The organism is Streptomyces californicus (genome assembly GCF_000717645.1).
In the GTDB taxonomy this organism is placed as follows: Bacteria; Actinomycetota; Actinomycetes; order Streptomycetales; family Streptomycetaceae; genus Streptomyces; species Streptomyces californicus.
This window is the reverse complement of sequence record NZ_JNZZ01000013.1, coordinates 112336-224344: the sequence shown is the minus strand read 5'-3', so window position 1 is coordinate 224344 and position 112009 is coordinate 112336. Positions and strand designations below refer to the sequence as shown.

The following is a 112009-nucleotide window of genomic DNA, read 5'->3' as shown; positions in this document are numbered from 1 at the left end:
ACCGAGGGGGGTGGCTCGAAAGCGATCGGCCGGGACGGATGTGCGGGCGCGTCCGCGAGGGGCGAAGAAGAAGCGTTTCCGCGTGCGGGTATTCCCCCGTATGGGTGTGGCGAGGGCCTTCGAGGGGGACGGGGGCGAGCACAATGGGGCCGCGGTTCGTGCAGAGGCGCTCAGGCGCCTCTCCCGCAGCTTGCGCTCAAGGAGGACCGGTGGCGGACAGCTGGACGGTTCAGCGGACCGGACCCGGGGATGCCGCGCGCACGCAGGCGCGGGAGCAACTCCTCGAAGCGGCGAGAGAGTTGTACGGCGTCAACGGCTACCGGGAGACGGCCGAGCACGATGTGTGCGCGGCGGCCGGGGTGCCGGTCGAGGTGCTGCGCCAGGAGTACGGCTCCCGGGAGGGCCTGCTCATCGCCCTCCACAACCGGGTCACCACGACCGGCCTGCGGGCGATGGAGCGCGCCCTGCTGATCGAGGGCATCGACACCTGCTCCATCGCGGACCGGGTCCGGCTGCTCTTCGACGCGTATGTGGAGGCGGTCACCGCCGACCCGCGCGAGGCCCGGGTGACGTTCGTCGAAGTGCTGGGCGTCAGCGCCGTGGTGGACGAGCACTGCAAGCTCTGGCGGGCCCTGTGGACGGAGTTCCTCACCGGCGAGGCGGAACGCGCGGTGGAGCGGGGAGAGGCGGAGGACCGGGACCACCGGGTCGACGTGATGGTGATGGTCGGCGCGGTCCACGAACTGATGGCCCACCACACCCGCCGCAGCCGCCGCGCCCGCCCCGGCGAGGTCTCGGGCGAACTGACGGAACTGGCCCTGACGATGCTGGGATCGCAGCGCACCGTGGAGGGGTGACCGCGGTCCGCGGACGCTCGGGCGGGCCGCCCCGGTGACGAGCCGACCGGGTCATGCAAACAGCGGCTGGGCCTCCGCGGCGGGGCCCGGCACCGTGGCCGAGGGCGCGGGCGGCATCACGTACGGGCCGGGCAGGCCCCACGCCCGGTGCATCGCGTCGGTGAAGGCGGCGGCCAGGAGGTGTTCGCCGGTCGGGCCGGGGTGGGTGCCGTCGTACGTGTCCGTGTGGATGTCGTAGCCCGGCGGGCGTGAGGCCAGCAGGATCGGGGACGCCGCGGTGTCGAGGTCGGCCACCGCCTCGGCGAGCAGGTCGTTGAAGTGCGCGCAGGAGGCGGCGAAGAGGGCGTCCGTCTCGGCCCGCACGTTCGGTATCACCGGCAGGAGCACCATCCGCACCCGCGGGTCGGCCGTGCGCGCGGCCGTGATGAAGGCGCGCGCGTTGGCCGCCGTCTGCTCGGCGTCCGTGTAGAACCCGAGGTCGATCAGGCCGAGCGAGACCAGCAGCACGTCCGCCCCAGTCTCGCGCACCGCGTCCGCGATCACCGGGGCCATGTGCAGCCAGCCCTCGCCCCAGCCGGACAGGTGCCGGCGGGCGGCGGGCGGGAAGGCCGGGTCCGCGTAGGCGTGGGAGAGCGGGGCGTTCGCCTCCTTGTCGTACAGCGCCGTGCGCGGGCCGACGATCTCGTACGGGAGGCCGGGGTGCGACTCCAGGTGCTGCCAGAACCGGTAGCGCCAGGTGAAGTCGCCGGTGGCGCCGATGGTCATGGAATCGCCGACCGGAAGAAAACGCATGCCGTCATCATCTCCGATCACCGCTCCGGCCTGCGACGTGACGATGGACACTTGGGTCATGCGCTCGAATCCGACCGGTCCGGCAGGCCGCGCCGCCACCGTCCTCGCCACCGCTCTCGCCGTCGCCCTGCCGCTGCTCGCCGGGGCCGGTCCGGCCGTCGCCGACGACGGGCGGCCCGACCGCGACTTCACGATCGAGGACCCCCGCATCACCGAGTCCAGCGGCCTCGCCGCCAGCCGCACGCACCCCGGCGTCTACTGGACGCACAACGACAGCGACGACGGCCCCTACGTCTTCGCGGTCGACTCCCGCACCGGAAAGACCCTCGCCACGATCACCATGCGGGGCGTGGGGGAGCCGAGGGACGTCGAGGCCATCTCGATCGGGCCGGACGGCGCCATCTACGTCGGCGACATCGGCGACAACCTCGACGGCACCTGGGACCACGTCTGGATCTACCGCTTCCCCGAACCGAAGACCCTGCGCGACGCCACCGTCGACGCCGTCCAGTACGACGTGAAGTACGCCGACGGGGCCCGCAACGCCGAGGCGATGATGGTCCACCCCAAGACCGGTCGCGTGTACATCGCCTCCAAGAACGAGGACGGCGGCGGCCTCTACGAAGGCCCCGCGAAGCTCACCGCCGGCGCCGTGAACACCTTCCGGCGGGTCGACGAGGTGCCCTGGGTGACCGACGGGGCGTTCTCGCCGGACGGGAAGCGGCTGGTGCTGCGCTCGTACTTCAGCGCCCGCGAGTACGCCTTCGAGAACGGCCGCCTCGGCGAGGACCGGTCGGTCGCCGCCCCGTTCCAGCGGCAGGCCGAGTCGGTGACGTACACGGCGGACGGCTCGGCCCTCATGTTCGGCTCCGAGGGCGAGCGCAGCGACGTCGTCCGGGTGGAGGTGGAGGGCGGCGGCCGGGAGCAGGGGAAGCCCTCGGGGGCCGGCGGTGGTGCTGGAGAGGCGGGGGACGGCGAAGGCGACGGCGCGGGCGGCGGCGACGGCGAGGGCAAGGGGAGCGCCGGGATCGGTGCGGCGGTCGTCGTCGGCGCGGGCGTCCTGTGGTTCGCGCTCCGGGGGCGGCGGAAGCGGGGGTAGCGGGCGGCGTCGGGGCGTCGGGCGCTCGGTGGCGTCCCGGGGCGGCCGACGGGCGTCCTCGGACGACCGGCCCCCCCGGGCCCCATCAGTCCTCGTCCGTCACCGGCCAGACCTCGTAGTGCAGCGTCCGGTCCCGTTTCAGGCGGTGGGCGAGCGGGACGAGCACGCCCTGCACGATCGGGTACTTGCGCGACATCATCCGCGCCGCGTGCGTGTTCTCCTTCGTGCCCGGCCGCAGCAGCCGGGCGTGCGCCCTGATCTGCGGTCCCGTGCGTCTTCCCCGAACCGTGCAGGGGGCGATCTCCACGCGCGGGTGGTTGCGCATCCGCTCGACCTTCCAGGCGGACGAGAACGTGCGGATGAACGCGTGATCGCCCTCCACGACGATGTTGACCGGGGTGCCGACGGAGGTCCCGTCCTGGCGGTGCGTGCTCAGCAGGACGGCGTACTGCTTGACGAAAGGAGCGAGCTCCCGGCTGGCGTCCATACCTCCATTGGGACACGGGCCGGGCGCGCTGTCATGTTCGGGCCGCCGCCGGTCCCGTGATCCGGGCCGCGGCCGACCCCGTGGTCCGGGCCGCGGCCGACCCCGTGGTCCGGGCCGCGGCCGACCCCGTGGTCCGGGCTGCGGCCCCTTCCGCGGTGGTCCGTCACGCCGTGGTCCGGGCCGTGGTGGCCCGTCACGCCGTGGTCCCGGCCTCGGCCCGCTCCCGCACCAGTGCCTCGAAGCCGGCGATCAGCCGCCGCAGCCCGAACTCGAAGTGGTCGAAGTCGGCGCTGAAGGTGTCCTCCGCCATGGTCGCCATCATGGGGTACGCGCCGCTCAGCATGGCCCGCTCCAGGTAGGGGCGCTGCCGGTCCCAGAACTCCTCGTCGCTCAGCCCGGTCTGCCGTACCGCCTCCGCCGCGTCGGCCTGCGTACGGGCGAGGCCCTCCACGAAGCTGTTCACCGTGATGATCACGCCGATCAGCTCGGGGTCCCGCAGCCCCATGCCCCGCAGACCGCCGAGGGCCAGCTCCAGTCCTCGCAGGGCGCTGGGGCCGAGCACCGTACGGGCCTGGTTGATCTTCAGCAGCCAGGGGTGGCGGCGCAGGTTGTCCAGGTAGCTCCGGGCCATGGTGTCCACGGCCGCCCGCCAGTCGGGTGCGCCGGGCCCGGTCGCGTCGGTCCTGTCGGTCCCGGCCGCTTCGGCGGCCTCCTCCCGGGGTGCGGGCAGCGGTTCGCCCAGGACGCGGTCGAGCATCAGGTCCAGCAGCTCCGCCTTGCCGGGGACGTACCGGTAGAGCGACATCGTGCCCGTGCCCAGCTCGGTGGAGAGGCGGCGCATGGAGACGGCCGACAGCCCCTCCGCGTCCGCGACGGCGACGGCGGCCGTGACGATCCGGTCCAGCGTGAGCCCCGGTTTGGGGCCCCGGCTCGGGCGTTCCCCGCCGCCCCACAGCAGCTCCAGGCTGCGCGCGGTGTCGCCGCTCCCGGTGGCCGTGCCGTCCGTCGCCGCTGTCGTTCCGTCGTTCGCCATGAGGCCAGCGTAATGCTCCGGAGCAGGTGTGGGTACGCCGTACTCGTTTTCGCGTACACCGTACCCATTCTGGAGTACGGTGTACCCAGTTGGCATCCGGTCAGCACGGGAAGCAGGGGGTTGTGCCATGTCCAAGCGCATGAAGGGGTCCGGGTCACCGGCCGGGCCGGGGTCCTCGTCCGGGTACGCGGTGCTCGCCGAGGGCGTCGTGAAGCGGTACCGGGGGAAGGGCGGCGCGCAGAAGCGGGCGCTCGACGGGTTCGACCTCGCCGTGCGCCCCGGCGCCGTCCACGGCCTGCTCGGGCCGAACGGGGCCGGCAAGACCACCGCCGTGCGGGTCCTCGCCACCCTCCTGCGGCACGACGGGGGCCGGGCCGAGGTCGCCGGGCTCGACGTGGCGCGCGAGCCCCGCCGCGTACGGAGCCGGATCGGGCTCACCGGCCAGTACGCGGCCGTCGACGAGGGGCTCACCGGGCGGCAGAACCTGGAGATGTTCGGCCGCCTCTTCCACCTGGGCAACCGCGCGGCCCGGCACCGCGCCGGGGAGTTGCTGGACCGGTTCGGCCTGACCGGGGCGGCCGACACGGGGGTCACGGCGTACAGCGGCGGCATGCGGCGGCGGCTCGACCTCGCCTCGTCGATGATCCTCGACCCCGACGTGCTCTTCCTGGACGAGCCGACGACCGGGCTCGACCCACGCGGGCGGGGCGAAGTGTGGGAATCCGTAAGGGCGTTGGCCGCAGGCGGGACGACGGTGCTGCTGACCACGCAGTACCTGGACGAGGCGGACCGGCTGGCCTCGCGCATCACTGTCATCGACCGGGGGCGCGCCATCGCGGACGACACCCCGGACGCCTTGAAGGACCGCGTCGGCGGCGACCGGATCGAGGTGGTGGCCGCCGATGCGGGCGACCTCGCGGCGGTGGCCGGGGCCGTCGGCCGGGTGGCCGGCGGCGGTCTCGTCGTCACCGACGCCCCCGCCCGCCGGGTGCACGCACAGGTCGCCGACCGGGTCGCCGCGCTCACCGAGGTGGCGCGCGGCCTCCAGGACGAAGGGATCACGGTGGAGGACATCGGCCTGCGGCGGCCGAGCCTGGACGACGTGTTCCTGCGGCTGACCGGACACGGCGCGACGGATGACGCGCCCCCGAACGGGGACGCGGAGAACCGCGGCACCGGGAACCACGACACCTCGGAGGTGGCGGCGGCATGACCGCGCTCGAACAGAATCCCGTGACGACCGGCGTGCGCCGCCCCCGCGCCACCGCCTACTGGGCGGTCTCCGACTGCTGGAACATCGCCCGCCGCGTCCTCACCCACTACCAGCGCCAACCGGTCGCGATCGTCTGGCAGCTCGGCTTCCCGATCCTCTCGCTCCTCCTGTACGGATACGTCTTCGGCAGCGCGATGAAGGTGCCCGGGGGCGGGGACTACCGGGAGTTCCTGATGCCCGGCATGTTCGCGATGACCATGGCGATGGGCTTCATGAACACCGCGGTCGCCGTCGTCACCGACGCCTCCAAGGGCGTCGTCGACCGCTTCCGGTCCATGCCGATGGCGCCCTCCGCCTTCGCCGCCGGGCGCGGGACGGCGGACCTGGTGGTCGCCGCCGCCGAACTGGCCATCCTCGCCGCCACGGCGCTGCTGATCGGCTGGCGCGCGGACGGCGGGGTCCCGGCCGCTCTCGGCGGGTTCGGACTGCTTCTGCTGCTGCGGTTCAGCCTGATCTGGGTGGGCGTCTGGCTGGGCATGCTGGTCCCCACTCCGGAGGCGGCCGGCGGGCTGTACGCGGTCGCCTTCCCCGTCACGATGATCTCCAGCACCTTCGTCTCCCCGTCCCTGATGCCGGACTGGCTCGGCTTCCTCGCCGCCTGGAACCCGATCTCCTCGACGGCGACCGCCGTCCGGGAGCTGTTCGGCAACCCGGTGGCGGGCGGCGGCACATGGGTCGAGGAGCACGCGCTGCTGATGGCGGTGGTGTGGCCGCTGGTGCTGACCCTGGTCTTCCTGCCGCTGGCGGTCCGCCGCTTCCAGCGCCTGAGCCGGTGAGGGGGTTCTTGGGCCGGGACCGCCGGGGAGGGTTGCGTACGTGATCCGGTGAGGGGCCGGGCCCCGGAAAGATCGGGCGGGGGTGCGGGCGGGGCGCGTAGGGTCGGGCCCCGTGCCGACGACTCCCGCGCCCCCGCCCCCGCCGCCGCCCTTCACCACCGCCCGCCTCGACGCGCTCCCCCTCGATCCGGCGTACGCCGACGAGATGGCGGACGTCCTCGCCGATCCGGCGCTGTACCGGTTCACCGGGGGCGAGCCGCCCGCCCCGGACGCGCTGCGGGCCCGGTACGAGCGGCAGTGCGCCGGTTCGCCCGACGCGGGGGAGCGGTGGTGGAACTGGGTGCTCCGGGTCCGCGAGGAGGGGGCCCTCGCCGGATACGTCCAGGCGACCGTACGGGGTTCCCGCGCCGAGATCGCCTGGGTGATCGGCACGCCGTGGCAGGGCCGGGGCTACGCGGGCGAGGCGGCGAAGGGGCTCGCGGCGCACCTGGCCTCGGCCGGCGGCGTCCGCGAACTCCTCGCCCACATCCACCCCGACCACGCGGCGTCCGAGGCCGTGGCGCGGGCGGCCGGACTCCGGCCGACGGAGGCGTGGGAGGACGGCGAGCGGCGGTGGACGGCGACCGGAACGCCGACGTCCGCGCCCGCGCCGTAGGGCTCGGCGGCGGCGACCGGCCCGGCCCGTCCCCGGTCAGTCGGGCTGCGTCTCCAGGTGGGCGAGGACGCGGTCCGAGATCCGGGCGAGAGTGTCCAACTCCTCCTGGGTGAGCGCCTCGACGAACAGCCGGCGGACGTGCTCGACGTGTACGGGCGCCGCCTCCTCGATCGCCTCGCGACCGGCAGGGGTGGCGACGACGAACGCCCCGCGCCCGTCGTCGGGGCAGTCCTCCTTGCGCACCAGCCCACGCTTGGCCATCCGCGCCACCTGGTGGGACATGCGGCTCTTCTCCCACTCCACCAGCTTGGTCAGGTCCATGAAGCGCATGCGCCCGCCGGCCTCCGTGAGCTTGGCCAGCACGATGTAGTCGGAGGGGGACATCCGGGAGTCGGCCTGGACTCGGCGGGCGAGCCGCCCGATGAGCTTCTCCTGCATGCGGATGAAGCTGTCCCAGGCGGCCTGCTGCTCCGGGTCCAGCCAGCGAGGCGTCGCGTTCATGCGAGGAGCGTAACGAGGGCGCCGGGCGCGGAGCCACCCGCGTGACACCCCGGGTACCGCCTGCGTAACACCTCGGTCGCCCGCGCGTCTGGCGTGCGGGTATCGCCCGCGTGCCACCCGGGCACCACCCGCGAGACTCCCCGGTCGCCCGCCCGCGTGACGCCTCGCGCGTCCGCCGGTGCGCCGGGCGTCGCCCGCGCCCCCGAACCGTGTGCCGCACCGCCTTGGTTGACGCGTCAACCACTACCCCTCTAGGTTGGATGACACGTCAACCACTCGGTGGCGCAACGCCGTTCGCCGCCCGTCTCCACGGGGACGCGGGCGCGACGCATCGGAAGAGGGACCCCATGAGCAACCGGAACACGGCAGGACTCGGCGCGCTGCTGACGCCCGAGGAGAGCGTCCTGGTGCTGATCGACCACCAGCCCTTCCAGTTCGCCAACCTGAACAGCCACGAGCCGGCGATGGTCGTCAACAACGTCGTCGGGCTCGCCAAGGCCGCCAGGGCGTACGGCGTTCCGACCATCCTGACGACGGTGCTGGAGGACCGCGGCGGCCTGATCATCCAGGGCATCCAGGACGTGTTCCCGGAGCAGAAGCCGATCGACCGGACCTTCATCAACACCTGGCAGGACGAGCGCGTCGTCGACGCCGTCAAGGCGACCGGGCGCAAGAAGCTGATCCTCGCCGGGCTCTGGACGGAGATCTGCCTGGCGATGCCGGCCATCCAGGCGGTGGGCGAGGGGTTCGAGGTCTACGCCGTCACCGACGCGTCCGGCGGCGTGTCGGCCGAGGCCCACGACATGGCGGTACGGCGCATGGTCCAGGCGGGCGTCGTGCCGATCACCTGGCTGGCCGTGATGGGGGAGTGGCAGCGCGACTGGGCACGTGAGGAGACCATCCCGGCGGCGGCCGAGGTCCAGGCCCAGCACGGCGGCGCGTCGGGCGTGGCCTTCGCCTGGGAGACGCAGCTCCTCGCCGGACGCGCCCGGGGCGCCGCCTGACGCGGTGACCGATGGTCGACGGGTGACGGGTGACGGGTGACGGGTGACGGGTGACGGGTGACGGGCGACGGGCGACGGGCGGGCGGCCGCGTGCCGGTGCGTGCCGGAACCCGCCCCGCACCGGCCCGCCGCGCCCCGTCCCGCCCCGGCCGGGACGGGTTCCGGGACCGCTCCGCGGTTCCCTCCCGGGCGTGTCTCGGGGCCCCTAAAGTGGTCCGCCATGACCAGACCCGAGCTGTCACCCGACTTCCTGCACGCCACGCGCACCTCGTACGACGCCATCGCCGCCGGCTACGCGGAGTGGACCCGCGACGAGTTGGCGAGCAAGCCCCTGGAGCGCGGGATGCTGACCGTCTTCGCCGAACTCGTGGCGCGGGACTGCGGCGGGCTGCCGCTCGCGGACGTCGGGTGCGGCACGGGCCGGGTGACCGGGTATCTGCACGGACTCGGCCTGGGGCTCGACGTGTTCGGGATCGACCTCGCCCCCGGGATGCTGGCCGAGGCGCGCATGGACCACCCGGGGCTGCGCTTCGCCGAGGGGTCCATGCTCTGCCTCGATCTGCCGGACGCCTCGCTGGGCGGACTGCTCGCGTGGTACTCGACCATCCACGTCCCGGACGAGGAACTCCCGCGCGCCTTCGCCGAGTTCCACCGCGTCCTCGCCCCGGGGGCGTACGCGCTGCTGGGCTTCCAGGTGGGGGACGAGCCGCTGCGGCTGACGGAGGCGCTCGGCGAGGAGGTCGCGCTCGTCTTCCACCGGAGGCAGCCGCAGCGGATCGCGGAGCTGCTGCGGGAGGCGGGCCTCGGCCTCGTGTCCGTGACGCGGCGGGAGCGGGAGACGGACGGGCCGTTCCCGGAGCGGGCCCCGCAGGGGTTCGTGCTGGTGCGCAGGCCCGTTGTCAGTGGCGGCTGTGAGGATGGGGACATCAGCGCAGCGAACTGAGGGGGCAGCCATGGGCGCCTGGGACATCGGCCACTTCGACAACGACACCGCGGCCGACTTCGGCGGGCGGGTGGACGACGCGGAGGGTGCGAAGAAGGCGGACGTGCTCCGGGAGGCCCTGGCCGCCGTCGCGGGCACGGGGAGCGAGGGCTACGCGGAGGGCGAGGAGGCGGTCGCCGCCGCCGCGCTGGTCGCCGCCCAGTGCCCCGGCGGCGAGCCCGTCACCACCGCGTACGGCCCGAAGGACCCGCTGCCCCCGCTCCCCGAGGACCTGCGCCCGCTGGCCGTCCGCGCCCTGGACCGCCTCACCGCACCGAACGCCGAGCCGCTGGACCTGTGGGCGGAGGCGGGAGAGGACCAGGCGTGGCTGGCCGGCATAGCCACGCTGCGCGCCGTGCTCGCGGGCGCGCGGGGGGAGTGACGCGGGGGGAGTGAGGGGCCGGGCCCGGGGGCGGGGCGTCTCCGACGGATCGTGACCGGTCCGCGGTGCCGGGCCCGGGTTCAGGCGGGCGCCGGGTAGCTGCCGGTCGCGCCGTCGATGAGCTCGCGGACGATGTCCATGTGTCCGGCGTGCCGCAGCAGGTCCTCCAACATGTGGATCAGCACCCAGCGCATCGACACCACGCGCCCGTCCCACGCGGTGCCCGTCGTCTCCAGGTCCGTCTCCCGGATCGCGGCGTCGGCGGCCGCCCGGGCGCGGGCGTGGAAAGCCAGGATGTCGGCGGTCGTCTCGTCCGGGCCGACCGCCATGTCCTCGGTCGCCGGGTCGAACCAGAACCTCTCGGTCGGACGGCCGAACGCGGCGCAGAACCAGCCGTATTCGACGGTCGCCAGATGCTTGACCAGCCCGAGCAGATTGGTCCCGGTCGGTGTCATGGGGCGGCGCAGCTGCTCGTCGTCCAGCCCTTCGAGCTTCCACAGCACCACGTCCCGATGGCGGTCGAGGCTGATGTGAAGGCTTTCCTTCTCGCCGCCGGTGTAGGGGACGGGCGGCACCTGCGTCACAGGTGTCATGGGGGTCACGGGGGCCACATGGGAACTCATGTGCGAATTCTAGTGGTGCGCCCCGAGCGCTGTCCTCAGCGTTTCGGGCGGCCCGCCCGCACGATCTCGTCCACGTCCAGGGCGAGTTCGGCGCCGATCGAGGCGGGCAGCGGGGCCTGCTGGCCGGGGGCGTAGACCTCGTGCCGGTCGTAGCCTCCGGGGAGCGGTTCGGTCAGGACGTGGACCCGGCTGTGCTTGCGGTCGACGATGACGTACACGGGGATCTTGGCCTGGGCGTAGGCGGTGACCTTGTTGCGCAGATCGTTCTGGTAGTTCCCGGAGGTGACTTCCAGGACCAGGCGGAAGCAGCAGGGGTCGTAGCAGTTGTTCTCGGCCCGGTGCTCGTCGAAGTCGGCGTCGACGATCGCCAGATCGGGGATCGCGAAGTCCTGGGGACCGCCGGGGAGCCAGAGGCCGATGCCCTGGAGCACCTCACTCTCGCCGTCGTCGAGACCTGCGGAGATGAAGGGGCGCATGAGCTTGGTGAGCGCGCGGGCGTGCGGGCCGTCCGGGGGTGGTGCCACGGTGATGACGCCTCCGATGATCTCGACGCGATGCCCCGGAAGCTGCTCAGCGAGACGGTTCGCCGTTTCGAGCAGCGTTTCCGGCTTGTCGTCACAGGGGTGCTCGACTGCTGCTGCAGACATTGCGGGCCTCCTGGAATGGGCTGGTGTCGAGGCCATCATCGTAGGGGCGGCCCGGTCGGGACCGCGCTTCCGGCATAGGCCGCCCGGTCGAGTGAGGCAGAAACGGCCCGGCACGCCGTGTGGGGTGCCGGGCCGTCTCCGTACAGCGGGGAGGGGCGGAGGACTACAGCTTCTCGATCACGTAGTCGACGCACGCCGTCAGCGCCTGCACGTCCGCCGGGTCGATCGCCGGGAACATCGCCACGCGCAGCTGGTTGCGGCCCAGCTTGCGGTACGGCTCGGTGTCCACGATGCCGTTGGCGCGCAGCGCCTTGGCGACGGCCGCCGCGTCGATCTCGTCCGAGAAGTCGATCGTGCCGATGACCTGCGAGCGCTTCGCCGGATCCGTGACGAACGGGGTGGCGTACTTCGACTCGTCGGCCCAGCCGTAGAGGTGCTGGGAGGACGCCGCCGTGCGGCCCGTCGTGAAGTCCAGGCCGCCCTGCGTGTTCATCCACTTCAGCTGCTCGTTCAGCAGGAAGAGGGTGGACAGCGCCGGGGTGTTGTACGTCTGGTTCTTCAGCGAGTTGTCGATCGCCGTCGGCAGCGAGAAGAACTCCGGGATGTGCCGGCCGGAGGCGTGGATCCGGGCCGCGCGCTCCAGCGCCGCCGGGGAGAACACGCCGATCCACAGGCCGCCGTCGGAGGCGAACGACTTCTGCGGGGCGAAGTAGTAGACGTCGGACTCGGTGATGTCGACCGGGAGGCCGCCGGCGCCGGAGGTGGCGTCCACCAGCACGAGGGCGCCCTCGTCGGCACCCGCGACGCGCTTGACCGGGGCCGCGACGCCCGTCGAGGTCTCGTTGTGCGTGAAGGCGTAGACGTCCACGCCCGCCTCGGCCTCCGGGTCCGGGTGGGTGCCCGGGTCGGAGGCGATGACGGTGGGGTCGGAGAGCCAGGGCGCGAGCTTCGCGGCCTTGGCGAACTTGGACGAGAACTCGCCGAAGTTGAGGTGCTGCGACTTCGACTCGATCAGACCGTGCGTCGCGATGTCCCAGAAGGCGGTGGAGCCGCCGTTGCCGAGGACGACCTCGTATCCCTCGGGGAGGGAGAAGAGGCTGCGCACACCGTCCCGTACCTCGCCGACCAGGTTCTTGACCGGGGCCTGGCGGTGGGACGTGCCGAGGAGAGAGGTGCCGGTGGCGGCCAGCGCGTCGAGCGCCTCCGTCCGCACCTTGGAGGGACCGGCGCCGAAGCGTCCGTCTGCGGGCTTGATGTCAGCGGGAATCTGGATGTCGGCCACGGGACGGAGCGTAGTCCCTCGGTGGCACGGCTCCGTAACCGTGTCCGTCCGATGAGACGTGGGCCCCGGCCCGTGGGCCCTCGGCGGAGGGGAACGTTCCGGCCCGCGGGCCCGCCTCCGCCGAGGGGCGACGGCGAGCGGTCAGGCGTCGTGGCCGAACGGGCAGCCCAGCTTCACCGGCAGGTCGTGCAGGTCGTTCTGCGTCACGATCGGCTTGTTGCGCAGCTCGGCGGCGGGGACCGCCAGGTCCAGCTCCGGGAACCGCTCGTACAGGGCCGGCAGCGCGATCCCCGCCTCCAGGCGGGACAGCGCCGCACCCGGGCAGACGTGCGGGCCGTGGCCGAAGGCGATGTGGCGGTTGGGGGTGCGGGTCGCGTCGAAGTCGCCCGCCGTCGGGCCGTACTGCTCCTCGTCCCGGCCCAGCGCGCCGAACGAGACGACCAGGCCCTCGCCCTTGGGGAGCACCTTGTCGCCGACCTCGATGTCCTCCGTCGCGAAGCGGATCAGGACGTGCGAGGTCGGGGTGTTCCAGCGCAGCGTCTCCTCGATCACGCCCTCCCACGGGATCTCCCCGCTCAGCACCTTCTTGCGCTGCTCGGGGTGGATCGCGAGGGCCTCCACGACGTTGACGATCAGGCTGATCGTGGTCTCGTGCCCGGCGGCGATGATCAGCTGCAGGGTGTTGAGGATCTCCTCGTCGGTGAGGTGGTCGCCGTCCTCGGAGGCGGCGATCAGGGCGCTGGTCAGGTCGTCGCCCGGGTTCGCCTTCTTCTCCTCGACGATCTTCGTGAAGAGGGTCCCGAGGTCCGCCATCATCTGCGGGACCTCCTCCGGCGGGGTCTGCGTCGAGAAGAACTTCTCGAACAGCTCCTTGAGCCGCGGGTGGTCCGCCGCGTCCACGCCCATCAGCTCGCTGATCACGTTCATCGGCAGCGGGTAGGCGAACTCGGCCTTCAGGTCCACCGGTTCCCCGGCCGGGAGGGCCGCCAGCCGCTCCAGGCTCGCGTTCGTCAACGCCTCGATCCCGGCGCGCAGCTTCTCGACCCGCTTCACCGTGAGCGCCTGCGCCACCAGCGTACGGAGGCGGCGGTGGTCCGGGCCGTCGACCGTCAGCATCGAGCGGCCCGGGTTGACCAGGCCGATCAGCGGCCAGTCCGCCGGTATCTCGCCGCGCTGCCAGGCGTTCCAGACGTTGATGTCCTTGACCACCCGGCTGTCGGTGAGCAGCGCCCGGGCCTCCTTGTGGTGGGTGACCGCGTACACGTGCACCCCGCCCGGCAGCTCCACCTCGGCCAGCGGACCGGCCGCCCGCAGCGCGGCGCTCTCGCCGTCGAGGTCTCTGACGAAGGGGTCGAGCGCGATACGGGTCATGCGTGGCCTCCGTGAAGTCCGGGTCTGCCGAGGGCAGGGGTGGGTGTGAAGATCACCGGCAGGTCGGTCAGACCGCGCAGCCACGGCGACGGGCGGCGGGTGAGCTGCTCGGCGCGGACGGCGAGGTCCACGTCGGGCAGCCGGTCGAGCAGGACCTCGATACCGGTACGGGCGATGACCTCGGCGGTCTCCTGGGCCGGGAACGGGCAGCGGTGCTCGCCGTGGCCGAAGGAGAGGAAGGCGTTGTTGCCGCCGGTCAGCGCCGAGCCGTCGGTCCGTACCTGCGGGTCGCCGTTGGCGGCGGCGAGACCGAGGAGCAGCATGTCCCCGGCGCGGATGTGCCGGCCGCCGAGGTGGGTGTCGCGGGCGGCCCAGCGGCCGGCCACGTTCTGCGTCGGGGTGTCCTCCCAGAGGACCTCGTTCATGGCTTCCGCGACGCTGTGCCGGCCGCCGGAGAGCGAGGCGGCGAACCGGTCGTCGGTGAGCATCAGACGCAGCGAGTTGCCCATCCAGTCGGCGGTCGGCTGGTGGCCGGCGGCCATCATCACCATGAGGTCCTGGGCGATCTCCTCGTCGGTGAAGCGGCCGGGGTCCGCGATCATCCGGCTGGCGACGTCGTCGCCGGGCTCGGCGTGCTTGTCGGCGAGGAGCTGGAACATCGAGGCGCCCAGGTGCTCCGCCCCGGCGAGCGCCCGCTCCCGGCCGTCGATCATGTCGTTGATCGAGTCGACCAGCGGGTGGGCCGTCTCGTCGGAGAAGCCGTAGATCCTGGCCAGCACGAGGGCGGGCAGCAGCTTGGCGTAGTCCGCGATGATGTCGACCGAGCCCTTGGTGCAGAACCGGTCGATCAGCTCGTCGGCGAACTCCTCCGCGTACCGCTTGAGGGAGAACGGGTCGACGCCCTCCAGCGCGTTGCTGATCATCATGGCGCGGACGCTGTGGCGTTCGCCGACCGTGTAGAGGATCGAGTTCTGCTTGCGCCCGATCATCGGCAGCAGCGGCCAGTCGGCGGGGATGTCGTCCCACTGGTTCCACAGGTCGGAGTCCCGGCTGAAGAGCACCGGATCACCGGTGACCTGGTGCAGTTCGCGGTAGCCGAGGACGAGCCAGGCGGGGATGTCGCCGTCGAGGACGACCGGGGCGATCGCCCCGTGGTCGCGCCGCAGCTCCCGGTAGAGCTGGACCGGGTCGCTCTGGAAGCGGGGCCCGGACAGGGGGACGGACCCGTGGGAGACGGGGCAGCCGGAGACAGAGGTCACGGGGCGGACTCCGGGATCGGGCCGGCCGCCGCCAGGGCCGCCTCGGGAGCGCGGAGGCGGGCGGCGGAGAGCGCGGCGAGGTGCTCGACGAGCGTGATGAGCACGTACTTGCTGGACGAGCGGTCGCGGGCGTCGCACTCCACCAGCGGTACGTCGTCCGAGAGGTCCAGGGCCTCCCGGATCTGCTGCTCGCTGTGGAGGGGGCCGCCGAAGTCGTTGCACGCCACGATGAACGGCGTGCCGTGGTGCTCCAGGCGGTCGATGGCGTACCAGGAGTCGGCGAGGCGGCGGGTGTCGACGAGGACGACCGCGCCGAGCGTGCCGGAGAACAGCCGGTCCCACAGGAACCAGAAGCGCTCCTGGCCGGGCGCGCCGAAGAGGTACAGCACGGAGCGTTCGTCGAGCGTGATGCGGCCGAAGTCGAACGCCACCGTGGTGGACGACTTGGCCGCGATGCCGTCGAGGTGGTCGACGGCCTCGCCCGCGCGGGTCATGGTCTCCTCCGTGTTGAGCGGACGGATCTCGCTCACGGATCGGACCATGGTGGTTTTGCCGACCCCGAAGCCGCCGACGACGACGATCTTGAGACCGTTGTCGGCCGTCGCGCTCAGGGCGGCGCGGTCAGAGGTTGCGGAGTCCAACGAGCACCTGTTCCAGGATGTCGGGGTCGGGGAGCCGGTCCGCGACACGGGCTGTACGGGGGTGGCGGGCGCTGATCCGGCCGGTGTCGAGCAGGTCGCACAGCATGATGCGGACGATGCTGACCGGCAGGTTCAGGCTCGCGGCGATTTCGACGACGGCCACGGGGCCCGAGCACATCCGCAGGATCGCGACGTGCTCGGACTGCATCCCGGGGGCCGGGTCGCACTCGGCGACGACCAGCGTCACCAGGTCGAAGGCGGCGGAGTCGGAACGGCTGCGTCCCCCGGTGAGGGTGTACAGCCGGTCCGGATCGTCGTCGCGGCCCGGGCGGGGGCGGGGCGCCGTCGTCATACGGCCGGAGTCTCGGAGGGTTCGCGCGGCGGTGCGACGAGGTGCTCGCCGAGCTGCTCGACGAGCTCGCTCATGTTGTGGCCGACCAGGCCGACGTCGGAGTCCTCGTCGGCGACGACGGCCAGGTGGGCGCCGGCCCCGGCCTCGACGATGAACAGCACGCCGCCGTAGAACTCGGCCATCGCGGACCGTACGCCACCGGTGCCGTCGCCGAACTCGATGGACGCGCCGTGCGACAGGCTCTGGATCCCGGCGGAGATCGCGGCGAGCTGGTCGGCCTGGTCGACGGAGAGCTCGGGGGTGCGGCACAGCTTGAGGCCGTCGCGGGACAGGACGAGGGCGTGGCGGGTACCGGGGGTGCGGTCGAGCAGCCCCTCCAGCAGCCAGTTGAGCTTCTCGTCGGTGGTCGCGGTCATCGGGTGTTGCCTTCCGGGAGCGGGGAGTTGGCTCGGACCGCCTTGCTGAAGGTGCTGAAGCGCGCTGCCTGGACCTTCGGGTCGGTGGTACGGGCCCGGGGGTGGTCGGCTCCGCCGGGGGTGACGTTGCCGGTTCGGGCTTCGGCGGCGGCCAGCGTGCGGCCGCGGCGGCGCTTGGGCAGGCCGCTCTCGCCGAACTCGGGCACACCGCCGGTGGACTCGGAGACGGAGTCCACCGGGGAACCGGGGTGCTCCGCTTCCGCCGCCGGGGTCGAGGCGGGGGCGTCGCTCCCGGCGGCGGGCCGGGCCGCGGGGGCGGCGTCGGTCCGGTCCTGGCCGGCGGCCGAGCCGTGGGAGGGCTCGGGTTCGGCCGGCGTGGTGGTGGGGTCCGCGGCCTGCGCGGGGACGGTCGCCCCGGCGTCCGCGGCGTTCCGGGCCGCGGGGGCGGCCGGTGTGCTCGCGCGGGAGATCAGCTCCTGGGGGAGCATCATCAGCGCGCCGGTGCCGCCGCGGGCGGACGGCCGGAAGGAGACGGTCAGGCCGTGCTTACGGGCCAGCCGGCCGACGACGGCGAGGCCGAGGCGGGTGCCGGAGAGGTTGGTGAGGTCCTGGTGGTCGGCGGAGACGGCCTTCTCGGCGCGGCGCAGCTGCACCTCGCTCATGACGAGCCCGCTGTCCTCGACGGTGATGACGATGCCCGCCGGGACCTCCTCCACGTACACGTGGACCTCGGCGGTGGGCGGCGAGAAGTTGGCCGCGTTGTCGAGGAGTTCGGCGAGCGCGTGCATGACGCCCTCGGCCGCGTGACCGGCGATGGCGACGTCGCTGGTGGAGTGGAGGCGGACGCGCTGGTAGCTCCCGATCCGGCCCATCGCGCCGCGCAGGATCGACTCCATGACGATCGGCTTGGCCCAGCGGCGGCCCGAACGGGCCCCGGTCAGCACGGCGATGGAGTCGGCGAGGCGGCCCGCCTGGGCGGTGCGGTGGTCCAGGTGGAGCAGGTCGCCGAGGACCGACTCGTCGGAGTGCCGGTGCTCCATCTCACGGAGGTCGGCCAGCATGCTCGTGGACAGGGCCTGCATCCGGCCCGCCGCGTTGGCGCAGGCCGCGATGGCGGCGGAACGCTCGGTCTCGGCGCGGGTGGCCCGCGCGGTCAGCCGGTCGACGGTGACGCCGAGGCGGGCCTGTTCGGCCGCGGCGGCCGAGGCGATCCGCTCGTTCTCGGCCCGGACCTCGGAGACCAGCCGGGCGGTCTCGGCCGCGGCGGCGCCCTTGATCCTGGCCGTCTCCGCGGTGAAGCGCTGGGCCTCGACGGCGGAGGAGGAGACCAGGCGCGAGGTCTCGGAGGTGAACCGCTCGGCGTCGGCGGCGAGCTGGGCGCGCAGCCGGCGCGCGGTCCCCAGGGTGTGGACGGCGACGGCCACGCAGACGCTCAGCAGCACGGCGGCTGCGCCCGCGCCCCAAGCCAGCGGGGTCCGTACCGAGTCGGGGGCCGCGGCGACGCCCCACAGGGTCAGCGTGCCGGTTGCGGCTGCCGATATCAGCAGGGCGAGTGCGGTGGGCCGGTGTGAGGGGCGCAATCGGAGTCCTCGGTGGCGGACGGTGCTGGACGGTAGGCGGTGGTGCCGGGCGGTGCGGTTGTGAGCGAAGTTGATGGGGCTGATTCCGGACACTTCGTCACGGGTGTGGGCGATCCTGCACAACTGGAACTGATAGTTCCTGCGCAAGTCTTGGTCACTATAGGAGACTTGACGGTCTGTTTGGGAAGGTCTTGTGGGCTTTATCGTGTGAATTGCGGGGTTTGGTCCGGTCGCTTCCCAAGAGTTCACCTCGTTCGACGGCATGCTGAGAGGTATGGCCGAACAGCATCGACCGCTCACCGGACAGCCCGCACCGCGCCCCGGGTCTCCGGGCCCCTCCGGGCCCTCTGCCTCCTCCGTCCCCGCGGCCTCCTCCGTCCCCGCGGCTTCCCCGGACTTCGTCGCGGCGCTGCGCTCCGCCGTGCGCGGCACGAGCGACTTCGGACCGACGGCACGGGCCCTGACGACGATGGACGCCTCCAACTACCGCCGCGTCCCGCTCGGGGTGTGCGCCCCGCGCGACGCCGACGACGTCGCGGCCGCACTGGCGGTCTGCCGGGAGCACGGGGTGCCGGTCGTCCCGCGCGGCGGCGGCACCTCCATCGCCGGACAGGCCACCGGCACCGGGCTCGTCCTCGACCTCACCCGCCATCTGCGCACGATCCTCGACGTGGACCCCGCCGCCCGCACCGCCGTCGTCCAGCCCGGGGTGATCCTGGACGACCTGCGGGCCGCCGCCGCACCCCACGGCCTGACCTTCGGCCCCGACCCCTCCACCCACAGCCGCTGCACCCTCGGCGGCATGATCGGCAACAACTCCTGCGGCGCGCACTCGGTGGCCTGGGGCACCACCGCCGACAACGTGACGAAGCTGTCGGTGGTCCGGTACGGAGGAGAGGCGCTGCGCCTGGAACAGGGCGGCGGGAACGGCCCGGCGGGCGTACCGGAGCTGATCGCCTCCCACCTCGCCCTCCTGCGCACCGGCTACCCCGACCTCCCGCGCCGCATCTCCGGGTACGCGCTCGACGCCCTGCTCCCCGAACACCCCGGCGGCCCCGACCCGGTCCGGGCGTTCTGCGGCAGCGAGGGCACCCTCGGCGTCGTCACCGAGGCCACCGTCCGCCTGGTCGAAGCGCCGCGCGCCCGCGCCCTGGCCGTCCTCGGGTACGCCGATGAGTCCGCCGCCGCCGACGCCGCCCCGGGCCTCCTCCCGTACGGACCGCTCACCGTCGAGGGCATGGCCGCCGACCTCGTACGGGAGCCGGCCGGGCTGCCGCGCGGGGCCGCCTGGCTGTTCGTCGAGACCGGCGGGGCCACCCCGGCCGAGGCCCGCGCGCACGCCGAACGGATCCTGCGGGCGGCGGACGCCGTGGACGGCACGGTCGTCACCGATCCGGCCGGGCAGCGGGCCCTGTGGCGCGTCCGCGAGGACGCCGCCGGGACCGCGACCCGGATGCCCGACGGCAGCGAGGCGTGGCCCGGCTGGGAGGACTGCGCGGTCCCGCCCGCCCGGCTCGGCGCGTACCTCCGCGACTTCCGGGCCCTCCTCGCCGAACACGGCCTGCGCGGCACCCCGTACGGCCACTTCGGCGACGGCTGCATCCACGTCCGCGTCGACTTCGACCTGATCACCGAGGCCGGGGTGGCGCGCTTCCGCCGGTTCTCCGAGGAGGCGGCCGGCCTCGTCGTCGCGCACGGCGGCTCCCTCAGCGGCGAGCACGGCGACGGGCAGGCGCGGGCGGAGCTGCTGCCCCGGATGTACGGGGACGGGCTCGTCGCCCTCTTCGGCCGGTTCAAGGACCTGTGGGACCCGGACGGCGGCCTCAACCCGGGCATGCTGGTCCGCCCGGCCCGCCTCGACGAGGGCCTCCGCTTCTCCGTCCTCCCGAAACGCCCGGTGGACGTGGAGTTCGGCTACCCGCAGGACGGCGGCGACTTCGCGGGCGCGGTCCGCCGCTGCGTCGGCGTCGCCAAGTGCCGTACGACGGAGACGAGTGGGGCGGGCGTCATGTGCCCCTCCTTCCGCGCGACCGGCGAGGAGGCCCACTCCACGCGCGGCCGGGCCCGGCTGCTGCACGAGATGCTGGCGGGCGAGATCGTCACGGACGGCTGGCGCAGCACGGAGGTCCGGGACGCGCTCGACCTCTGCCTCTCCTGCAAGGGCTGCCGCAGCGACTGCCCGGTGGGCGTCGACATGGCCACGTACAAGGCGGAGTTCCTGCACCACCACTACCGGGGCCGGCTCCGCCCCGCCGCCCACTACGCGATGGGCCGCCTGCCGCGGTGGCTGCGCCTGGCACGCCCGTTCGCCCGGCCGCTCAACGCCCTGGCCCGGGTGCGCCCGCTGGCCGCGCTCGCGAAACGGCTGGCGGGCATCGCGCCGGAGCGCGCGATCCCGGTGCTGGCGACGGAGACGTACAGCCGGTGGCTGCGCACACGGCAGGGCCCGGGCACGCGCGTTCTGTCGACGGACCGGGTGGTGCACCTCTGGGCGGACACCTTCACCGAACACCTGTCGCCGCAGGTGGGCCGGGCGGCGGTGCGGGTGCTGGAGGAGGCGACGGGGCGTACGGTGCTGCCGCCGCCGCGCGGGGCGTGCTGCGGCCTCACGTACGTGTCGACCGGGCAGCTCGACGCGGCCCGCCGGGTGATGCGGGACACCCTGGACCGGCTGGACCTCCTCCCCGGGCTGCCGCTCGTCGTCCTGGAGCCGAGCTGCGCCGCCACCCTCCGCACCGACCTGCCCGAACTCCTCCCGGACGACCCGCGCGCGGCCGAACTCGCCTCCTCGGTGAGGACGTTCGCCCAGTACCTGGAGGAGTACGCCCCCGACTGGACGCCGCCCCGCCTGGACCGCCCGGCCGCCGGGCAGACGCACTGCCACCAGCACGCGGTCCTCGGCGACGCGGCGGAGCGCCGGTTGCGCGAACGGATGGGCCTGACCGGCGACTTGAGCGGCGGCTGCTGCGGACTCGCCGGGAACTTCGGCTTCGAGAAGGGCCACTGGGAGGTGTCCGTCGCCTGCGCGGAGGAACGGCTGCTCCCCGCCGTACGGGAGGCGGAACCCGGGACCGAACTCCTCGCGGACGGCTTCTCCTGCCGTACGCAGCTCGACCAGCTCGCCGGCCGCCGGGCCCGGCACCTGGCGGAGGTCGTCGCGGAGGCGCTGGGGGACGGCGACGACGTCCAGCGGGGCAGGGCCCGCCCGTGACGCGCGGGCGGTGGGAAGGCGTGGCGGCGCCCGGCAGGATGGTGCTCGTGCCGGAGAACTCGCGTCCACCCGTGCGGCGTGCCCCGGGCTCGCTCCGTCAGTGCGGCGCGCCCCGGGCTCGCGTCCGCCCGTGCGGCGTGCCCCGGGCTCGCGCCCGTCAGTGCAGCGCGCCCCGGGCGATGATCTCGCGGGCCAGGGCCGCCAGCCGGGGGAGGGCCGGGTGGCCGGGGGCGTCGCGGCGGGCGAGGAGGACCGGGACGCCCGGGGCGTCGTCGAGCGGGACGTACGCGACGCCCGCGTGCGGGTACAGCACCGCCGTGGAGGTCGTGGAGACCCCGCTGCCCCGGCCGGCGGCGATGGCGGTGAGCCAGTCGTCGGTGTTGCCGACGGTGAGGGTGGCGGTAGGGCGGGTGTGCGGCGGCCACAGCTCGACGGTGGTGGTGCCGGAGACCGGGTTCAGGACGACCGGCCCGCCCGCGAGGTCGGCGAGGGCGAGCGATTCCCGGCGGGCGAGCGGACCGTCCGCCGTCACCGCCGCCACCCGGACCTCCGTGTACAGCACCTCGGTCACCAGCCCCGGCGCCTCCACCGGCCCCCGCAGCAGCGCCGCGTCGACCTCGCCCCGGGTCAGCCCGGCGGTGCGGTCGTCGATCCGGAGCAGCTCCAGCGGGGTCCCCGGGTACCGCTCCTGCCAGGCCCGCAGCAGCGGTGTGGTGTACGGGCCGAACGCCGACCAGGCGTGCCCGAGCCGCAGCGGACGCGGGCCCGGCCGCCCGGGGCCCACGGCCTCGTCGAAGGCGGCGACCGCGACGGCGGCCCGGTCCCGGAAGGCCACGCCGGCCGGGGTCAGGGCCAGGTGGTGGGTGGAGCGGTCCACGAGCCGGACCCCGAGGTGCGCCTCCAGCGCCGCGAGGGTGCGGGAGACGGCGGGCTGCGTCAGGCGGAGGCGGGTGGCGGCGCGCGTGATGTTCAGTTCGTCGGCGACCGCGAGGAAGGCCCGCAGATGCCGGAGCTCCACGGGGCGGCCGGAGACGGGTCCCTCGTTCATGCGCAGGGAGCATAACGAGAGCGTGGACGGTATTTCACGGAACGCGCGGGCGTCCTTACGGTGAAGGGAAAGTGGTGGCGGGTAAGTGCGGCTTTGCGTACTGTCCAGTCCATTACAGTGGACTGGTTCGGGGTGTGACGGTGTGCTGGTGCTCCGGTGTGCCGGAGCCTGCGACGGGCGCCGCGCCCCGTCGCCCGCCCGGAGCCTCCGGTCGGGCGGCCGCGCCCGCCGGCTCCGGGCGGACTCGTGTCCCGCCGCCGGACGACGCCGACGTCTCCGGATCCGTTCCGCCCGCCCTGTCCCGCCCGTACTCCCCGGAAGGTCCCCCGTGAACGACCAGCGCAGCGCCGCCGCCACCGAACCGGCCGCCGCGGCCATCGCCGTACCGGAGGCGGTGACCGCCCTCGACGCCGCCGCGACCGATCCGGGCCGTCCCGGCGGCGCGGGCGATCCGGGTGCGCCCGGAGCGGGCACGTGGGCGGCGCGGCGGGCGGCGCTGGCCCCGATCGCGCTGGTCGTCGCGGGCGGGCTCTCCGTCCAGTTCGGCTCGGCCGTCGCGGCGCTCCTGATGCCGAAGGCGGGCGCGCTGGGCGTCGTCACGCTGCGCCTGGCGGCCGCCGCGCTGATCCTGCTGGTGGTCTGCCGCCCGAAGGTGCGCGGCCATTCGCGCGCGGACTGGGGCACGGTGCTCGCCTTCGGTGTCGCGATGGGCGGTATGAACACCCTCTTCTACCTGGCGCTGGACCGTATCCCGCTGGGCATCGCCGTCACCCTGGAGGTGCTCGGTCCGCTCGTCCTGTCGGTGGTGGCCTCGCGCCGGCTGGTGAACGTGGTCTGGGCGGGGCTCGCCCTCGTCGGCGTCGTCCTGCTGGGCGGCGGGGGCTTCGACCGCCTCGACCCGCTCGGTGCGGCGTTCGCGCTGGCGGCCGGGGCGATGTGGGCGGCGTACATCGTGTTCAGCGCCCGTACCGGCCGCCGCTTCCCGCAGGCGGACGGGCTGGCCCTGGCGATGGTGGTCGCGGCGGTCCTCTCGCTGCCGCTCGGTGTCCTTGAGTCCGGGGCGAAGCTGGCGGTCCCGTCCACGCTGGCGCTCGGCGCGGCGGTGGCGGTGCTCAGCTCGGTCCTCCCGTACACGCTGGAGCTTATGGCCCTGCGCCGGCTGCCCGCGCCGACGTTCGCCGTGATGATGAGCCTGGAGCCGGCGATCGCCGCCGGGGCGGGCTTCCTGATCCTGGACCAGGCCCTCTCCACGACGGACGCCCTCGCGATCGCCCTCGTCATCGGGGCCAGCATCGGGGCGGTCCGCAGCCGGTCGGGGGGCGCGCGGCGCGAGGAGTGACGTACGCGCGCCCGCGCTCTGCCGGTGTGCGATGCGAGGCGTGAGGGCCGGGCCGGGTGCGGCGGCGTCTGCTCCGGCGCGGGCAGGGGGGGGCTGGCCCGGCCCCCTCCCGTCACCCCGCCGCCGGGAACCGGAAGCGGACGCCGGTCGACCCTTCCGACACCTCCCACAGGCGGCGTCCCGTCGCGGTGTCCGTGGCCGATGAGCCCAGCTCGACGCGGGTCGGGGCGCCGCGCAGCTCGCCGCGGCCGTCCGGGCCGATGAGGTCGCCGCCCCGGGCCTCCGGTGCGGTCGCCGCGTAGAGCTGCGGCAGCGCGCCCGCTTCGGGCCGCTGGGCGAGGGGGCGCAGGGCGGTGCCGAACACCAGCTTCACCAGGCCGGTCGGGCTGCTCGTCTGGAGGTGGGTGGCGGTGTAGCCCGGGTGGGCGAGCAGGCTGCGGACCGGGCTCCCGGACGCGGTCAGCCGGCGGTGCAGCTCGTGGCCGAAGACGGCGTTGGCGAGCTTCGACCGGTCGTAGAACGTCATGGGGCGGTAGGCGCGTTCGCCGTTCAGGTCGTCGAAGTCCAGGTGCGCCTTGCGGTGGTTGACCGAGGTGACCGTGACGACCCGGGGGTCCCGGCCCCCGGCCAGCAGGTCGAGCAGCAGCCCGGTGAGCGCGAAGTGGCCGAGATGGTTGCAGGCGAACTGCAGCTCGTGCCCCTGCGCGCTCGTCGAACGGGGCGGGGCCATCAGCCCGGCGTTGTTGACCAGCACGTCCAGCCGGGTGCGGTCGGCGTGCAGGGACGCGGAGAACGCCCGTACGGAGTCCAGGTCGGCCAGGTCCAGGCGGCGCACCTCGACGGAGGCCCCCGGGTGTCCCGCCGTGATCCCGGCGGCGGCCCGCCGCCCCTTCTCCTCGTCGCGCACGGCGAGGATCACGTGGCCGCCCCGGTGGGCGAGCGCGCGGGCGGTCGCCAGGCCCAGACCGCTGTTGGCCCCGGTCACCACGGCGACCCGGCCGGTCTGGTCCGGGATCCGCTCGGCGGTCCAACCCTGCTTCCGCGTCGAGCCCGGCGCCGTCCCCTGTGCGGCGCCGGGCGTCGTGTTCTGCGTCGCATCCTGTGTCATACGGCATACGTTGACGCTCGTGTCACCGAGTGTCAAGCCTGCAGCGAGTGTCATGTTGGCACCTGGTGTCATTCGTGGCATGGGTCTACGATGGCGGGGTGAGCCTCCGCCCCGAAACCACCCTGGCCCAGCGCAAGCGGCAGCTCGTCTCCGACGAACTGACCGAAGCGGCCCTTCAGTTGATGGCGCGGGAAGGGTTCGACGCGGTCACGGTCGACGCGATCGCGGCCGCCGCCGGGGTCTCCAAGCGGACGTTCTTCCGGTACTTCGCGTCCAAGGAGGACGTGGTCGTCCAGTTCCTGGCGGGCATGGGGGCGGGCATGCACACCGAGCTGGCCGCCCGACCCGCGGCCGAGCCTCCCTCCGTGGCACTGCGGCACACGGTCTGGGCCGCCATGGCGGCCTGCGCCGACGGTGCCGAGCACGCCGGGCGGGCCCTGCCGGTGGTCCAGCTGATCCTGCGCACGCCCGCCCTGCGCGCCCGCTTCCAGGAGCACCAGGCGCGGTGGCGCGACGACCTCGCGGCGGAGACGGCCCGCCGGCTGGGGCTCGACCCGGAGGCGGACCTCTATCCGCGCATCGCCGCCGGGGCGGCGCTCGTCGCCTTCGACACCGTGCTGCGGCGGTGGAGCGACAGCGACGGCGCCGACGACCCGGCCGCCCTCACCGACCGTGCCTTCGCGGTCCTCGCCCCGGCGCTCGACCGGCTCCCGGCGGCCTGAGCCGGAGGCCGGCCGCCCGCCGTGCTACCGCCCGCCGCCCGCCGGCAGCGGGCGGCGGGCCTCCGCGCGTCCGCCGTGCTGCCGCCCCTGCCGTCCGCGCGGCCACCGTCGTACGGGTGCCGCGAACGCCGCCATGGCCTCCGCCGTATGAGGACGGACGACGCGTACCGCGGCTGGGAGGCGGAGACGAGGTACCGGCGGCTGCCGGACGCTCTGATACCGCTCGACCCGGGCGGCCGGCGGCTGCCGGAGGTGCGGGCCGCACTCTCCACGCTGGACTGGGAGATCCGGCCCGTGGGCCCCGGCGGGGGCGTGCCGGACCTGGCGCGGGGCCGCCGGCCGGAAGTGGCGTGGGTGCTGGACCATCCGCCCCGGGGGCCCCGGCAGGGCGTCGGCGTGCTGACCGTGGCGGCCGACGACGCCGAACAGGTGCTGGGCGTCGAGGTGAACCTCTCGTACGGCATCGCGTACGACGACGACCACGCCCATGAACTGCACTTCGCGCAGACCGCCCGCGAGGTCACCGAGGACGTGCTCGGCGGGCCGCCCACCCGGCTGGCGGGCCCGGGCCCCCGCGCGGTGTGGATCCGGCCGGGGGCCGACGTGGGCGTCATGCTGGACGAGGGCAACGTGGTCCTCCAACTGCTCCGCACCGACCGGGGCGCCGAGTTCCGCCGGGGGTACCCGGACGTGTGGCGTGGCTCGCTCGGTGCGGACCTCTCCCGCCCGGAGCTCTCGCGGCCGGTACGGGACTGGGCGGAAGCAGGGGAGCGGCTGGGCGCGGCGCTGCTGGTGCTCTGCACCCAAGTGCACGCCTTCCCCGGCGACTTCACTCTCCGCCTCTCCTCCGCCCCGGACCCGCTCCGCTCCGTCGCCGCCGTCGGCAACGGCTCGCACGACGCCCTCCGGCTGGAGGCGCCCGCCGACCACCCGGACCTCCCCGGCTCCGACCGGTTCGCCGCCTCCGGGTGGCAGCACTACGGCGGTCTGCGGCAGTGCGTGGTCCTCGGCGCCCTGGGCACGGGCGACCGGCCTCGCGGACCGGTCCGCGAGGCGGTGTCCCTCCTGGTGGACGCCGTACGCGCCCTTGAGGTGGACCTCGCCGACCTGACGTACTCCGGCGAGGTGGCCGTCCCCACGGGCGCCCGCCATTTGGAACTGCCGCAGCTCGGCCTTCCGCGCGCGGTTCCGGAGGGGGCTGCGGGGGCGTAGCGGGGGCGTAGGGGCTCAGAGGTCGGCAGGCGGGACACGGAAGCCCCGGGCGGGACGCGGAAGCCCCGGGCCGGGGTCGGCGGCGTACCGCCCTCACCAGGTGCAGGGAGGTTCCAACTCCTCGATCGAGTCCGCCAGTTCGGCGGGGCGGTCCGGCCAGCCCGTCCGGTGCCAGTGCGCGATGCGCCAGGACAGCCGCTTGGGCCACAGCGGGAGGGCGGGCAGTTCCTCCACGGGCACCCAGAGCGGGGTGCCCCCGTAGTTGTCCAGCGTCTCGGGCGGGCCGATCTCGCCCGTGGCGGCCACGCGGAAGTAGTGCTCGTGCCGGCCGCCCTTCCAGACCCGGGCGATCCGGGGCCCGACGGTCCCGGCGAGGCCGGTCTCCTCGTCCAGCTCGCGCAGGACGGCCGTCTCCGGCGTCTCGCCCTCCTCGACGCCGCCGCCCGGGATCTCGTAGTGCGACGCGCCGTCGTCCTCGGTGAAGCGGATCAGCAGGACGGACCGTCGCGGATGACGACCGCCCCGGCCCGCACCCGTACCGGCTCCACCGCCGAGGGGTCCACCGGCTCCACCGCGCCCTGCGGCGGCGCCCCCTGCGACCAGGCGCGCAGGACCGCCTCCGCCGTGCCCGCCGGGCGGATCCGGGCGTGCATGGCTCTCTCCAGGGGCAGGGTGACGCGCGGCGCGGGGGCTTCGGACCGGGTCCCGGGGAAGGCGTAGTACGGGCCTTCGGCGTCGTGGCGGAGTTCCAGGACCAGGCCATCACCGTCGAACTGGACGGTCGCCGATGCGGGCGGTCGGGTTTCGGCAGTCATCGACGGAGGCTAACGCGGCCCGCCGCGCGAGCGCTGCCGGAATGTCCTGGTCCGCACGTCTTCGCCGACGCGTTTCAGCCACCTCGTTCCCGCTGGTGTCTCTGCCGGTGGGTAAATCATGCAAGCGTGCTTGATTGTTTCTTGGCGCGCTGCCATGCTCCTGGACACCACACCCGGTCCCGAGGGGAGCGCACGTGTCCGCTGTCGTAGCCGTGATCGACGATCTGCGCGAGGAGGGCGACGAACTCGACGACCTGGTCGGCGCGTTGGACGGTCCGGACTGGCTGGGGCCGACGCCTGCCGAGCGGTGGAGCATCGCCCACCAGATCGCCCATCTGAGCTGGACCGACGAGGTCGCCCTGCTCGCGGCCACCGAGCCGGACCGGTTCGGGGACGAGGTGGCCAAGGCCCTGGCCGCCCCGGAGGCGTTCGTCGACGAGGCCGCCGACGCCTTGGTCGCCGCCCATGCCCCGGACGCCCTGCTCGCCCGTTGGCGCGAGGGCCGGCAGCGGCTGGAGAAGGTGCTGCGGGACGCCCCGGACGGCACCAGGATCCCCTGGTACGGGCCGGCGATGAGCGTCGCCTCCATGGCCTCCGCGCGGCTCATGGAGACCTGGGCGCACGGCCAGGACGTCGCGGACGCCCTCGGCGTGGCGCGTACCCCCACCGCCCGGCTGCGCCATGTGGCGCGCATCGGCGTACGGGCTCGGAACTACGCCTTCATGGTGCGCGGCATCACCGCGCCGGAGGAGGAGTTCCGCGTCGAACTCCGCACACCCGAAGGCGAGACGGTCGCGTACGGACCGGAGGACGGGGCCCAGCGGATCACCGGACCGCTCCTCGACTTCTGCCTCCTGGTCACCCAGCGCGCCCACCGCGCCGACCTCGCCGTCACCGCCGAGGGCGCCGCCGCCGACCAGTGGCTCGGCATCGCGCAGGCGTTCGCCGGGCCCCCCGGGCCGGGACGCCCGCCCCGCGCGGAACAGGAGCGCCTCCGGTGAACACCGCTCCCGCATCCGAACCCGCATCGGGCCCGGAGCCCACATCCGCATCAGGCCCGGAGCCCGCATCGGGTCCGGGGTCCGCCGCCGTGCCCGGGCCCGTCCGGCGCCCCGCCCCCGTGGCCGACCTCGGGCGCGCGTCGGGGTCCGCCCCCCTCCGCATCGGCAACGCCTCCGGCTTCTACGGCGACCGCTTCGACGCCCTGCGGGAGATGCTCACCGGCGGCCCCCTCGACGTCCTCACCGGCGACTACCTCGCCGAACTGACCATGCTCATCCTCGGCCGCAGCCGCCTCAAGGACCCGCGGAAGGGCTACGCCACCACCTTCCTGCGCCAGTTGGAGGAAGGGCTCGGCCTCGCCCACGAGAACGGGGTGAAGATCGTCGCCAACGCGGGCGGTCTCAACCCGGCCGGTCTCGCGGACGCCGTACGGACGTTGGCCGAGAAGGCGGGCCTGCCGGTTCGCGTCGCCCATGTCGAGGGCGACAGCATGCCCGTACCGGACGGGTTCCTCACCGCCAACGCCTACCTCGGCGGGTCCGGGATCGCCGCCTGTCTGCGGGCCGGGGCCGATGTCGTCGTCACCGGCCGCGTCACCGACGCGGCCCTCGTCACCGGGCCCGCCGCCGCCCACTTCGGCTGGGGCCCGGACGACCTGGACGCGCTCGCGGGGGCCGTCGTCGCCGGGCACGTCCTGGAGTGCGGCACCCAGGCGACCGGCGGGAACTACGCGTTCTTCGGCGAACACGACCCGGCCCGCCTCCGCCGCCCCGGCTTCCCGCTCGCCGAGATCCACCCGGACGGCTCGTCCGTCATCACCAAGCACGACGGCACCGGCGGGATCGTCGACATCGGCACCGTCACCGCCCAACTCCTGTACGAGACGGGGGAGGCCCGGTACGCGGGCCCCGACGTCACCGCCCGCCTCGACAGCGTACGGCTCACCCAGGACGGCCCCGACCGGGTCCGGATCGACGGCGTACGCGGCGAGGCCCCGCCGCCCACCCTCAAGGCCGGACTCACCCGGCTCGGCGGCTGGCGCAACGAGGTCGTCTTCGTCCTCACCGGCCTCGACATCGACGCCAAGGCCCGCCTCGTACAAGACCAGTTCACCGACGCCCTGGAACGCGGCGGAGCCCGCCCGCCCGCCGAGGTGCGCTGGGAGCTGGCCCGCACCGACCACCCCGACGCCGACACCGAGGAGCGGGCCAGCGCGCTGCTCCGGCTCGTCGTCCGCGACCAGGACGCCGAGACGGTCGGCCGCGCGGTCTCCGGGGCGGCCGTGGAGCTGGCTCTCGGCAGCTACCCCGGCTTCCACGTCACCGCCCCGCCCGGAAAGGGCGCCCCCTACGGCGTGTTCGAGGCGGTCCACGTACCGGCGGGGGAGGTCCGGCACACCGCGGTCCTGCCCGACGAGACCCGCACGGTCATCGAGCCGCCCTCCCGCACCCGGGAGTTGGCGTCCCTCGACGAGCCGCCGCTGCCCGAGCCGTACCCCGCCACCGCCACCGGCAGCGCGCCCCTCGGCCTGATCGCGGGGGCCCGCAGCGGGGACAAGGGCGGCGACGCCAACGTGGGCGTATGGGTGCGCGACGACGACGCCTGGCGGTGGCTGGCGCACGAGCTGACCGTGGACCGGTTCAAGGAACTCCTGCCGGAGACGCGCGACTTGACGGTGGTCCGGACCGTCCTGCCGAACCTCCGCGCCCTCAACTTCACCGTCCGCGGGCTCCTGGGCGAGGGCGTCGCCGCCCAGGCCCGGTTCGACCCGCAGGCCAAGGCGCTGGGGGAGTGGCTGCGGTCCCGCCGGCTGCCCGTCCCCGTACCGCTGCTGGCGGACGTATCCCTCCCGGAGGTGACCGCATGACCGTCCTGCCCACCGCGCTCGACGCCCACGGGCCCGAATACGCGGCCAACCGCGCCGCCATGCTGGCGAAGCTGGACGAGCTGGAGGCCGCGCACGCCCAGGCGCTCGCGGGCGGCGGCGAGAAGTACGTGACCCGGCACCGCAAGCGCGGCAAGCTCACGGCCCGCGAGCGGATCGAGCTGCTGGTCGACCCGGACACCCCGTTCCTCGAACTCTCCCCCCTCGCCGCCTGGGGCAGCGACTACGCGGTGGGCGCCTCGCTCGTAACCGGGATCGGGGTGGTCGAGGGCGTGGAGTGCCTGATCACCGCCAACGACCCGACCGTACGCGGCGGGGCCTCCAACCCGTGGACGCTGAAGAAGGCCCTGCGCGCCAACGAGATCGCCTTCGCCAACCGGCTGCCCTGCATCAGCCTGGTGGAGTCCGGCGGCGCCGACCTGCCGTCGCAGAAGGAGATCTTCATCCCCGGCGGGGCCCTCTTCCGCGACATCACCCGGCTCTCCGCCGCCGGGATCCCCACCGTCGCCGTCGTGTTCGGCAACTCCACCGCCGGAGGCGCGTACGTGCCCGGCATGTCCGACCACGCCGTGATGATCAAGGAGCGATCCAAGGTCTTCCTCGGCGGACCGCCCCTGGTGAAGATGGCGACCGGCGAGGAGAGCGACGACGAATCGCTCGGCGGGGCCGAGATGCACGCCCGCACCTCCGGGCTCGCCGACCACTTCGCCGTGGACGAGCACGACGCGCTCCGGCAGGCCCGCCGCATCGTCGCCCGCCTCAACTGGCGCAAGGCGCAGGCCGATCCGGGGCCCGCCGAACCGCCGAAGTACGACGAGGACGAACTGCTCGGCATCGTCCCCGGCGACCTCAAGGCCCCCTTCGACCCGCGCGAGGTCATCGCCCGGCTGGTCGACGGCTCGGACTTCGACGCCTTCAAACCGCTGTACGGGACAAGCCTCGTGACGGGTTGGGCGCGGCTGCACGGCTACCCGGTCGGCATCCTCGCCAACGCGCAGGGCGTCCTGTTCAGCGAGGAGTCGCAGAAGGCCGCCCAGTTCATCCAACTCGCCAACCAGCGCGACATCCCGCTGGTCTTCCTCCACAACACCACCGGCTACATGGTCGGCAAGGAGTACGAGCAGGGCGGCATCATCAAGCACGGCGCGATGATGATCAACGCGGTCGCCAACTCGAAGGTCCCGCACCTGTCGGTCCTCATGGGCGCCTCGTACGGGGCCGGGCACTACGGCATGTGCGGCCGCGCCTACGACCCGCGCTTCCTCTTCGCCTGGCCCAGCAGCAAGTCCGCCGTCATGGGCCCGCAGCAGCTCGCGGGCGTCCTCTCCATCGTCGCCCGCGCCTCCGCCGCCGCGAAGGGGCAGCCGTACGACGACGAGGCCGACGCCGGGCTGCGCGCCATGGTGGAGCAGCAGATCGAGGCGGAGTCGCTGCCCATGTTCCTGTCGGGCCGGCTGTACGACGACGGGGTCATCGACCCCCGCGACACCCGGACGGTCCTCGGGATGTGCCTGTCCGCGATCCACACCGCACCGGTCGAGGGCGCCCGCGGCGGCTTCGGCGTCTTCCGGATGTGACCCGCCATGAGGACCCTTCCGGACGAGACCCGCACATGAGGAGATACGTGATCCACTCCCTGCTCGTCGCCAACCGGGGCGAGATCGCCTGCCGCGTCTTCCGCACCTGCCGCGACCTGGGCATCACCACGGTCGCCGTGTACTCCGACGCGGACGCCGACGCCCTGCACGTACGGGAGGCGGACCTCGCCGTACGGCTGCCGGGGGCCGCCCCCGCCGACACCTACCTCCGCGGCGACCTCGTCGTGGCCGCCGCGCTGGCCGCCGGGGCGTACGCCGTCCACCCCGGCTACGGCTTCCTCTCCGAGAACGCCGCCTTCGCCGCCGCCGTCCAGGAGGCGGGGCTCGTGTGGGTGGGCCCGCCGGTCAAGGCCATCGAGCTGATGGCGTCCAAGACCCGGGCCAAGGAGCTGATGGCCGGGGCCGGGGTCCCGCTGCTGGCCCCCGTCGACCCGGCGACGGCCGGCGAGGACGATCTGCCGCTGCTGCTCAAGGCGGCGGCGGGAGGCGGCGGGCGCGGGATGCGCATCGTCCGCGAACTCGGTGCACTGCCAGGTGAGTTGCAGGCCGCATCCGCCGAGGCCGCGTCGGCGTTCGGGGACGGCGAGGTCTTCGCCGAGCCGTACGTGGAGCGCGGCCGGCACGTCGAGGTGCAGGTGATGGCGGACGCGCACGACACCGTGTGGGCGCTCGGCACCCGCGACTGCTCCCTCCAGCGCCGTCACCAGAAGGTCATCGAGGAGGCGCCCGCGCCCGGCCTCGACGACTCCCTGCGCGAGCGGCTGCACGAGGCCGCGGTGGCCGCCGCCCGCGCGGTCGGCTACCGGGGCGCGGGGACCGTGGAGTTCCTGGTCTCCGCCGAGGGCCGCCCGTACTTCCTGGAGATGAACACCCGTCTCCAGGTCGAACACCCGGTGACCGAGGCCGTGTTCGGGCTCGATCTGGTCGCCCTGCAACTGCGCGTCGCGGAGGGCGAACCCCTGCCGCAGCCGGAGCCCCCGCAGCCCTCCGGCCACGCGGTGGAGGCCCGCCTCTACGCGGAGGACCCCGCACGCGACTGGCAGCCGCAGACCGGCACGCTCCTCGCGCTGGGGGTGCCGGACGCGCCGGGCCTGCGCCTGGACGCCGGGTACACCGGCGGCGACACCATCGGCGTGCACTACGACCCGATGCTCGCCAAGGTGATCGCCCACGCCCCGACCCGCCCCGAGGCCGTCCGGCTGCTGGCCCGCGCGCTGGAACGGGCCAGGATCCACGGCCCGGTCACCAACCGCGACCTGCTCGTCCGCTCGCTGCGCCACCCGGACTTCGCGGCGGCCCGCCTCGACACCGGCTTCTACGACCGGCACCTCGCCGGCCTGACGGCCCCGGGCCCCGGCGACCCCGCCACCGCCGCCCTCGCCGCCGCCCTCGCGGAGGCCGTACACCGGACAGCTCCCGCGCAGGCCGTACGGACGGGGGCCCGAGCGGAAGCGGTGCGCCCGGCCGACCTCGCGGCGGCTGTACAGCCCGGAGCGCTCGCGGCCGGCGGCCCGCCCCCGGTCCGCTTCGGGGCCTGGCGGAACGTGCCCTCGGGCCCGCAGCGCAAGCGCTACCGCGGCGAACCCGACGGCGCCGAGCACGAGGTCGCCTACCGCACCCCGCGCACCGGCGCCCCCGAACCGTACGACGCCCCCGGCGTCCGCGTCCTGGCCGTACGCCCCGACCGCGTCACCCTCGAACTCGACGGCGTCACGCGCCACTTCACGATCACCGCCGACCCGGACGCCGACCGCCTGTACGTGGACACGCCCGGTGCCTCGTACACGTTCACCGCCCTGCCCCGCTTCACCGACCCCGCCACGCACACCGCCCCCGGCTCCCTGCTCGCCCCGATGCCCGGCACCGTCGTCCGCGTCGCGGACGGCCTCGCCGCCGGGGCGGCGGTCGAAGCCGGACAGCCGCTGATCTGGCTGGAGGCGATGAAGATGGAACACCGCATCCTCGCGCCCGCCTCCGGCACCCTCACCGCCCTGCACGCCGTGCCCGGCCACCAGGTCGAGGTCGGCGCGCTCCTCGCCGTCGTCCAGGAGGACCCGGCCCCCGCCCCCGTACCGGAGGAGACCGCATGAGCACCGCACGCACCGTCCTCGAAACCGAAGAGCACCAGGCCCTGCGCGCAGCCGTCGCCGCCCTCGGCAAGCGGTACGGACGCGACTACATGACCACCGTCGTCCGCGAGGGCAAGCACACCGACGAACTGTGGGCGGAGGCCGCCAAGCTCGGCTACCTCGGGGTCAACCTCCCCGAGGAGTACGGCGGCGGAGGCGGCGGCATGGCCGAACTCTCGATCGTCCTTGAGGAGTTGGGAGCGGCCGGATCGCCGCTGCTGATGATGATCGTGTCCCCCGCGATCTGCGGCACGGTCATCGCCCGCTTCGGCACCGAGGAGCAGAAGCGGCGCTGGCTGCCCGGCCTCGCGGACGGCACCCTCACCATGGCCTTCGGCATCACCGAACCCGACGCCGGCTCCAACTCCCACCGCATCACCACCACCGCCCGCCACGACGGCGACGACTGGCTGCTCACCGGCCGCAAGGTCTTCGTCTCCGGCGTCGACATAGCCGACGCCACCCTGATCGTCGGCCGCACCGAGGACGCCCGCTCCGGGAAGCTCAAGCCCTGCCTCTTCATCGTCCCGCGCGACGCCGAGGGCTTCGGACGCAACCAGATCGACATGGAACTCCAGGCCCCGGAGAAGCAGTTCGAGCTGGTGCTGGACGACGTACGGCTGCCCGCCGACGCCCTGGTCGGCGACGAGGACGCGGGGCTCCTGCAACTCTTCGCCGGGCTGAACCCCGAACGGATCATGACCGCCGCGTTCGGCATCGGCATGGGCCGCTTCGCGCTCGCCAAGGCCGTCGACTACGCCCGTACCCGCCAGGTCTGGAAGGCCCCGATCGGCTCCCACCAGGCCATCGCCCACCCGCTCGCCGCCGCCCACATCGAGCTGGAACTGGCGCGCCTGATGATGCAGAAGGCCGCCCGGCTGTACGACGAGGGCGACGACATCGGCGCGGGCGAGGCCGCCAACATGGCGAAGTACGCGGCCGGGGAGGCGTGCGTGAAGGCGGTCGACCAGGCCGTCCACACCCTCGGCGGCAACGGCCTCACCAGCGAGTACGGCCTCGCCTCCCTGATCACCGCGTCCCGGGTGGCCCGTATCGCGCCGGTCAGCCGCGAGATGATCCTGAACTACGTCTCGCACCAGTCGCTCGGCCTGCCCAAGTCGTACTGAGCCCCCGCGCTCCGAGCCGTTCGCGTCCGACCCCTCCCCAACCACGGCCCACAGGGGCGATTCTGACCCCTCAAGGGTGCTTCCGGCCCTCCACACTCCACACCCGCACGGTGTCCCGCGCCGCCACCCGGGCGGCGCGGGGCACCGCGACGACAGGGGACCGCCATGGTGTTCCGCAGCGCGTACACAGACGTACCGGCCCTCGACACACCCATCCACGACGCGGTCCTCGGCGAAGCCGCCGGGTTCGGCGACACCGTCGCCCTGATCGACGGCACGAACGGCATGTCCCTCACGTACGCCCAACTCGACGGATTCCACCGCAGGATCGCCGCCGCACTCGCGGAAGCCGGGGTGACCAAGGGCGACGTCCTCGCCCTGCACAGCCCCAACACCATCGCCTACCCGGCCGTGTTCTACGGCGCCACCCGCGCCGGCGCCTCCGTCACCACGGTCCACCCGCTGGCCACGCCCGAGGAGTTCGCCAAACAGCTCACCGACAGCGGCGCGCGATGGATCGTGACGGTCTCCCCGCTCCTCGCCACCGCCCGCCGCGCGGCCGAACTCGCGGGCGGCGTACGGGAGATCTACGTATGCGACCAGGCCGAGGGGCACACCTCCGTCCTGGACATGCTGGCCTCCACCGCCCCCGAACCGCAGATCGCCATCGACCCCGGCGAGGACGTCGCCGCCCTCCCGTACAGCTCCGGCACGACCGGCGCGCCCAAGGGTGTGATGCTGACGCACCGGTCCATCGCGACCAACCTGGAGCAACTGCGCCCGTTCGTCCCGATGGGCGAGGGCGACCGCGTCCTCGCCGTCCTCCCCTTCTTCCACATCTACGGCCTCACCGCGCTCATGAACGCCCCGCTGCGCTGCGGGGCGACCGTCGTCGTCCTGCCCCGCTTCGACCTGGCGCAGTTCCTGGAGGCCATCCAGACGCACCGGATCTCCGGCCTGTACGTGGCCCCGCCGATCGTGCTGGCGCTGGCGAAGCACCCGCTGGTCGGGGAGTACGACCTCTCCTCGATCGAGTACATCGTCAGCGCCGCCGCCCCGCTCGACGCCGAGCTGGCCGCCGCCTGCTCGGCCCGGCTGGGCGTGCCGCCGGTACGGCAGGCGTACGGGATGACGGAGCTGTCGCCGGGCACGCACGTGGTGCCGCTCTCCGTGGAGCAGCCCCCGCCGGGCACGGTCGGCAGGCTGCTGCCCAACACCGAGATGCGGATCGTCTCGCTGGAGGACCCGGCGAAGGACGCGGAGGCCGGGGAGGACGGCGAGATCCTCATCCGGGGCCCGCAGGTGATGAAGGGCTACCTGAACCGCCCCGACGCCACCGCCGACATGATCGACGCGGACGGCTGGGTGCACACGGGCGACGTCGGGCGGGTCGACGAGGGCGGCTGGCTGTTCGTCGTCGACCGGGTCAAGGAACTCATCAAGTACAAGGGTTACCAGGTCGCCCCCGCCGAACTGGAGGCCCTCCTGCTGACCCACGAGCACATCGCCGACGCGGCGGTGATCGGGGTGTACGACGCGGAGGGCAACGAGGTCCCGAAGGCGTTCCTGGTCCGGGGCCCGGCGGCGGACGGGCTGAGCGAGGACGACGTCATGGCGTACGTCGCCGAGCGCGTCTCCCCGTACAAGAAGGTGCGGCGCGCCGAGTTCATCGAGGCGGTGCCCCGCGCCGCCTCCGGCAAGATCCTCCGGCGCGAGCTGCGCGACCGGGAGAAGACGGAGGAACAGTGACCCTGATCGCACGTACGGGGGAGCGGGGCGTCGCCACCCTGACGCTGGACTCCCCGGCCAACCGCAACGCGCTCTCGGCCGGCCTGGTCGGCGCGTTGCGGGAGGCGCTGGCGGCCTGCGCGGCGGACGACACCGTACGGGCGGTGGTGCTGACCCACACCGGTACGACGTTCTGCGCCGGGGCGGACCTGACGGCGCCGCCGGACCCGGAGGCGTTCGTGGGCCTGATGCGGGAGATCGTGGCGCTGCCGAAACCGGTGGTGGCCCGGGTGGACGGCCATGTCCGGGCGGGCGGGCTCGGCCTGCTGGCGGCCTGCGACATCGCGGTGGCGGGCCGGGCGTCGTCGTTCGCCCTCACCGAGTCCCGCCTGGGCCTGGCCCCGGCGGTGATCTCCCTGACGTTGCTGCCGCGCCTGGACCGTACGGCGGCCCACCGCTACTACCTCACCGGCGAACGGTTCGACGCGGCGGAGGCGGCCAGGATCTCGCTGGTCACGGAGGCCGCCGAGGACGTCGACCAAGCCCTCGTACCGATCCTGGACGGGCTGCGGCGGGCCTCGCCCCAGGGGCTGGCCGCGTCGAAGGAGCTGGTCACGGCTACGGTGCTGAGGAGCTTCGACCAGTACGCCGAAGACCTCATCGCCCGCTCAGCAGCGCTGTTCGCCTCCGACGAGGCGAGGGAGGGGATGACGGCCTTCCTCGAACGACGGGACCCTGCATGGGTGCGGTGACCTCTTCCTCTTCCACCTCCGCTTCCGCTTCCACCCCCGCTTCGGGCTCCGCTGCGAAAGCGGGGCACGCGCCCAAGCAGGACCGCAGCCGGGCCACGCGGCAGCGGCTCCTGGAGGCCGCGGTGGCCTGCCTGGCCGAACACGGCTGGGCGGGCTCCACCGTCGCGGTCGTCGCCGAGCGGGCCGGGGTGTCGCGCGGGGCGGCTCAGCACCACTTCCCGACCCGCGAGGACCTGTTCACCGGGGCGGTGGAGTACGTCGCGGAGGAACGCTCGGCGGCCCTGCGCGCGCTCCCCGTCCAGGGCCGCGCGGAGGTGGTCGCGGCCCTGGTCGACCTCTACACCGGCCCCCTCTTCCGGGCCGCGCTCCACCTCTGGGTGGCCGCCTCCAACGAGCCCCAGCTCCGCCCGCGCGTCACGGAACTGGAGGCGCGGGTGGGCCGCGAGACCCACCGCATCGCGGTCGAACTCCTGGGCGCGGACGAGTCCCGCCCCGGCGCCCGCGAAACGGTCCAGGGCCTCCTGGACATGGCCCGCGGCCTGGGCCTCGCCAACCTCCTCACCGACGACACGGCCCGCCGGGCCCGGGTGGTGGCGCAGTGGGCGGCCCTGGTGGAGGAGGGGCTGGGCTGAGCGACCGGGGCGCCTCTCCGTAGGGCACTGGGAGGGCGGCCCGGTGTCGCGCCGAGTGCCCCTGGGCGTCTACGGGACACGGGGCGGCCGAAGCGGTACCGCGAACACCCGCGAGACCAGCCCCGCACCGGGCGGGACCACACCGTCGTACAGGTACGCCGACCATTGTCGCCGGGCCACCCCCGCGATCGCGGGGACCACAGATGCCGGGCCATTTCCCCGATGGTGAGCGTGGGACCACCCCCGCGTGCGCGGGGACCAGACGCCTGCCATGGACATCTGGCCGACCCACGAGGGACCACCCCCGCGATCGCGGGGACCACGTCATGGCGACCGAGGCGCCCAACTGCCGCCCGGGACCACCCCCGCGTGAGCGGGGACCACGCATGGCATTTCAAGCTCGCCGACAACCCGTCGGGACCACCCCCGCGTGCGCGGGGACCACGAGGGCGCCACCGTCCGCGAGGTCATGAAGTGGGGACCACCCTCGCGTGCGCGGGGACTACGCGTACGGGTTCTGCCGGGCGCATGCCGTCGCGGGACCACCCCCGCGTGCGCGGGGACCACCCCTTCGTGACCTGGGGTTTTAGGTAGCTGGGTGGCGGTTTTTACTCACTTCTTGAGAAACCGGCATATCCGACCTTCTGTCGCAAAAAGTTCATGCGCGTGGCTTGGCTGATGCCATTCTGCCCGCCGTCGACCTCGTGGGCCCGGCTTCGGTGGAAGAGAAGCGGCCCGGCCTTCCGCAGGTGTCGGCCAGGGGCGTTGTGTTCTGGGCCCGCTGTGCGAACACGTTGGTGGCCGACGTCGGTGAGGTCTTCGACCACGACGACCACTACCGGTGCCTTGAGTCGGCCGACTCGGCCCTCGCCCCCAGGGCCCGTGTGCACGTGACTCCTGACCGGAGCTTCGGCGGCTCAAGGAACTCGTCATTCCCTGCCATGGAGTGGCCAGGAAGCAGTGAGCGAAGCCCGTTGTCAGGCCCCGAGGGCGTCCATCAAGTGATCGTCCAGGTCGGCGACGAAGTCCTCCCGGCGCCACGGTCGAAGCTCAACCCGCGCCCGACGCAGCCGAATCGCCGGTACTCGGCCGCCGGTCGTCGTCGCGGCGACCACGCACTCGTGCAGCAGCGCGGTAGCCGACCGGGGGTCGCCCAACCGAATCCGGGCAAGGGCTTGATCGGTTCTCACGATCGCGCGCTGAACCTGTTCCCGGGGAGCGGCCAACGCGGACGCTGCGGCGGCGAATCGGCCATGGGCGACTGAGGGGTCACCGACGTACAGCTCGCACACCCCCTCGAACCCACGGAGGTGACCTGCTGAGAAGGCGCCGCGCAACGGGTCGCAACCGCCATGGTTCTCCATGTCGTACCAGGCGAGTCCGAGCGATGCCTGCGCCTGGCGCTTCAACCCGCCCCGGGCGGCGATCTCGGCTTGAAGGGCGTGCGCCCGCGCTCGTACGTGGGCGTTCTCGCCCGAGCCGGCCACCCGCACCGCTTGCTCGACGAGTCGCCGTGCGTCGGTGAGATCGGGTGACGAGTAGAGAGTGACGAGCGCGTGACTCATGTGGACGGACGCCTGCAGCCACGTGCTTCCGCCCCGCACGGCCTGGGCGGTGGCCTCGGCGTACAGGGCCTGCGATGCCCCGTCGTCCCGGATCTCGAATGACAGGCGACCGGCCAAAGCGTAGGCCGCGACGGCGACTGCCCGGACGTGAGGGACCACCGGCCGGGGAAGAGGCCCGGCCAGCAGACGGCGGCACGCGTCGATCACCGGCGCGAGCAGTAGCTGAAGTCGCACCATCGGCACCGAGCCCACCTGCGCGTTGACGTCCGCCACGACCGCAGCGAGCCCGGCCGAGGTCTGCTCGGTCGCCCGGCTCGGATCGGCGAGAGCAGCAGACAGGTCGGCCTGTACGGACGTGGAGAGCAGAGCGAGCATGCCGCCGGTGTCCGTGGCGGTACGCATGAGCGCCGTGCGCAGGAAGGCGACGCGCGTCTCGCTCTCCCCGAGATCGAGCAGCGCGCCGAGCAATTCAGCGAGGTCAGAGCCGGTGCCGACGGCCATCTGTCCCGCCGGCGTGCGGGCGTAGAGGTGAGCGAGGAGAAGCTGATAGCGCTCGTCGGGCAGCGTCGGTGCTGCCGACTCCCAGCGGGCTACAGAACGTTGGACGCTTGGTACGGCTGGCAGGCGAGGCTGACGCAGTGACACGGCGATCTGCGAGAGCGCCTGGGCCACACCGGCCAGGGAGAGTCCGCGGCTGTGCCGTAGACGTTTCAGGGTCGCCGCTCCTGCGGCCCGGTTTCCCATGTCTTCATGGTGACGCTCGGCGTGGCTGTTCGTGGCTATACCGGCACGATCAGTCGCGGCTTGCCTTGCTCGGCGGTGTACTCGATCGTCTGCCATGTACCGGTCGACGGCTCCGTGGCGTGGGGGAACCCGATGGTCATCGACGTACGGTCGACCATCCATCGGTTACGGGCGTGGTAGGCCGGAGCGTGCAGTTCGGTGGCTCCGAGCTCCACGACCTCCTTGATGCGGTCCCTCGAACGGGCGACGGCATCACGCGCCTCGGGAGGCTGACGGGACATGGTGCCCGGCGCGACGACTGTGATGGCCGAGGTGGTCCGGTCGGCGAGCCAGAGGAGGGCGAGCGAATCGATACCCGCTGCGCCGCCGATGTAGAAGTGTGCGTTCTGAGCGAAGGGCCCGAGGTACTGCTCGAAGAGGTCGGCGTACTCGGCAGGGTTCTTGTGCCCCGTCCGACGCGTGCCGGTGATGGCGATCGTCCTCATGATCCACTTCCTGTCATAGCTTGTCATATACCTTGCGGCCGACTCTCTTGAGACGGTCAAGGCATGAACGCCACCGACCTGCAAAGACTGGCGGGGCACCTGCGCAATCAAGGATTGCGGGTGGTCGCCCTCGAACCCGAACTGCGCCTGCACGTCACGGATCCGACGCAGCCCTTCCTCACCCAGGAGATTGTCGCGGAGGGAGAGCGGTACGTCACAAGCTCCCTTGACGGTGTCGGGGAACGAGGGCGTGAGAAGCAGTGCGCTGATCGTGTCGTGCACCTGCTCAAGGGCTCGCAACCCACCGCAGCGGGGACGTTGTGACTGGGGCGGTGCAAGGGACGCGGACGCAGGAAGGGGAGTTGGCATACCGGGCCTGGCTCAGCCACACCCACTCCTGCGCCACCTGCCGTTCCGGGGAATCCTGTTCCACGGCCGTGCGGTTGGGTCGTGCTTGGCGAAGGGCGCGCGGATGAGGCGGTACGCGGACGGGGGCGCAGGCGACCGCTCGGCCGGGGCGGCAGCGAGCCACCCGGAGCATGGGGCGACATTGCTGTGGCGAGGTGATCCGATCACCGGGGGCGATGAGGCCGGGGAGCCGGTTGTAGCGCTGGACGCGTTGTCGGCCGGTGCGGACGGGCCGTGCAGCGTGGTGTGTCGCAGCGCGTTGGTGACAGACCTGGCCGGTGTGCATGCCCTGTGCCGTCTGCCGACGTGCGCCTGTCCGTGTCACGAGGGGGCCACTGCGCTTGAGGGTGCTGGATGAGCCCCGATCTGTCGATCACGGATGTCCGCACGTGCGAGGCATGTTGGCGCGCTCCGGTGACTGCCGTGCGGCACACCGATCGGGGCCGGGATCTGTTGTGTCGGGCGTGCGCGGAGGGCGACTACCCGCGCCGCGTCGACCTGTTCCCGCCTTTCGGAATCTATGGCCTTCCGGAGCGCCGGATCGGGGCCGGCGGGCAGGGGCTCGGATGGTCACGGAACCCGCCGGAGCAGGGGCCGTAGGTTCCGCCCTTCCAGGCTTCGAGGCCGTGATCTCACGTAAGCGATGGTGCGTGGGCCACCCCCGCGTGCGCGGGGACCACTAGAGGCGCAGCGCCAGGGACTCGCCGTCGAGGGGACCACCCCCGCGTGCGCGGGGACCACGTGGTGATCCGCCAGTTCACGAGCGCGGCTGTGGGACCACCCCCGCGTGCGCGGGGACCACCCCTGGAGGAGGAGGACCAGGCCCACCGCGATGGGACCACCCCCGCGTGCGTGGGGACCACACGTGCTCGCTCAGGGTGTCCCCAGGCGTCTTGGGACCACCCCCGCGTGCGCGGGGACCACTCGGCGCCATCCCTCGCGCCATGCCCATCACGGGGACCACCCCCGCGTGCGCGGGGACCACTGTTCGTGACCTGCGGGTTTAGGTGACGGGGAGGCGGTTTTTACTGTGTTGTTGAGAAACCGGCATATCTCGTCTTCCTTCACAAAGGGGTCGCGTGTGTGGTTCGGCTGATGCCATTCTGCCCACCGCTGTTCTCATCGTCCGGGCTTCGGTGGAAGGGGCGCGGTTCTGCCTTCCGAGGGGTTGCCCCCCCCGGGGGTGTGGTGTGCCAGCCCAGCCCAGCGGCGGGCTGTCGAATGGGGGTCAGGCGGGTTTGAGGAGGTTGCGGAGGTTGGCGATGTGGGCTTTGACGGTGGCGATTTCTTCTGTGGTGGGTGCGGTGGTGTCGTTGCTTCCGGTGGTGTGTGCGTGGTGGCAGGGGCGGCAGAGGCCGTCGGGGAGGGCTTGCGGGGGGCCTGGGCGGCGGCAGTTGGTGCATTCGACCAGTAGCGCTTCGTGGGTTGGTTCCTTGGTGTCCGGCGATCGGTCTTCTGTCGCCCTGGGGATGTGGGGTGGGATTTTGTCGGTGAGGCGGCGGTGGAGGAGGCCGGCGGGGGAGTCGATGTGGGCGGGGAGTCCTGCGGTGAGGGCGGTGGTCAGGTAGTCGACGGTGATGCCGCGTGCCAGCCAGGCGGTGGCGAGGGGTTCGAGGGTGGTGCAGTCCGCTGCGGAGAGTGCGAGGCGGTGGTCGTTACGGCCCAGACGTGCCAGCGCCAAGTAGGCGTCGGACGGCCCGGGTTCGGGTGTGGCCTGGAAGGTTGCCGGGGTCTCGCCAGCGGTGGGGGACGCCTGTACGGGTGCCGCAGTCGGGGCCGTCGGTGCGCGCTCCGGGTCTGGGACGGCCGCTGCATCCGCCACGTCCTCGGTGGTCCGGGGCTGATCGCGGTGAGGGGACCCGTGCGGGGCTGACGTCGGGGCCGGGGGGCGTTGCTGCGGTACGGCGGTGGCGGCCTCAGGGGTCGGCTGCGCGGCCTGGGCTTGCGTCGGCGTGGACGGCTGCTGACGCTTTTCGGCCGTGGTGCAGGGTGTCAGCGCTCCCGTGGAAGACGTCCAAGGCGGCGCAGGCGCGGCGACGTCTGCTGGGGTGATGGCCTGGATGCAGTGTTCCGTGGCCAGGTAGGCGTTCCACCACTCGTTGTCGCGTGCCGTACGGGACCAGAACGTGCGGAAGGTCCAGCGGACCTCGCCTCCCTCGTGCCCGTGGTGAGTCTGGAGCGGACTCGGCGGAGGTGGCCCGCGACGGAGAGGCTGTTCAGCGAGGTGCCGATGGCCTGCTGGCCGTACAGGGGCAGGTGCTTGGCCAGTTGCTTCACGCTCATCGCCGCGGCCTGGGGCAGGCGGTCGATGAAGCCTGCCACGTAGCGTTCGCGGGCCGGGAGCAGGGCGAAGTCCTCGCGTGCGGGCGGACGTTGGTCGGGGGCGTTGCGCTTGCCGTAGCCCGGCTTCGCCATCGGGTAGGCGTGGGAGATCACGGGAGCGGGCGGGACGGGACTAAGGTGCTGAGTAGCCATGAGATCGGCTTTCTAGGTGGAGATCTTGTGGTTAGACCCTGGCCCGGTGTTCGCAGCACCGTGTCGGGGTCGTTTTGGTCTGTGCTCGCACGAAGGCGCTCGGGTCTCGGGGCTCGTATCCCGGCATCTGGGACCCGGGACCCGAGCTTCGGGCCCGCGCCTCCGTTCCGTACTCCCCACGAGTGACCCGACCACCCCGGGACTCGGATCTTGAAGCCCGAAGTCCGAAGCCTGGGTCTCGAAGCTCAGGTCTCGGGGCTCGGGCCTTGAGATCCGGATGCGGGGTGCTCCGGGGCCCGTGCGAGTGCTGCGAGTCGCGCGTAACTCCCGTGCTGCGTAAGCCACTCTTCGTACCGCACCACGCGCGCACGTACCTATCCCTGTTCGCTACGCCGAGCGCGTCGTGCGGCGATAGGTGTGAGGCGCGTACCGGCGGTGATGGGCGGTTGTTCTTCGTCAGCGGTGCGCCGCCGTGGGCACTGACACCGGTGCTCGTCCCTGTCGCTCCACTTCCGCGCGGGCTCGGGGCGACCAAGGGGTGGACGGTCATGAGAGGCGGGTGCGTACGCCTTCGTCGCTCACTGGTCGCCGCCTTCGCCGTCGAGGGGCTGGTCCGTGCCGTCGCGTCGCTCAGCAGCGCTCTCGGAGACGCTCGACCCCGTCGCCTTGCAGGTCATCGAGGTGCGCCGAACGTCCGGTCATCGCCATGATCAGAGCCAGAGTGCTGCCGGACACGACGGGCCCGGAACCGGTCGCGAACGGACCGTCGTCCGCGACCAGGCGCAGGCCATCGATGCGGCCCTTGGCGGGGACCACCAGGTCCGTCCCCCGGTAGTACTCGGCCACCATCGTGATGGTTTCGGTCGGGTGGTCCCGACGCATGCCCAGCGGCCGACGGATGTCCTCCGCGTGGACGACCGTCTCGCCGAGCATCGCCAGGGCGGGGATGGGCGGCTTGGTCGTGCTGGTGACGACGCGGCGGAAGCGCTCAAGTGTCTCGGCCGGGGTCGCGCCGAGCTGTTCGGCCAGTCGCATCGCCACCTGTTTGTCGAAGTCGTAGCGGCAGCGGATCACGCCGACCATCCAGCGGAAGGCGTTGAGGCTCGCCCCCGCAGTGATGTGCGCGAGTACTTCGCGCACGGTCAATTCGGTACAGAGGGACGGAGTCGACCACCTGTCGTCGGACAGATCTGCGAGGTCGGCTGCCAGTGCCGCTCGCTCAGCATGGATCAGCGGCCAGATCGCGGCTGTCGGGCGGCGATCTACTGCCGATTTCGAGCCGGCCATAGGGAGGTCTCCTGTCACGTGTCGTGGCGCGTGTTCTGGGCCGCACCGGGTCCGGAGCACGTGGGCGTCGGTACGAACGTCCGAAGGAGAGACCCTTCTGGTGCGGCAAACTCATCGCTCGGGACGTCACCGCCATCAGGAGCGTAGATCGGTAGGGCCCTGGAATCGGGGCGAGCGCGCCGAGCGTTCCGTCGGTGCGTCGGCCTTGTTCGTTCTCGTGAACCCGCCGCGCGCTCTGAGTGCGCCGACCACTGCGTACGGGAGTCAGGCTACGGTGTCCGGCTCGGGGATCGCGGGTGACGGGAGCGTCCGGCCGCAGAGGGCGGCGCGTACTACTGGAGGCTCCAGCGGTGCGGGTGCCCAGGGTCGGCCTGGCAAGCGAAGATGTTGAGCAAGCCGTCGCGTCCGAAGGCGAGTTGGGTGGGGCAGCGGTCCCGTTGGCGTTCGGCGATGTTGCCTTCCTCGATGGGCATCCAGCTGCCGTCGGCTTCGCTCCACTCGTAGCTGTCGAGCGTCAGCAACAGGTTCATGGGGGCTGCGCAGGCTTCGCAGTTCACTGCCTGGGGGTCGGTCGTGCGCCAGGAGGGGAATCCGCCGACGCGGAACCCTTGGGGAATCGACAGGTCGTGGTGGTAGGTGGGTGGCTCTTCGTCCTGGTCGCGCCGTTCCGCCCTGCGTGCTTCCGCGTCCTCCCAGGAGTCGATCTTCCTCCACAGCCTGGGCGGGAGCGAGTCCGCGTACGGGTAGGTCGCGACCACTTCGGGGTGCAGCACGCAGGGTTCGGCGATCGAGCCCTTGAAGCCGACCAGCGCCGGTTGCGGCGGCGTGTCCAGCGGCACGGTTACGTGGTCGGAGCGGCGCCAGCGTACGTGCGGGGCCAGGCCGTAGCGGGTTGGCCCGTGCGCCTCGAACGGGCACCAGAAGACCTGGAGCAGATCGCATCCGTCCGGGCCGGGAGGGAGGCCGGGGACGTCCCGCCGATACAACTGGGCCAGGCCGACCAGCGGGATCGGATCGGTGTCGGCGATCTCGCGCTGCCGGTGCCTGCGGCCCAGCTCCTTGAGCAGGTCCCGCTCCTCATCGGTGGGGCGGTCCCGGGCCCAGGCGTCCGCGAGCACCTGGCGCTCACGTCGTACGTCCGCGATGCGGTACCCGCTGCTGCGCTTGTGCGGCTCGGTGCAGACCGGCCACGGTTCGTCGGCCGGCCACAGCATGGGGCCGCCGACCGAACTGGCCGCCGCGTCCGGACGGCCGGGCCGAGGGTGCAGCCGCGTCGTCGTACCGCGGAACGCGCCCAGCTTCGGGAAGAGCGCCTCGATGTTCACCGGGCGGGGCGGCGTGGTTCGGCTCATGAACGGAGACCATAGGGCACGCCACCTGCGGTGTTGTCGGGTGGACGGGGGCTGTGGGGGTACGTATCGCGACTGGGGAGGGGCGCCCGGCTGGCCGGCTGGGTGGAGCCGGGTGGGGGTGTGGAGGGGGCGCCCCCGCTCACGCGGGGAGCACTACCACTGTCGGCGCGAGACGATCCTGTACGGGGGACCACCCCCGCACGCGCGGGGAGCACGTGGTGATGTGCCGGTAGAGGCGGAGGACTCCGGGACCACCCCCGCACGCGCGGGGAGCACTTCATGCACAGCCCCTTCGACCCCATCGGCACGGGACCACCCCCGCACGCGCGCGGAGCACTGTTCGTGACCTGCGGGTTTAGGCGGCGGTAGGCTCGTTTTTGCTAACTTCTTGAGAAACGGTCATGCAGGACCTTCGGGGTGAATCGACCTGTTTGATGCTCGACAGAAGTCATTCTGCACGTCCCTCATTGCAGGGGAGGGCTTCTCGCGGTTTCTGCGAGGAGGTGCAGCCGCGACCGGATCGTAGGTCGGAGCCTTGCGGGGGCGGTGACGATCTCGTTGGCGCTGAGGGGGAGTGCATCGACGCGACAGCTCTGTATGCGCATGACGCGCCGTCGCCACGACCAGATCAATCGGCCCGAGTTGGGGCTACCCCCACTCCCTCGGGGACGTAACCGTAGCTTCGTAACTTCATCGCCCTGCACGGTGCTCGGGCCAGCCGAGGGCGTCGATGGCTTTCACGATCAGGGCGCGTGCTTCTGCGCCGTACACCGCAGCCTGTCGCAGTTCCTCGAACGCTTTCGTGTACAAGGCGATCTCGCTGGGCTGGGTGATGCGAACCCGGGCCGAAGTCAGCTCGATGGAGACGAGCGAATCGTCGTAGACGTGGAACGTTTCACGCGGCCACTGCTCGCGGTGCGCGGTGGTGGGGATGATGCCGAGCGACACGGCGGGTAGGGCGCCGATGGTGAGGAGTTGGCCGAGTTGGGCGGCCATCGTGTCGGCGTCACCGATCCGATAGTGGAGGACGGCCTCCTCGATGAGAAGGACGAAGCGGTGGCCCCGCTCGTGGATGACGCGGGAACGTTCGACCCGGGCCCGGGCGGCTTCGGTGCTGTCATCGACGGGCAGTTCACGAAATCGGGCGCTCATCGCGAGAACGGCGGCGGCGTACCCCTCGGTCTGGAGGAGGCCGGGGACGAGCGAGGAGGAGTAGACGCGGAACAGTTCGGTCTGCCGGAAGAAGGCAACGGAGCTGTTCTGTAGCTGCGCGAGTCCTTGGCGGACCTGGAGGCGCCACTCGGTGTACATGGATTCGGCGTGCAGCGACTGGGCTATGAGGTCTTCGGTCAGGGCTTCCGCGCCGGCTACGCGGCACCACCGGCGAATGTCGCCGGTGGAGGGGGCGGTGCGTGCGTTCTCGATCCGGGAGGTCTTGGCGTGGTGCCAACCGCACCCGGCGGCCAGCTCGGTGACCGTGAGTCCGGCTCCCTTGCGGAGGTCCCGCAGGCGTCCTGCGACGACTTCCCGCGCGGCCTGGGCCGAGGAAGAGGGGGAGGTGGTCATGTGCCGGCCTGTCCGGGGGCGGTTGTCAGCGAATGTCGTACTGGTCGTGCGGTATGCCGCGATCCCACACGGCTTCGAATGCTTTCCCGCACAGCTTCACGGCCGTCGAGTCGGTAGTGTGCTCCGGCCCTTGCGAGGAGCCGTCGCCGCCGAAGTGGTTCCACCGGACGAGACGGTCGTCGAACAGCCAGAAGTCGTTACCGGGCAGAGAGATGTCGGATGCCTGACGGCGGGGCAGCCACCGTACCTGTTCACCGGCGGCGATGTTGGTGAAGGTGCCGGAGTGCTCGTAGCGGATGTACTCGCTGACGGGTTCGGACACGATGCGGGCCCGGCGTATGACGACGCCGCGGCCTACGGTCTCGGCGACCAGGTCGAGCCAGGGCCGCCACCAGGTCGCGCGGTCTGTCGGGTCGGGGCGGAAGCCTGCCTGCCACTCAGCGAACGGGCCCTTCTCCTTGTCGACGGCGTAGACATCCCTCATCTCCAAATGGAGGGCCGATCGTTCGCACTTGGCCAGCAGGTCAGCGAATGCCGTCGGCGCGTTCGAGGGCATCGCATGCCTCCCTGATCGTGTCCACCATCCTGGCCGGGATGCGGACCACGGCTTCGGTCTCGGGGATTCCTACGGCGTGCCCAGGCAGTTCGAGGGCGGCACATTCGGCTTCGAGTTCGGGGCCGGGCTTCCATCCCTGGAAGACGAGCTCCCCGTTCTCCCGGTCGATCCACACGGTCGGGCTCTCGTCATCGCCCGTCTGCGGGTCGATCCCGATGAACTGTAACGACATGGGCTTCCTCCGGCTAAGGGGTGTGCAGTTGTGTGCATCACGATCAGGCACGAAGTAGAGCTGGTCAAGAGGGCGTTGTAGCAGTTCTCCTCGGAAGAGTGGCTGTGCGCACAGATTTGCACATGAGTGGCATGGGTGCAGAGCCGGTCCCTACGGTCTGACGCATCTCGCCAACTGCGACGGGGGTCTGTCCGTGATGACGATCAAGGTGTATGAGGTAAGGCGCGACGGCACCATCCGCATGGTGCGGGAGGAAACCGAGGTCGACCCCTCGAACAGCGCGAAGATTCGCCCCGGTTGCCGGCTTGCGAGTGCCTTCAATGCAAGGGCGTGAGCCGGTGAGGGCCGCATCATCGGCCGGTGACATCGCCTACCGGACCTTGATCGTGCACACGGTGAGGTGCCCGACGTGCCGTGCCGGGGTTTCATGCTCGACCGCTGCCAGCCTTGGGCGCGACTGGCGAGAGAGCCGCCGCCATCCCTCTGAACTTCCGCCCGTCAATCGTCCCGGTGGGCAAGGCGGATGAGCACAGCACGTTCCTGGCGGCTGCGACACGCTGACTCGAAACTGCTCCAGGAGGACGCCGTGGACCAGCCGCCGCTCTGCCCCCACTGCCCGGACGGCCGGGCGCTCTGGCGAGACACCAGCCGCACTGCACCGAGCCGCCCGCTTCGGTGGTTCTGGTTCTGCGCTGGTTGCCGGAGGACGTGGGAACCCACCTCCGAGCAGAAGGCGAGGTATCACCATGGGGCACCAAGAAGACCAGGCCATCGGGTGCACTAGCACCCCCGGCTGTCCTGGACAGAGGTCCGTGATCTACATCTACGACGATCACGGCAACTGCATCAGCCAGACCGCCTACCCCTGCAACATATGCGGCCACTGACCGCAGCACGCGCCTCAGCCCGACACTCCGGTTGGGCTGAGGCGGGGGTGCCACGGCCCAGGTGATTCCGGCCCGCAGGGCGCACCCTGCGCCCCCGGCTCATCCCGCCGGAGAAGGGGCCGTCCCCGCGCGCGGCGAGCACTGGGCGGCGTAGCCCGGCCAGGGTGGCCCGGGGGGCACCCCCGCATGCGCGGGGAGCACCTTGACCCATTCCGCAGGGCGGCCGCCGATGGGGGACCACCCCCGCACGCGCGGGGAGCACCCACCCGGGAACGTTCACGTCGACCCAGCCGGGGGACCACCCCCCCCGCACGCGCGGGGAGCACGGAGGAACACGGCGCGGAGGAGGCAGCCGAGGAGGACCACCCCCGCACGCGCGGGGAGCACCCGCTCGCGCTGAGGTACGCGTTCCCTGGCTGGGGGTCACCCCCGCACGCGCGGGGAGCGCTACTTCGTGTACTTCGGCCAGGCCTGGTAGCCGGGACCACCCCCGCACGCGTGGGGAGCACCCTTCGTGGCCTGCGGGTCTATCCGGCCGAGGGGTCGTTTTGGGGAACTTCTTGAGAGTCGGGCATATGTGGCCTCAAGTTTCGAATGGGCTGCCAGGTAGGCCGAGGTCAGCACCCCCGGGATCTGCTTCCCAGCCTGCCAGTTCACCCAGCGCCCTGTCCCGTACTTCGGTCGTGCCCCGGACTGTTGCCGGCAGCCCCTCCCGGCCCCCGCCCCCAGCCGCCGCGATCGGTCGGAAGAAGGATGCCCGGCGGTAGCACTTCCGAGGGGTGTCGGTCGGCGGGGTGTGGCACTTTCGGGCAGGGCGTGGTTCGGCTGCTGGGGGGACGACCCCGTGGGTGGTGCGCGGCGAGACTTCGACGCGTCAACTTCGGCCACCCGGCAGCCGGGGGACTCGCGGTCATCGCGCGGCCACCGCCCGGCGCTCGCTCGCGCAGGGCTCTTCCCTCCCCGGTCGTCGGCCGTCCCCGTGTCCGTCACAGGAGCCATCACGCATGCCCGCGCTCGCCGCCACCGGCCCCCGCCCGCCCCGTACAGCTCGGAAGACCGGGCGGCCCTGGTCCCGGTGGTTGCCGTGGTCCCGATGGTCGCGGGCGCGCGGCTCGGGCGGGGACGGGGAGGGGCGTCTCGCCGCCATCGACGGTCTGCGGCTGCTGGCCGCGATCGCCGTCGCGGCCTACCACTTCGTGGGCACGCCGACGCGTGACTTCTGGGGCACCGGCTCCGACCACGCCCTGCCCGTCGTCGCGCCCACGCTCCATCCGGTCAGCGGTTACGGCTGGCTCGGGGTCGAGGCGTTCTTCCTGATCAGCGGCTTCGTCATCTGCATGTCCTGCTGGGATCGCTCCCCGGCGCAGTTCGCGGTCTCCCGCATCAGCCGGCTCTTCCCGGTCTACTGGGCCGTGGTCCTGATCATCGTCGCCGCCGGTGTCGCCGCCACGCTCGCGGGGCAGCGCTGGGGCGCCCCCACGGACCTGCGGACGACTCTCGGCAACCTGACGATGATCCCGAGCGCTCTCGGCGTCCCCTTCACCGCCGGGGTGGCCTGGACCCTCTGGGTGGAAGCCCGCTTCTACCTGCTCATGGGCGGCCTGCTGCTGATCGGGCTGACCTACCGCCGCGTCATCGCCTTCGGGTTCCTCTGGCTCACGCTGGCCGCCCTGGGCCGCGAACTGGACTCGGCCGTCCTCGACGCCGTCCTCCTCGGTGAGTACGCCGGGCTCTTCGTGGCCGGCATCGCCGTGTACCTGATGTACCGCTACGGGCCGAACCTCGTGCTGTGGCTGCTGCTCGGGTTCGCCTGGTGCTACGCCCTCACCGTCCTGAACGACCGCGTCGTCGCCCACCCCGGCACCAGCTGGGCCGTCAGCGCGGCGGTGCTCACGGGCTGCCTCGGGCTGCTCCTCCTGGCCGGCCCCGGGCCCCTCCGCCGGCTGCGGTGGCGCCCCCTCGTCTACGCGGGCGCCCTGACCTACCCCTTCTACCTGGTCCACCAGAGCCTGGGCGTCCCCGTCACCCGGGGCATCCTCGAAAACGTCCCCGGGATCGGCCTGCTCGCCTCGATCGCCGTCGGCCTGACCTTCTGCATGCTGCTCGCCGCCGCCTTGGAGCGCTTCGTGGGCCGCAAGCTCGGACGCGTGTTCCGTCGCCGCCTCACCGCCGCTCTGCACGCCGGCGAACCGCGCCGCGAGAGTCGTGAGTTGAGCGTTACGGGGAGGGGGCCCGGGGCCCCCGTGGAGCGGAGCCGGGCCGACCTGGTGGGAACGGGAGCGTCCGGAAGCGGCCGGCCCTGAACCGGCGGCGGGGGAGCCGGAGTGCGGGAGCGGTCAGCCGTGCTCCACCAGCCGCGGTCGTGCGAAGTCCGTGTTGTCCACGATCGCGTCCATCCCCGGCAGCGGATCGACCTCCGCCAAGTACAGCCGCTCCGCCACCAGATAGCGGTCGCGGTGGATCGACTCCGCGTCCGAGCCCGCCCAGTTGCGGTCGCGTACCGCTCCCCGGCGTACGGAGAGTTCGGCGTCCACGTCCAGCCAGACCCGGAAGTCCCAGTACGCGTCGATCTCCGGGCGGAACGCGAACACGCCGTCCACGATCAGGACCGCGTCCCGTGTCAGCGGAGTCGTCTCCGCCGCGTGGGTCTCCTGGGTCAGGGGGTCGATCGAGCACAGAGCGCACGATGCCGCCTCCGGTGAGCGGAACGGGTCCAGGAGCAGGCGCTTGGCCGCCTCGTAGTCGTACGCGTTGCGGTAGTAGCCCTCGCCCGACTCGCGGTCGTACAGGTGGCGGTCCTTCCACGGGTTCTTGAAGTCGTCCAGCGTGGCCCGGAACACCGGGCGGCCCGACTCGGCTATGCAGGCGGCCAGTTCGTGTCCGAAGCTCGTCTTTCCCGCCGCCGTGAAGCCGTCGATGCCGACCAGGAGGCGGGCCGTGCCGCGTGCCAGGACGCGGTCCGCCAGCGCCCCGATCAGCGCGCTGCGCTCCGCCGACGCCGGTGCGGGAAACGGCTGTTGCCAGGTCGAGGGCGAGTGGTGGACGGGAGCTGCCTCACGGGATGTCATCCGCTGATCCTCGCAAAGGCCCCTGGCGGGCGCGCAGATGGGCCCGTTCGCCCTGGTGGCCGAAGAGGACGAGGAGTTCGACCGTGCGGTCGTCGTCGGGGCCGAGCCAGTGCGGGACGTGCGTGTCGAACTCGGCCGCCTCCCCGGACTTGAGGACCAGGGTCCGCTCGCCCAGGATCAGGCGGAGCCGGCCGGCCAGGACGTACAGCCACTCGAAGCCCTCGTGGGTCCGCAGGGTCGGTTCCGCGCCTGCCGGGCTCGGACGGATCAGCAGCTTGTGGGCCTGCACCCCTCCCGGGCGGCTCAGCGGTACGTACGTGAGACCGTCCCGCGTCACCGGGCGGAGGTGGATGCGCGGGTCCCCGGTACGCGGTGCGCCCACCAGTTCGTCCAGGGGGACCGCGTAGACCTCGGCCAGTGGCAGCAGCAGCTCCAGCGTCGGCTTGCGCGTGCCGCCCTCCAGGCGGGACAGGGTGCTCTCGTTGATCCCGGTCCGCTCCGCCAGCTCGGCCAGCGTCATTCCGTTCCGCCGCCGTACTTCGCGCAGGCGCGGGCCGACCGCGGCCAGGACGCCGTCCCGGTCCCGAGGCGCCGAGGCCGGAGCCGGGTGGTCCGCTGCGTTCGCGTCGTCTCCCATACGCCCCAGGTTGCCGAAACGGCATGGGGGCTTGCAAGGGCGGCAGGCCGCGGCGCACCTTCCTCACAGAAGCGGAATGAAAGCAGAGAGACGGAAACGAGAGGGAACAGCCGTGAACAGCGACTCCACCGGCAACACCAGCACGAATGACGCCACCGGTCCCACCGGTCCCACTGGCCCCACCGACTCCGCCGCGTTCTGGGAGAGCCACTACGCCGGCGTCGATTCGCAGTGGGGTACCCGCCCCAACGCCGTCCTCGCCGAGGTCGTCACCGCGCTGGCCCCCGCGCCGGGCGTCGGCGGCCGGGCGCTCGACCTCGGGTGCGGGCACGGCGGCGACGCGCTGTGGCTCGCCTCGCTCGGCTGGGACGTCACCGCCGTCGACGTCTCCGCGACCGCCCTGGAGCGCGTCGCCGCCGGGGCCGCCGCCTCCGGGCTGGCCGACCGCGTCCACCCCGACCGGCACGATCTCGCCCGGTCCTTCCCCGGCGGCACCTTCGACCTGGTCACCGCCAGCTATTTCCACACCCCTGTGGAGATCCCGCGCGACCAGGTCCTCCGCCGCGCCGCAGCGGCCGTCGCCCCCGGCGGTCTCCTCGTCCTGGTCGAGCACGCCTCGCTCGCACCCTGGTCCTGGCGGGACGGTCACGAGGACGTACGGTTCCCCACCCCCGATGAGGTGCGCACGTCGCTGCGGCTCGACGACGGATGGCGCACGGAGCGGTGCGACGCGCCCGAGCGCACCGCCACCGGGCCCGGCGGCGAGACGGCGACCGTCACCGACAACGTCATCGCCGTTCGCCGCCGCTCCGCCTGAGTCACGCCGCCCCGCGCAAGCCGTACCGCCCGCGTAGGCCGTACAGCCCCGCGCAAGCCGGGCCGCCCCGCGCAAGCCGCATCGCCCGCCGGGCCCGCCTCACGTCAGCGTGTCCGGCTCCGCCTGCCGGGCCGGGCCTCCCGGGCGGTCCGCCGGGTCCGGGGCCACCGCGTCCTGGATCGTCACCCGGTCCTGCTCCGCGATCTCCCGGGTCTGCTCCGCCACCCACTCCGGGCTGATCGCCGGGGGCTCGCCGGGCACCTGGTCGTTGACGAACAGGCAGAACGGGTGGCCCGCCGGATCGAACAGCACCCGTACGTCGTGCTGCGGCTGGAACTCCGCCGGTGTCGCGCCCTCCGCCACCGCGTGGGCCACGCCCGCCTCCAGGTCGGTCACCTCGAAGTCCAGGTGCAGCATCATCAACTGGTCGCCGAGGGCGGCGGGCCACACCGGGGGCACGTACGGCTTCGCGGTCTGGAAGCCCAGGCCGGAACCGCCGCCTGGCGGGAGCAGCTTCACCCAGCCGGGCTCCTCCTGCACGGTCTCCCAGCCGAGGAGGCGGCGGTAGAAGTCCGCCAGTTCGGCCGCGTCCGGGGCGTCGAGAACCGTGCTGGACAGGGTCAGGGACGGACGGGGCGTGCTCATGGTCTGCCTCCTCGTGCCGGGACTGCGTCGGAAACGTGCCGGTACGTCTACCCCGTACCGGCACGTTCACCGACGCACACGCTCCCGGGCCGACCGAGCCGGAGGCCCGACCGGCCCCGACCGGCCGAGCCGAAAGCCCGAACCGTCGGGCCGCCCGACCAGTCCCGACCGGTCGGGCCGGAGCCCCGCCCCGGCCCGACCGGCCCAGCCGGAAGGCGGTGGCGGCCTCAGCCCACCATGTCCTCGTACCCGCTGATCTCGCGCGGGTCCCGCGAGCCCGGGCCGATGTACGTCGCCGACGGGCGCACCAGGCGGCCCGTGCGCTTCTGCTCCAGGATGTGCGCCGACCAGCCCGCCGTACGCGCACACGTGAACATCGACGTGAACATGTGCGCCGGGACCTCCGCGAAGTCCAGGACGATCGCCGCCCAGAACTCCACGTTCGTCGCCAGGACCCGGTCCGGGCGGCGGTTGTGCAGCTCCTCCAGGGCCGCCTTCTCCAGCGCCTCCGCCACCTCGAAGCGCGGGGCCGCCAGCTCGCGGGCGGTGCGGCGCAGGACGCGGGCGCGCGGGTCCTCGGCGCGGTAGACGCGGTGGCCGAAGCCCATCAGGCGCTCGCCCCGGTCCAGCGCCTGCTTCACGTACGCCGTCGCGTCGCCCGTACGCTCGATCTCCTCGATCATGCCGAGGACCCGGGACGGGGCCCCGCCGTGCAGCGGGCCCGACATCGCGCCCACCGCGCCGGACAGCGCGGCCGCGACGTCCGCGCCCGTCGAGGCGATGACCCGGGCCGTGAACGTGGAGGCGTTCATGCCGTGCTCCGCCGCCGACGTCCAGTACGCGTCGACCGCCTTCACGTGCTTCGGGTCCGGCTCACCCCGCCAGCGGATCATGAAGCGCTCGACCACCGAGTGCGCCTTGTCGATCTCGCTCTGCGGCACCATCGGCAGCCCCTGGCCGCGCGCCGACTGGGCGACGTACGACAGCGCCATCACGGCCGCGCGCGCCAGGTCGTCGCGGGCGGTCGCCTCGTCGATGTCCAGCAGCGGTTTCAGGCCCCAGACGGGCGCGAGCATCGCCAGCGCGGACTGCACGTCCACCCGGATGTCACCCGAGTGCACGGGGATCGGGAACGGCTCGGCGGGCGGCAGGCCCGGGTCGAACGCCCCGTCCACCAGCAGGCCCCACACGTTGCCGAAGGAGACGTGGCCGACCAGGTCCTCGATGTCCACCCCGCGATAGCGGAGCGAACCGCCTTCCTTGTCCGGTTCGGCGATCTCCGTTTCGAACGCGACGACTCCCTCAAGACCGGGTACGAAGTCGGACATCAGGCGGCTCCCTCAGTTCGGCGGGCGGCGGGCGGGCGGCAGACCCGGGCCGGCGGCGGACGCGGCGTACGCACCGGGACCGCCGGGATACGCGGCGGAGGGCCGGTCGGCCGTTGTGCGGAGGCGACAGGGGTCTGCCCCACGATATTGGCGGGTTCCCACGGAGCGGGGAAGCGTGACATCCGGCACAGGGCCTCATTTCGACGGCGTACGGTTACGGGCCCTGGCCGCCGGGCAGACTCGGCCGCTGGTGCAGGATGGGCCCGTGCCCACACCAGATCACTCCGTGCCGACTCCGGATCACGCTGTGCCCGCACCGGACCACGGCTCCGACGTCGATGCCGTCCATCAGGCTCCTTCCGCCGGGAAGGCCCGCAAGGCCACGGCTCCCGGGACCGCCGGGAACGCCACGGCTTCCGGGACCACCACGGCCTCCGGGGCCTCGGCCTCCCGCGTCGCCGCGCGGGCCTCCCGTACCGATTCCACCACCGATCCGGCGGCCATGCGCGAGCAGTACCGCTCGGAGGACTTCACCGAGCGCGATCTCGCCGCCGACCCCATGGAGCAGTTCGCCCGCTGGTTCCGGCAGGTCGCCGTCGGCGGGGTGCTGCATGAGCCCAACGCGATGGTCGTCTCCACCGCCACCCCGGACGGCCGCCCGTCCTCGCGGACCGTGCTTCTCAAGCAGTACGACGACCGGGGTTTCGTCTTCTTCACCAACTACGAATCCCGCAAGGGCCGCGAGCTGACGGCGAACGCGCACGTCTCGCTGCTCTTCCCCTGGCACGCGATGGCCCGCCAGGTCATCGTCACCGGCATCGCCGCCCGCACCTCGCGCGAGGAGACCGTCGCCTACTTCCGCACCCGGCCGCACGGCTCCCAGCTCGGCGCGTGGGCCAGCGCCCAGTCCACCGTGGTCGGCTCCCGCGAGGAGCTGCTCACCCGGTACGAGGAACTGGCCGCGCGCTACCCCGAGGGCGAGAAGGTCCCGGTCCCGCCGCACTGGGGCGGCTTCCGGGTCGTGCCCGAGGCGATCGAGTTCTGGCAGGGCCACGAGAACCGCCTGCACGACCGGCTGCGGTACGTCCGCGAGGACGACGGAGGCGAGGGAGGCGACGGGCCGGGCGGACGCGGCGGACGGGACCGGCCGGCTGGTCGGCTGTGGCGGGTGGAACGGCTCTGCCCGTAGTCCCTGTCGTAGGTACGGGCCTGTCGTGGGTACGGGGGGTCGCCCCCGGCCCCCGGGTCCCGTACAACGCAGAAACCCGCAGGCTCTGGATCCTCCGTGCACAGAGGAGCCGGCCGGACTTACCGGCGAGCCTGCGGGTCGGTGACTGCTGGGAATTGGCCGGCGTCCGGCCTGCACTGCAGAAAGAGTGCGACGACGGGCGTCAGCCCGCAGCCACCTCACGAGTCCGAAGAGAAATCACTTCCGGAACACCTCCTTTCCTGTGTGCTCCACAGCCTAGGAGCGCCCCCGATCCGCGTTCAACCGAATTAATCGGCCTCTCGGGGGCGGTGATTTCGCCGAAGGTGATGTGTGCTGGGTCACGTTCGAGTTGAATGGTCTGACGTGCGGCGATACACGCGATGACGCGTGCGGGAACGGCCGGGGCGTGTCGCGAGACGGGCGGCACATTCTGCGGGGGGTGCGGAGTGGGTGCTTCCAGGAGCAGCGGGACCACCGACGAGATCGGTCCGGACGAGGACTCCGGCGGCGGGTCGCCGGGACGCTCGGCGGTCCCCGGGCCCCGGGCCGGTGAGGACGGGCTCGGCGAGCCGTCCGCCGCCGGGTCCGAACTGCTGGCGGCCCTGCTCGACGGGATGGACGCCGCGCTCTGCGCGTTCGACGCGGACGGCACCGTCACCCACTGGAACCGCGAGGCCGAACGCGTCCTCGGCTGGTCCGCCGAGGAGGCCGTGGGCCGCAGCGGCTTCGCGGGCTGGGCGGTGCGCCGGGCCGACGCGGAGGAGGTGCGGGCCCGGCTGATGTCGGCCATGGACGCGCCGGGCCGGCAGGTGCACGAGTTCGCGCTGCTGCGCAAGGACGGCGGGCGGGTGCTGGTGCGCACCCAGTCCGCCGGGGTGCGCGGCGCGGACGGGAAGCCGGCCGGGGTCTACTGCGCGTTCAGCGAGGTGCACGCCCAGATCGACCTGGAGCGGGCCATCGCGCTGAGCGAGGCGCTGATGGAGGACGCGTCGTGGGGCGTGGTCCTCGTCGACGTCGACCTGCGGCCCACGGTCGTCAACACGTACGCCTCCCGCGCGCTCGGCGGAAGCCGGTCCCGGCTGCTCGGGCGGCCGCTCGGGGAGGTGGTGGTGCAGGGCGTCGAGGAGCTGGAGGCGGCCCTGCAGCATGTGCTCGCCGAGGGCGCCCCGGCGGCCCCGGCCGAGCTGTGGGTGACCCTGCGGACGGCGGAGGGCGAGCGCCGCCGGTGCTGGCGCAGCGGGTTCCTGCGGCTGGCGTCGCCGCTGACCGAGGAACCGGTTCCGCTCGGGGTGGGGTGGCTGTTCCGGGACGTCACCGCGGCCAAGCTCGCGGAGCAGGAGGCGGACCGGCTGCGGTTCCGGACGAGCCAGCTTCACCGGGCCGCCCGTACGGCCTCCGAGTGCGAGGACCCGATGGAGGCGGCGACCTCCCTGCTGGACTTCGCGCTCGCCGGGTTCGCGGACCACGTCCTGGTCGACCTGGTGGCGGGCGAGCGCCTGGTCCGTACGGCCGCCACGCCGTCCGACGCCCCGGGCCCCTGCCTCCCGGTCTCCGGCGGCGCGATCCCGGCCCGCTACGCCCCCGGCCACCCGGCCCTCCAGGCGGTCGAGCGCACCGGGACGGTCCGGACGAGCGGTGCCGCCGGTGCTGCCGACCCGGCCGCCTGGGCCGTGGAGCGCCGCTGGCCCCGGGACGCGGCGCACGCGCTGTGCGCGGTGCTCCGGAGCCGGGGGCGGACGCTGGGCGTGCTGACGTTCCTGCGCGCCGCGAACCGGGCCGCGTTCGAACGTACCGACACGGCGTACGCGGAGACGGTCGCGGCCCGCGTCGCGGGAGCGGTGGACCTGGCCCGCGCGACGGCGGGGGAGCGGTAGGGAGGGGTTCGCGGGCCGGGCCGGAAGGCTGGAGCGGTGGTGGGGGACGGATCAGTGGCGGTAGAAGATCCGGTCCCGGTACTCCGTCATGATCCGGCCGTTCCACTCGTGGCCGCCGTCGACGTTGCCCGAGCGCAGCATGGGCGGCTCGATGCCCCGGGCCACGAGCTCCTCCACGGCGGCCGCGAGCATCGCCTGCATGATCGCGCTGGTCACCACGGTCGAGGCGGGGGCGAAGGGGGCGTCGACGCCGGGGGCGGTCAGCTCCGCGTCGCCGATCGCGATCTTGCTGTCGAGGACGATGTCGCAGTGGTCCCGCAGGAAGCCGCCCGAGGCGTGCCGGGACCGGGTGTTCTCCGCGTACGCCACCGAGGTCAGGCCGATGACCTTCAGCCCGAGCGCGCGGGCGTTCTGCGCCATCTCCACCGGCAGGGCGTTGCGGCCGGAGAGCGAGATGATCACCAGGAGGTCACCGGCGGTGGCGGGGCTGGAGTCCAGGACGGCCGAGGCGAGGCCGTCCACCCGCTCCAGCGCGGAGCCGAGCGTGGCGGGCATGACGTCCACGCCGACCGCGCCGGGGACGGGGAGCAGGTTCATCAGGGCGAGGCCGCCCGCGCGGTAGACGACGTCCTGGGCGGGCAGCGAGGAGTGGCCCGCGCCGCAGGTGAAGAGCCGGCCGCCCGCCTCGACGGTGTCCGCGATGGCCGCGCCCGCCGCGGCGATGTTCTCCGCCTCCTCGTCCCGCACCCGCGTCAGCAGGCCGATCGCCGCATCGAAGAACTGACCGGCCAGCTTGCTGTCGCTCATCGGGGAGGCCCTCTCGACGGTGGATGCGGTGGGCGTGCGGCGGGGTCGGGAATGCCGGTGCCGCCGATCACGTTGCGGTCTGGACCAGTGGACTGTCAATACCGCCCGGGGGCCGGGCCCGCACCCGTTTCCACCGGTCTTCCACGGGGGCGGCACGGTTGTCGGTGCCATGCGTCAGAATTGGTGCAGGGCCATCGCACGACGTTTTCTAGTCACAGCATCGAGGGGCACGAATGTCCGGACTGATCGACACCACGGAGATGTATCTCCGCACCATCCTCGAACTGGAAGAGGAAGGCGTGGTCCCCATGCGCGCCCGTATCGCTGAACGGCTGGATCAGAGCGGTCCGACCGTCAGCCAGACGGTGGCCCGTATGGAGCGCGACGGCCTGGTCCAGGTCGCGGGGGACCGCCACCTGGAGCTGACCGAGGAGGGCCGCCGGCTCGCCACCCGCGTCATGCGCAAGCACCGGCTCGCCGAGTGTCTGCTCGTGGACGTGATCGGCCTGGAGTGGGAGCAGGTCCACGCCGAGGCGTGTCGCTGGGAGCACGTGATGAGCGAGGCGGTGGAGCGGCGGGTGCTGGAGCTGCTGCGCCACCCGACGGAGTCGCCGTACGGGAACCCGATCCCGGGCCTGGAGGAGCTGGGCGAGAAGGCCGAGGCCGACCCGTTCCTGGACGCCTCCATGGTGAGCCTGGCCGAGCTGGACCCGGGCGCCGAGGGCAAGACCGTGGTGGTTCGGCGGATCGGGGAGCCGATCCAGACCGACGCCCAGCTGATGTACACGCTGCGCAGGGCCGGGGTGCAGCCCGGGGCCGTCGTCAGCGTGACCGAGTCGGCCGGCGGGGTGCTGGTCGGCTCCAGCGGCGAGGCCGCCGAGCTGGACACCGACGTCGCCTCGCACGTCTTCGTCGCCAAGCGCTGAGCCCCGGCGGATCGTCGCGAGGCGTCGCCGTCCCGCGCTTCGTCGCCCGCCGCCGCCCGACGCTGTCGCCCGACGCCGCAGCCCGGCGTCGCGGCTCCGCGTTCCGTCGTCGCCGGTCGGCCCGTTCCGACCTCCCGTCGCCGCCGGGCGACGCACGTACCCGCCACCGAGCGGTCCCGCGTGCGTCGCCCGGCGGCGATCGGGTTTCCGGCCCGGCGGCAACACAACCGTGATGTGCGGGCGCCGATTTCCCGCCCGAATGGGCAGCGGGGCGGGCGGCTCCCGTGCCAGGCTGAGGCCGGACAGAGAACCTGGGGGTGCCGGGCGGCTCCGGCCGGCACGGTCGGGGGAGGGAGCGGGAGATGCGCCCGTCGTACCGCCACGCGGACCGCACGGGGCCCGGCGGGCTGCCGGATGCCCCGATCCCGGTCGGTGCGCGGGCTGCCGTCGGCCCGCCGTGCGGGGAGGGCGCGGTCCCGCCGCGTACGGAGACCGCCGCCACCACCGCATCCCGCGCGGAAGCCGTCATTCCGCCGCGTCCGGGGGACTCCGCGCCATCGCCTGCCATCGTTGTCGGAGCGGTCGGAGCGGTCGGAGCGGTCGGAGCGGTCGGAGCGGTCGGACTCGCTTTCTTCGCCGGAGCGGCCGGAAGGCGTCGGGCCGGGTGCCGTCCCGGAACAGGTGGCGGCCCCGGCGTTCGAAGACGCCGGGGCCGTTCCTCCCCTGTGCTGACCTGGAGCCCCGAGCTCTCAAGGTCAGATCCCGCAGGCCCCTGTCCCCGAGCGGCCCGCCTCCCGCTGAAGATCTCCCCACCGCGATCGGCACCAATCCTTGACCGGTGTCACTCGAACGTGGGGTGTCGAGCGGCGAGAGCGCGTTTTCGAATATAAGTTCGATAGCCTGGCGGTGCGACGACACGGTGACCGAGGACCAGAAGGAGGTGCCAGGACGATGGTGCGGCGCATCGATGTGACCGGTGCCGACGGTGCACGCCTCGCGGCGTGGGAGTTCGCCGATCCGCCCAAGGGGCGGTCCGAAGCGGACCGGGCGCCCGGCGTCTTACTGCTGCACGGGCTGATGGGCCGGGCCTCGCACTGGGCCCCCACCGCCCGCTGGCTCTCCGAACGGCATCGCGCGGTCGGCCTCGACCAGCGCGGCCACGGCCGCAGCGACAAGCCCGCCGACGGACCGTACAGCCGCGACGCCTACGTCTCCGACGCCGAGGCCGCGATCGAACAGCTCGGACTCGGCCCGGTCACCGTCATCGGGCACGCCATGGGAGCGCTCACCGGCTGGCAGCTCGCCGCCAAGCGCCCCGATCTCGTCCGTGCCCTCGTCGTCTGCGACATGCGGGCCTCCGCCCTCGGGGCCGCCTCCCAGCGTGAGTGGGGCGACTGGTTCGACTCCTGGCCGCTGCCGTTCGCCACCCTCGCCGACGTACGGAAGTGGTTCGGCGAGGACGACCCCTGGGTGGAGCGGCCCAGCCCCTCGCGCGGGGAGTTCTACGCCGAGGTGATGGCCGAACGGGAGGACGGCTGGCGGCCCGTCTTCTCCCGCGACCAGATGCTCCGCACCCGCGCCACCTGGGTCTACGACGCCCACTGGGAGGAGCTGACGCAGGTGCGCTGCCCGACCCTGGTGCTGCGCGGCCTCGACGGGGAGCTGGGCCGGGCCGAGGCCCAGGAGATGGTCCGGGTCCTGCCGCGCGGCCAGTACGCGGAGGTCCCGGACGCCGGGCACTTGGTCCACTACGACCAGCCCGAGGGCTGGCGGGCCGCCGTGGAGCCCTTCCTGGACCAGCTCGCCGAGGACGACCGGGCCGAGCACGGGGGCCGGGCCGAGCAGGAAGACCGGGGCGGGCAGGACGGCCGCGACGACCGGGACGGTCAGGACGACCGCGAACCGGTCGCCCCGTAACCGTACGAACAGCACCGGCCCGAACCCGGCCGCACCGACTCGAATCCGCCCGCACCGATCCGAACCCGGCCCGCACCGGCGCGAACCGTGGTCCGCCCGCACCGGCCCGACCGGCGCGAACCACGGTCCGGCCGCCGCCCCGGCCGTCCCGCCGCCCCGGTCGCCCCCGCTGCTCAGCCCTTGCTGACCGCCGTCAGGATCTCCGGCAGCCGGTTCGCCGTGCGCGGGGCGGCGATCCGCAGCCCCGCCCAGGCGACGAGCGCGCCGTACACCAGCCCGCCCGGCACCATGAGCCACAGCGCGTCGTGGTGGTCGGCGAGGTGCATCCAGACCGTCGCCGCGATCACCGGGGACGCCAGCAGCCCGGCCGCCACCATCCCGCCGAAGATCGAGATCCAGGCCAGGCCGCCCTGCCCCGGCACCACGTTCTTGAACGCGCCCTCCTGCGGGATCGAGTACGGGAACAGGGCCGAGGCCACCGCCCCCGTCGCCAGCATCGAGCCCAGCAGGGCGAACGAGAGGCCGAGCGCCCCCGGCAGCGACCGCCAGTCACCGAGCACCGCCGCCGTCACCGCGCAGACGACCAGCGTGAACGGCAGGGTGAGCAGCAGCAGGACGTACGCCCGCGCCCGCAGTTCGACGTACGCGTCCCGGGGCGAGGAGATCGTCAGCGCCACCATCCAGAACGCCGAGGTGTCCTGGCCGAACTGGTTGTACATCTGCATGCCGAGCATCCCGGCGGCGAAGCACGCGAAGTAGACCGAGCCGGTGCCCTGGACCGCGTTGAGCAGCGGCACGATCGCCCCGACCGCCAACGCCGTCACCCAGGCCGCCTTGGTCTTCGGGTCCCGCGCCACGTACCGGAGGCTGCGCTGCATCACCGTCGCCGTACGGCCCTCCGGCAGCAGCGCCGACAGCCCGCGCCGGCCGGACCCGGTGCGGTCCGGCTCCGCCGCCGCCAGGGTCGAACCGTCCGGCGCGGTCATCAGCTTGACCAGGCTCCCCTGCCACATCCACATCAGCGCCACCAGGGCCGCCACGCTGATCAGGAGCTGCGCGGCGGCGACCGCGTACGCGCCGTCCGACGCCGCGTCCACCGACGCCACGGCGGAGGCCCCGGGCAGCCAGCGCACCACGGCCGCCACCGGGTCCAGGGTGGAGAGCCCGCCGGCCTGGCCGAGCCGCTGCGCGCCGAAGTTGACGAACTGGATGCCGACCGCGATCACCAGCCCGCTGAGCACCGCCAGGTCGCGGCCCTTGCGGGAGTTGAGCAGCCGTACGTTGGCCGTGGCCACCGCCCGGGACAGCGCCACGCACAGCAGCATCGTCAGCGGGACCGCGACCACCGCGAACAGCACGCCCGCCGCCCCGTGCGCCAGGGCCAGGACCGAACCGACCGCCAGGCACAGCGTGAACAGCGGGCCGATGCCGATCATCGAGGAGACCAGCAGGGCCCGGATCAGCGGTCGGGGCCGCAGCGGCAGCATCACCAGCCGGGTCGGGTCGAGGGTGTCGTCCCCGCTGGGGAAGAACAGCGGCAGCACCGCCCAGCCGAGCGCCACGACCCCGGTGAGCAGCACGACGACGGTGCCCGCGTGCTCGTTGCCGCGCAGCAGCACCAGGCCGAGGACCTGGCCGGCCGCGAGCAGCAGGGTGAGGACGAGGGAGACGATGAACGCCGCCCTGCGTCCGGAGGACTGCCGCAGCCCGTTGCGCAGCAGCGCCAGCTTGAGCCGTACGAAGACGGGGGTCAGGCCCGTGGTCGGCGCGACGGGGGCGGTCGCCGAGACCGGGGCGTCCAGCACGCTCATCGGGCGCCTCCCAGCCAGTCGAGGGAGTCGCCGGCGTCCCGGCCGCCCGCGCCGACCAGTTCGAGGAAGGCGCTCTGCAGCGAGGGGGCGTCGCCGCGCACCTCGTCCAGCGTGCCCCGCGCCTTGATGCGGCCCGCCGCCATCACCGCGACCCAGTCGCACAGCGACTCGACCAGCTCCATCACATGGCTGGAGAAGACCACGGTCGCCCCGGAGCGGGTGTAGCGCTCCAGCACGCCCCGGATGGTCTGCGCCGACACCGGGTCGACGCCTTCGAACGGCTCGTCCAGGAACAGCACTTCGGGGTTGTGGAGCAGCGCCGCCGCGAGCCCGATCTTCTTCCGCATGCCGGTCGAGTAGTCCACGACCAGCTTGTGCTGCGAGCCCGCCAGATCGAGCACGTCCAGCAACTGGGTCGCCCGCTTGTCGACCTCGTCCCCCGGAAGGCCGCGCAACCGGCCGTTGTAGGCGAGGAGTTCACGCCCGGAGAGCCGCTCGAACAGGCGCAGCCCCTCCGGCAGCACCCCGATCCGGGACTTCACCTCGACCGGATCGGCCCAGACGTCGTGGCCCGCGACCTCGATCGTCCCCTGGTCGGGGCGGAGCAGCCCGGTGACCATCGAGAGCGTCGTCGTCTTGCCCGCGCCGTTGGGCCCCACCAGGCCGACGAACTTCCCGGCGGGCAGCTCCAGATCGATGCCCGAGACGGCGACCTGGTCCCCGAACCGCTTCCACAGGCCCTGGACGCGGACGGCGGGACGCGCTTCCCGCGCACCGCCCGCCGCCGTCGGCGTTCCGTCTGTCTCCGTACGCGTATCCGCCCGGTCCTGCATGTGGCACAGCCTTTCGATATCCCCACGTGGTGGGGACCACCCTACGAAAGGCCCAGGAGAGGGGCGGTCGGCCCCGAGCGGAGGGGGCCGGCGCGCGGCCCGGCGGCGGCGTCCCCGGCTCCCGGCCGCCGTATCCACGCTTCCCGGCTGCCGGTCTCCGAACGTGCGCTTCCCAGCTCCAGGCTCCCGGCTTCCGGCCTTCGGCTCCCGGCTTCCGGCAGGGGCCCTACGCGGTTCGGACCCGGGCGTCGGCGGCCTCGCGGGCGCACGCGTACGCCAGCGGGCTGATCAGCTCGTCCACCTCGGGCAGCCAGCGGTTGGCGTGGTCGGGCCTGCGGGCCCACTGCACGGCGCCCCGGCCGCCGACCCGGGTGGGCGGGGCCGCGACGTAGTGGCCCTCGCCCAGGCCGGTGAGGTCGATCGCACCGGCGTTCCAGCCGAGCGAGCGCACCAGGTCGGTGACCTTGGCGGCGGCTCCCGGCAGGACGAAGAACAGCATCCGGCGGTCCGGGGTGCGGGTGACCGGCCCGAGCGTCAGGTCCATCCGCTCCATCCGGGCCAGCGCCAGGAAGCCCGCCGCCTCCGGGACCTCCAGCGCGTCGAACGCGCGCCCGGTCGGCAGCAGCACCGAGGAGCGCGGCTGCCGCGTCCACATCCGCCGGGCCGCCGCCCCGCTGCCGGTCGACCGGCCCGCCCAGTCCGGCCGGTCCGCGTGGGCCCCGGGCAGGGCGCAGCCGGCGTCGCCGCACGAACACCGCTCCCTGCCGCCCACCACCTCCAGCCAGGCGCCGGGGAACACGTCCCAGTGGCGTTCCTCCGCATACCGCACCGCGGCGTCGAGCAGGGGCTCGCTCCGCTGGTGGGGGACCTGCGCGGCTTCCGTGACTCCCATGGGCTCATCCACGATCAGCACAACTCCCTTGATCACGAGGGGTTACGGCCTGCCCTGAACCGGGGACCGGCGCAGCGCCCCCACACGCGGGGCGCATCGGTGCACAGGCGGGGGCGCGCATGAGGCGGAACGCCGAAGTGCGGGTAACCACCCCGGGGACCGCGGCCCGGCCCGCTTCGCAGCCGTGCCGTGGTGCGCCGCGCCACGTCCGTACCGAATGCCGAAGGAATATGCGCATTTCTTGTGTATGTGCCGGGCAGTGATCCCTTCCACCGATCACTGCGCATAACCGATGTTTCAGGGGGACATATGGCTGCAAGGCCGCTCGTAGCCCGCCAGCCCAACGAACGGCTCCAGACGCTCATCCAGGAGGCGGCCTGCTCCAACGCGGGCCTCGCGCGCCGGGTGAACATGGTCGGGACCGAACGCGGACTCGATCTGCGGTACGACAAGACCTCCGTGGCCCGCTGGCTGCGCGGGCAGCAGCCGCGCGGCCGGGCCCCGGGGGTCATCGCCGAGGCGCTGGGCCGCAAGCTCGGCCGTACGGTCACGATCGACGAGATCGGCATGGCCAACGGCAAGAACCTGGCGTCCGGCGTCGGCCTCCAGTACGCGCCGACCGTCGCCGGGGCCGTCGAGCAGGTCAGCGAGTTGTGGCGGAGCGACGTGGGCCGCCGAGATCTGCTCACCGGTTCGGCGGTCGCGGCCTCCGCGCTGGTCGAGCCGAGCCGGGACTGGCTGATCTCGGGTCCGGACGCCCAGGTCGAGCGGACCGCCGGGGCCCGGGTAGGGATGGCGGACGTCGAGGCCGTACGGGCCATGACCGCCTCCCTGACCGACCTCGACCACCGCTTCGGCAGCGGCCATGTGCGGCCGGTGCTCGTGCACTACCTCAACAGCGTGGTCTCCGGCCTGCTTTCGGGGGCGTACCGGGAGCAGGTGGGGCGACAGCTGTTCGCCGCGGTGGCCCGACTCACCGAGCTGGGCGGCTACATGGCGGTCGACACCGGCCAACCGGGCCTCGCCCAGCGCTACTACATCCAGGCGCTGCGGCTCGCGCAGGCGGCCGGCGACCGCGCGTACGGCGGCTATGTGCTCGCCGCCTCGATGAGCCACCTCGCCGCCCAGCTCGGCAACCCCCGCGAGATCGCCCAACTGGCCCGTGCCGCCCAGGAAGGGGCCCGGGGCCAGGTCACGCCGCGCGCGCAGGCGATGTTCTACGCGGCCGAGGCCCGGGGCCACGCGCTGCTCGGGGACGCCCGCACCTGCCACGCGGTGGCGGGGCGCGCGGTCGCCGCGCTGGAGCAGGCCGACCCGGACACCGGCGACGACCCGGTGTGGATCCGGCACTTCGACGCGGGCTATCTCGCGGACGAGCTGGCCCACTGCCACCGGGACCTGGGGCAGGCGCAGGAGGCCGCCCGCCGGGCCAAGGAGGCGCTCGCCGCGCTGCCGGAGACGCGGGCCCGCCGCCGGGGCATCGCCCTGGTGCTGCTGGCGTCGGCGCAGGTCCAGCAGCGGGAGGTGGAGCGGGCCTGCCACACGGGGGTGCGGGCGATGGAACTGCTGTCGACGGTGCGTTCCAGCCGGGGCGCCGAATACCTCGACGACCTCCACCAGCGGCTCACGCCCTTCGGCGAGGAGCCCGCCGTACGGGAGTTCGGCGAGCGCCTGGAGCTCCAGGCGGCGTGAGCGCGGGACCGGCCGCCGCTGCCCGGTCCGGGGCCGCGGCGGTCCGGACGGACGCCCGGGGACGGACCCGTACCGCCTGGCGCATCGGGGCCCGTACGGCTGTGCGGGGAAGGGCCCGTACGGCTGTGGGGAGGAGGACCCGTAGGCGCGCTCGACGCACGCCAGGAGGGGCGGCGGGCGGGGACCCGGATAATAAACAGCGTCGCGGGCCCGCGGGGCGTTACCCGCGCTGTGAAGGGGTGGTGAGGGGCATCACGCGCTTGGCGGAGGCGGGCGGCCACCCGATAGCGTGAGCTGACGTTTCGTTGAGTTCACACGCGTAGGAGTCCCGGTGACGCAGAGCGGACAGGGCGGACAGGGCGGCGAGCACGAGCTCCCCGCCGCACGACCCGCGCACGAGGGCGTCGTGCTGCCCGCCGACGGCGGAGCCCCCTGGGTTCCGGGGGCATCCGGGCAGGGCGGCCAGGGCGAGCAGACGGCGCCCGCCGGCGGCCTGCCGTGGGGGCAGCAGTGGGGCCCGCAGCCGGACCAGCAGCCGCAGGGGGGCTACGGCTACCCGCAGTCGCAGCCCCTGCCGCCCGCCCGGCAGCCGGGGGACCAGGAGGCGTACCAGCGGCCGGGGTACACCCAGGGGTACCAGCAGCCGCAGCAGCCGGGGGGATACCAGCAGCCGCAGCGGCACGACGGGTACCAGCAGGCCCAGCAGTCCGACGGGTACCAGCAGGCCCAGCAGTCCGACGGGTACCAGCAGCCGCAGCAGTACGGGTCGCAGAACCCGTCGCCGTACGACTCTCCGTACTCCCAGCAGCAGCAGCACCAGCACCAGCACCACGACCAATCCTCTTCCCAGCCGCTGCCGCACGCGCAGCCGCTGCCGCCGGAGGCCGGGACGGGCGCTCCGAGCGGACCGGGCGGCTACGGCGGCCAGGGGAGCGGCGGCCAGGGGGCTTCCGGCGGTGACGCGGACGCCACGCAGTACATCGCCCCCGTCCCCGGCGGCCCCGGGCCCGTGGCGGACCGGCAGGGCGGCGGGGACGCCGACGCGACCCAGTACATACCCCCGGTGCCCGGCGGCGCCCCGTACGGGATCAGGCCGGGCGCGCCGGAGGACCGGCAGCCGCCCGCGGAGTTCGACAGCCTGTTCCGCTCGGAGCAACCGGCGGGCGCCACCCAGCAGTTGCCGCAGTACGACGCGGGCGGCCCGTCCGCGTACCAGCAGCGTCCCCCGGGCGGACCGGCGCAGGCCCCCGGCGGCTACGACTCCGGGCTCCAGGGCTTCCAGGGCCGCGCGGAGTACGACGAGGCGGACGAGCACGGCGGCGGGGCGCCGCGCCGGAGGTCCGCGCACATCACGCTGATCGCCGCCGTCATCGTCGGCGCCGCCGTCATCGGGCTCGGCGCGGGCGCGCTGATGAGCGGCGGCGACAGCGACGACGACAAGCAGCCGGTGGCCTCGCAGAGTTCCCCGGCCACCTCCCCCACGACGAAGGCCGCGCCGCCCGACCCGGCCAAGCCGCAGGCCGAGGCGCTGGACAAGCTGCTGGCCGACAGCAACAACAGCCGGGCCACGGTGATCAGCGCGGTCGAGAAGATCAGGTCCTGCAAGGACCTGGACGCGGCGAACACCGATCTCCGGGACGCCGCCCAGCAGCGCCGCGACCTGGTGACCCGGCTCGACGGGCTGACCGTGGACGAGCTGCCGCGCCAGGCCGAGCTGGTCGCCGCGCTGAACCGGGCCTGGAAGGCGTCGGCGGCGGCCGACGAGCACTACGCGGCCTGGGCGCGGCAGGCGAAGAAGAGCAAGGGGGTCTGCAAGGGCGGCAAGGCCCGGTCGACGAACGAGACGGCCAAGGCCAACCAGCAGAGCGGGGTGGCCACCCAGGCCAAACGCGAGGCGTCCGCGCTGTGGAACGCGATCGCGGTGAAGTACGGGCTGACGAAGCACACCTACACCGAGCTGTAGGGGGCGGGCCGGGGCGGCCGGCCCCGGTCCGCGCGTGCGCCGACGGGGCCCCCGCCGCGTGTGCTCCGGCACGGCGGGCCGGCCCGCATACGCGTCGGCGAGGCGGGGCCCGGCCCGCGTGCGCTCCGGCCGGTCCGGTCCGCGCGTGCGCCGACGGAGCCCCCGCTGCGTGCGCTCCGGCGCGGCGGGTCGGCCCGCGTGCGCTCCGGCCGGCCCGGTCCGGTCCGCGCCGGTCCGCGCATGCGCCGACAGGCCCCCGCCGCCTGTGCTCCGGCACGGCGCGGCCGCCCGCCTGCGCTCCGCCAGGGCAGGCCCCCGGCCGTACGCGCTCCTAAGGGCCCGTCCCGTTCGCGGCTGTCAGCGTGGGGCGTCCGTCAGGGTCTCCTGGACGTCCACGAAGCCCTTCCTCTGCGCGGTGAGCCGGCCGTCCCTGACCACCTGGAACGTCACCTTCGTGTTGACGATGCGCGGGTAGCTCGACGTGCCGACCAGGTCCCCGAAGCGCCAGCGGAGCGTGGGGGTGAGGCCGCCGGTGTCGACCTCGACGCCCCGGTTCAGGGCGGCCGTGATCCGGCCCGGCGTGACGTCCTCGTCGCCGACCGCCCGGACGGCCGCCCGCAGCGCGGTGTACGCGATCCACGTCGTCTGCACGGCGGTGTCGTCCGGGTCGATGCGGTTGTCCCCGAAGGCGTACTCCGCGACCACGTCGCGCATCTGCTTCCAGCGCGGGCTCTTCGCGTCCGGGTACCAGCCGGTGACGTAGGCGCCCTCGAACGGGCTGTTCCGGCCGCCGGTGCGGTTGATGAGCGGCTGGCTCACGCTGCCCAGCACGGAGGAGATCCTGACCCGGCCGCCGTCCGGCTCCAGCCGCCGGAAGGAGTCGAAGAACGTCTCCGTACGGGCGCCGAGCACCGCCGTCACACAGCCGCCGCCGGACCGCCGGAGCGCCTGGGTGGCCTGCCCGTCGTAGGACGTGGCGTCCAGCGGGGCGACGATGTCGGTGGATGCGGGCAGGCCGGCGGCGAGCAGCCCGTTGTTCAGGAGCGGCGGCATCCCGTCGCCGCCGATCGAGTCGGGCCGCACCAGCGAGACCCGCTCGCAGCTGCGGCCGAGCTGCCGCCCGTGACCGGCCAGCAGGGCGGGCTGGCCGCCGTTGACCGGGTACGACAGATAGCTGCTGAACTCCTCGGGCGATGCCCCGTACCCGCCGATGTACGGGACGCCGCCCGCCTCCAGCGCCGGCATGAAGCTCTGGCCGTGGCGGCTGTACGAGCCGACGACGGCGGCCACCTTCTTCTCGACGGCCTCCCGGGCGCACCGCTCGGCCCCGATCGCGGTGTCGCCCTCGTCGCAGACGACCACCCGCAGCTCGCGGCCGTCGATGCCGCCGGTGTCGTTGACCCAGCGGGCGTACGTCTGCGCCATCGCGGGGACCCCGGCCTCCTTCACCGCGTTGATGTTCTCCGCGCGGTCGGGCGCCCAGGTCATCACCGTGACGGGCTCCCTGGAGCCCCCCGTGGTCCCAGGGAGCACGCCACAGCCGGACAGCAGCACCGCTCCCGCCGCCGTCGCGCTGATGACGCCCGGGAAGGGGCGGGTGAGAAGGGGGCGTCGCCGTCCGGTCATGGACCACGACCCTTCCGCCCTCCGGGTAACGGCGCGGTGTGCGACCGTCAACGCTCGGTGACGCCGAGGTGAATTACGGGGGCCCGTGCGGGGGTGCGGTGAAGGAACGTACGATCGACGACCGTGCAGCAAGGTTCGGAGAACTCTTCCCGTCGCGGCCGTCGCTCCTCCACCATGGGCGGCATGCCGCTCACTGACATGCCGTGGTGGCGCTGGCGCACCAACGTGCGCTCGGCGCTGCACATGCTCTCCGACCCCGCCTTCCACCGCGAGTGCTGGCTGGCCGGCCGGGAGGGGTACGGGGACGTCACCGACGCCGTGTACCGCCTGGTCGAGGACACCTGGCTCGACAACTGGTCCGCCGAGAAGTACGTCGGCACCATATTCAGGGACTCCGCCGAGGCCGCCGCCGTGGACGCCGCCGCCCTGCGCGTGCTGCGGATCATGCACCAGGTCGGCGCGGACGCCCCCGTCTCCGCCTATCTGGAGCACCAGGGATGGGGCGAGGCGGTCCAGGCGGCGCGCGAGGCCCATGTGATGCTCGCCACCAACGACGCGGAGGATCCGGACATACCGCCGCGCTCGCTGGAGGTCATCCGCATCATGACCAGGGCCGCCTGAGGTCCGGCGGGTGTGGCACCCTACGGGGATGACCGCGCCGCAGCCCGCCCCCTCCGCCGCCCCCTCGGACGCCGCAGCCGCGACCGAGCAGTACGTCCTCACGCTCTCCTGCCCGGACAAACAGGGCATCGTGCACGCCGTGTCGAGCTACCTCTTCATGACCGGCTGCAACATCGAGGACAGCCAGCAGTTCGGGGACCACGACACGGGTCTGTTCTTCATGCGCGTCCACTTCTCGGCGGACGCCGGCGTCACGGTGGACAAGCTGCGCGCCAGCTTCGCCGCGATCGGGGACGCCTTCGGGATGGAGTGGCAGATCCACCGTTCGGCGGAGCGCATGCGGATCGTGCTCATGGTCAGCAAGTTCGGCCACTGCCTCAACGACCTGCTGTTCCGCTCCCGTACCGGGGCGCTGCCGGTGGAGATCGCGGCCGTCGTCTCCAACCACACGGACTTCGCCGAGCTGGTCGCCTCGTACGGCGTCCCGTTCCGGCACCTCCCGGTGACCAAGGAGAACAAGCCGGAGGCGGAGGCCGCGCTGCTGGAGCTGGTGCGCGAGGAGGACGTCGAGCTGGTCGTCCTGGCCCGCTACATGCAGGTCCTCTCCGACGACCTGTGCAAGCAGCTGAGCGGCCGGATCATCAACATCCACCACTCGTTCCTGCCGAGCTTCAAGGGCGCCAAGCCGTACCACCAGGCGCACGCGCGCGGCGTGAAGCTGATCGGCGCGACCGCCCACTACGTCACCGCCGACCTCGACGAGGGCCCGATCATCGAGCAGGAGGTCGAGCGCGTCGGCCACGACGTGACCCCCGACCAGCTCGTCGCCATCGGCCGGGACGTGGAGTGCCAGGCACTCGCCCGCGCGGTGAAGTGGCACGCGGAGCGCCGCATCCTCCTCAACGGCCGCCGCACGGTGGTCTTCGCGTAGGGGGCGGGCTGCGGGGCGCCCGTATCCGGGTCAGTCGACCGTGAGCACGATCTTGCCCTGGAGGTGGCCCTCGGCGGCCCGTTCGTGCGCGGCGCGGGCCTGCGCGAGCGGGTGGACGCTGTCCACGGCGACGCGGACGGTCCCGGCGTCCACGAGGGCGGCCAGTTCGGCCAGTTGGGCGCCGTTCGCCCGTACCTGCGTGCCGGTGACGGTGACGCCGAAGCGCGCGTTCTCCTCCTCGTCGAACTCCCCGACGTACACCGGGAACAGCGAGCCGCCGCGCTTGAGGGCGGGGAGGAAGCGGCGGCTCGTGGGCCCGCCGACCGCGTCCAGGACCACGTCCACGTCGCGGACGACGTCCTCGGGGCGCTCCCTGGTGTAGTCGATGTACGCGTCGGCTCCCAGTTCGCGGAGGAACCGCTCATGGGCGCCGGAGGCGACGGCGATGGTGCGGGCGCCCTTCCAGGCGGCCAGTTGCAGGGCGAGGTGGCCGACTCCGCCGCCTGCGCCGTTGACCAGCACGGTCGTGGTGTCGTCCAGGCGGACGGGCCGGTGCCGGGCCTCCTGGAACGGGGAGGGGCGGTCGTGGCCGACGTCGATCAGGTACTGCCAGGCCGTCAGGCCCGACATGGGCAGGGCCGCGGCGTGGACGTGGTCGACCCCGGCCGGCTTGAGGGCGAGGTCGCCCGCCGGTGCGGTGACGTACTCGGCGTACGCGCCGCTCTGCATCGGGTCGGGGAAGCGCAGCAGGCCCATGACCTCGTCGCCGGGCGCGAACGTCCTGACGTCGTCGGCGACGGCCGCCACGACCCCTGAGACATCCGTGCCCGGGATCAGCGGCAGGTCGAAGGAGGGCTTGAACGCGTCGGGGACCCCGGGCATGCCCTCGCGTACGTACCAGTCGGGCGGGTTGAGGCCGGCCGCCCTCACGCGGACCAGCACCTCGCCGGGCGCCGGTACGGGGACGGGCGCCTCCTCGTACCGCAGTGCCCGGGGGCCTCCGAACGCGTGCAGCCGGATCGCCTTCATCGTGGTGGGGGTCATCGTCGTCCTCCGCTCGCAGCGCGGTTACGCTGCTCCGGTCTATCCGGATCAGTGAACCAGGTAAACGGTTCACTGATCCGAATATATGGATCAGTGAACCACTTGGCAAGGAGGGGTGCGATGCGCGCCGACGCCCGAAGGAACCGGGACCACCTGCTCGCCGTCGCGCGTCCCGCCGTCGCCGAGCACGGCATCGACGTGTCGATGCGGGACGTCGCGCGCAGGGCCGGGGTCGGACTGGCGACGCTGCTCCGGCACTTCCCCACGCGCGAGGCGCTCATGGAGGCGCTGCTGCACGAGAGCTTCGAGGAGCTGACCGCCCGCGCCCGCGATTCCGGGGCGTCCCCGGCGCCCGCCGACGCCCTCGTGACCTGGGTGCGCGAGTGCGTCGCGTGGACGACCGCGTACCGGGGGGTGACCGTACTGATGGCGGCCGCCATCGAGGACCCCGACTCCGCGCTGCACGCCTCGTGTGTCGCCCTGCGTGCGGCCGGGGCCGCGCTTCTCCGTCGCGCGCAGGAGGCGGGGGCGGCCCGCGGCGACGTCGACGGCGAGGACCTCTTCGCTCTGATCGCCATGCTGGCGTGGGCCGGCGATCAGCCCGCGCTCGCTCCCCGCGCCGGCCGCCTGCTCGACGTCGTCGCGCACGCCCTGCTGACGGGCCGGGGTGCTCCTTCGGGCGACGGCGGCGGCGACGGCGACGGCGGTGGCGGTGGCGGCGGCGACGGCGACGGCGGTGGCGACGAATCCGCTTGAGCGGGTGGTGTGACGCCCCCGCCGGTGGTGCCGCCGGCCGGAGCGGGCGGGTTCGGCGTGACGGCGGTCGGGGCCCGCGACGCGGCGGTGCGGGGGCGGGTCAGCGGGTGCGTTCGTAGTGGCGGCGGGCCTTCTCCCGGTTGCCGCACACGGCCATCGAGCACCAGCGGGCGCGATTGGCACGGCTGCGGTCGAGCAGGAACAGCCGGCACGCGCTGTTGGCGCAGGGGCGCAGTCGGCCGGGCAGCCGCTTCTCGACGTCGGCCCAGGCGAGCACCGCCTCGACGGCGAGCCGGGCGTGCGGGGGAGTCTCGACCGCCCACTCCAGGCCGTCCGGCGTGATCTCCGGATTCCGGCGGACCCCGTCGAGCAGCGGCTTCAACGCCTCGGGCGTGCGCTTCCCCCGTACGACGTCGTCCAGGGCGTCCCGGGCCGAGCGCAGCAGCTCCAGTTCGGCGAGGCTGCCGTCGCCGCCGTGGTCCCGGCCCCAGCGGGCGCCCGCGTCGCGATCGCCGAGCGCGTCCGCTTCCGCGCCCTCGATCAGCGGCCTGCTGTTGAGCAGGTCCAGCAGGATGTCCATCGATCACCGTCTCCTCTAACCCCATCGAGTCGCTTGACAGGTTAGCCCGGCGCGTGCTTGCCTGGCGAGTGTCTAACCACATCAAACAAACAAAGGGGTTAGAGATGAGCTCGGTGCACCACCGGACCGCCACCGTCGGCGGACACGAGATCTTCTACCGCGAGGCCGGTCCCGCCGACGCCCCCGCGATCGTCCTGCTGCACGGCTTCCCGACCAGCTCGTTCATGTTCCGCGACCTCATCCCGCTGCTGTCCGACAAGTACCACGTCATCGCGCCGGACCACCTGGGCTTCGGCCACTCCGACGCCCCCCGCGCCGACGCGTTCACGTACACGTTCGACGCCCTCGCGGACCTCACCGCCGGGCTGCTCGACGGGCTCGGCGTCGACCGCTACGCCCTCTACGTCCAGGACTACGGCGCCCCGATCGGCTGGCGCCTCGCCCTGCGGAATCCGGAGCACGTCACCGCCGTGGTCACCCAGAACGGCAACGGCTACGAGGAGGGCTTCGTCGAGTCGTTCTGGAAGGACGTCTGGGCCTACGGGGACGCCCCCGGCCCCGACACCGAGCCCGCCGTCCGCGCCGCGCTGAGCGTCGACGCCGTCCGCTGGCAGTACCTGCACGGGGTGTCCGACCCGAGCCTCGTCAGCCCCGACACCTGGGAGCACGACGTCGCCCTCCTCTCCCGCGAGGGAAACGACCGGATCCAGCTGGCCCTGTTCCGCGACTACCGGAGCAACCGCCCGCTCTACCCGCGGCTGCACGCGTACCTGCGCGACAGCGGGGTGCCGGTGCTCGCCGTGTGGGGACGCAACGACGAGATCTTCGCCCCGGCCGGCGCGCGGGCCTTCGCCCGGGACGCCGAGGACGCGGAGGTGCACCTGATCGACGGCGGCCACTTCCTGCTGGAGAGCCGGCTGGACGTCGTCGCGGGGTACCTGCGCGGGTTCCTCGGACGGGTGCTGGGTCAGGAGACCACCGGCGGACGGCCGCGCGCGCTCACAGCCGGCTGAGCGACGCCGCCGCGAACAGCACGTCGCTGATGGCCTCGCGGTCGCCCTCCTGGCCCGCCGCCGCTTCCGCCGGTGAGATGTGGCCCGCGACGAGGCGGCAGAACTCGACGGCGTCCAGAGCCACTTGCGCCACCGCCGTTTCCCGGGTGCCGAGGGCGGCCGGTGAGTCCAGGGCGATGTACCAGTCGCCTCCGGCGTGGCCCTCGATCTCCAGGTGGAGCGAGCGGCCGGGCTCCCCGGGGACGACGAGGTCCCGGGCCGGTCCGGCCAGTCCGGCGCGGCGGCGTCCCGCGAGGGCGGCCGGGAGCATCCGGGCCGCCAGGTCGATCATCAGGTGCAGATGGGCGGCCGACGGGGCGGGATACGGGTAGGCGACCGCCTCGGCGATGTCCCAGCCGTGCACCCAGCACTCGAAGGCCCGGTCCACGAGGGCGTCCTGGAGCGGCAGGGCGAAGGACCCGTAGGAGACGGAGGTCTCGGCGACGTTCCGCCCGGCGAAGGAGGCCGTGCGGATCAGCTCGTGGCTCTGGGCCCGCCAGGGCTCGCGGACGGCCCGGGTGGGTGATCCGCCCGCCGCCCAGGACGCCTCGGTACGCTCGGTGGGGTCCAGCGGCGCTCCGCCGCCGAGCGGGTCATCGAGGCCGAGCGCGGCGGACAGCAGCCCGTCGACCGCCGTCAGATGGCTGATGACCCCGCCGACCGTGGTCCACCGGTCGGTCCGGCGCTCCTTCTCGAACCACCGCAGCCGCACCTGCGCGTCCCAGTCGGCGTCCCCGATGTCGCGCAGCAGCGCGTCGAGCCGGGCGGTCTCGGCGTCGTACGGGGCGGCCCACCCCGGAATCGGGATCCGGGCGGGCCGGCGGCCCAGGCAGCCCTCCACCACCCGGGACCGCAGGGTCGCGTCGAGGTCCAGGGCACCGTCGGAGTGCAGCAGCCCCACCGCCTCCCGCAGCTCGCCGAAGGTCAGGGACCGGTCCCCCTGGAGCAGCACCGGGCGGTCGGGGGTCAGGGCGGCTCGGGCCTCGATCAGCTCCCAGAAGGTGCGGGAGGCGCCCAGCGCGCGGGCGCCGGCGGTCGCGTCGTTCACGGTGGTCACCATGGTCCCTCCGAACTGACGGCTCGTCAGATATGGCGCAGAGCGTAGGGCTCGGCGCCTTGTCGGTCCAGGGGTGCGGGGCTAGCCTGATTCCCGCGCCTGTATCTGACGGATCATCAGAAAGCGCCCGTGGGCGGTCGGTCCACCGGGTGCGCGGAGGGGACGGCACACCATGACGGACACGGAACTGCCCCGGCTCACCGGCGCCGACGACCACGTGATCGACCTGCCCCGGATCGTCAGCGTCGACGACCACGTGATCGAGCCCGCGCACCTCTTCTCCACCTGGCTGCCGGCCAGGTACCGCGATCGCGGGCCCCGTCCGCTGACGGCGGGCATCGGCGAACTGGCGTACACGGGAGGCAGGTACGTCATCACGATGGATCCGGAAGGACCGCCCACCGACTGGTGGGTCTACGAGGACCTGAAGTTCCCGTACAAGCGGAACATCGCCGCCGTCGGCTTCGACCGCGACGACATGACCCTGGAGGGCATCACCCGGGCCGAGATGCGGCCCGGCTGCTGGGACCCGGCCGAGCGGCTCAAGGACATGGACCTGAACCACGTCGAGGCGTCCCTCTGCTTCCCGACCTTCCCGCGCTTCTGCGGCCAGACCTTCGCCGAGGCGCACGACAAGGAGGTCGCCCTCGCCTGCGTGCGCGCCTACAACGACTGGATGGTCGAGGAGTGGTGCGGCGACAGCGGCGGCCGGCTCATCCCGCTCTGCATCATCCCGCTCTGGGACATCGGCCTGGCCGTCGCGGAGATCCGGCGCAACGCGGCCCGGGGCGTGCGGGCGGTCACCTTCTCCGAGATACCCACCCACCTGGGCCTTCCGTCGATCCACACCGGCTACTGGGACCCGTTCTTCGCGGTCTGCCAGGAGACCGGCACGGTCGTCAACATGCACATCGGCTCCAGCTCCCAGATGCCCGCCGCCTCCCCGGACGCCCCGCCCGCCGTGCAGGCGTCGCTCTCCTTCAACAACGCGATGGCCTCGATGATGGACTTCCTCTTCAGCGGGGTGCTGGTGAGGTTCCCGACGCTCAAACTGGCTTACAGCGAGGGCCAGATGGGATGGATCCCGTACGCCCTGGAGCGCGCCGACGACGTGTGGGAGGAGCACCGGGCGTGGGGCGGGGTGCGCGATCTGATCCCCGAACCGCCGTCCACGTACTACTACCGGCAGATCTTCTGCTGCTTCTTCCGCGACAAGCACGGCATCGCCTCGCTCGACGTCGTCGGCCGCGACAACGCCACCTTCGAGACCGACTACCCGCACGTGGACTCGACCTTCCCGCACACCAAGGAGGTCGCCCTCGACCACGTCAGGGGGCTGGACGACGAGACCGTCCGCAAACTGATGCGCGGGAACGCGATCCGGATGCTCGGCCTGGACCTGGACGCGTAGGCGGGGCGCGGCGGTGGACCTCACGTACACGGAGGCCGAGGAGGAGTTCCGGCGGCGGCTGGCCCGGTGGCTGGCCGGCGTCCTGCCCGGCCTGCCCCCGAAGCCCTCGCCGGACGACTGGCCCGCGCGCCGGGCGTACGACACCGCCTGGCAGCGGATGCTGTACGACGCCGGGTACGCGGGGCTGCACTGGCCGGTCGACGCGGGCGGGCGGGGCGCCACCCCGACCCAGCACCTGATCTACCTGGAGGAGACGGAGAAGGCCGGGGCCCCCTACGTCGGGGCGAACTTCGTCGGCCTGCTGCACGCCGGGCCGACGATCGCCGCCGAGGGCACGGCCGGGCAGCGGGCCCGCTGGCTGCCTCCGGTGCTGCGCGGCGAGGAGGTCTGGTGCCAGGGGTTCAGCGAGCCGGACGCGGGCTCCGACCTGGCCGCGCTGCGGACCCGGGCGGTGCGCGACGGGGACGACTACGTGGTCAGCGGGCAGAAGATCTGGACCTCGCACGCCGAGGTCGCCGACTGGTGCGAGCTGCTGGTGCGCACCGACCCGGACGCGCCCCGGCACCGGGGGATCAGCTGGCTCGCGATGCCGATGGACGCCCCCGGCATCACCGTACGGCCGCTGCGCACGCTCGCCGGGTCCACCGAGTTCGCCGAGGTCTTCCTCGACGAGGTCCGGGTGCCGGTGGGCCACCGGGTCGGGGCCGAGAACGACGGCTGGCGGGTCACCATGGTCACCCTCTCCTTCGAGCGCGGCACCGCCTTCGTCGGCGAGGTCGTCGCCTGCCGCCGCACCCTGGACGCCCTCGCGGACGAGGCCCGGCGGACGGGGCGATGGGACGACGCGGTGCTGCGGCGGCGGCTCGGACGGATCGACGCCGAGTTCCGGGCCCTGTGGCGGCTCACCCAGTGGAACGTGGCGGAGTCCGCGCGCACGGGCGGCGTCCCGGGCCTCGGCGGCTCCGTCTTCAAGCTGCGCTACTCGGCGGCCCGCCAGGAGCTGTACGAGGCGGCGGCCGAGGTGCTGGGCGCGCCCGGGGCCTTCGACCTGGACCGGGAATGGGCGCTGGACCGGCTGTCCTCGCTCTCGTACACCATCGCGGCCGGCACCTCGCAGATCCAGAAGAACATCGTCGCCGAGCGCGTCCTCGGCCTGCCGAAGGGGCGCTGAGGCCACCGTGGACTTCCAGCTCTCGGACGACCAGCGGGCCCTGCGGTCCGGTATGCGCGACCTGCTCGGCGCGGTGTTCGACCGGGACCGGATGCGGGCGGCGGTGGAGCGGGGCGGGGCCCTGGACCGGGCGCTGTGGCGGGAGCTGGGCGCGGCCGGGTTCTTCGCGCTGCGGCTGCCGGAGGAGGACGGCGGGGTCGGCCTCGGGCTGCCCGAGGCGGTGCTCCTGTTCGAGGAGGCGGGCCGGGCGCTGCTGCCCGGGCCTCTGGTCGCCACGCACCTGGCGGCGGGCCGGGTGAAGGGGGCCGCGGAGGGCGCGGCGGTGGTGACGGCCGCCGACGGCGACCGTCCGGTGGCGCACCTGGCGGATGCCGACGCGGTGCTGGCGGGGGGCGGGCCGCTCGACGGGGAGGCGCTGCGCGCCTTCGTCGCCGCCGCCCGGCCCGTACGGTCGATGGACCCGCTCACCCCGCTGCACCTGCCACCGCCGGAGCCCGTCGTCGGCGGTCCGGGGCGCATTGCTGTCGCTCCCGGGGGCGTTGCCGGGCGCGCCGCTTTCGCTCCGGGGCGTGCTCCGGCGTACGCGGGGAGGCTCCGGTACGAGGCCGCGCTCCTCAGCGCTGCCGAGCAGCTCGGCAGCGCCGCGAGGACCACCGACATGGCCGTTCAACACGCCCGTGAGCGCCAGCAGTTCGGTACGCCCATCGGATCGTTCCAGGCGGTCAAGCACCTCTGCGCCGACATGCTGGCCCGTACCGAACCGGCCCGCGCCGCCGTGTACGCGGCCGCCGTGACGGGCGACCCGCTGGAGATCGCCGCGGCCGAGCTGCTCGCCGACGAGGCCGCCGTCCGCAACGCCCGCGACTGCCTCCAGATCCACGGCGGGATGGGGTTCACCTGGGAGGCAGATGTTCACCTCCACCTGAAACGCGCCTGGCTCCGGGCCGCGACCGGCCTCACGGAGGCCGAGGCGGAGGAGGAGTTGGCGGCCGGTCTGGGGGCCGCGCCGCCGCGTTCCGGCAGTTCGGCGGCGTACGGGCCGGGACGGTCGCAGGCTGGGGGCGGAGCGTGACGCAGCGCGTTCGCCCGGCGCCGATACCGGCTTGTGTCCTTTGCGTGATTCGTCACCGGGTGGAGTCGGGGCCCGGCTCGGGTACCCTCCGTGGGATGCGAGTGGTTCTGGAACCGGGCGATCCGGGGGCGGCCTGTGCGGCGGCCCCGGTCCCGGGCGAGGGCTCTCGCGGGAGATGTGCCGGGCCTGCCCGAAGAGTGTTTCTCGCGGTCTCCGCGCACTCCTGTTCGATTCCCCGCAGCGTGCGTCGCACAGTATGCACCACGCATACTCCTTCGCGCTGGAATATGCCCGAAGCGCTTGTTGCGGTGACTGTACGTCAACCATGCTGTCGCGTAAGGGAATCACGTTCCGTGACCCTGAGGAGGCGCGAGGCGATGTGTCCGCCGGTTCGGATGGTGTGAGCGGTGCAGGTGCTTCAGGTTCAGCTGGAGGTCGGTCCGGATCCCGCAGAGGTGGGACGGGCCCGTAGGTGGGCGCGGTCGCGGCTGGCCGGCTCCGGGATAGGGGAGGACGAGCCGGTCGCCGAGACGCTCATCCTGCTCATCTCGGAGCTGGTCACCAATGCCGTCGTCCATACGGGCTGTCCCGCCGTGCTGCGGATGCTCTTCGGCGGTGGCGGCGGGCCCGGCGGGGCCGGGACGGTCCGGGTCGAGGTCGCGGACGCCAGCGACTGCCCGCCGCTGCAGCGGCACGCGGAGGGCGAGGACACCAACGGGCGCGGCCTGGAGCTGGTGGACTGCCTCGCGGACCGGTGGGGCTGGCTGCCGGAGGGGCGGGGGAAGCAGATCTGGTGCGAGGTGGACCGGAGCGGCCCGGTCCCGGTCGGGGGCGAGCCGTCGGTCATCGGTCTGGGCGGTCCGGCGGGCGAGTCCCGCGAACCGTCCGCGTGCCTGTTCACCGACCACCTCGCCTGAGCCGCGCCCGCCCGCGCCCCGCCTCCAGGGGGTGCGGGCGGACGCGTGCGCGAGGCCCGTCCCCGGCGGTCTCCCTCACCGGACGTACGCGCGCGGCGGCCGTCCCTGGCCCCCTTACGGGAAGTACGCGCGCGGCAGCCGCCCCCGGAGCCCTCGCGGGACGTACGTGCGAGGGTCGCCCCCGCCGCCCCTTCACGGGACGTACGCGCACGCCGGCCGCCCCCGCCGCCGCCTCACAGGACCGCGACCGGGGCCACCGGTGATCCGGTGGCACCGGCGAACGGCTCCGGGGTCGCGGTGAGCAGGAACGCGTAACGCCGCTCCTCCGCACAGGCGTCCGACAGCTCCTCCAGGTTCCAGTTCTGGCCCTGGATGAGGCCCATCTCGACCAGGTGCAGGGCGTGCACCGGCAGCCACAGGTCCTCGATCTCCGGCGGGAAGATCTCGAAGGGCAGGGTGTCGTTGGCGACCGCCGCCACGTCCCGGCCGTGGAACCACTCGGGGCACCGCACCGACAGTCCGGGCGACGGGTGCCCGTACGCGTCCCGGTCGCCCTCCAGCGCGAGCCGCAGCTGCCCGGTCCGTACGAGCACGATGTCCCCGGCCCGTACGCGTACGCCTCCGAACTCCTCCGCCGCCGCCAGGTCCTCCGGCGTCACCGCGTGGCCGCCGGGCAGCCGGTCCACGCCCCGGGCGCGCGCCACGTCCAGCAGCACCCCGCGCGAGACCAAGTGCTTCACGGCGGCGATCGAGGAGAAGCGGGCCCCCTCGTGGGCGGTGATCGCCTCCGCCGGACGGCCGTTGTAGAGCCTCCCGCTGTGCGAGACATGGGTCAGCGCGTCCCAGTGGGTCGCCGCCTGGAGCCCCATGGTCACCGTGTCGTCGCTGGTGGCGACCGTTCCCGGGCCGAAGATCTCCTGGTTGATCTGGACCATGGTGTGCAGCGGGTTGATCCGGCCCGGGATGAGCCCGCTCTGCACCCCGTCCTGCCGCAGCGGCAGCGCGAGCGGCACCCGGCGGCCGGTGCGGACGGCGGCCACGGCCTCGCGCACGACGGCGTCGGTGACCAGGTTGAGCGTGCCCAGCTCGTCGTCCCCGCCCCACCGCCCCCAGTTGTTGACGCGTGCGGCGATCTCGTGGAACTCGGCCGGCAGGGACATGGACGCCTCCTGGGTCTTGTGCGGGACTGGCCGCCTGCCCTTAAATCTAACGGTCCGTCAGAAACCGCGGGAAGGGGCCGGAGTGGGGAACTTCTTGGCAGGCAGGGTGGTCGCCGTGACCGGGGCGGGCCGGGGCATCGGGCGGGCGGTCGCGCTCGCCGCGGCGGCCGCGGGGGCGCGGGTCGTCGTCAACGACTACGGCGTCTCCGTCGAGGGGTCCGAGCCGACCAGCGAGGTCGCCCGGTCCGTCGTCGAGGAGATCGGGGCGGCGGGCGGCACGGCGGTCGCGGTCGCCGACGACATCTCCACGATGGCGGGCGGGCAGCGGGTCGTGGACACGGCCCTCGCGGAGTACGGGCGGCTCGACGGCGTCGTCTGCGTGGCCGGCATCCTGCGCGAGCGGATGCTGTTCAACATGTCCGAGGAGGAGTGGGACCCCGTCCTCGCCACCCACCTCAAGGGCACGTTCACGGTCTTCCGGGCCGCGTCGGCGGTGATGCGGAAGCAGGAGGGCGGCGGCACGCTCATCGGCTTCACCAGCGGCAACCACCAGGGCAGCGTCTCCCAGGCCAACTACAGCGCGGCGAAGGGCGGGATCATCTCGCTGGTCCGCAGCGCGGCGCTGGGCCTGCACCGGTACGGCGTCACGGCCAACGCGGTCGCGCCCGTCGCCCGGACCCGGATGTCGGCCGGGGTGCCGATGGAGCTGAAGGAGATCGGCGAACCCGAGGACGTGGCGGCGCTGGTGGTCTACCTGCTGAGCGAGCGGGCGCGGGCGGAGGGGATCACCGGGCAGGTGTACACGATCGCCGGGCCCAAGATCGCGGTGTGGGCGCAGCCGAGGGAGATCCGGGCGGCGTACGGGGACGGGCCCTGGACCCCGGAGCGGATCGCGGACTTCCTGCCGGGGACGGTGGGGGCGGACCCGATGCCGATGCTGGAGCGGGTGAACGAGATGGCGGCGGCGGCCAGATCGGGGGCGCGGCCGAACGGGACGGCGGCGGACAGGTCGGGGGCGCGGTCGAACGGGACGGCTGCGGACAGGTCGGGGGCGCGGCCGAACACGCCCGGTCCGTCCGGTGGTTGAGCGGCAAGTCGCCTGATCCGGCCCGTCCGGCGTTCGACGGGCGGGTGCCCGGTGGCGGAGCCCTCGGGCACCCGGACCCGGGCCCGGTCCTCGATCGCCGGACGGGCGTGAACGCGGGGCGCTGCCCCAGGAACCGGAGGCACACATGGACTTCCGTACCGAGGTGCGCACCTGGCTGGCGGACCACCTCACCGACGCCCCCCACCCCCGCGCGTGGGAACGCGAGTTGGGGAAGGCCGGCTGGATCGGGCTCGGCTGGCCCGGCGCCGACGGCGAGACGTACGGCAACCGCCGCGCCACCCTCGACGAGCAGGTCGTCTGGGCCGAGGAGTACGCCCGCTCCGGCGCCCCCGCCCGGATGGGCCACATCGGGGAGAACCTCCTCGCCCCGACCCTCATCGCGTACGGCACCGAGGAGCAGAAGCGCCGCCACCTGCCCGCCGTGGCCCGGGGTGAGACGCTGTGGTGCCAGGGGTACAGCGAACCGGGCGCCGGGTCCGACCTCGCCGGGGTGCGGACCGCCGCCGTGCCGGACGGGGCCGGCGGGTACGCCGTGACCGGGCAGAAGATCTGGACCTCGCTCGCCCGGGACGCCGACCGGTGCTTCGTCCTCGCCCGCACCGACCCCGCGTCCACGGGCCACCGCGGCCTGTCCTTCCTGCTGATGGAGATGGACCAGCCGGGGCGGATCGAGGTCCGGCCGATCCGGCAGCTCACCGGCACCAGCGAGTTCAACGAGGTCTTCTTCGACGGGGCGCGGGCCGCCGAGGCGGTCGGCGGCGAGGGCGACGGCTGGCGGGTCGCGATGGGGCTGCTCGCGCTGGAGCGCGGTGTGTCCACCCTGGCCCAACAGGTCGGCTTCGCCGCTGAGTTGGACCGGGTCGTCGCCGCCGCCGAGGCGAGCGGGGCCGCCGGGGACCCGGTGGTCAGGGCCCGGATCGTCGCGCTGTGGGCCGAGTTGGACACCATGCGCCGCCACGCCCTGCGCACGCTGGGCGCCACCGGCGACCCGGGAGCGCCGAGCGTGGCGAAGCTCCTGTGGGGCGGCTGGCACCAGCGGCTCGGGGAGGTGGCCGCGGCGGTCGCGGGGGAGGCGGGGGCCGTCGGCCCCGCGCCGTGGTCCGAGGCCCGGCCGTACGAACTCGACGCCGCCCAGCACCTGTTCCTCTTCAGCCGGGCCGACACCGTCTACGGCGGCTCCGACGAGATCCAGCGGAACATCATCGCCGAGCGGGTGCTCGGCCTACCGAGGGAGCCGAGATGAGAGGCGTCGTCTTCGACGGCAGACGGACCGAGGTCGTGGACGACCTTCAGGTGCGCGACCCGGGCCCCGGCGAGGTGCTGGTGGCGATCGCCGCAGCCGGGCTCTGCCACAGCGACCTGTCGGTGGTCGACGGCACGATCCCCTTCCCCGTTCCCGTCGTGCTCGGCCACGAGGGCGCGGGCGTGGTGGAGACGGTCGGGCCCGGCGTCGGCCACGTGCGGCCCGGCGATCACGTCGCCCTGTCCACCCTCGCCAACTGCGGGACCTGCGCCCAGTGCGACCGGGGCAGGCCGACCATGTGCCGGAAGGCGATCGGGCGGCCCGGACGGCCGTTCTCGCGGGGCGGGGAGCCGCTGTTCCAGTTCGCCTCCAACTCCGCCTTCGCGGAACGCACGGTGGTGCGCGCCGTCCAGGCGGTGAGGATCCCGGACGACCTGCCGTTCACCTCGGCCGCCCTGATCGGCTGCGGTGTGCTCACCGGCGTCGGGGCGGTCCTGAACCGGGCCCGGGTCGACCGGGGCGACAGCGTCGTGGTCATCGGCGCCGGCGGCATCGGCCTCAACGTCCTCCAGGGGGCCCGGCTGGCCGGCGCGCTCACCGTCGTCGCCGTCGACAGCAATCCGGCGAAGGAGGCGGTGGCCCGGCGGTTCGGCGCCACGCACTTCCTCGCGAGCGCGGAGGACGTGCGCGGGATCCTGCCCGACGGGGCCGACCACGCCTTCGAGTGCGTCGGCCGCACCGAGTTGATCCGCCAGGCGATCGACCTGCTCGACCGGCACGGCCAGGCGGTGCTGCTGGGCGTGCCGGGGGCGGGCGCGGAGGCGTCGTTCACGGTCTCCTCGATGTACCTGGACAAGGCGATCCTGGGCTGCCGCTACGGCTCCTCGCGCCCGCAGCGCGACATCGCCCTGTACGCCGACCTCTACCGGGAGGGCCGGCTCCTGCTGGACGAGCTGGTGACGGAGACGTACCCGGTGGAGGACTTCGCCAAGGCCGCCGACGACGCTCACCACGGGAGGGTGGCGCGCGGGGTCCTGGTCTTCTGAGCCGGGGCGGGGCGCTGTCGCGTGCGTGCCGTGTCCCGGGTGCGTGACGGAGTCCGGCGGAGGCGGGCCGGCCGGTTCAGCAGGGGCGGTGGCCGCCCGCGCGGGACTCGGCCTCGGTCTCCAGCGCGTCGAGCCACGCCTCCAGTCCCTGCTTCAGGACCTCGGTGGCGTACGGGACGTTCGCGTCCACCTGTGCGCCGGTGTGCGTCTCCTCGGTACGGACCAGCACACCGCCCCTGACCGGGGTGAAGGTCCAGACGTGGACGCCGTCGATGTGCAGCCCCTCGCCCACGGCGGGACCGGTCCACCGGATGCACGAGCCGCGCTCCGACTGCCGCACGGTGGAGGTGATGTCCAGGCTGGTGGCGGGCGTCGCCGGGTTGGGCGGCACCGGGGTGGTCCACCGGAACGCGGTGCCCGGGCGGAACGGGCCGTGGCCGAGGCGCTCCATGGACGTGACGTGGGCCTGCCAGTCCGGCCAGCGCTCGACCTCCGTCTGGAGCTTCCAGACGGTGCTCAGGGGTGCGTCGATCACCGTCTCGGTGCGGGCCCGGACCTTCGCCCGCGCGTCGACCCCCTGACCCTGGCAGGTGAGCGGCTTCGGCGTGCGCGGCACCGCTCCGGCGGGCGCGGCGACGGCGGTGGCGAGGGCGACGGTGAGCAGGGGGACGGTGAACAGGGCGGCGGCGGTACGGGCACGGGACATGGCGGAAGCCTTTCGTTATTGGCTACTGCGTTCGTGACAAGTTCTAACGCATCGCGCGCCAAGGGGTCAATCGCTTTCGTGATACCTTCTAACGAAACTTTGAGTGAGTAGCCGCGAAGGCGAGGGAGGTCGCCGCCCCATGGCGGAGTCAGACGCGAAGGGCGGCGCCGAAGCCGCGGCGAAGGACGCGACGGACGCCTCCGCCGCGACGCCGCGTGCGCGATACCGCGCCCAGGTGCGTGCCGAGGTCAAGGAGCACGCCTGGAAGCAGATCGCGGAGGCCGGCGCCTCCGCCCTCTCCCTCAACGCGATCGCCAAGCAGATGGGCGTCAGCGGCCCCGCGCTCTACCGGTACTTCGCCGGCCGCGACGAGCTGATCACCGAGCTGATCCGGGACGCCTACCGCAGTCTCGCCGACGCCGTCCGCGCGGCGGCCGCCACCGGTGCCGGGGTGCGCCGCCTCGCGCACGTCCTGCGGGGCTGGGCGCTGGCGGACCCCCACCGCTACTTCCTCATCTTCGGTACGCCCGTGCCCGGTTACCACGCGCCCGAGGACATCACCGGCATCTCGCAGGAGATCATGGCCGACCTCCTGGCCGCCTGCGCCGCCCTCGGGCCGGACGCGCCGGGCGAAGGGGCGGGCGGTGCGCGGGCGGGTGCGTCCGTCGCCGAGCCGTCCGCCGCGTTCGACGCGCACATCGCCGGCCACCGCGACTGGGCCGGGGGCCTCGCCGCCCCGCCCGCGGTCCTGCGGCGGGCCCTCGCCTTCTGGACCCGGCTGCACGGCGTGCTCTCGCTGGAGCTGGCCGGCCACTTCGCGGGCATGGGCTTCGACCCCGCCCTGCTGTACGAGGCCGAACTCGACGGCCTGCTCGGCCCCGAGGGCATGCCCGGCGGCTGAGGCGGGACCCGCGAGAACCGCCGCGCCGCGAGATGAGGGCGGGACTCCAGGCGTGCGGCCGGGCGGAGTCCGCCGGCCTGCGGGAGGCGGGCGGTGGATCAGCGCGCCGAGTCCGCCGAGCTGCGGAACGTACGCCGGTAGGCGCTCGGCGGCACACCGAGCGCCGACTGCAGGTGCTGGCGCAGCGAGGTCGCCGTGCCGAAACCCGCGTCCCGGGCCACCTGGTCGATGGACAGGTCCGTCGACTCCAGGAGCTGCCGGGCCCGCTCCACCCGCTGCTGGGTGAGCCACTGGCCGGGGCTGACCCCGACCTCCTCGCGGAAGCGGCGCGTGAACGTCCGTACGCTCATCGCCTCCTGCTCCGCCATGTCCCGCAGCAGGATCGGCCGCTCCAGCCGGGTCAGCGCCCAGGCCCGGGCGGCGGTCGTGGTCGCGAACTGCGGTTCGGGCAGCGGCCGGTGGATGTACTGCGCCTGCCCGCCGTCGCGGTGCGGCGGGACGACGGTCCGGCGGGCGATCTCGTTGGCGACGGAGGCCCCGTGGTCCCGCCGCACCAGATGCAGGCAGAGATCGATCCCGGCCGCGACCCCCGCCGAGGTCAGCACGTCGCCGTCGTCGATGAACAGGACGTCCGGGTCCACCCGGACCTGCGGGAACGTCCGCTGGAAGTGGTCGGCCGCCGACCAGTGCGTGGTGGCGGGGCGGCCGTCGAGGTATCCGGCCGCCGCGAGGACGTAGCTGCCGGTGCAGATGGAGACCATCCGCGTACCGGGCCGGACCAGGGCGAACGCGGCGGCCAGGTCGTCGGGCAGCCGACCCTCCTCGAAGAGCGGGCCCCGCTCGTAGGAGGCGGGCACCACCACCGTGTCGGCGGTGGCGAGCGCCTCGGGCCCGTGCTCCACGAGGATCGAGAAGTCCGCGTCGGTCCGGACCGGGCCCGGCGGGCGGACCGAGCAGGTCACCACGTCGTACAGCTTCCCGGCCGGACGGCCCGGCGCGGCACGGAAGGACCGGCCGAAGATCCGCTGGGGGATGCCGAGTTCGAAGGGGAGCAGCCCGTCGAGCGCCAGGACGACGACGCGGTGCGGCATGACGGCCTCCTCAAGGATCACAGGGATATTCCGTAGTGGTATAGACCAAGAGCTGGTACAGGTTAGCGACGTGATGGAGAAGCCGACAGAGCGCGCGTCCATTCCCGACGCCGCGTGCGACCCCCGTACGTCCCCGACCGCGACCCCGACCCTGCCCTCGACCTCCTCCTCGGCGCCGCCCCCGCTCGGCCCGCAGGTCCTGCCCGCGACTCCGGGGCCGCCCGCGCCGGTGGACCCGCTCACGGAGCTGCCGCCGCTCGACGCGGGCCGGCCCGGGGGTGCGGGGCTCTGGAACCGCAACTTCCGCTACTTCTTCGTGGCCCGTACGGTCGCGCTCTTCGGCGACGGCATGATCCCGGTGGCGCTCACCGCCGGGCTCCTGGGGGCGGGGCGGCCCGCCTCGTCGGTCGGTTTCGCGCTCGCCGCCTGGATGGGGCCGCTCGCGGTGTTCGTGCTGTTCGGCGGGGTCCTCGCGGACCGGTTCACGCCGCGCCGCATGATGATCATCGCCGACGCCCTGCGGCTGGGCGGGGCCTCCGTGCTGGCCGTCGCCTTCGCGACCGGCAACCCGCCGCTGTGGGCGGTGTACGCGCTCAGCTCGGTGGCCGGCGTCGGCGCCGCGCTCTTCCAGCCCGGCGTGGCCTCGACCGTGCCGCGCGTCTCCACCGACGTCCAGCGCGCCAACGCCGTCCTGCGGGTCTCCGAGGCGCTGATGACGATGGCGGGCCCGGCGTTCGCGGGGGCGCTCGTGGGGATCGCCAGCGCCGGGGCGGTCTACGCGGCGAACGCGACGACCTTCGCCGTCTCCGGGATCTGCCTCTTCCTGATGCGGCTCGCCCCGGCCCCGCACGACGACGCCGTGCGCGGCACCTTTGTCGCCGAACTGGCGGACGGATGGCGGGAGTTCCGAGCCCGCTCCTGGCTGTGGGGGGTGATCGCGGTCTGGACCGTGTACGGCTTCGCGGTGCTCGGCCCGATGCTCCCGCTGACCGCCGTCCTGGTCACCGAGGGACACGGCTCGGGGGCGTACGGGATGCTCATGGCGGTCAACGGGGCGGGCAGCGTCGTCGGTGGCCTCCTCGCCCTGCGGCTGCGCCCGTCGCACCCGCTGGCGGCGGGGGCGGTCGCGCTGCCGCTGGTGGCGGTGAGCCTGGTGGTGCTGGCGCTGGGCATGCCGCTCCCGGTCCTGGCCGCCGGGCAGCTCCTGGCGGGCGGGGCGGCCGCGTTCTGGCTGGTGATGTGGTCCACGACGGTCCAGACGCACGTCCCGCCGGAGGCCCTGAACCGGCTGCACGCCTACGACGTGGCGGGCTCGCTCCTGATGGTCGCGGCGGGCCGCGCGCTGGCCGGCCCGGTCGCCGAGGCGGTGGGCGCGCCGGAGCTGCTGGTGGCGGCGGCCGTGATCAACATGGGCGTGGTGGCGGTGCTGTTGGGCGCCCGGCCGATCCGCGGCCTCAGGCGGGCGGGCCTCGCGTGAGGGACGGCCGTACGGCCCCGGGGCGGGGCCGGGTGCGGGTGCTCGCGGCGGTGGCGGCCGTCGTCACCGTCGCGGCGGGCCTCGCCGTGCGCGCCGGGGCGGACGGGGCCGTCGCCAAGTACGCCGGGAGCGCGCTCTACACGGTGCTGCTCTGCGCCCTCGTCGTGCTCTGCGCACCCCGCGCCCGGCCCCTCACGGCGGCCGCCACCGCCCTGGCCCTGAGCTGGGCGGTGGAGTTCGCGCAGCTCACCGACGTACCGGCCCGGTTGTCGGCGGACAGCACGGAGGCCCGGCTCGTCCTCGGCTCGACCTTCAACGCGCCCGACCTGTTCTGGTACGCGGTGGGCGCGGCCGGCGCGTGGGCGGTGCTCCGGGTTTCCGGGCCCCGGGGTTGATCCGGCCTCCCGGAGGCGGGCCAGGTGAACGGGGCGGTGGCCCGATTCCTGCGAACCGAGTCCGTCCGGCCACTCGTGGCGTCCGTCGCGGGCCGAGAAGCTGATGCCCGTGACCGAGACCATCGAGAGCGCCACCCAGGACCACCGGCCGCCGTCCTCCTCCTCCGACGGGCGGCGCCGGCCCCGTATCCACCGGGCGTGGATCGTCGCGGCCGTCACCTTCGTGACGATCATCGGCGGCGCGGCCTTCAACTCCCTGCCCGGCCTGCTGATCAACCCGCTGCACGACGAGTTCGGCTGGTCCCGGGGCGAGATCGGGCTGGCGGTCTCCATCAACATGGCCCTGTACGGGCTGACCGCGCCGTTCGCCGCCGCGCTCATGGACCGGTTCGGCATCCGGCGGGTCGTGGCGAGCGCGCTGACCCTGGTGGCGGCCGGGGCGCTGGCCAGTGTCTGGATGACGGCGTCCTGGCAGCTGATGCTGTACTGGGGCCTGCTGGCCGGCCTCGGCACCGGGTCGATGGCGATGGCCTTCGCCGCGACGGTCACCCACCGCTGGTTCGTGGCCCGCCGCGGTCTGGTCACCGGCCTGCTCACCGCCGCCGGGGCCTCCGGGCAGCTCGTCTTCCTCCCGTTCTGCGCCTGGATCATCGAGGAGCACGGGTGGCGGCCCGCCTCGGTCACCACCGCACTCGCCGCGCTGGTCGTCGTCCCGTTCGTCTGGCTACTGATGCGCGACCACCCCGCCGACGTGGGGCTCGCCCCGTACGGCGGTCCGTACACGGCGAAGCCCGCACCCGCCCGGGGCGCCGCCCGCCGGACGGTGCGGGTGCTGCTCGACGCCGCTCGCACCGGGCCGTTCTGGCTGCTGGCCGGGACCTTCGCGATCTGCGGGGCCTCCACCAACGGCCTGATCCGCACGCACTTCGTCCCCTCTGCCCACGACCACGGCATGCCCATCACGGTGGCGGCCTCGCTGCTCGCGGTCATCGGGGTCTTCGACGTGATCGGCACGGTCTTCTCCGGCTGGCTCACCGACCGGTTCGAGGCGCGTCGGCTGCTCGCCGTCTACTACGCGCTGCGCGGGGTCTCCCTGCTCTTCCTGCCGCTGCTGATGGCCCCGGACGTACGGCCCCCGATGATCTTCTTCATCGTGTTCTATGGCCTCGACTGGGTGGCCACGGTGCCGCCGACCCTGGCGCTCTGCCGCGAGCAGTACGGCGAGGACAGCGCGATCGTCTTCGGCTGGGTGCTGGCCTCCCACCAGGTCGGCGCGGCCGTCGTCGCGTTCCTCGGCGGGGTGGCGCGGGACGTGTTCGGCGGCTACGACGTGGTCTGGTACGCCTCGGGGGCGCTGTGCGCGGTGGCCGCGCTGATGGCGCTGGTGATCCGGCGGACCCGGCGGCCGGACGGCGCGGTCAGCGGGTGACGGCCGGGTGGCGGGCCGGGTGGCCCGGGGCTGACCGGCCCGGTGGCCGGACGGCGCGGTCAGCGGGTGAAGCGGCCGAACGCGCCCCGGTGGAAGAGCAGCGGCTCACCCTCCTCCGCGGCGCCCAGCGCCTCCACCCGGCCGACCACGATGAGGTGGTCGCCGCCGGTGTGCACGGCGTGGACGCGACAGTCGATCCAGGCGGGTACGGAGTCCAGCAGCGGCGAACCGGTCGCCGGGGCGTCCGCGTAACCGACCCCCGCGAACTTGTCCGCCCCGCTGACCGCGAACCCCCGGCACAGCGCGCCCTGTTCGGCCCCCAGGATGTTCACGCAGAACGCCCCGGCGCGGGCGATGCGCGGCCAGGTCGTCGACGTACGGGCGACCATGAACGACACCAGCGGCGGATCGAGCGAGAGCGAGGCGAAGGACTGGCAGGCGAAGCCCGCCGGGCCGTCCGCGTCCCGCGCGGTGACGACCGTGACGCCGCTGGCGAAGTGGCCCAGCACGCGCCGGAACTCCTCCGGGGCGACCGGCAGCCGCTCGTCGTCCCGGACGGCTCTCAGGTCCGGCCGGGGCAGCGCCTCCGGAGGCGTCCCGGGCCCGGTCGTCGTGGCGGCGCCGACGGACCTGAGGTACCGGACGGCGGTGGCGGCCATGCCTGCGTGTCCCATCACGCCTCCCATGAGAGCTGACGTGCCGTCAGATGTAAAGGCCCGTCGCCCTCAGCATCCCCGGTACCGCGGCGCGCGGCGCTCGACGAAGGACGCCACGCCCTCGTTGGCGTCGCGCGTGGTCATGTTGGTCTCCTGGGCCGCCGCCTCGGCCGCGAACGCCGCGGACCGGTCGCTGTCCGCCGAGGCGTTCACCAACTGCTTGGTCAGGGCGAGGGCCCGGGTGGGACCGGCCGCCAGCCGCTTCGCCCACTCCCCGGCCAGGGCCGGCAACTCCTCGGGCGGCACGGCCCGGTTGACCAGGCCGATCCGTTCGGCCTCCGCCGCCGGCAGGGCGTCCCCGAAGAACATCAGCTCCTTCGCCCGGTGCGGCCCCACCAGCCGGGGCAGCAGATACGCGCCGCCGCCGTCCGGGACCAGGCCCCGGCGGACGAAGACCTCGATGAAGACCGCCGTGTCCGCCGCCAGCACCAGATCGCAGGCGAACGCCAGATGCGCGCCGATCCCGGCCGCCGTCCCGTTGACGGCGGCGATCACCGGCTTCTCGCAGTCCAGCACGGCGGCGATCAACCGCTGCGCGCCGAGCCGGATCGTCCGGGCGACGTCCCCCGCGACCCGCTCGCGCGCCGGGGCCGGAGCCCCGCGCAGATCCGCGCCCGCACAGAAGCCGCGCCCGGTGGCGGTGAGCACGACGGCCCGTACGGCGGGGTCGGCGGACGCCTCGGCGAGCAGCGCGATGACGCGTTCCCGCTGGTCCCAGGTCAGGGCGTTCATGGCTTCGGGCCGGTCGAGGGTGATCCACGCGACGCCGCCGTCGAGGCGGTGCAGCACGGTGGTCCGCCCGGCGTCCGGCGCCGCCGGGTCCGACGATCCCCCGGTGTCCCGGGCCGCCGGGCCCCGGACACCGGTGTCCCGGGCCGCCGTGCTCGACGCCCCGGCGTCCCCGGCCGCCGCCGCCTCCCCGCTCACCGGCACACCGCCAGCGCGTCCAGGGCCACCGCGCCCTGGCCCCGGCCCAGGACCACCAGCGGGTTGACGTCCAGCTCGGTCAGGTCGTCGCCCAGCTCCAGGGCCATCCGCTGCACCCGCAGCACCACCTCCACGAGCGCGTCCACATCGACCGGAGGGCCGCCGCGCACCCCCTCCAGCAGGGCCCGGCCGCGCAGCTCGCCCAGCATGTCCCGGGCGTCCCGCTCACCGAACGGCGGAACCCGGACCGCCGTGTCGTGCAGCACCTCCACCAGCACCCCGCCCAGGCCCACCGTGACGGTCGGGCCGAATAGGGCGTCGTGGGTCACGCCGACCATCATCTCGACGCCCCGGTCGATCATCTGGCAGACCAGGACGCCGTCCAGGTCCACCGACTCGTGCCGGGCGATGTCGGTCAACTCCCGGTAGGCGTCACGGACCTGGCTGGCCGAGGTGAGCCCGACCTTCACCAGGCCCAGCTCCGTCTTGTGGGCGAGCCGGGGGCCGGACGCCTTCATCACCACCGGGTAGCCGACCGGGCCCGCCGCCCGCACCGCGCCCGCCGCGCTCGTCACCAACTGCTCGCGCGGCACCCGGATCCCGTACGCCCGCAGCAGTTGCTTCGCCGCGTGCTCGCTGAGCTGCTGCCCCGGCCGCAACAGGTTCTGCGCCTTGCGGAACGACGGCGACGGAGTGCGCGGCGCCTCCTCGAAGGGGGAGCGGTAGCGGTCGGTGAAGCGGTGGTGGTCCAGGTACGCCTTCACGGCGGTGACGCAGTTGCGCGCCGTACGGAACGTGGCGAGCCGCGACGAGCCGAGCAGGGTGGTGCGGTAGGCGTCCTCGGTGCCGACCGGGGAGCCCCAGACCACGCAGACCAGCTTGTCGGTGGCCTCCGCCGCGTCCGCCAGGTCCTGGGCGAGCCGGTCGCTCATCGGCGGGAACGGGCCCGTGATCGGGCAGATCAGCACCCCGATCGCCGGGTCCGCGAGAATCGCGTCGATGATCTTCCGGCCGCGCTCGTCGCCGACCGGGTGGCCGCCGTTGTCGACGGGGTTGGCGACGTTCAGGAACTCCGGTATCCAGGTGTGCAGTTCGGCCTGCTTCCCGGACGAGAGCGTGGGCAGCGAGAGCCCGGCCGCCGTCGCCAGGTCCGCGAAGTGCGCACCGGTGCCGCCGGAGATCGAGTACACCGCGACACCCTCGGCGCGGGGTGGCCTGGCCCGCGCCAACAGGGCCGCGGTGTCCTGGAGTTCGTCCAGGCCGTCCACCCGCACCACGCCGAACTGCCGCATCGCGGCGTCCACCACCCGGTCCGCCCCGGTGAGCTTGCCGGTGTGCGAGGCGGCGGCCTCGGAGCCGGCCTCGGTGCGCCCCACCTTCACGGCGACGACGGGGACCTTGGCGCGGGCGGCGTGGTCGGCGGCGAGCAGGAAGGCGCGGCCGTCCTTGAGCCCCTCCAGGTAGCAGGCGACGGCCCCGACCTCGGGGAGCCGGGCGAAGTACGCGAGGAAGTCGGCGGTCTCCAGGTCGGCCTCGTTGCCCGTGGGGGCCCAGTGCGAGAGCCGGATGCCCAGCTCCTGGAGGGCGTGGAGCGGGCGGCCCTGGTGCCCGGACTGGGTGATCAGGGCGATGGCGGGCCCCTCCAGATCGTCCCGGAACCGCTCGAAGGCGTTCAGGTTGGTGTTCGGCCCGAGCAGTCGCAGCCCGGACCGCTCCACGGCCGCCGCCAGCCGGGCCTGGGCGGCAGCGCCCGCCTCCCCGGTCTCGGCGAACCCGGAGGCGAAGGCGACGGCGAAGGGCACCTTGGCCTCGCCCAGCTCCTCGATCACCGGGAGCGGGTCCGCGACCAGCAGCACCGCGAGGTCGACCGGCTCGGGCAGCTCGGCGACCGAGGGCACGCACGCCCGGCCGAACACGGCGGCCCGGGTGGGGTGCACCGGATGGAGCCGGGCTCCGACCCGTTCGGCCCAGGCGACGAGCTGCCGGGTGATGCCGGTGTTGGGGCGGCCCTCGGCGTCGGACGCCCCGACGACGGCCACCGAGCGGGGCCGGAAGAAGCGGTCCAGGTCGGGCACGGGCAGGTGCAACGGCCGCCCGCTGACGTCGAGGCCGCCGGGCGCCGAGGCGGCCGGCAGGCTGACGACGGCGGCGTGCGGCTCCTCGCCGCAGGCGACCACCCGGGCGCGGAAGTCGGTGGTGAGGGTGCCGTGAGTCGATCCAAGCATCGTTCCGCCCACTCCTGCTCGATGGCCCGCCGGTGAGCGGGCGGGCCGGGCCGGTTAGCTAGCTGACACTGCGTCAGGTTACTGAACTGACGCCCCGTCAGGAATAAGCGTGCAGGCAAAGTCCGGCAGGCGTGCGGCATGAGGTCCGGCGGACGAGGGCCGGGGCGGGCGGTGGGCGTCTCGCGCGGGTCGGCCGCTGCCCCGCAGAGAGTCGCACTCCCGTTCGAGTGTTATCATGAGAGGGCAGGGAAGAGAGTAAGTCGGTTGTATCGCAACGCACTTGATGTTGCGTCAGTCGCATGCTAAGCTTGAGTTGTACTCAGGGGGCGTTTCGCGCACCCCACATGTAGGGCCCTCCAGACGTCACTCGTATGCCTGAGGCCCTTTTTGCATGCCTAAATGAATGATGACCACGTGCCCCCCGGTGGCCGCCGGGGGGTTTTCGCGTCTCAGGAGGTCCTTTTTCGACTTATTTGTGCCCCTAGCGCTCCTGTGTCGAACCATGTGCTCGGCACCACGATGTCTCGCCGTACCGAACGCCCCTCCGTGCCTTGACGGGTTCAGGAGGACGCCACGCGCCGCCGACCCGTCCACCGCGTCGGGGCGCCTGTTTTCCATCATCGCCACAGCCCTACCCCCGTGCGCCCTGAACCGGGGCGCATACCAACAGAATTGAGGATATATGTCGCAGCAGACCAACCCCACCGAACCGAACACCCGCTTGGTGATTGCGCTCATCGGCGCGGCCGTCGTCGGCCTCGTCGCCGTGAGTCACCCGACGTTGATTCCCGCTTTGACCGTGGCCTTCGCCGCGTTCATGGCGCTCGCCGCCGTTCTCAAGGTGTGAGCCCGGGGCGCGGTGCCCGGGGCTCGCCCCCACCTGCCACGGGGTGCCCGCGAGGGCGCCCCGGAGGGCGACCCGGCAGCCGGCCCGGGGCGCCCGTGGGGGAGCCCCGGACGCTCGGACATCCCCTCCGGACGCTGAGCCATGGGCGGTGGTGCGCCCCTCGCGTGAGGCTGGAGCCATGACGCGTACAGAGAATTCCGCAGACACGACCCCCGCCCCGGCCTCCGTGCGGGGCCCCGTCCTGGTGACCGGGGGGACCGGCAAGACCGGCCGCCGGGTGGTGGACCGGCTCCGCGAGCTGGGGGTGGAGACCCGGGCGGCCTCGCGGTCCGGGGAGACCCGGTTCGACTGGGCCGATCCCGCCACCTGGGGGCCCGCCCTGGACGGGGCCGCCGCCGTCTACATCGTTCCGCTCGACACCTCTCCCTCCCCGACCACCGCCTTCGTCGAGCAGGCCGTGGCGAGCGGAGTGCGGCGGCTGGTGCTGCTCTCGGCCCGGGGCGTGGACGTGCCCGGCTACTTCGGTGACGGCCACGAGGTCGGCGGACCGCACGGCGAGGGCGAGCGGGCCCTGCGCGCCTCCGGGGTGGAGTGGACGATCCTGCGGCCGGGCTGGTTCGCCCAGAACTTCAGCGAGGGCGTCTTCCTCGACAGCGTCCGGGCCGGGGAGCTGGCCCTGCCCACCGGTGACGGGAAGGCCGCCTTCGTGGACGCCGACGACATCGCGGCGGTCGCGGTCGCAGCGCTCACCGAGGACGGTCACGCGGGACAGGAGTACGGGCTCTCGGGCCCGCGCGCCCTGGGCATGGCCGACGTCCTGGACGAGATCGCGAAGGCGACCGGGAAGCGCGCCGCGTACGTGCCCGTCGAGGCGTCCGTCTTCCGGGCCGGGCTCGTCGCGGACCAGGGCTTCACGGACGAGGAGGCCGGCCTCTGGACCGACGCCCTGATCCCGATCACGACGAGCCGGGAGGCGCCCGTACTGGACGGGGTGCGGCGGGCGCTGGGCCGGGAGCCGCGCGACTTCACGGACTTCGTCCGGGACGCGGCGGCCCGGGGCGCCTGGGGCTGAGGGGAGTGGGGGAGGGGGCGTCAGGGCCCGGCGGGCCGCCTCACCCCGCCGGCGCCTTCGCCGCCGCTCCCGCCCCCGCCGCCCCTGCCTCCGACCCCGCGTCCGCCGTCGCCGTCCCGCGTCGCCGGAACGCGGTCGGGCTCTCGCCGCGCAGCCGTTTGAACGCCGCGCTGAAGCCGAACGCGTCCGCGTACCCGACCCGGCGGGCCACCGCCGCGACCGTCAGCTCCGGGCGGGTCAGCAGGTCGGCAGCCAGCGTCATCCGCCACTCGGCCAGGTAGGCCACCGGGCCGTCCCCGACCAGCTCGGTGAACCGCTTCGCCAGCGTCGTCCGGGACACCCCCGCCCGGCGCGCCAGCTCCGCCGTCGTCCAGGGGTGCGCCGGGTCCTCGTGCATCGCCCGCAGGGCCGGGCCCGCCACCGCGTCCCCGAGCGCCCCGTACCAGCCGGGCGGGTCCGCCTCGGGCCGGTCGAACCAGTCCCGCAGCGTGCACACCAGCAACCAGTCGAGCAGCCGGTCCAGCACGATCTGGTCGCCCGGCCTGCCCCGGCCGATCTCCGCCTCCAGGTAGTCGCGCATGGCCGCGCAGTCCATCTCGTCGGGGACCACGAGCGCCGGCGGAAGCGCCCGCAGGAGCCGCTGCGGCACCTGGGCCCGTACGTCGTAGGTGGCGGCCAGCAGCACGGTGGGGCAGTCGAACTCGGGGTTGCCGTCCGTGGCGGTGGCGGTGGCGGTGGCGGTGTCCAGGACGGTCGCGGGGCGCGCGCCGTCCCGGAGGCGTCCCCAGTGCACCTCCCGGACGCCTCCGTACGGCTCCGACCCCGGCTCCGTACGGCCGACCCCACCGCCCGACTCCGTACGGCCCGCGCCCGACTCCGTACGGCCGGGTCCCGCACCGCGCGCCCGCGTCCCCGGGCCGTCCGGCGCGCGGCTTCCGCCGCCCGGGTCGTCGGTGAAGACGAAGGGGGCCGGGCCCCGGACGATCGCGCCCTCGCCGACCTCCACCCGCAGCGGCTCGCCGCCCTCCGGCACGATCCACCCCGCGCCCCGCAGCGGCAGGCACAGGGTCAGATACGCCCCGTCCGTGAACCGCAGCGACCACGGCGCGGTCAGCACCGACCGTCCGAACACCGCGCCCCTGCCCCGCACGCCCCGCAACAGCTCGTCGAACACGTCCATGCCGCCCAGCCTAGGCAGGGCGGCACGGGTACGGGGCAGCCGCTCGGCGCGCGTCGCCGGACATCGCCGAACGTCGCCCCGTACAGCGTTACTTGGCGTGCGCGAGCTGTCCCACCCGGTAGCCGCCCGCCGGCTGCTGGAGGATGACGTTCAGCCGGTTGAAGGTGTTGATCAGCGCGATCAGCGAGACCAGGGCGAGGAGTTGCTCCTCGTCGTAGTGCTCGGCCGCCCTCGCCCAGACGTCGTCCGGGACCCCGCCCGCCGCGTCCGCGATGCGGGTGCCCTGCTCCGTCAGCTCCAGCGCCGCGCGCTCGGCGTCGGTGAAGACGGTGGCCTCCCGCCAGGCGGCGACCAGGTGGAGGCGCAGCGAGGTCTCCCCGGCCGCCGCGGCCTCCTTCGTGTGCATGTCCAGGCAGCCGCCGCAGCCGTTGATCTGGCTGGCGCGGATCTTCACCAGCTCCTGCGTCGCGACGGGCAGCCCCGTCGCCTCGACCACCTTTCCGGCGGCGACCAGGTGCTTGACCAGCTTTCCCGTGACCGGGCTGGCGAGGGCGTCGAGTCGGGCGTTCATGGTGTGCTCCTCCGCGGTGTCGTCCGTTGCCGTACACCCACCTGACCGAACAGCCCGCCGCGATCTGACACCCCCGGGAGGTGACGGCCGCCACACCCCGGAGCGGGAGGTGTCAGCGGTGGCTCAGCACGTTGACCACCCGGCCGTCGGGGTCCCGGACGAAGAACCGCCGTACGCCCCACTCCTCGTCCTGGAGCGGATGGACGATCTCCGCGCCGCTCTCCCGTACGACGGCGTACACCGCGTCCACGTCGTCCACCTCGACGCTCAGGTCGGGTACGACGGGCCCGGTCAGGTCGCGGGTCATGAAGCTGACCTGGTCCCGGGGGCTCGACGGCGAGGCGACCGTGGAGATCCAGCCGAGGTTCATGACCTCCTCGAAGCCGAGCAGACCGTAGAAGTTCCGGTTCTCCTCGACCGCCTCGGTGCGGAGGTTGGGCACGACACGGCGGATGGTCATCGTCGACTCCCTGGGGTGGTGGGGCGGTGGCGCGGCGGGGCGTGAAGCGGGGCGGTGCGGCGTGAGGCCGGAAGGGGGCGCGGCTGCCGTGCCGGGTTCCCTCGCCGTACGGGCTTGCGGCACCGAACGTACGGGGTCGGGGCCACGGCATCAACGCGCCGCTCTGGCCTCCGCCTTCGCGATCCGCTTGGCCACCTTCCGGGCGATCTTCTCGGCGTCCCGGGCCATCTCGCGGAGCATCCCGCTGATCGGGTTGGTGAACCCGGTGAAGTAGAGCCCCGGGGCCGCCTTGGGCGTGCGCCCGCCGTGGACGGCCGGGCGGCCCCGGCCGTCCAGGACGCCGAGGTGGCCGAGCAGCGGTTCCAGGGCCCGGTCGTAGCCGGTGGCGGCGATGACGGTGTCCGGGGTGAGCCGGGTCCCGTCCGCCAGGACCACCGTGTCCCCGTCGAACGAGGCGACCGCCGCCACCGGGATCACCCGGCCGGAGCGGACCGCGGCGATCAGCCCCACGTCCTGGACCGGGATCGCGCCCTGGCGGGCCCGGGACGCCAGCCCGCTGTCGGGGCGCGGGAGGCCCTGCGCGCTCAGGTCGGGCACGGCTATCCGGGACAGCACGGCCGCCGCGCGGTCCACGAGCCGTACCGGCAGGCGGCGGACCAGGATGCCGGTGGCCTGGGCCGGCCAGCCCGCGGTGGAGCGGCGCACGATGTGCGGGGCGGTGCGCACGGCGATCCGCACCCGGGAGGCGCCGCCCTCCGCCAGGTCCGCCGCGATCTCCGCGCCCGTGTTGCCGACGCCGACGACGAGGACGTCCCGGTCCGCGTACGGGGCCGGGTTGCGGTACCGCGCGGCGTGCAGGAGTTCGCCCGTGTACGTGTCGCGGCCCGGCCAGTCGGGGACGCGCGGAGTGTGGTTGAAGCCGGTGGCGACGACGACCGCGCGACCGCGCAGGACCCGGCCGCCCGTCGCGGTGAGCTGCCAGTCGCCGGAGCCGTCGGGCGCCGGGTCGACGCGGGTGACCTCGACGCCGGTCACCACCTCCAGCTCGTGGTGCTCGGTGTACTTCTCCAGGTACCGCACCAGATCGTCCCGGCCCACCCAACGGCCGAACCTGCGCGGCATCTTCAGCCCCGGCAGCGCCGACCAGCGGCGGGTGGTGTGCAGGTGCAGCCGGTCGTAGTGGCCGCGCCAGGACGCCCCGACCCGGTCCGCCTTCTCCAGGACCACCACCCGTACGCCCCGGGCGCGCAGCGCGGCCGCGGCGGCGAGGCCCCCGGGACCGCCGCCGACGACGTAGACGGGACGGTCGTCCGTGCGGTCGGTGAGGGCGACGGCACGACTGCCTGCGGAGGAGGGGGTTTTGGGCATGGTTCGGAGCGTAATCGTCCGCTCTGTTGATGGGTCTCGGTCAAGAGGGAAATCGATTGCGAATTGATCACGAGGCGGTGGGCCGCGAGGTCCGGCTCCGGTCGAGGTGCTCGCCGCCACGACCCCGCGCGCCGTACGCCCGACGTGGCTTCCGGGGTGCGGGAGGCGGTGCCGAGGAGGGTGCGGACCTCTTGCGCGGGCGGCCTCCGTCCGGTGAACTGACGTACCGTCAGAAACAAGCGTGCGGAGGTCCGATGCAGACGATCTGGCTCGGCGGAGCGGAATGGCTGGCAGTCCTGCGTATCGGCCTCGGCCTGTGGTGGCTGGAGAGCTGGCGGCACAAGGACAGGAAGGGCTGGTTCGAACGCGGTATGGGGATCGCGTGGGCGGCCGACATCGCGGGCAAGCACCGCTGGGAGGTGGTGCGCACCGGCTTCCGCCGGGTCGTCGAGCCCCGCCCGAAGCTGATCGCGTACGTCGTCGTCCACGCCGAACTCGCCCTGGGCCTCGGCCTGGTGGCCGGGTTCCTGACCCCGGTCGCCCTCGTCGCCGGGCTGGTCCTCAACCTGCTCTACCTGGTGCTGATGATCCACGACTGGGCCGAGCAGGGGCAGAACGCGATGATGGCGCTGATCTCGCTGGTCGCCCTGTTCGCGATGGCCTGGCAGACCTGGTCGCTGGACGCGGCGCTGGGACTGTTCCGGTGAGCGCGGACCGGACGGCCGCCGCCCCCCGCTTCGACCTCCCGGAGCCGGACGCCTTCACCCGCCCCTACTGGGACGCGGCGGCGGAGGGCCGGCTGCTGATCCGCCGCTGCGCCGGGTGCGGCCGGGCGCACCACTACCCGCGCGAGTTCTGCCCGTACTGCTGGAGCGAGGACGTCGCCTGGGAGCGCGCGAGCGGTGAGGCGACCCTCTACACCTGGTCCGTCGTCCACCGCAACGACCTGCCGCCCTTCGGGGACCGCGTCCCGTACGTCGCGGCCGTCGTCGACCTCGCCGAGGGCCCCCGGATGATGACGGAGATCGTGGGGTGCGCGCACGAGGCGCTGCGGATCGGCATGCGGCTGACGGTCGCGTTCCGGGGAGGGGAACCGGAGGCCGGGGAAGCGGTGGCGGTCTTCCGTCCGGGATGCTGAACCCGCTGGGGGCTCGCGTCGCAGTCACTCCCGACCGGCTGAAGTCCGATGACAGCGAGAACGAGGGCGGCGCGTGGGTGGAGGCCGCCGCACACCGTCCACATCCGCGGCTCCGGGGTCACCGCTGGCCCCGGCTCCGCCGTCGCCCTGGCGACCCGGTCCGCGTTCCCGGACCACGCCACTGTCAGCGGGCCCGTAGCCCCAGGGTGAGGCGGGCCGGGAGCAGCGTCGTCCTCACGTCCGGCAGCGGGTCCATGTGGTCCACGGTGAAGCGGAACCGGGCCACGAGGGTGGACAGGACGGTGGCCAGCTCCAGGTCGGCCAGCGCCTTGCCGACGCACCAGCGGCTGCCGATGCCGTACGGGAGGTACTCCCCCGCGGTCGGCTGGAGCGACGCCCAGCGGTGCGGGCGAAACGTCAGGGGGTCGGTGAACACCGGTGCGGTGCGGTGCACGACGTACGGCGAGATCATGACCGCCGCACCCGCCGGTACGCTCCACCCGCCGCAGTTCTGCTCGCCGTTGGCCGTACGCAGGATCAGCCAGTTGGGCGGCCACAGGCGCAGCGATTCGGCGATCGTCCAGCGCAGGATGTCCGGCACGGCTGTGCCGTCCGGGTTCACGGCGGCGGCGCACTCCTCGGAGACCTCCGGCTCGCGGGCCAGCGCCACCAAGGCCCAGGTGACGGCGGCTGCCGGGACCCGGTAGGAGGCCAGGCCGTTGGAGACCAGCATGCGTACGGTTGCCTCGGCGTCCAGTCCGGCGGCGGCCAGTGCGTCGACGAGCCCGCCCTCGCCCGGCCCGTCGAGCACCCGTCGCAGCTCCGCCTCCAGGTTCTTCTGCGCGCTGACCGAGCGGCGGTAGCGGGGCAGGAAGCGGCGGACGGCGGGCGGGAAATGGAACGGGCTGCTGATCAGCGGGGTCAGCGCGTTCAGCAGGTCGCCGGTGCGCGGGGCGGCGGATCCGGCGTCGCGGGTGCCGAAGCAGAAGCGGGCGAAGGAGCGGGCGGAGAGCAGTTCCAGTTCGGCGACGGGGTCGGCGACGGAGGGGCGGGCCCGCCACCGGTCGCACAGCCGTTCGGTCTCCTCGGTCAGCCAGGCCCGGTGGGCCTCCAGCGCCGGGGGCGACATGCCTTTCTGAGTGGCGCGCCGGCCCCGCATCCACGCCTCGGTGGCCGGGTCGCCGCGCACTCCGCTGACCTCGTCGCGCCGGATGTTGCCGGTGACGAGGAAGTCGGTGTTGGTGCGGCGGAGGACGTCGTGGACGGCGGCCGGGTCGTTCACCAGGACGGTGCCCTCGGTCAGCTCCACCACCGGGCCGTGCCGTTCGACCGAGGCCAGGAGATGGCCGAGGCGGTCCTTCTCGTACTGCTCCATCAGCCCGGCCTGGGTCGCTCCCGCGGAGACCGGGGGCCGGGGCATGGTCTGTTCGGTCAACGTGACACCCCTGGATCGGAGAACGGCCCGGTCCCGACAGGCGGGGCCGGGCCGTCCGTCAAGCCTGACGTGCTGCGGGTGTTACGGGATCCAGGGGTAGGCCCCGGCGGCTCCCTTGGTCGTGAAGCCGAGCTTGCTCGCGGCCTTGTACAGCATGCGCTTGGCCATCGGACGCCTCCTCTGTCACGGGGAACAGCAACGGTCTGAGGCATAGCCAAAGGGTGCTGTTGATAAACAGAGTTACGGGAAAAGTTTCAACAACTCACCATCACGGCAGAAAAGTTGACGGGATAAAGTGGCCGGGCGATCCGAACGGTCCCGTCCGAACCCGTCAGGGGGAGCTGTTGTGACGGAACCGGCCGCAGTCGATCTCCTCGACATCGATCCGGATTTCGGTTCCGATCCGTATCGCGCCTATGCCGTGCTGCGGGCCAGAGGGCCTGTTCACGAGATCCGTGCGGGGGAGAAGGACCGGTTCTGGCTCGTCGTCGGCCATGACGCCTGCCGGGAGGCGCTCACCGACCCCCGGCTCAGCCGTGACTGGCCGCGCAACGGGCACCTGGCCACCGGTCTCGAAGCCCCGCCCGCCACCGACGGCCCCGGCAACGCCCACATGCTGCTGAGCGATCCGCCGGACCACACCCGGTTGCGGCGGCTGGTCGCCCGCGCCTTCACCCCGCGCCGCGTCGCCGCTCTCGTCCCGCACATCCAGGACGTCACCGACGCGCTGGTGACCGCCATGCTCGCCGCAGAGGACCGCCGAGCCGACCTCGTGGAAGCGCTGGCCTACCCGCTGCGGATGACCGTCATCTGCGAACTGCTCGGCATTCCGGACCTGGACCGGGACGCCTTCCGGGGGTGGTCCGACGAGATCACCGCACCCACCGGCGCCGAGGCGGCGCGGGCGGCGCAGGCGGAGGCGGTGCCGTATCTCGGCGGGCTGATCGCCGCCAAGCGAGCGGCACCGGCGGACGACCTGCTCAGCGACCTGATCCACACGGTCGACGAGGGCGGGGACCGGATGAGCGAGGACGAGTTGCTCTCGACGGCGCTCCTGCTGCTCCTGGCCGGGCACGAGTCCACGGTGAACTTCCTGTGCAAGGGCGTCCGCGCGCTCTTCGCCCACCCCGACCAGTTCGCCCTCCTCCGCAGCGACCTGGACGCCCTCGTGGAGGGTGCGGTGGAGGAGATGCTGCGCTACGACGCCCCGGTGGAGACCGCGCCGCCGCGTGTGGCCGTGGAGCCGGTGGAGATCGGCGGCCGGCACGTGCCCGCGGGTGCCGTGGTCCTGATCGTCCTGGGGGACGCCGGCCGGGACCCGGCCCGCTTCACCGCACCGGGCCGCTTCGACATCCGCCGTACGGGGACCGGGGACCGGGGCCACCTGGCGTTCGGTCACGGTGTCCACTACTGCCTGGGCGCCCCGCTCGCGCGCCTCGAAGGGCGCATCGTCTTCCGTACCCTCCTCTCCCGCTGCCCGACGCTCGGCCCGGACGGGAGGTCGGGGGGCCGGTTCTCCGGGCTCTTCGCCCAGGGGGAGCGGAAGGTTCCGGTCCGCTGGTGAGGCGCCGTGCGGCTGCCTCAGGGGCTCACAGCCCCGGCGCCCCCCACACCGGGAACCACCGGGACAGGTCCTTCTCCACGCGGAGGTCGTCGCCGAGGGCGCCGCGGACCTGGAGTTCGCGTGGGTTGTCGCGCTTCTCCGCGTCGCCGGGGAGCGGGGCGAACGGGTAGAACGTGCCGCGCTTGTAGAGGTAGACCAGCGCCAGCGACCGGCCGTCCGCCGGGTGGCGGAAGCCGATCAGCGAGCAGAGCAGGTGCGGGCCGAAGCCGCCGTCCTGGAGGAGCGTGTTCACCGCGTGCAGGTCGTTGACCAGGCTCGCCGTGTCGTCGGCCGGGTGGGTGGCCAGGAGCCAGGTGTAGCCGTACGCGTCCCGGCTGAACTCCACCGGGATGCCGCCGCGCTCCGTGTCCGCGTCCAGCAGCTCCCGTACGTCCTCCTGGAGCCGGGCGAAACCGCCGCCCTCCACGCCTGCGAAGCAGACCGAGCCCCGCCCGGTCGGGGTGAAGCCGGTGGCGGCCTGGAGGGTGAGGGCGGCGGACGGGACGGCGAAGAGCTGGTCGAGGTCGGGGCGGACCGGTTTGCTCCGGCCCAGGATCGCGTCGAGCAGGCCCACGGGCTTCACTCCTCCAAGGCTCGATGGTGCGGACGGTTCAGCGGGACAGGTCGGTGGAGATGCGGGAGAGCTGGTCCAGGCGCTGTTCCAGCGTCGGGTGCGTGGAGAACATCCGCCCCAGCGACTCCTTCGCCGAGAACGCCGGCAGGAAGTAGAAAGCGTTGTACGGCTCCGCCTTCCGCAGGTCCTCCGTCGGGATGCGGGCCATCTGCCCGCTGACCTTCGTCAGGGCCGAGGCGAGCGCCGAGGGGCGCCCGGTGAGCAGGGCGGCGGCCCGGTCGGCGGACAGCTCGCGGTAGCGGGAGAGCAGCCGGGTCAGCAGGAAGCTGATCGCGTAGACGACGGCGCTGATCAGCGGGATGAGCAGGAGCAGGATGCCGGCCGGGTCGTTCCCCGGCCGGCTGCGGGCGAACCCGCCCCACAGGGCGATCCGGGTGATGATGCCCGCCAGCACGCCGAGGAACGAGGCGATCGTCATGACCGCGACGTCCCGGTGCGTGACGTGCGACATCTCGTGGGCGAGGACCCCTTCCAGCTCCTCCGGCTCCAGCCGGCGCAGCAGTCCCGTCGTCGCGCACACCAGGGCGGTCTTCTCGCTGCGGCCGGTGGCGAACGCGTTCGGTACGTCGCTCTCGGCGATGGCGACCCGGGGCTTCGGCATGTCCGCCAGGGCGCAGATGCGGTCGATGGTGCCGTGCAGCTCGGGGGCCTGTTCGGGGGTGACCTCGCGAGCCCCCATCCCGTAGGCGGCGATCCGGTCGCTGAACCAGAACTGGGCGACGAACATGCCGCCCGTGATGATCAGGATGATCGGCCAGGAGCCCCGCAGGGCCGCGAGGAGCACGCCCACGAAGACGACGTAGAGCAGGCCGATCAGGAACATGGTGGTGACCATGCGGCCGGTCAGGCCCCGGTCCGGGGCATAGCGCGAACGGGCTCGTGGCATCGGTGCCTCCCAACAGCTCACCTCTCACCTGCCTCCCATAGTGCCCCTTTCTTGTTGAAACCGGGTTAAGTGACTGGGCCGGGCCGTTCAGGGCCAGAGCAGCTCGCGGGTCCAGCCGACGCCCGCCGCCCCGCCCCCGGCCCTGCCCCTGCCCCTGTCCCCGTCTCCGTCCCCGGCGCGGCGGTAGCGCAGCCGGATGTGCCGGCGCCGGGCGTCGCCCTGGAAGAACTCCACCTCGGCCGGCTCGACCACGTACCGGGTCCAGGTCGGGGCCTCCGCATCCGGTTCCGCCGTCGCCCGCTCCCAGGCCGCGTCCGCCGCCCGGTGCAGCTCCGCCACCGATCCGACGACCTCGCTCTGCGCCCCGGTCAGGGCCGCGGCGAGCGCCCCCGTGGACCGGGCGTGCAGGTCGGCGTGGCTCTCGGCGGGCGTGCAGCGGACGACCGGGCCCCGCACCCGTACCTGCCGGCCTTGCGCGGGCCAGTAGAAGCCGAGGGCCGCGTGCGGGTGGGCGGCGAGCTGGTGGCCCTTGGCGCTGGTGGCGTGGGTGGCGAAGTGGAAGCCGCGCTCGTCCGCGCCGTGCAGGAGCAGCGTGCGGACGTCGGGCAGGCCCTCGGCGTCCACCGTGGCCAGGGACATCGCGTGCGGCTCGGTCTGCCCGGCGGCCACGGCCTCGGCGAACCAGGCGTGGAAGAGGGGGAGAGGGGCGGGCGGGGCCGGCTCCGGATCGAAGGCGGGCAGCTCGGTGTCCCAGACGCGCTGGGCGTGCAGGAGGTCGTCGAAGGCGGCGGGGAGGACGGGCTCCGTGTGGACGCTCATCAGGCCATTGGACCGCACGGGGTCGGGGAAAGGTGCGTAGCACGCTGAGACACGCCGCGCTACGATGAGGAGATGAAGACCATCACGCAGAGGGAGTTCCGCAACAAGTCCGCCGAGGTCATGGACGCCGTGGAGGCGGGGGAGACCTTTCACATCACCCGGAACGGCGTAGAGGTCGCTGAATTGCGCCCGCTCAACCGCAAGCGACAGCTTGGCGCGGAGGAACTCGTGGCTCGCCACCGTCGACTGCCGCAGGTGGACAGCGGCCTGCTGCGCCGTGAGGCGGACGAGTTCCTGGGCACGGAGGACCGGGTCGGTGACGACGATGCGTGGGGGCGCGACGGTGGCTGAGCGGCACCGCACGGGAGTGCTTGACACCTGTACGTACATCGACCTCGGCTTGCTGGAGCCGGAGCGGCTGCCCATGCTGCCCGCCCTGACGGCGGTCTCCCTGGCCGAACTCCAGCAGGGTGTGGCCATGGCCAGGGACCCGCTGGTCCGGGCGGCCCGGATGGAGAAGCTGGGCGCGGCCGTGGCGGACTTCGAACCGCTGCCCTTCGACGGGGACGCCGCCGCACGGTACGGAACCCTTGCCGCTCTCGTTGTCGCGGCCCGGCGCGACCCCCGGCCGCGCCGTATGGACCTGATGATCGCGTCCATCGCATCGGTCCGGGGCCTGCCGCTTTTCACCCGCAACCCCGACGACTTCAAGGGACTGGAGCACTCGGTCACCGTCATCGGGCTGTGAAGTCGAGGCCCCGGCCCCTACTCCGCCCGCCTTGGCACGCGCTCGCCCCCGCTCACCCCCGCCCCAGCACCACCGTCCCCGACGAGCAGAACCAGCCGCCCGTCCCCGACGCCACCGCCAGCTCCGGGAGGCGGTCCCCGGCCTTGCGGACCTGGCGAGCCCCCGCCTCGCCGCGCAGTTGCCGGACCGCTTCCACCAGCAGGAACAGCCCGCGCATCCCGGGGTGGCAGGCGGAGAGGCCGCCGCCGTCCGTGTTCACCGGGAGCTCGCCGCGCAGACCGGTGCGGCCCTTCTCCACGAACGCGCCGCCTTCGCCCTTGGCGCAGAACCCCAGGTCCTCCAAGGTCACCAGCGTCATGTACGTGAACGCGTCATAGATCTCCGCCAGATCGACATCGGCAGGTCCCACCCCGGCCCGCTCGAACGCGAGGCGGCCGGACACGGCGGCCGGGGAGACCGTGAAGTCCTCCCACTCGGACATCGTGGCGTGGGAGGTGTGCTCCCCGGTGCCGAGCACCCACACCGGAGCCTTCGCCGTGTCCGGTACGTACTCCTCGGCGGCCAGGAGCACCGCGCACCCCCCGTCGCTGCGGACGCAGCAGTGCAGCTTGGTGAACGGGTCCGCGATCATCGGTCCCGCCAGCACCTCGTCCACCGTGACCGGCTCCCGGAACATCGCCTCCGGGTTCGCCGCCGCGTTCGCCCGCGCCGTCACCGCCACCTCCGCGAGCTGCTCCAGCGTCGTGCCGTACTGGTGCATGTGGCGGCGGGCGGCCATCGCGTACTTGGCGATCAGGCTGTGGCCGTACGGCACTTCGAACTGGAGCGGGCCCCGCGCCCCGAAGGACAGGTTCGACGTGCGGCGGCCCGCCCTGATGTCGGCCCGCGCCGTCGAGCCGTACACCAGGAGCACCGCGCGCGCCCGCCCCGCCGCGACGGCGTCCGCCGCGTGGGCGGCCATCACCTCCCAGGTGGCCCCGCCCACCGCCGTCGAGTCGATCCAGGTGGGCCGCAGCCCCAGGTACTCGGCGACCTCCACCGGGGCGAGGGCCCCGAGCCCGGCGGAGGCGAAGCCGTCCACGACCGAGCGGTCGAGGCCGGAGTCGGCGAGGGCGCGGCGGGCGGCCTGGGCGTGCAGGGCGTACGGGGTGGCGTCGTCGACGCGACCGCAGTCCGCGAGCGCCACACCGACGACGGCGACCCGGCGGGGGCGGGAGGAGGAGGCTCGGGGGGCAGAGGTCATGAAATCTGACGGTACATCAGATAGTGGTTGCCGCAACCCTGTGGGCCCGTAGTCCCGCAAGCCCGAAGTGCGTGCCCCCCGTGGCTCCTCGGCTCCGCGATGCCGTGACCTCGTACGCCTGACGGTCGCGCCGCCCGTTGCTGCGCGCATCTGTGAAATGCCGTGCTCTGGACCTAATGTGATGGGGCGTCAGTTCGTGGGGCCGTCGGTCCCCGAGGGGAAGGGAGCCCGCCGATGGACGCCGCCCTCACCGCAGAGCAGCACGCGATCCGCCGCACGCTGAGAGACCTCCTCGCCCGGAGCGGAGGGCCCGAAGCGATCCCCGCCGCGGTGCGCACCGCCGAGGGCCACGACCCGGACCTGTGGCGCAGGCTCGCCGAGGAGCTCGGGCTGCCGGGCCTCGCGCTCCCGGAGGAGTACGGCGGGGCCGGCTGCGGGGCCACCGAGTCGGCCCTCGTGTGCGAGGAGGCCGGGCGCGCCCTGCTGCCCACACCGCTGCTCGCCACCTCCAGCCTCGCCGCGCCCCTGATCGCCGCCCTCGGCACCCCGGACCAGCGGGCCGCCCTGCTGCCCCGGATCGCCGCCGGCGACCTCACCGCCGCCCTGGTCCTGCCCGGCGGCTCGCTCGCCCTCGCCCTCGGCCTCATCGGCGACAACCTCGACGGGGCCTGGGCGGGCGGCGGCCGGGCCGGGGGGATCCAGGCCCGCGAGGAGCGGGGCGCCCGGCTGCTCTACGGGGAGGCCGAACGGGTCCTGGACGGGCACAGCGCCGGGCTGCTCGTGGTCGCCGCCCACACCGGGGGCTACCCGCGCAGCCGTACGCAGCTGTTCCTGGTCCCCGGCGACGCGCCCGGGGTGGTCCGCACCCGGCTCACCGCCCTCGACGAGACCCGCCCCCTGGCCCGCGTCGAACTGCGCGAGGCGCCCGCCGAACTCCTCGGCGCGGACGGCACCGCCGACGCGGCCGGGGCTCTCGCCGCCACCGGTCGCACGGTCGCCGCGCTCCTCGCCGCCGAAGCGGTCGGGACGGCGGCGAGCGCCCTGGA

The 112009-nt window shown here is 73.4% G+C and carries 103 protein-coding genes and 2 pseudogenes (1 of these 105 cut by a window edge); 54 read left to right on the top strand and 51 right to left on the bottom strand.

Annotated elements, in window-relative coordinates; all coding sequences use genetic code 11:
• Window positions 1-209 precede the first annotated feature (209 nt).
• The gene (locus IF19_RS0118700) at window positions 210-857 is read left to right on the top strand and encodes a TetR/AcrR family transcriptional regulator (RefSeq protein ID WP_030117628.1); all 648 of its coding nucleotides are present in this window, start codon (window positions 210-212) and stop codon (window positions 855-857) included.
• A 51-nt stretch (window positions 858-908) separates the two neighbouring features.
• On the opposite strand, the gene IF19_RS0118695 is transcribed toward IF19_RS0118700, so the two are convergent.
• The gene (locus tag IF19_RS0118695) at window positions 909-1649 is read right to left on the bottom strand and encodes a GDSL-type esterase/lipase family protein (RefSeq protein ID WP_106973659.1); all 741 of its coding nucleotides are present in this window, start codon (window positions 1647-1649) and stop codon (window positions 909-911) included.
• Between the two features lie 58 nt (window positions 1650-1707).
• Here IF19_RS0118695 and IF19_RS0118685 point away from each other — a divergent pair, with 58 nt between their 5' ends.
• A complete protein-coding gene (locus IF19_RS0118685) occupies window positions 1708-2748 on the top strand; it encodes an SdiA-regulated/phytase-like domain-containing protein (protein ID WP_030117625.1) in 1041 nt (346 codons plus the stop codon).
• An 85-nt stretch (window positions 2749-2833) separates the two neighbouring features.
• On the opposite strand, the gene IF19_RS0118680 is transcribed toward IF19_RS0118685, so the two are convergent.
• Both IF19_RS0118680 and IF19_RS0118675 read right to left on the bottom strand, forming a co-directional pair.
• Window positions 2834-3235 (bottom strand): PPOX class F420-dependent oxidoreductase, encoded by a 402-nt coding sequence (locus tag IF19_RS0118680; protein WP_030117624.1) that lies wholly within the window; start codon window positions 3233-3235, stop codon window positions 2834-2836.
• Between the two features lie 193 nt (window positions 3236-3428).
• Entirely contained in the window at window positions 3429-4268 is an 840-nt protein-coding gene (locus IF19_RS0118675; protein ID WP_030117623.1) for a TetR/AcrR family transcriptional regulator, read from the bottom strand.
• A 139-nt stretch (window positions 4269-4407) separates the two neighbouring features.
• Between IF19_RS0118675 and IF19_RS0118670 the strand changes: the two genes are divergently transcribed.
• The 3 genes from IF19_RS0118670 (at window position 4408) to IF19_RS0118660 (ending at window position 6972) form a co-directional block, all read left to right on the top strand.
• The gene (locus IF19_RS0118670) at window positions 4408-5481 is read left to right on the top strand and encodes a daunorubicin resistance protein DrrA family ABC transporter ATP-binding protein (protein ID WP_032748713.1); all 1074 of its coding nucleotides are present in this window, start codon (window positions 4408-4410) and stop codon (window positions 5479-5481) included.
• Entirely contained in the window at window positions 5478-6317 is an 840-nt protein-coding gene (locus IF19_RS0118665) for an ABC transporter permease (protein WP_030277977.1), read from the top strand. Before IF19_RS0118670 ends, IF19_RS0118665 begins: the two co-directional genes overlap by 4 nt.
• A gap of 112 nt (window positions 6318-6429) precedes the next feature.
• Entirely contained in the window at window positions 6430-6972 is a 543-nt protein-coding gene (locus IF19_RS0118660; protein WP_030117619.1) for a GNAT family N-acetyltransferase, read from the top strand.
• Between the two features lie 36 nt (window positions 6973-7008).
• Here the strand turns inward: IF19_RS0118660 and IF19_RS0118655 are convergent, their stop codons facing one another.
• Window positions 7009-7473, bottom strand: coding sequence for a MarR family winged helix-turn-helix transcriptional regulator (locus tag IF19_RS0118655; RefSeq protein WP_030117618.1), 465 nt, complete (start codon window positions 7471-7473; stop codon window positions 7009-7011).
• A gap of 347 nt (window positions 7474-7820) precedes the next feature.
• Here IF19_RS0118655 and IF19_RS0118650 point away from each other — a divergent pair, with 347 nt between their 5' ends.
• The 3 genes from IF19_RS0118650 to IF19_RS0118640 all read left to right on the top strand — a co-directional run bounded on the left by IF19_RS0118650 (window position 7821) and on the right by IF19_RS0118640 (window position 9841).
• On the top strand, window positions 7821-8477 hold the full coding sequence (locus tag IF19_RS0118650; RefSeq protein WP_030117617.1) for a hydrolase: 657 nt from the start codon (window positions 7821-7823) through the stop codon (window positions 8475-8477).
• A gap of 220 nt (window positions 8478-8697) precedes the next feature.
• On the top strand, window positions 8698-9420 hold the full coding sequence (locus tag IF19_RS0118645) for a class I SAM-dependent methyltransferase (RefSeq protein WP_030277921.1): 723 nt from the start codon (window positions 8698-8700) through the stop codon (window positions 9418-9420).
• Between the two features lie 10 nt (window positions 9421-9430).
• On the top strand, window positions 9431-9841 hold the full coding sequence (locus tag IF19_RS0118640) for a DUF4259 domain-containing protein (protein WP_030117613.1): 411 nt from the start codon (window positions 9431-9433) through the stop codon (window positions 9839-9841).
• An 80-nt stretch (window positions 9842-9921) separates the two neighbouring features.
• On the opposite strand, the gene IF19_RS0118635 is transcribed toward IF19_RS0118640, so the two are convergent.
• From IF19_RS0118635 to IF19_RS0118595, 9 genes are all read right to left on the bottom strand, one after another.
• Complete coding sequence (locus tag IF19_RS0118635; RefSeq protein WP_234313250.1) at window positions 9922-10464, bottom strand: DinB family protein; 543 nt, start codon at window positions 10462-10464, stop codon at window positions 9922-9924.
• 35 nt (window positions 10465-10499) lie between these two features.
• Window positions 10500-11111: a Uma2 family endonuclease gene (locus IF19_RS0118630; protein ID WP_030117611.1), complete on the bottom strand. Its 612-nt coding sequence runs from the start codon at window positions 11109-11111 to the stop codon at window positions 10500-10502.
• Between the two features lie 163 nt (window positions 11112-11274).
• Window positions 11275-12393, bottom strand: a complete 1119-nt coding sequence (gene serC, locus IF19_RS0118625) for a phosphoserine transaminase (RefSeq protein ID WP_030117610.1) — start codon at window positions 12391-12393, stop codon at window positions 11275-11277.
• Between the two features lie 141 nt (window positions 12394-12534).
• A complete protein-coding gene (locus tag IF19_RS0118620) occupies window positions 12535-13764 on the bottom strand; it encodes a cytochrome P450 family protein (protein WP_030117609.1) in 1230 nt (409 codons plus the stop codon).
• Window positions 13761-15023, bottom strand: coding sequence for a cytochrome P450 (locus tag IF19_RS0118615; RefSeq protein ID WP_030121894.1), 1263 nt, complete (start codon window positions 15021-15023; stop codon window positions 13761-13763). Before IF19_RS0118615 ends, IF19_RS0118620 begins: the two co-directional genes overlap by 4 nt.
• Window positions 15020-15664 (bottom strand): GTP-binding protein, encoded by a 645-nt coding sequence (locus IF19_RS0118610; protein ID WP_030117606.1) that lies wholly within the window; start codon window positions 15662-15664, stop codon window positions 15020-15022. The genes IF19_RS0118615 and IF19_RS0118610 overlap by 4 nt, the downstream gene beginning before the upstream one ends.
• Complete coding sequence (locus IF19_RS0118605; protein ID WP_030117605.1) at window positions 15645-16016, bottom strand: DUF742 domain-containing protein; 372 nt, start codon at window positions 16014-16016, stop codon at window positions 15645-15647. Before IF19_RS0118605 ends, IF19_RS0118610 begins: the two co-directional genes overlap by 20 nt.
• A complete protein-coding gene (locus IF19_RS0118600; protein ID WP_030117604.1) occupies window positions 16013-16432 on the bottom strand; it encodes a roadblock/LC7 domain-containing protein in 420 nt (139 codons plus the stop codon). The genes IF19_RS0118605 and IF19_RS0118600 overlap by 4 nt, the downstream gene beginning before the upstream one ends.
• Window positions 16429-18012 carry a sensor histidine kinase gene (locus IF19_RS0118595; RefSeq protein ID WP_030117603.1) on the bottom strand — a complete coding sequence of 528 codons (1584 nt, stop codon included), beginning with the start codon at window positions 18010-18012 and terminating at the stop codon, window positions 16429-16431. The genes IF19_RS0118600 and IF19_RS0118595 overlap by 4 nt, the downstream gene beginning before the upstream one ends.
• A gap of 274 nt (window positions 18013-18286) precedes the next feature.
• On the opposite strand from IF19_RS0118595, the gene IF19_RS0118590 reads away from it, so the two are divergent.
• The gene (locus IF19_RS0118590; RefSeq protein WP_418952758.1) at window positions 18287-21223 is read left to right on the top strand and encodes an FAD-binding and (Fe-S)-binding domain-containing protein; all 2937 of its coding nucleotides are present in this window, start codon (window positions 18287-18289) and stop codon (window positions 21221-21223) included.
• Between the two features lie 157 nt (window positions 21224-21380).
• On the opposite strand, the gene IF19_RS0118585 is transcribed toward IF19_RS0118590, so the two are convergent.
• On the bottom strand, window positions 21381-22271 hold the full coding sequence (locus IF19_RS0118585; protein WP_030117601.1) for a LysR family transcriptional regulator: 891 nt from the start codon (window positions 22269-22271) through the stop codon (window positions 21381-21383).
• A gap of 328 nt (window positions 22272-22599) precedes the next feature.
• On the opposite strand from IF19_RS0118585, the gene IF19_RS0118580 reads away from it, so the two are divergent.
• On the top strand, window positions 22600-23610 hold the full coding sequence (locus IF19_RS0118580) for an EamA family transporter (protein ID WP_030117600.1): 1011 nt from the start codon (window positions 22600-22602) through the stop codon (window positions 23608-23610).
• Between the two features lie 112 nt (window positions 23611-23722).
• Here IF19_RS0118580 and IF19_RS0118575 read toward each other — a convergent pair whose 3' ends face one another.
• Window positions 23723-24718, bottom strand: a complete 996-nt coding sequence (locus IF19_RS0118575; protein ID WP_078580947.1) for an oxidoreductase — start codon at window positions 24716-24718, stop codon at window positions 23723-23725.
• Window positions 24719-24816: 98 nt separating this feature from the next.
• Here IF19_RS0118575 and IF19_RS0118570 point away from each other — a divergent pair, with 98 nt between their 5' ends.
• The gene (locus IF19_RS0118570) at window positions 24817-25440 is read left to right on the top strand and encodes a TetR family transcriptional regulator (RefSeq protein WP_030117598.1); all 624 of its coding nucleotides are present in this window, start codon (window positions 24817-24819) and stop codon (window positions 25438-25440) included.
• 147 nt (window positions 25441-25587) lie between these two features.
• Window positions 25588-26652, top strand: a complete 1065-nt coding sequence (locus tag IF19_RS0118565) for a hypothetical protein (protein WP_030277922.1) — start codon at window positions 25588-25590, stop codon at window positions 26650-26652.
• Window positions 26653-26745: 93 nt separating this feature from the next.
• Here IF19_RS0118565 and IF19_RS01000000134815 read toward each other — a convergent pair.
• Window positions 26746-27467 (bottom strand): annotated as a pseudogene (locus IF19_RS01000000134815) (NUDIX domain-containing protein).
• A 194-nt stretch (window positions 27468-27661) separates the two neighbouring features.
• Between IF19_RS01000000134815 and IF19_RS0118555 the strand changes: the two are divergent.
• The 8 genes from IF19_RS0118555 (at window position 27662) to IF19_RS0118520 (ending at window position 38320) form a co-directional block, all read left to right on the top strand.
• Window positions 27662-28468 carry a TIGR03084 family metal-binding protein gene (locus IF19_RS0118555; RefSeq protein WP_030117595.1) on the top strand — a complete coding sequence of 269 codons (807 nt, stop codon included), beginning with the start codon at window positions 27662-27664 and terminating at the stop codon, window positions 28466-28468.
• A gap of 119 nt (window positions 28469-28587) precedes the next feature.
• Window positions 28588-30336: an acyclic terpene utilization AtuA family protein gene (locus tag IF19_RS0118550; protein WP_030117594.1), complete on the top strand. Its 1749-nt coding sequence runs from the start codon at window positions 28588-28590 to the stop codon at window positions 30334-30336.
• On the top strand, window positions 30333-31931 hold the full coding sequence (locus IF19_RS0118545; protein WP_030117593.1) for an acyl-CoA carboxylase subunit beta: 1599 nt from the start codon (window positions 30333-30335) through the stop codon (window positions 31929-31931). The genes IF19_RS0118550 and IF19_RS0118545 overlap by 4 nt, the downstream gene beginning before the upstream one ends.
• A 35-nt stretch (window positions 31932-31966) precedes the next feature.
• On the top strand, window positions 31967-34042 hold the full coding sequence (locus IF19_RS0118540) for an ATP-binding protein (protein ID WP_030277923.1): 2076 nt from the start codon (window positions 31967-31969) through the stop codon (window positions 34040-34042).
• Window positions 34039-35208, top strand: coding sequence for an acyl-CoA dehydrogenase family protein (locus IF19_RS0118535; protein WP_030117590.1), 1170 nt, complete (start codon window positions 34039-34041; stop codon window positions 35206-35208). Before IF19_RS0118540 ends, IF19_RS0118535 begins: the two co-directional genes overlap by 4 nt.
• A 165-nt stretch (window positions 35209-35373) precedes the next feature.
• Complete coding sequence (locus IF19_RS0118530; protein WP_030277925.1) at window positions 35374-36957, top strand: 4-coumarate--CoA ligase family protein; 1584 nt, start codon at window positions 35374-35376, stop codon at window positions 36955-36957.
• The gene (locus IF19_RS0118525) at window positions 36954-37688 is read left to right on the top strand and encodes an enoyl-CoA hydratase family protein (protein ID WP_030198315.1); all 735 of its coding nucleotides are present in this window, start codon (window positions 36954-36956) and stop codon (window positions 37686-37688) included. The genes IF19_RS0118530 and IF19_RS0118525 overlap by 4 nt, the downstream gene beginning before the upstream one ends.
• A complete protein-coding gene (locus IF19_RS0118520) occupies window positions 37676-38320 on the top strand; it encodes a TetR/AcrR family transcriptional regulator (RefSeq protein WP_030117585.1) in 645 nt (214 codons plus the stop codon). The genes IF19_RS0118525 and IF19_RS0118520 overlap by 13 nt, the downstream gene beginning before the upstream one ends.
• 977 nt (window positions 38321-39297) lie before the next feature.
• On the opposite strand, the gene IF19_RS0118515 is transcribed toward IF19_RS0118520, so the two are convergent.
• Both IF19_RS0118515 and IF19_RS0118510 read right to left on the bottom strand, forming a co-directional pair.
• A complete protein-coding gene (locus tag IF19_RS0118515; RefSeq protein WP_030117584.1) occupies window positions 39298-40629 on the bottom strand; it encodes an NsdA family TPR-like regulatory protein in 1332 nt (443 codons plus the stop codon).
• A gap of 35 nt (window positions 40630-40664) precedes the next feature.
• Entirely contained in the window at window positions 40665-41114 is a 450-nt protein-coding gene (locus IF19_RS0118510) for a DNA-processing protein DprA (RefSeq protein WP_030117583.1), read from the bottom strand.
• 63 nt (window positions 41115-41177) lie between these two features.
• On the opposite strand from IF19_RS0118510, the gene IF19_RS1000000137430 reads away from it, so the two are divergent.
• Window positions 41178-41438, top strand: coding sequence for a hypothetical protein (locus IF19_RS1000000137430; RefSeq protein WP_128647751.1), 261 nt, complete (start codon window positions 41178-41180; stop codon window positions 41436-41438).
• A gap of 438 nt (window positions 41439-41876) precedes the next feature.
• On the top strand, window positions 41877-42122 hold the full coding sequence (locus tag IF19_RS1000000138295) for a hypothetical protein (RefSeq protein ID WP_078580941.1): 246 nt from the start codon (window positions 41877-41879) through the stop codon (window positions 42120-42122).
• A gap of 628 nt (window positions 42123-42750) precedes the next feature.
• Here the strand turns inward: IF19_RS1000000138295 and IF19_RS01000000134810 are convergent.
• The 6 genes and pseudogenes from IF19_RS01000000134810 to IF19_RS0118480 all read right to left on the bottom strand — a co-directional run bounded on the left by IF19_RS01000000134810 (window position 42751) and on the right by IF19_RS0118480 (window position 48990).
• Window positions 42751-43997: pseudogene (locus IF19_RS01000000134810) on the bottom strand (MarR family transcriptional regulator).
• A 630-nt stretch (window positions 43998-44627) separates the two neighbouring features.
• Window positions 44628-45284 carry a maleylpyruvate isomerase family mycothiol-dependent enzyme gene (locus IF19_RS0118500; protein WP_030113047.1) on the bottom strand — a complete coding sequence of 219 codons (657 nt, stop codon included), beginning with the start codon at window positions 45282-45284 and terminating at the stop codon, window positions 44628-44630.
• Window positions 45285-45616: 332 nt separating this feature from the next.
• On the bottom strand, window positions 45617-46636 hold the full coding sequence (locus IF19_RS0118495; RefSeq protein ID WP_030113046.1) for a hypothetical protein: 1020 nt from the start codon (window positions 46634-46636) through the stop codon (window positions 45617-45619).
• A 690-nt stretch (window positions 46637-47326) separates the two neighbouring features.
• Window positions 47327-48202, bottom strand: a complete 876-nt coding sequence (locus IF19_RS0118490; RefSeq protein ID WP_030113045.1) for a helix-turn-helix domain-containing protein — start codon at window positions 48200-48202, stop codon at window positions 47327-47329.
• Window positions 48203-48227: 25 nt separating this feature from the next.
• Window positions 48228-48758 carry a DUF6879 family protein gene (locus IF19_RS0118485; protein ID WP_030113044.1) on the bottom strand — a complete coding sequence of 177 codons (531 nt, stop codon included), beginning with the start codon at window positions 48756-48758 and terminating at the stop codon, window positions 48228-48230.
• Window positions 48727-48990, bottom strand: coding sequence for a hypothetical protein (locus IF19_RS0118480; protein ID WP_030113043.1), 264 nt, complete (start codon window positions 48988-48990; stop codon window positions 48727-48729). The genes IF19_RS0118485 and IF19_RS0118480 overlap by 32 nt, the downstream gene beginning before the upstream one ends.
• A 193-nt stretch (window positions 48991-49183) precedes the next feature.
• On the opposite strand from IF19_RS0118480, the gene IF19_RS1000000137705 reads away from it, so the two are divergent.
• Window positions 49184-49324, top strand: coding sequence for a hypothetical protein (locus tag IF19_RS1000000137705; RefSeq protein WP_169749616.1), 141 nt, complete (start codon window positions 49184-49186; stop codon window positions 49322-49324).
• Between the two features lie 1557 nt (window positions 49325-50881).
• On the top strand, window positions 50882-52180 hold the full coding sequence (locus IF19_RS0118475; RefSeq protein ID WP_078580662.1) for an acyltransferase family protein: 1299 nt from the start codon (window positions 50882-50884) through the stop codon (window positions 52178-52180).
• Window positions 52181-52213: 33 nt separating this feature from the next.
• On the opposite strand, the gene IF19_RS0118470 is transcribed toward IF19_RS0118475, so the two are convergent.
• Both IF19_RS0118470 and IF19_RS0118465 read right to left on the bottom strand, forming a co-directional pair.
• Window positions 52214-52945, bottom strand: a complete 732-nt coding sequence (locus IF19_RS0118470) for a nucleoside/nucleotide kinase family protein (RefSeq protein ID WP_030113041.1) — start codon at window positions 52943-52945, stop codon at window positions 52214-52216.
• The gene (locus IF19_RS0118465; protein WP_030113040.1) at window positions 52932-53582 is read right to left on the bottom strand and encodes a helix-turn-helix domain-containing protein; all 651 of its coding nucleotides are present in this window, start codon (window positions 53580-53582) and stop codon (window positions 52932-52934) included. Before IF19_RS0118465 ends, IF19_RS0118470 begins: the two co-directional genes overlap by 14 nt.
• A gap of 112 nt (window positions 53583-53694) precedes the next feature.
• On the opposite strand from IF19_RS0118465, the gene IF19_RS0118460 reads away from it, so the two are divergent.
• Entirely contained in the window at window positions 53695-54399 is a 705-nt protein-coding gene (locus tag IF19_RS0118460) for an SAM-dependent methyltransferase (protein WP_030113039.1), read from the top strand.
• Window positions 54400-54498: 99 nt separating this feature from the next.
• Here the strand turns inward: IF19_RS0118460 and IF19_RS0118455 are convergent, their stop codons facing one another.
• On the bottom strand, window positions 54499-55044 hold the full coding sequence (locus IF19_RS0118455) for a VOC family protein (protein ID WP_030113038.1): 546 nt from the start codon (window positions 55042-55044) through the stop codon (window positions 54499-54501).
• A gap of 227 nt (window positions 55045-55271) precedes the next feature.
• Window positions 55272-56372, bottom strand: a complete 1101-nt coding sequence (locus IF19_RS0118450) for a citrate synthase 2 (protein ID WP_030113037.1) — start codon at window positions 56370-56372, stop codon at window positions 55272-55274.
• Between the two features lie 502 nt (window positions 56373-56874).
• On the opposite strand from IF19_RS0118450, the gene pdxH reads away from it, so the two are divergent.
• Together pdxH and IF19_RS0118440 are read left to right on the top strand one after the other, a co-directional pair.
• On the top strand, window positions 56875-57561 hold the full coding sequence (gene pdxH / locus IF19_RS0118445; protein WP_030113036.1) for a pyridoxamine 5'-phosphate oxidase: 687 nt from the start codon (window positions 56875-56877) through the stop codon (window positions 57559-57561).
• Window positions 57562-58028: 467 nt separating this feature from the next.
• Window positions 58029-59456 carry a PAS domain-containing protein gene (locus IF19_RS0118440; RefSeq protein WP_030196490.1) on the top strand — a complete coding sequence of 476 codons (1428 nt, stop codon included), beginning with the start codon at window positions 58029-58031 and terminating at the stop codon, window positions 59454-59456.
• Between the two features lie 51 nt (window positions 59457-59507).
• Here IF19_RS0118440 and IF19_RS0118435 read toward each other — a convergent pair whose 3' ends face one another.
• Window positions 59508-60263, bottom strand: coding sequence for an SIS domain-containing protein (locus IF19_RS0118435; protein WP_030113034.1), 756 nt, complete (start codon window positions 60261-60263; stop codon window positions 59508-59510).
• A 233-nt stretch (window positions 60264-60496) separates the two neighbouring features.
• On the opposite strand from IF19_RS0118435, the gene IF19_RS0118430 reads away from it, so the two are divergent.
• Window positions 60497-61189, top strand: coding sequence for an iron-dependent transcriptional repressor DtxR (locus tag IF19_RS0118430; protein ID WP_030113033.1), 693 nt, complete (start codon window positions 60497-60499; stop codon window positions 61187-61189).
• Between the two features lie 951 nt (window positions 61190-62140).
• The gene (locus tag IF19_RS0118425; protein ID WP_234313251.1) at window positions 62141-63106 is read left to right on the top strand and encodes an alpha/beta fold hydrolase; all 966 of its coding nucleotides are present in this window, start codon (window positions 62141-62143) and stop codon (window positions 63104-63106) included.
• Window positions 63107-63279: 173 nt separating this feature from the next.
• On the opposite strand, the gene IF19_RS0118420 is transcribed toward IF19_RS0118425, so the two are convergent.
• The 3 genes from IF19_RS0118420 to IF19_RS0118410 all read right to left on the bottom strand — a co-directional run bounded on the left by IF19_RS0118420 (window position 63280) and on the right by IF19_RS0118410 (window position 66642).
• Window positions 63280-64917, bottom strand: coding sequence for a hypothetical protein (locus tag IF19_RS0118420; RefSeq protein ID WP_030113031.1), 1638 nt, complete (start codon window positions 64915-64917; stop codon window positions 63280-63282).
• Entirely contained in the window at window positions 64914-65750 is an 837-nt protein-coding gene (locus tag IF19_RS0118415; RefSeq protein WP_030113030.1) for an ABC transporter ATP-binding protein, read from the bottom strand. Before IF19_RS0118415 ends, IF19_RS0118420 begins: the two co-directional genes overlap by 4 nt.
• A 226-nt stretch (window positions 65751-65976) precedes the next feature.
• Window positions 65977-66642, bottom strand: coding sequence for a bifunctional DNA primase/polymerase (locus IF19_RS0118410; RefSeq protein ID WP_202478370.1), 666 nt, complete (start codon window positions 66640-66642; stop codon window positions 65977-65979).
• Window positions 66643-66951: 309 nt separating this feature from the next.
• Between IF19_RS0118410 and IF19_RS0118405 the strand changes: the two genes are divergently transcribed.
• Together IF19_RS0118405 and IF19_RS0118400 are read left to right on the top strand one after the other, a co-directional pair.
• Window positions 66952-68334 (top strand): NsdA family TPR-like regulatory protein, encoded by a 1383-nt coding sequence (locus IF19_RS0118405; RefSeq protein ID WP_030196505.1) that lies wholly within the window; start codon window positions 66952-66954, stop codon window positions 68332-68334.
• A 331-nt stretch (window positions 68335-68665) separates the two neighbouring features.
• Complete coding sequence (locus tag IF19_RS0118400; protein ID WP_030277611.1) at window positions 68666-70297, top strand: chromosomal replication initiator protein DnaA; 1632 nt, start codon at window positions 68666-68668, stop codon at window positions 70295-70297.
• A 357-nt stretch (window positions 70298-70654) separates the two neighbouring features.
• On the opposite strand, the gene IF19_RS0118395 is transcribed toward IF19_RS0118400, so the two are convergent.
• Window positions 70655-71923 carry an ABC transporter substrate-binding protein gene (locus tag IF19_RS0118395; protein ID WP_030277609.1) on the bottom strand — a complete coding sequence of 423 codons (1269 nt, stop codon included), beginning with the start codon at window positions 71921-71923 and terminating at the stop codon, window positions 70655-70657.
• Between the two features lie 174 nt (window positions 71924-72097).
• On the opposite strand from IF19_RS0118395, the gene IF19_RS0118390 reads away from it, so the two are divergent.
• Window positions 72098-72544, top strand: a complete 447-nt coding sequence (locus IF19_RS0118390) for an SCO4402 family protein (RefSeq protein WP_030113023.1) — start codon at window positions 72098-72100, stop codon at window positions 72542-72544.
• 28 nt (window positions 72545-72572) lie between these two features.
• On the top strand, window positions 72573-73475 hold the full coding sequence (purU, locus tag IF19_RS0118385) for a formyltetrahydrofolate deformylase (RefSeq protein ID WP_030113022.1): 903 nt from the start codon (window positions 72573-72575) through the stop codon (window positions 73473-73475).
• Window positions 73476-73505: 30 nt separating this feature from the next.
• On the opposite strand, the gene IF19_RS0118380 is transcribed toward purU, so the two are convergent.
• Window positions 73506-74519: an NADP-dependent oxidoreductase gene (locus IF19_RS0118380; RefSeq protein WP_030113021.1), complete on the bottom strand. Its 1014-nt coding sequence runs from the start codon at window positions 74517-74519 to the stop codon at window positions 73506-73508.
• A 120-nt stretch (window positions 74520-74639) separates the two neighbouring features.
• Here IF19_RS0118380 and IF19_RS0118375 point away from each other — a divergent pair, with 120 nt between their 5' ends.
• Entirely contained in the window at window positions 74640-75275 is a 636-nt protein-coding gene (locus IF19_RS0118375) for a TetR/AcrR family transcriptional regulator (RefSeq protein WP_050493958.1), read from the top strand.
• Between the two features lie 100 nt (window positions 75276-75375).
• On the opposite strand, the gene IF19_RS0118370 is transcribed toward IF19_RS0118375, so the two are convergent.
• On the bottom strand, window positions 75376-75855 hold the full coding sequence (locus IF19_RS0118370) for a CGNR zinc finger domain-containing protein (RefSeq protein WP_030113019.1): 480 nt from the start codon (window positions 75853-75855) through the stop codon (window positions 75376-75378).
• Window positions 75856-75959: 104 nt separating this feature from the next.
• On the opposite strand from IF19_RS0118370, the gene IF19_RS0118365 reads away from it, so the two are divergent.
• Entirely contained in the window at window positions 75960-76868 is a 909-nt protein-coding gene (locus IF19_RS0118365; RefSeq protein WP_050493959.1) for an alpha/beta fold hydrolase, read from the top strand.
• Here IF19_RS0118365 and IF19_RS0118360 read toward each other — a convergent pair.
• Window positions 76855-77967, bottom strand: a complete 1113-nt coding sequence (locus tag IF19_RS0118360; protein WP_078625093.1) for a maleylpyruvate isomerase N-terminal domain-containing protein — start codon at window positions 77965-77967, stop codon at window positions 76855-76857. The genes IF19_RS0118365 and IF19_RS0118360 overlap by 14 nt on opposite strands.
• Window positions 77968-78181: 214 nt before the next feature.
• On the opposite strand from IF19_RS0118360, the gene IF19_RS0118355 reads away from it, so the two are divergent.
• The 4 genes from IF19_RS0118355 to IF19_RS0118340 all read left to right on the top strand — a co-directional run bounded on the left by IF19_RS0118355 (window position 78182) and on the right by IF19_RS0118340 (window position 82535).
• Entirely contained in the window at window positions 78182-79375 is a 1194-nt protein-coding gene (locus IF19_RS0118355) for an amidohydrolase family protein (protein WP_030113016.1), read from the top strand.
• Window positions 79376-79388: 13 nt separating this feature from the next.
• The gene (locus IF19_RS0118350) at window positions 79389-80546 is read left to right on the top strand and encodes an acyl-CoA dehydrogenase (RefSeq protein WP_030113015.1); all 1158 of its coding nucleotides are present in this window, start codon (window positions 79389-79391) and stop codon (window positions 80544-80546) included.
• Window positions 80547-80553: 7 nt separating this feature from the next.
• Window positions 80554-81618 carry an acyl-CoA dehydrogenase family protein gene (locus IF19_RS0118345; RefSeq protein WP_030113014.1) on the top strand — a complete coding sequence of 355 codons (1065 nt, stop codon included), beginning with the start codon at window positions 80554-80556 and terminating at the stop codon, window positions 81616-81618.
• Between the two features lie 407 nt (window positions 81619-82025).
• Entirely contained in the window at window positions 82026-82535 is a 510-nt protein-coding gene (locus IF19_RS0118340; RefSeq protein ID WP_030113013.1) for an ATP-binding protein, read from the top strand.
• 233 nt (window positions 82536-82768) lie between these two features.
• On the opposite strand, the gene IF19_RS0118335 is transcribed toward IF19_RS0118340, so the two are convergent.
• Window positions 82769-83695 carry a cyclase family protein gene (locus IF19_RS0118335; protein WP_030113012.1) on the bottom strand — a complete coding sequence of 309 codons (927 nt, stop codon included), beginning with the start codon at window positions 83693-83695 and terminating at the stop codon, window positions 82769-82771.
• 82 nt (window positions 83696-83777) lie between these two features.
• Between IF19_RS0118335 and IF19_RS0118330 the strand changes: the two genes are divergently transcribed.
• The 3 genes from IF19_RS0118330 to IF19_RS0118320 all read left to right on the top strand — a co-directional run bounded on the left by IF19_RS0118330 (window position 83778) and on the right by IF19_RS0118320 (window position 87092).
• Window positions 83778-84782, top strand: coding sequence for an SDR family oxidoreductase (locus tag IF19_RS0118330; protein ID WP_234307151.1), 1005 nt, complete (start codon window positions 83778-83780; stop codon window positions 84780-84782).
• 145 nt (window positions 84783-84927) lie between these two features.
• Window positions 84928-86046: an acyl-CoA dehydrogenase family protein gene (locus IF19_RS0118325; protein WP_078580655.1), complete on the top strand. Its 1119-nt coding sequence runs from the start codon at window positions 84928-84930 to the stop codon at window positions 86044-86046.
• Window positions 86043-87092 carry a Zn-dependent alcohol dehydrogenase gene (locus tag IF19_RS0118320; RefSeq protein WP_030277602.1) on the top strand — a complete coding sequence of 350 codons (1050 nt, stop codon included), beginning with the start codon at window positions 86043-86045 and terminating at the stop codon, window positions 87090-87092. The genes IF19_RS0118325 and IF19_RS0118320 overlap by 4 nt, the downstream gene beginning before the upstream one ends.
• 76 nt (window positions 87093-87168) lie before the next feature.
• Here IF19_RS0118320 and IF19_RS0118315 read toward each other — a convergent pair whose 3' ends face one another.
• Entirely contained in the window at window positions 87169-87798 is a 630-nt protein-coding gene (locus IF19_RS0118315; protein WP_030113008.1) for an SRPBCC family protein, read from the bottom strand.
• Window positions 87799-87937: 139 nt separating this feature from the next.
• On the opposite strand from IF19_RS0118315, the gene IF19_RS0118310 reads away from it, so the two are divergent.
• The gene (locus IF19_RS0118310; RefSeq protein ID WP_050493961.1) at window positions 87938-88699 is read left to right on the top strand and encodes a TetR/AcrR family transcriptional regulator; all 762 of its coding nucleotides are present in this window, start codon (window positions 87938-87940) and stop codon (window positions 88697-88699) included.
• A 98-nt stretch (window positions 88700-88797) separates the two neighbouring features.
• Here the strand turns inward: IF19_RS0118310 and IF19_RS0118305 are convergent, their stop codons facing one another.
• Window positions 88798-89790 carry a GlxA family transcriptional regulator gene (locus tag IF19_RS0118305; RefSeq protein WP_030196562.1) on the bottom strand — a complete coding sequence of 331 codons (993 nt, stop codon included), beginning with the start codon at window positions 89788-89790 and terminating at the stop codon, window positions 88798-88800.
• A gap of 73 nt (window positions 89791-89863) precedes the next feature.
• Here IF19_RS0118305 and IF19_RS0118300 point away from each other — a divergent pair, with 73 nt between their 5' ends.
• The 3 genes from IF19_RS0118300 (at window position 89864) to IF19_RS0118290 (ending at window position 93091) form a co-directional block, all read left to right on the top strand.
• Window positions 89864-91267, top strand: a complete 1404-nt coding sequence (locus tag IF19_RS0118300) for an MFS transporter (protein WP_030277598.1) — start codon at window positions 89864-89866, stop codon at window positions 91265-91267.
• Window positions 91264-91662, top strand: a complete 399-nt coding sequence (locus tag IF19_RS0118295) for a ribosomal maturation YjgA family protein (protein ID WP_030113002.1) — start codon at window positions 91264-91266, stop codon at window positions 91660-91662. Before IF19_RS0118300 ends, IF19_RS0118295 begins: the two co-directional genes overlap by 4 nt.
• A gap of 109 nt (window positions 91663-91771) precedes the next feature.
• Window positions 91772-93091 (top strand): MFS transporter, encoded by a 1320-nt coding sequence (locus IF19_RS0118290; protein ID WP_030113001.1) that lies wholly within the window; start codon window positions 91772-91774, stop codon window positions 93089-93091.
• Between the two features lie 59 nt (window positions 93092-93150).
• Here the strand turns inward: IF19_RS0118290 and IF19_RS0118285 are convergent, their stop codons facing one another.
• The 3 genes from IF19_RS0118285 to IF19_RS0118275 form a co-directional block, all read right to left on the bottom strand.
• A complete protein-coding gene (locus IF19_RS0118285) occupies window positions 93151-93750 on the bottom strand; it encodes a flavin reductase family protein (RefSeq protein ID WP_030113000.1) in 600 nt (199 codons plus the stop codon).
• Between the two features lie 66 nt (window positions 93751-93816).
• Complete coding sequence (locus tag IF19_RS0118280) at window positions 93817-94740, bottom strand: enoyl-CoA hydratase/isomerase family protein (RefSeq protein ID WP_030112999.1); 924 nt, start codon at window positions 94738-94740, stop codon at window positions 93817-93819.
• Window positions 94731-96959, bottom strand: coding sequence for an acetate--CoA ligase family protein (locus tag IF19_RS0118275; RefSeq protein WP_030277596.1), 2229 nt, complete (start codon window positions 96957-96959; stop codon window positions 94731-94733). Before IF19_RS0118275 ends, IF19_RS0118280 begins: the two co-directional genes overlap by 10 nt.
• A gap of 682 nt (window positions 96960-97641) precedes the next feature.
• Here IF19_RS0118275 and IF19_RS1000000137700 point away from each other — a divergent pair.
• Both IF19_RS1000000137700 and IF19_RS0118265 read left to right on the top strand, forming a co-directional pair.
• On the top strand, window positions 97642-97806 hold the full coding sequence (locus tag IF19_RS1000000137700) for a hypothetical protein (protein WP_156095444.1): 165 nt from the start codon (window positions 97642-97644) through the stop codon (window positions 97804-97806).
• A gap of 178 nt (window positions 97807-97984) precedes the next feature.
• Window positions 97985-98878, top strand: a complete 894-nt coding sequence (locus tag IF19_RS0118265; RefSeq protein WP_030729461.1) for an NAD(P)H-binding protein — start codon at window positions 97985-97987, stop codon at window positions 98876-98878.
• 40 nt (window positions 98879-98918) lie between these two features.
• On the opposite strand, the gene IF19_RS0118260 is transcribed toward IF19_RS0118265, so the two are convergent.
• The 4 genes from IF19_RS0118260 to IF19_RS0118245 form a co-directional block, all read right to left on the bottom strand.
• Window positions 98919-100058, bottom strand: coding sequence for an AraC family transcriptional regulator (locus tag IF19_RS0118260; protein ID WP_030112995.1), 1140 nt, complete (start codon window positions 100056-100058; stop codon window positions 98919-98921).
• An 88-nt stretch (window positions 100059-100146) separates the two neighbouring features.
• Window positions 100147-100629, bottom strand: a complete 483-nt coding sequence (locus IF19_RS0118255; protein ID WP_030277595.1) for a carboxymuconolactone decarboxylase family protein — start codon at window positions 100627-100629, stop codon at window positions 100147-100149.
• 112 nt (window positions 100630-100741) lie between these two features.
• The gene (locus IF19_RS0118250) at window positions 100742-101089 is read right to left on the bottom strand and encodes a VOC family protein (protein WP_030120900.1); all 348 of its coding nucleotides are present in this window, start codon (window positions 101087-101089) and stop codon (window positions 100742-100744) included.
• A gap of 150 nt (window positions 101090-101239) precedes the next feature.
• On the bottom strand, window positions 101240-102457 hold the full coding sequence (locus IF19_RS0118245) for a flavin-containing monooxygenase (protein ID WP_030277593.1): 1218 nt from the start codon (window positions 102455-102457) through the stop codon (window positions 101240-101242).
• A gap of 254 nt (window positions 102458-102711) precedes the next feature.
• Between IF19_RS0118245 and IF19_RS0118240 the strand changes: the two genes are divergently transcribed.
• Window positions 102712-103164, top strand: coding sequence for a hypothetical protein (locus IF19_RS0118240; protein ID WP_030112989.1), 453 nt, complete (start codon window positions 102712-102714; stop codon window positions 103162-103164).
• Entirely contained in the window at window positions 103161-103595 is a 435-nt protein-coding gene (locus IF19_RS0118235) for a Zn-ribbon domain-containing OB-fold protein (RefSeq protein ID WP_030112988.1), read from the top strand. The genes IF19_RS0118240 and IF19_RS0118235 overlap by 4 nt, the downstream gene beginning before the upstream one ends.
• A gap of 184 nt (window positions 103596-103779) precedes the next feature.
• Here IF19_RS0118235 and IF19_RS0118230 read toward each other — a convergent pair whose 3' ends face one another.
• Window positions 103780-105030 (bottom strand): cytochrome P450, encoded by a 1251-nt coding sequence (locus IF19_RS0118230; RefSeq protein ID WP_136975139.1) that lies wholly within the window; start codon window positions 105028-105030, stop codon window positions 103780-103782.
• A gap of 346 nt (window positions 105031-105376) precedes the next feature.
• Between IF19_RS0118230 and IF19_RS0118220 the strand changes: the two genes are divergently transcribed.
• Window positions 105377-106594 (top strand): cytochrome P450 family protein, encoded by a 1218-nt coding sequence (locus IF19_RS0118220; protein WP_030112986.1) that lies wholly within the window; start codon window positions 105377-105379, stop codon window positions 106592-106594.
• Window positions 106595-106619: 25 nt separating this feature from the next.
• Here the strand turns inward: IF19_RS0118220 and pspAB are convergent, their stop codons facing one another.
• From pspAB to IF19_RS0118205, 3 genes are all read right to left on the bottom strand, one after another.
• Entirely contained in the window at window positions 106620-107207 is a 588-nt protein-coding gene (gene pspAB, locus IF19_RS0118215) for a PspA-associated protein PspAB (protein ID WP_030112985.1), read from the bottom strand.
• 37 nt (window positions 107208-107244) lie between these two features.
• A complete protein-coding gene (htpX, locus tag IF19_RS0118210; protein ID WP_030112984.1) occupies window positions 107245-108153 on the bottom strand; it encodes a zinc metalloprotease HtpX in 909 nt (302 codons plus the stop codon).
• Between the two features lie 87 nt (window positions 108154-108240).
• Window positions 108241-108972 (bottom strand): pyridoxine/pyridoxamine 5'-phosphate oxidase, encoded by a 732-nt coding sequence (locus tag IF19_RS0118205; protein WP_032748338.1) that lies wholly within the window; start codon window positions 108970-108972, stop codon window positions 108241-108243.
• 72 nt (window positions 108973-109044) lie between these two features.
• Between IF19_RS0118205 and IF19_RS0118200 the strand changes: the two genes are divergently transcribed.
• Together IF19_RS0118200 and IF19_RS0118195 are read left to right on the top strand one after the other, a co-directional pair.
• The gene (locus IF19_RS0118200) at window positions 109045-109323 is read left to right on the top strand and encodes a type II toxin-antitoxin system Phd/YefM family antitoxin (RefSeq protein ID WP_030112982.1); all 279 of its coding nucleotides are present in this window, start codon (window positions 109045-109047) and stop codon (window positions 109321-109323) included.
• A gap of 16 nt (window positions 109324-109339) precedes the next feature.
• A complete protein-coding gene (locus tag IF19_RS0118195; RefSeq protein ID WP_229320073.1) occupies window positions 109340-109720 on the top strand; it encodes a PIN domain-containing protein in 381 nt (126 codons plus the stop codon).
• A 52-nt stretch (window positions 109721-109772) separates the two neighbouring features.
• Here IF19_RS0118195 and IF19_RS0118190 read toward each other — a convergent pair whose 3' ends face one another.
• Window positions 109773-110963 carry a thiolase C-terminal domain-containing protein gene (locus IF19_RS0118190; protein WP_030112980.1) on the bottom strand — a complete coding sequence of 397 codons (1191 nt, stop codon included), beginning with the start codon at window positions 110961-110963 and terminating at the stop codon, window positions 109773-109775.
• A 234-nt stretch (window positions 110964-111197) separates the two neighbouring features.
• On the opposite strand from IF19_RS0118190, the gene IF19_RS0118185 reads away from it, so the two are divergent.
• Window positions 111198-112009: the 5' portion of an acyl-CoA dehydrogenase family protein gene (locus IF19_RS0118185; protein WP_078580654.1), read on the top strand. 505 nt of this gene lie beyond the right edge of the window; only the first 812 of its 1317 coding nucleotides appear in the window; the start codon lies at window positions 111198-111200; the stop codon falls past the right edge of the window.

Excerpts from the sequence above, each read along its gene's own strand:
- IF19_RS0118540 (WP_030277923.1), top strand. The coding sequence starts at position 31,967 with ATGAGGAGATACGTGATCCACTCCCTGCTCGTCGCCAACCGGGGCGAG.
- IF19_RS0118680 (WP_030117624.1), bottom strand. The coding sequence starts at position 3,235 with ATGGACGCCAGCCGGGAGCTCGCTCCTTTCGTCAAGCAGTACGCCGTC.
- IF19_RS0118585 (WP_030117601.1), bottom strand. The coding sequence starts at position 22,271 with ATGAACGAGGGACCCGTCTCCGGCCGCCCCGTGGAGCTCCGGCATCTG.
- IF19_RS0118535 (WP_030117590.1), top strand. The coding sequence starts at position 34,039 with ATGAGCACCGCACGCACCGTCCTCGAAACCGAAGAGCACCAGGCCCTG.
- purU (WP_030113022.1), top strand. The coding sequence starts at position 72,573 with ATGACCGCGCCGCAGCCCGCCCCCTCCGCCGCCCCCTCGGACGCCGCA.
- IF19_RS0118665 (WP_030277977.1), top strand. The coding sequence starts at position 5,478 with ATGACCGCGCTCGAACAGAATCCCGTGACGACCGGCGTGCGCCGCCCC.
- IF19_RS0118300 (WP_030277598.1), top strand. The coding sequence starts at position 89,864 with ATGGAGAAGCCGACAGAGCGCGCGTCCATTCCCGACGCCGCGTGCGAC.
- IF19_RS0118545 (WP_030117593.1), top strand. The coding sequence starts at position 30,333 with ATGACCGTCCTGCCCACCGCGCTCGACGCCCACGGGCCCGAATACGCG.
- IF19_RS0118365 (WP_050493959.1), top strand. The coding sequence starts at position 75,960 with ATGAGCTCGGTGCACCACCGGACCGCCACCGTCGGCGGACACGAGATC.
- IF19_RS0118320 (WP_030277602.1), top strand. The coding sequence starts at position 86,043 with ATGAGAGGCGTCGTCTTCGACGGCAGACGGACCGAGGTCGTGGACGAC.
- IF19_RS0118250 (WP_030120900.1), bottom strand. The coding sequence starts at position 101,089 with ATGACCATCCGCCGTGTCGTGCCCAACCTCCGCACCGAGGCGGTCGAG.
- IF19_RS0118480 (WP_030113043.1), bottom strand. The coding sequence starts at position 48,990 with ATGTCGTTACAGTTCATCGGGATCGACCCGCAGACGGGCGATGACGAG.
- IF19_RS0118465 (WP_030113040.1), bottom strand. The coding sequence starts at position 53,582 with ATGGGAGACGACGCGAACGCAGCGGACCACCCGGCTCCGGCCTCGGCG.
- IF19_RS0118285 (WP_030113000.1), bottom strand. The coding sequence starts at position 93,750 with ATGGCCGCCACCGCCGTCCGGTACCTCAGGTCCGTCGGCGCCGCCACG.
- IF19_RS0118260 (WP_030112995.1), bottom strand. The coding sequence starts at position 100,058 with ATGGACGTGTTCGACGAGCTGTTGCGGGGCGTGCGGGGCAGGGGCGCG.
- IF19_RS0118670 (WP_032748713.1), top strand. The coding sequence starts at position 4,408 with ATGAAGGGGTCCGGGTCACCGGCCGGGCCGGGGTCCTCGTCCGGGTAC.
- IF19_RS0118475 (WP_078580662.1), top strand. The coding sequence starts at position 50,882 with ATGCCCGCGCTCGCCGCCACCGGCCCCCGCCCGCCCCGTACAGCTCGG.
- IF19_RS0118565 (WP_030277922.1), top strand. The coding sequence starts at position 25,588 with ATGAGGACGGACGACGCGTACCGCGGCTGGGAGGCGGAGACGAGGTAC.
- IF19_RS0118360 (WP_078625093.1), bottom strand. The coding sequence starts at position 77,967 with ATGGTGACCACCGTGAACGACGCGACCGCCGGCGCCCGCGCGCTGGGC.
- IF19_RS0118485 (WP_030113044.1), bottom strand. The coding sequence starts at position 48,758 with ATGCCCTCGAACGCGCCGACGGCATTCGCTGACCTGCTGGCCAAGTGC.
- IF19_RS0118205 (WP_032748338.1), bottom strand. The coding sequence starts at position 108,972 with ATGAGCGTCCACACGGAGCCCGTCCTCCCCGCCGCCTTCGACGACCTC.
- IF19_RS0118415 (WP_030113030.1), bottom strand. The coding sequence starts at position 65,750 with ATGCAGGACCGGGCGGATACGCGTACGGAGACAGACGGAACGCCGACG.
- IF19_RS0118420 (WP_030113031.1), bottom strand. The coding sequence starts at position 64,917 with ATGAGCGTGCTGGACGCCCCGGTCTCGGCGACCGCCCCCGTCGCGCCG.
- IF19_RS0118675 (WP_030117623.1), bottom strand. The coding sequence starts at position 4,268 with ATGGCGAACGACGGAACGACAGCGGCGACGGACGGCACGGCCACCGGG.
- IF19_RS0118430 (WP_030113033.1), top strand. The coding sequence starts at position 60,497 with ATGTCCGGACTGATCGACACCACGGAGATGTATCTCCGCACCATCCTC.
- IF19_RS0118575 (WP_078580947.1), bottom strand. The coding sequence starts at position 24,718 with ATGACACAGGATGCGACGCAGAACACGACGCCCGGCGCCGCACAGGGG.
- IF19_RS0118605 (WP_030117605.1), bottom strand. The coding sequence starts at position 16,016 with ATGACGACGGCGCCCCGCCCCCGCCCGGGCCGCGACGACGATCCGGAC.
- IF19_RS0118515 (WP_030117584.1), bottom strand. The coding sequence starts at position 40,629 with ATGGGAAACCGGGCCGCAGGAGCGGCGACCCTGAAACGTCTACGGCAC.
- IF19_RS0118640 (WP_030117613.1), top strand. The coding sequence starts at position 9,431 with ATGGGCGCCTGGGACATCGGCCACTTCGACAACGACACCGCGGCCGAC.
- IF19_RS0118425 (WP_234313251.1), top strand. The coding sequence starts at position 62,141 with ATGGTGCGGCGCATCGATGTGACCGGTGCCGACGGTGCACGCCTCGCG.
- IF19_RS0118500 (WP_030113047.1), bottom strand. The coding sequence starts at position 45,284 with ATGGCCGGCTCGAAATCGGCAGTAGATCGCCGCCCGACAGCCGCGATC.
- IF19_RS0118495 (WP_030113046.1), bottom strand. The coding sequence starts at position 46,636 with ATGAGCCGAACCACGCCGCCCCGCCCGGTGAACATCGAGGCGCTCTTC.
- IF19_RS1000000138295 (WP_078580941.1), top strand. The coding sequence starts at position 41,877 with ATGAGCCCCGATCTGTCGATCACGGATGTCCGCACGTGCGAGGCATGT.
- IF19_RS0118305 (WP_030196562.1), bottom strand. The coding sequence starts at position 89,790 with ATGCCGCACCGCGTCGTCGTCCTGGCGCTCGACGGGCTGCTCCCCTTC.
- IF19_RS1000000137700 (WP_156095444.1), top strand. The coding sequence starts at position 97,642 with ATGTCGCAGCAGACCAACCCCACCGAACCGAACACCCGCTTGGTGATT.
- IF19_RS0118685 (WP_030117625.1), top strand. The coding sequence starts at position 1,708 with ATGCGCTCGAATCCGACCGGTCCGGCAGGCCGCGCCGCCACCGTCCTC.
- IF19_RS0118245 (WP_030277593.1), bottom strand. The coding sequence starts at position 102,457 with ATGCCCAAAACCCCCTCCTCCGCAGGCAGTCGTGCCGTCGCCCTCACC.
- IF19_RS0118240 (WP_030112989.1), top strand. The coding sequence starts at position 102,712 with ATGCAGACGATCTGGCTCGGCGGAGCGGAATGGCTGGCAGTCCTGCGT.
- IF19_RS0118620 (WP_030117609.1), bottom strand. The coding sequence starts at position 13,764 with ATGACCCGTATCGCGCTCGACCCCTTCGTCAGAGACCTCGACGGCGAG.
- IF19_RS0118590 (WP_418952758.1), top strand. The coding sequence starts at position 18,287 with ATGGCCGAACAGCATCGACCGCTCACCGGACAGCCCGCACCGCGCCCC.
- IF19_RS0118405 (WP_030196505.1), top strand. The coding sequence starts at position 66,952 with ATGGCTGCAAGGCCGCTCGTAGCCCGCCAGCCCAACGAACGGCTCCAG.
- IF19_RS0118470 (WP_030113041.1), bottom strand. The coding sequence starts at position 52,945 with ATGACATCCCGTGAGGCAGCTCCCGTCCACCACTCGCCCTCGACCTGG.
- IF19_RS0118265 (WP_030729461.1), top strand. The coding sequence starts at position 97,985 with ATGACGCGTACAGAGAATTCCGCAGACACGACCCCCGCCCCGGCCTCC.
- IF19_RS0118520 (WP_030117585.1), top strand. The coding sequence starts at position 37,676 with ATGGGTGCGGTGACCTCTTCCTCTTCCACCTCCGCTTCCGCTTCCACC.
- IF19_RS0118310 (WP_050493961.1), top strand. The coding sequence starts at position 87,938 with ATGGCGGAGTCAGACGCGAAGGGCGGCGCCGAAGCCGCGGCGAAGGAC.
- IF19_RS0118635 (WP_234313250.1), bottom strand. The coding sequence starts at position 10,464 with ATGAGTTCCCATGTGGCCCCCGTGACCCCCATGACACCTGTGACGCAG.
- pdxH (WP_030113036.1), top strand. The coding sequence starts at position 56,875 with ATGCGCGAGCAGTACCGCTCGGAGGACTTCACCGAGCGCGATCTCGCC.
- IF19_RS0118410 (WP_202478370.1), bottom strand. The coding sequence starts at position 66,642 with ATGGGAGTCACGGAAGCCGCGCAGGTCCCCCACCAGCGGAGCGAGCCC.
- IF19_RS0118390 (WP_030113023.1), top strand. The coding sequence starts at position 72,098 with ATGGGCGGCATGCCGCTCACTGACATGCCGTGGTGGCGCTGGCGCACC.
- IF19_RS0118370 (WP_030113019.1), bottom strand. The coding sequence starts at position 75,855 with ATGGACATCCTGCTGGACCTGCTCAACAGCAGGCCGCTGATCGAGGGC.
- IF19_RS0118315 (WP_030113008.1), bottom strand. The coding sequence starts at position 87,798 with ATGTCCCGTGCCCGTACCGCCGCCGCCCTGTTCACCGTCCCCCTGCTC.
- IF19_RS0118655 (WP_030117618.1), bottom strand. The coding sequence starts at position 7,473 with ATGAACGCGACGCCTCGCTGGCTGGACCCGGAGCAGCAGGCCGCCTGG.
- IF19_RS0118395 (WP_030277609.1), bottom strand. The coding sequence starts at position 71,923 with ATGACCGGACGGCGACGCCCCCTTCTCACCCGCCCCTTCCCGGGCGTC.
- IF19_RS0118380 (WP_030113021.1), bottom strand. The coding sequence starts at position 74,519 with ATGACCCCCACCACGATGAAGGCGATCCGGCTGCACGCGTTCGGAGGC.
- IF19_RS0118335 (WP_030113012.1), bottom strand. The coding sequence starts at position 83,695 with ATGTCCCTGCCGGCCGAGTTCCACGAGATCGCCGCACGCGTCAACAAC.
- IF19_RS1000000137430 (WP_128647751.1), top strand. The coding sequence starts at position 41,178 with ATGAACGCCACCGACCTGCAAAGACTGGCGGGGCACCTGCGCAATCAA.
- htpX (WP_030112984.1), bottom strand. The coding sequence starts at position 108,153 with ATGCCACGAGCCCGTTCGCGCTATGCCCCGGACCGGGGCCTGACCGGC.
- IF19_RS0118435 (WP_030113034.1), bottom strand. The coding sequence starts at position 60,263 with ATGAGCGACAGCAAGCTGGCCGGTCAGTTCTTCGATGCGGCGATCGGC.
- IF19_RS0118190 (WP_030112980.1), bottom strand. The coding sequence starts at position 110,963 with ATGACCTCTGCCCCCCGAGCCTCCTCCTCCCGCCCCCGCCGGGTCGCC.
- IF19_RS0118375 (WP_050493958.1), top strand. The coding sequence starts at position 74,640 with ATGCGCGCCGACGCCCGAAGGAACCGGGACCACCTGCTCGCCGTCGCG.
- IF19_RS0118630 (WP_030117611.1), bottom strand. The coding sequence starts at position 11,111 with ATGTCTGCAGCAGCAGTCGAGCACCCCTGTGACGACAAGCCGGAAACG.
- IF19_RS0118325 (WP_078580655.1), top strand. The coding sequence starts at position 84,928 with ATGGACTTCCGTACCGAGGTGCGCACCTGGCTGGCGGACCACCTCACC.
- IF19_RS0118600 (WP_030117604.1), bottom strand. The coding sequence starts at position 16,432 with ATGACCGCGACCACCGACGAGAAGCTCAACTGGCTGCTGGAGGGGCTG.
- IF19_RS0118255 (WP_030277595.1), bottom strand. The coding sequence starts at position 100,629 with ATGAACGCCCGACTCGACGCCCTCGCCAGCCCGGTCACGGGAAAGCTG.
- IF19_RS0118695 (WP_106973659.1), bottom strand. The coding sequence starts at position 1,649 with ATGCGTTTTCTTCCGGTCGGCGATTCCATGACCATCGGCGCCACCGGC.
- IF19_RS0118455 (WP_030113038.1), bottom strand. The coding sequence starts at position 55,044 with ATGAGCACGCCCCGTCCGTCCCTGACCCTGTCCAGCACGGTTCTCGAC.
- IF19_RS0118645 (WP_030277921.1), top strand. The coding sequence starts at position 8,698 with ATGACCAGACCCGAGCTGTCACCCGACTTCCTGCACGCCACGCGCACC.
- IF19_RS0118450 (WP_030113037.1), bottom strand. The coding sequence starts at position 56,372 with ATGTCCGACTTCGTACCCGGTCTTGAGGGAGTCGTCGCGTTCGAAACG.
- IF19_RS0118650 (WP_030117617.1), top strand. The coding sequence starts at position 7,821 with ATGAGCAACCGGAACACGGCAGGACTCGGCGCGCTGCTGACGCCCGAG.
- IF19_RS0118530 (WP_030277925.1), top strand. The coding sequence starts at position 35,374 with ATGGTGTTCCGCAGCGCGTACACAGACGTACCGGCCCTCGACACACCC.
- IF19_RS0118490 (WP_030113045.1), bottom strand. The coding sequence starts at position 48,202 with ATGACCACCTCCCCCTCTTCCTCGGCCCAGGCCGCGCGGGAAGTCGTC.
- IF19_RS0118275 (WP_030277596.1), bottom strand. The coding sequence starts at position 96,959 with ATGCTTGGATCGACTCACGGCACCCTCACCACCGACTTCCGCGCCCGG.
- IF19_RS0118200 (WP_030112982.1), top strand. The coding sequence starts at position 109,045 with ATGAAGACCATCACGCAGAGGGAGTTCCGCAACAAGTCCGCCGAGGTC.
- IF19_RS0118510 (WP_030117583.1), bottom strand. The coding sequence starts at position 41,114 with ATGAGGACGATCGCCATCACCGGCACGCGTCGGACGGGGCACAAGAAC.